Genomic DNA, 114109 nt, shown 5'->3' with positions numbered 1-114109 from the left:
TGCCGAGCTCAGCCAGCAGTTCGGCATGGCGCGCGGTGCCATCCATGAGGTAGATGGTGAGCTTGCCCTTCCTCGGATAGAAGCCGATCGTGTGACCGTCTCCCTCGCGTCCGGTGTCATATCGGTAGTGGTACGTGCCGAACCCGATGGTGCCGACATTCCACAACGTCGGCGGGTGCCCGCTGATCCGCTGCATCATCTCGATCAGCGTCTCGCTGTCGCGGGCGGTCTGCTCGTCGAGCGAAGCAAGGTAGCGGTCGACCGTGCGGTCGTCGTCGTCGCTCATTCGGCCTCGGATCGTCGCCGTCCCGCGAGGGAGTGGATCCATGGACGCTACTCCATCGCGGGCGGGGCCGCAGGTCGGGTAGATTGCCGCCACTGCCTCCCACTCGCTCGGAAGGGTCGTCGATGACGGACACCACCTGCCACATGTCGATCTCACTCGACGGCTTCGTCGCCGGTCCCGACCAGAGCCGCGACAACCCGCTCGGCAGGCGTGGGATCGAGCTGCACGGCTGGCACATCGGCGACCCCCGCGCGAACGAGGCCGACGAGATCGCGGCGGGCTGGCTCATGCGTTCACGCGGTGCGTACGTGATGGGCCGCAACATGTTCGGGCCGATCCGCGGCGAGTGGGACGAGGAGGACTGGCGTGGATGGTGGGGTGCCGAGCCGCCGTACCACGCACCGGTGTTCGTGCTCACCCACCACGCGCACGAGCCGATCGAGATGGAGGGCGGAACGACCTTCCACTTCGTCACCGACGGCTTCGACGCCGCATACGCACGCGCCCTCGAGGCGGCCGGCGACGGCGGCGTCGACATCGCGGGGGGCGCATCCACGGTTCGGCAGGCGCTCGTGGCCGGGGTCGTCGACGAGCTCACCCTCGACATCGCCCCGGTGCTGCTCGGCTCGGGCGAGCGGATCTTCGACGGCGTCGACTCGTTCGGGTTCGAGCCCGTCGAGGTGCTGCAGTCGCCGCTGGCCACGCACATCCGGTATCGCCGCGCGAGCTGACCCGCGCGGCACTGCGGGCCAGGGCGTGTCGGCGGTCGGCGATAACGTCGGCCGCATGCAGCACGGCTTCATCTACACCGGGTCCGATCCGGCGTTCGCCGTCGAGCTCGCGGCGCTCGCCGAGGAGTCCGGGTGGGATGCGTTCTTCGTCTGGGAGGGCATCTGGGCCACCGATCCGTGGTCGACGCTCGCGGCGGCCGCCATGGTCACCGAGCGCATCCGGCTCGGTACGATGCTCACCCCGGTGCCGAGGCGCCGGCCGTGGGAGCTCGCGGGGCAGACCATGACCGTCGACCGCCTCTCGAACGGTCGGGTGATCCTCTCAGCCGGCCTCGGCGTCCCCGCCGACGTCGAGCAGCGGTTCTGGATCTTCGAGGACGATCCCGGCCGTCGCGTGCGCGCCGAACTGCTCGACGAGGGCCTCGAGCTCATGCAGCAGCTCTGGCAGGCGGAGCCGTTCGAGTACGAGGGCGAGCACTACCGAGCGACGCGCACCGACGCCATGCTGCCGCCGGCGATCGTGCAGGAGCCGCGCATTCCGACGTGGGTCGTCGGCGTGTGGCCCCGCACGAGGTCGATGCGTCGCGTCGCCCGCTACGACGGCTGGATCCCGAACTACGCGCCGCCCGGCGCCGACGGCATCGACCCGGTCGAGCAGCAGCGCACCTACACGCCCGAGATCGCCGCCGACGCGATCGCGTGGATCCGCGCCGAGCGTGACCGCCTCGGGCTCGGCGACCGGCCGTTCGACATCGTGCAGGAGGGCACCACCGGCGGCGTCGACCGGGTCGCGGATGCCGCGGTCGTGCGTCCGTGGGCCGACGCCGGCGTCACGTGGTGGCTCGAGGCCGACTGGCGGGTTCCCGCCGAGCGCGTCGCCCGGTACTCGCGCGAGCGGGTGATCGCCGGACCGCCGCGGCCGTAGGCTCCGCGGCATCCGTCACCGGCGCCGGCGGAGCGCCGACTCAGGAACGCTGCGGATACGGGTACTCCGGCGAGCGCCCCTGGAACTGGAGGATCGCCTCGTTGCGGACCCGGCCGTGCTCGATCTCGGTCGCACGCCTGATCGTGTCGGAGGCGGCCCACGCCTCCGGACCCTCCATGACGGTGCGGAGGAACGGCATGAGCGCCTCGCTGATCTCCCACGTGGCGGAGTTCCAGAGGTACGACGGACTGTGGTCGACCGCGTAGTAGTTCGTCGACTCGCCGACCGTGAACATCGGATCGGCGAACGAGGTGGGCCTGGCCCACTCGAACCCCATGCCCGCGTCGATCGACACGTCGACGATGAGGCTCCCGGGGCGGAAGGCGGCGAGGTCCTCCGTGCGGAGGTAGGTGAGCGGCGCGTTCGGATCCTGCAGGGTGCAGTTCACGACGATGTCGTGGGCGGCGAGGAACGGTGCCAGGTCGACCGGGCCGTCCTCCGTGTTGACCGTGCTCGCATACGGCGCGTCGGGGTCGTGCTCGAACTGGATGATGTCGATCGACGGGATCGGCGATCCGACGGCGGCGGTATCGCGGTTCGTCAGCACGCGCACGTCGTGGATGCCGTGCGCGTTCAGCGCCGTGACCGCGCCGCGAGCCGTCGCGCCGAAGCCGATCACCACCGCGTTCAGCCGACGACCGTAGTCGCCCGTCGAACCGCACAGCTGCAGCGCGTGCAGCACCGAGCAGTACCCGGCGAGCTCGTTGTTCTTGTGGAACACGTGGAGTCCGAACCCGCCGTCGGCCTTCCAGTGGTTCATGGCCTCCCACGCGATGAGGGTGAGGCGCTTGTCGATCGCGAACTGCGTCATCTCGCGGTCCTGCACGCAGTGCGGCCACCCCCAGAGCACCTGGCCGTCGCGGAAGTCGGCGAGGTCGGAGGCGAGCGGCTTCGGCAGGGTGATGACGTCGGCCTCGGCGAGGATCGCCTCGCGCGAGGCGATGGCGCCGACGAACGGGGCGAGCTGCGCATCGGAGATGCCGAAGCGGTCGCCGTACCCGGTCTCGAGCATGAGGTTCGCGCGGAGGTCGTCGTCGATCCGCTCGAAGTGCGAGGGATGGATCGGCAGGCGCTGCTCGTCGACCTTGCGAGAGGTGGCCATCACCCCGAGCCGGAGCAGTGCGGGGGCGTTCATGATCATGATGACCTCCTGCCCTGAGGGTACGTCACCTGGATGGCACCGATTCGCCCCGAAGTGGTCATGACACACGACGACGTCCCGTGCCACGATGGGCCCTGGGGGAAGGGGTGTCCATGGGGGAGTACCCGAACATCGCGGACCACGGGCTCATCGGCGACCTGCAGACCGCCGCGCTCGTGTCGACCGACGGCACGATCGACTGGTTCTGCAGTCCGAGGTTCGACTCGCCGAGCATCTTCGGGTCCCTGCTCGACGCCGAGCAGGGCGGGTTCTGCCGGGTCCGGCCGATCGCCGACGACTACGTGACCCGGCAGCTCTACCTGCCCAACACCGCGATCCTGATCACGCGGTTCATGACGGAGGCGGGCGTCGGCGAGGTGGTGGACTTCATGCCGATCGCCGGCCACGAGGCGACCGATCGGCACCGGATCGTGCGCCTGCTCCGGGTGGTGCGCGGCACCATGACGTTCGAGGGCGTCGTCGAGCCGCGCTTCGACTACGGGCGTGCCGAGCACACGATCGAGCCCGTCGAGGGCCACGGCGTGCGGTTCACCGCCGGCGACCAGTCGCTGACGGTGCACCGCGTCGGCGGGATGATCGTGCATGGCACGGAGCGCGCCGGTCACGTCGAACTCGTCGACGGCGGCATCCGCATCACCGGCACGCTGAACGCCGGGGAGATCACCGGCGTCGTCATGGAGACCGGCGGTGCCGACCCGGCCCAGGTCTCGGAGGACGAGTTGCGCGCGCTGTTCGCCGAGACACGCGCCTTCTGGCGCGAGTGGAACAACCGGTCGACGTACCGGGGCCGGTGGCGCGAGATGGTCGCCCGGTCGGCGATGACCCTGAAGCTCATGACCTACGCGCCCACGGGCGCACTCGTCGCCGCACCCACGGCGGGCCTGCCCGAGCAGGTCGGCGGCGAACGCAACTGGGACTACCGCTACACGTGGATCCGGGACGCGTCGTTCTCGGTCTACGCACTGCTCGGACTCGGCTACACCGAGGAGGCCGAGGCGTTCGTGGCCTGGCTCATGGACCGGGTGAAGGAGAGCGTCGGCACCGGCTCGGGGCCGCTGAAGATCATGTATCGCGTCGACGGGTCATCCGACCTCGTCGAGGAGTCGCTCGAGCACCTCGCCGGATACCGCGGCTCGCTCCCCGTGCGCATCGGCAACGGCGCGGCCGACCAGATGCAGCTCGACATCTACGGCGAGGCGATGGACTCCATCCACCTCGCCGACACCCACGGACTCCAGCTGCCGCACGTCGGGTGGACGCAGATCAGCAGCATGCTGGACTGGGTCTGCGACAACTGGGACCAGCCCGAGGAGGGCGTCTGGGAGACGCGCGGCGGCCAGCAGAAGTTCACGTTCGGCCGCTTCATGTGCTGGATCGCGCTCGACCGCGGCATCCGGCTCGCGCAGGAGCACGGCCGGCCCGCCCCCATCATCCGCTGGCGCGAGCAGCGCGACGCGATCTACGAGCAGGTGATGACGACGGGGTGGCACGAGGAGCGCCAGGCCTTCGTGCAGCACCAGGACACCGACGTGCTCGATGCGTCGCTCCTGGTCATGCCGCTCATGGGCTTCATCGCGCCGCGCGACCCGATGTGGCTGTCGACGCTCGCGGCCATGGACACCGAGCTCGTCTCGGACAGCCTCGTCTACCGCTACAACCCGAGCGCCTCGCCCGACGGCCTGCGCGGCTCGGAGGGCACCTTCACGCTGTGCTCGTTCTGGTACGTCGACGCGCTCGCCCGGTCGGGATTCCTCGACGAGGCGCAGCTCACCTTCGAGAAGATGCTCACCTACGCCAACCACCTCGGGCTCTACGCCGAGGAGATCGGGCTCACGGGGGAGCAGCTCGGCAACTTCCCGCAGGCGTTCAGCCACCTGTCGCTCATCAACGCGGCGGTCAACCTCGACTACCAACTCGACCACGGGTCGGGCTTCGTCGACCCGGTGCTGAGCTCCGGACGCCGGACCCGCTAGGAGACGACCATGGCGACCACCGGATCCGCAGCGACCGAGCCCGAGGGCGACGTGCTCGTCATCTTCGGCATCACCGGCGACCTGGCGCGGGTGATGACGTTCCACTCCCTCTACCGGCTCGAGCAGCGGGGGCTGCTGGCATGCCCGATCGTCGGCGTCGCGTTCGAGGACTGGACGCTCGACCAGCTCGTCGAGCGTGCCCGCACCTCGATCGTCGCCACCGGCGAGACCCTCGACGAGGCGGTGTTCCAGCGGTTCGCCGCGCGTCTCGGCTATGTGCACGGCGACTTCGCGGATGCCGCGACCTACGCCCGCGTGGCGGACGCCGTCGGCGACGCGACCACTCCGGTCTCCTACCTCGAGGTGCCGCCGAACCTCTTCGCCACCGTCGTGAAGGGCCTCGCCGGAGCGGGCCTCACCGAGCACGGCCGCGTCGTCGTCGAGAAGCCCTTCGGGCACGACCTGGCATCCGCACGCGCGCTCGCCGACGAGCTGCACCGGTACGTCGACGAGTCGCGGCTGTTCCGCATCGATCACTACCTCGGGAAGATGGGTCTCGAGGAGATCCTCTACCTGCGGTTCGGGAACACGATGCTCGAGCCCGTGTGGAACCGCAACTACGTCGACAGCGTGCACATCATGATGGCCGAGGACTTCGGCGTCGCCGATCGAGGCCATTTCTACGACCCGGTCGGCGCGCTCCGCGACGTCGTGGTGAACCACCTCCTGCAGGTCGTCGCCGCCGTCGCGATGGAGGCGCCCGCCCGCGGCGACACCGAGACCATCAAGGACATGCAGACATCGCTGTTCAAGTCGGTGTCGAGCGCCGACCCCGGCCGGGCGGTGCGCGGCCAGTTCGACGGCTACCTGGACATCCCGGGTGTCTCGGCGGGCTCGACGACCGAGACCTTCATCGCCCTCGAGCTCGGCATCGAGAACTGGCGGTGGGCGGGTGTGCCGTTCTTCATCCGCACGGGCAAGCTGCTCCCGGTGACCGCCACCGAGGTGCGGCTCGTGTTCAAGCCGTCGCCCAACCTCGGGTTCGGGCTGCGCGACGGCGCAAGCACCACCGACCAGCTCGTGATGCGGCTCGATCCGTCGACCGGGCTGCGGCTCGTGCTCAACGCGCAGCGGGCGGATGCCCCGAAGCCGAGCTCGATCCACCTCGACATGGAGTTCGCGACCGAGGGCGGCGAGGGGCCGACGCCCTACGAAGTGCTGCTGCTCGCCGCCATCCGGGGCGTGCGCCCGCGGTTCAACCGCCAGGACACCGTCGAGGAGGCGTGGCGCATCATGCAGCCGCTGCTCGACGCGCCGTCGCCGGTGCATCCGTACGCGCCCGGATCGTGGGGGCCGGCGGAGGCCGACGCGCTCGTCGCCGACCACGGCGGCTGGCGCGACCCCTGGGTCTGAGTGGGAGGCGGCGACCATGCGAGTCAAGTCCGAGACGGTCAAGGGCGTGCAGGTGTTCGCCGTGGCGGGCACGAACACGGTCTCCTTCGGCATCCGCGCCACCGCCACCGCCCGGAAGGGGCTCCTCGGATTCGCGATCGAACGCGTCGACCGGGCGACCGGCACCCGGCACTGGGTCGACGGCTACAAGGTGTTCCGCTCGGTCGTCCCGGATCCGACGCCCGCAACGAAGGTGTCGACGTACGACCATCCGATCCAGAGCCTCGTCTGGGACGACTTCGTCGCCGAGCCAGGCCACGCGTACGACTACGTCTTCCACCCGCTGAAGGGCACGCCGTCGGCGCTCGACCGCAGCGCGCCGCCGGTGACGGTCTCGGTCGACACCGAGCCGCTCGGCGCCGGCGACCATGACATCGTCTTCAATCGCGGGGTCACCTCGAGCCAGTTCTATGCCAACCGGTTCGGCAACCTGCCGCCCGACCGGCAGCCGACGCCCGAGAAGCGCGCCGAGGCGCTCGCCTGGCTGAGCCGCGACCTCGATGAGGCGATCATCGGCTTCATCGCGTCGGCGGAGGCGGGCGATGCGATCCGCGGATGCTTCTACGAGTTCCGCTTCCCGTCGGTGCTGGGCGCGCTGAAGGACGCGATCGACCGCGGCGTCGACGTGCGGGTGATCGTCGACCTCAAGGTCAACGAGCGCACGATCCAGCCCACCCCGATGAACGGGCTGAAGAAGCCGAAGTTCGAGCCGAGCAACCCGCGCGTCGAGAACCTGAAGGCGATCGAGGCCGCCGGCCTGCCCGACGAGGCGATCGTCCCTCGGGTGGCGCGGCGCGACGACATCCAGCACAACAAGTTCATGGTGCTGCTGCGCGGCGCCGCGCGGACGCCCGTCGCCGTGTGGACCGGCTCCACGAACCTGACCGACGGCGGGATCTACGGGCAGGCGAACGTCGGGCACCACGTGCGCGACGCGACGGTGGCCGCACAGTTCCTGGCGTACTGGTCGATCCTCGCGCAGGACCCGGGCGCCGCGACCGATGCCAGGACGGACCCGATCAACGTCGCATTCCTGCAGGAGGTCGGCGGCCTGACCCCGACGCCGACCTCGATCGCCGCCATTCCGCGGGGGACGACACCGCTCTTCAGCCCGCGGGGCGACACGGCTCCCCTCGACCTCTACATCCGGCTCCTCACGAAGGCGAGGCGGCTGTCGTGCGGCACGTTCGCGTTCGGCATCCCGCAGGACTTCCGACGGGCGATCAGCGCCAACGGCGCCGATGGCCCGCTGTGCTTCCTCCTCCTCGAGGAGAAGGACGACCCGCGGCCGACGAAGGCGAACCCCGGACCCGTGGTGCGGCTCAACTCGCGGAACAACACCTACAAGGCGCAGGGCTCGGAGCTGCACACGACGCTCGGACGCTGGGTTGCCGAGACGAACAACTCGGCGATCAAGCTCAACCTGCACGTCACCTACATCCACCTGAAGTTCATCCTCCACGACCCGCTCGGCCCCGACCCCATCGTCGTGACGGGGTCGGCGAACTTCAGCTCCGCGTCGACGATCGAGAACGACGAGAACATGCTGCTCATCCGTGGCGACCGGCGGGTGGCCGACATCTACTTCACCGAGTTCAACCGGCTCTGGGGGCATTACCAGTACCGTTCCGTCGTCGAGGCGACCTCGCACCGGAAGCCGAAGCCCGGGCAACCGGCGCCCCACGACTACCAGGACCTGTGGGAGAACACCGACTGGCAGCAGGACTACCAGCCCGGCGACCTCCGGTCGAAGCGCGTCGACCAGTACGTGCGGATGGCGATCTGACGGCGTCGGGCTGACGGCGCCGCTCAGTAGAGTTGGCGCATGTCGGGTCGTGCCGCCGACGGCCGCTCGGTCGCCGAGAAGCTCTTCGCCATCGGCGACGCGTTCCAGGGCCGGGAGGACCTCTCGCTGAGCGAGATCGCGGGCCGTGCGAACCTTCCGCTCTCGACCGCGCATCGCCTGGTGGGCGAGTGGGTGGCGTGGGGGGGCCTCGTGCGCGGCGACGACGGGCGCTACCGGGTGGGCATGCGGGTCTGGCGGCTCGGCGTGCGCCAGCCGACGGCCATGCGGTTGCGGCGCATCGCGATGCCCTACCTCGAGGACCTGCTCGAGGCGACGACCGAGCACGTGCACCTGGCCGTGCGCGACGGGCTCGGCGCGATCTACCTCGAGCGCCTGTCGGGCCCGGGCGCGGTCTCGGCGATCTCGGATGTCGGCTCGCGACTCCCGTTGCACGCGACGGGCGTGGGCCTCGTGCTGCTGGCCCACGCGCCCACTGAGGTCTTCGACGAGCTGCTCGCGTCGGATCGGCGCAAGTTCATGCCGAACACCCTCACCGAGGAGCGGGAGCTGCGACGGCGCATGGCGGAGATCCGGTCGTTCGGTCTCTCGACGTCGATCGAGGAGCTCACCGAGGGCGCGTTCTCGGTGGCGGCGCCCGTGCGGGATGCGACCGGCGAGGTCGTCGCGGCGGTGTCGATCATCGCGCATGTCGAGCGACTCCGGGAGCCGCAGTTCGCGCTCGGCGTGCGCATGGCGGCGCGCGGCATCTCGTCGGCGCTCGGCTACCGGCCGCAGGGCGAGTGAGCGACTTCTTCCACTGAGTGGAAGTCGGGCTGCGGATGCCTCGGGCGCGATCCATGCTCGTCATGTTCTTCCCGACGACGTGAGAGGCATCCAGTGCGAACGTCCACCTCCGTGGCCATCATCGGCGCGGGCCCGGCCGGCCTGCTGCTGGGCCATCTCCTCGCGCAGGCCGACGTGCCGTTCGTCATCCTCGAGGCCCAGACCCGCGAGCACGTGCTCGGCCGCATCCGCGCCGGCGTGCTCGAGCAGGGGTCGGTCGACCTCCTCGCCGAGCACGGCCTCGACGCCGACCTCCGTGAGCGCGGCCTCACGCACCACGGCATCTACCTGCAGTTCGAGGGGCAGCGGCACCACGTCGACTTCGTCGACCTCGTCGGGCGCACCGTCACGGTGTACGGCCAGCAGGCGCTGGTGAAGCACCTCCTCGCCGAGCACGACCGGCTCGGTTCGAACGTCGTCTTCGAGGCATCCGATGTCGAACCCGTGGGCGTGACCGGAGCGCGGCCCACCGTCATCTACACGAAGGACGGCGTGACCGAGGAGCTCGAGTGCGACTACGTCGTCGGTGCCGACGGCTACCACGGCGTCTGCCGCCGGAGCATCCCCGGCGGCGGACTCGAGGTCTTCGAGCGCTCGTACCCGTTCGGCTGGCTCGGCATCCTCGCCGACGTGCCGCCGTCGACCGACGACCTCATCTACGCGCTCCACCGCGACGGCTTCGGCATGCACTCGATGCGCTCGCTCGAGGTCTCGCGCCTCTACCTGCAGGTGGCGCCCGACGAGTCGATCGACGACTGGAGCGACGCCCGCATCTGGGACGCCCTGCAGCAACGCCTCGGCGTCGACGGCTGGCAGCTGCAGGAAGGGCCGATCACCGAGAAGTCGATCACCCCGATGCGGAGCTTCGTCGTGTCGACCATGCAGCACGGCCGCATGTTCCTCGCGGGCGACGCGGGCCACATCGTGCCGCCGACCGGCGCGAAGGGCCTCAACTCGGCGATCGCCGACGTGGCCCTGCTCGCCCGCGCCATCCTCGACCAGCGCGCCGGCGACGACACGGGGCTCGCCCGCTACAGCGACCGCGCCCTCGCGCGCCAGTGGAAGGTGCAGCACTTCTCGCAGTGGATGACCGAGATGCTGCACGTGCACCATGAGGTTCCGGATGCCTCGGCGCGCGCCTTCCGGTACCGCAGCCAGGTCGGCCAGCTCGAGTACGTCACCGGCTCCCGCGCCGCCTCCCAGAGCCTCGCCGAGCAGTACGCCGGCCTTCCCTTCACCACGGAGTGAGCATGCACCGACCCGTTCCCCAGCCCGAGCTGACCCAGCAGGCCATCGGCGACGAGATCGCCGAGCGCCACCGCCGCGAGCGCGACGCCGCGGCATCCGCCGGCACGCCGCTCGCCGCGCACCCGCGCCGCGACTTCGCGCCGTACCGGTCGACGACGCTGCGACATCCGACGCACGAGCTCGTGCGCGCCGACCCCGAGGAGATCGAGCTCGTGTCGCCCGCGTTCGGCCACACCGACGTGTCGGCCGAGGAGGGCGACCTCACGATCCAGCACCGCGGCGAGCCGCTCGGCGAGCGGATCATCGTGACCGGGCGAGTGCTCGACGGCGACGGCCGTCCGGTGCGGAACCAGCTCATCGAGATCTGGCAGGCGAACGCCTCGGGCCGCTACGTGCACAAGCGCGACCAGCATCCGGCCCCGCTCGACCCGAACTTCACTGGCGTCGGCCGGGTGATCACGGGCGACGACGGCTCCTACCGTCTCACGACGATCAAGCCGGGTGCGTACCCGTGGAAGAACCACCGCAACGCCTGGCGGCCGGCGCACATCCACTTCTCGTTCTTCGGCACCGCGTTCACGCAGCGGCTCATCACCCAGATGTACTTCCCGGGCGACCCGCTGTTCGCGCTCGACCCGATCTACCAGTCGATCGTCGACCCCGCGGCACGGGAACAGCTCGTCGCCCGCTACGACCACGACGTGACCGAGCCCGAGTGGGCGCTCGGCTACCGCTGGGACGTCGTGCTCACCGGCCCGAAGTCGACCTGGATGGAGCCGGAGGACGCCGACCATGCCTGACCGCACCTCGCCCGAGGCGTTCGACGCGACCGACCTGCCGGGCGCCGAGCAGCACCCCGACGCCCACCGTGGATCGCTCGCCCAGACGCCGTCGCAGACCGTCGGCCCATTCTTCGGCTACGCGCTCCCGTATGACGGCGGCTCCGACGTGCGGGCGGCGTGGCAGCCCGACGCGATCCGCCTGCACGGCAGGGTGTTCGACGGCGCCGGCGACCCGGTGCCCGATGCCGTCATCGAGATCTGGGGCGCGGATGCCTCGGGCCGGCCGTCGACCGAACGCGGCGCGTTCGACCGCGACCAGCACGGCTTCGCCGGCTTCGGCCGGGCCGCGGTCGACCGCGACGGGCGTTATTCGTTCACGACGAGCAAGCCCGGGGCGACGCGCGACGGCTCGGCGCCCTACCTGCTCGTGGCGGTGTTCGCCCGCGGCGTGCTGCACCACCTCTTCACCCGCGCCTACTTCGGTGACGAGGTCGCCGCGAACGCCGCGGATCCGCTACTCACCCGCGTCGACGCGAGCCGCCGCGACACGCTCATCGCCGCGGTAGATGAGCCGGGCTCCTACCGGTTCGACGTGCGCCTGCAGGGCGACGGCGAGACCGTGTTCCTCGACTACGGCACCGAGGTCTGACGAGGATGGTGGCATGACCGACTGGGGACTCATCGATCCGGGCGCCGCCGACGCGACGGGCACCGACGACGACGCGGTGCTCGCCGCGATGGTCGACGTCGAGCGCGCGCTGCTGCGCGCGTGGGGGAGCGTGCTCGACGAGTTCCTGGATCCGCAGGCCGACCGGCTCGACGCGGCCGCGCTCGATCGTGCGGCCCTCCGCGACGGCGTGGCGCGCGACGCGGTGCCCGTGGTCGCCCTCGTTCCCGCGCTCCGGGCGCAGCTCGAGGACGCGGGGCTCACCGCCGACCGCCTGCACCTCGGGGCGACCAGCCAGGACATCGTCGACACCGCCCTCATGCTCGTCTCGCGTGATGCGCTCGCCGCCGCACGCGGTTCGCTCGTCGAGTCCGGCCGCACGCTCGCCGTGCTCGCCGACGCCGAGCGGCAGAGCCCCCGCATCGCTCGCTCGCTCGCGCGCCACGCCGAGGCGAGCACGCTGGGGGCGCTCGCTGCGGGCTGGCTCGACGGCGTCAGCTCGGCGATCGCCGCGATCGACGGCGCGGGCTTCCCAGTCCAGTTCGGGGGTGCGGTGGGCACCGGCACCGCAGCGGATGCCGCGGCCGGGCGCGCGGGGGCCGCCGACGAGGTGCGCGGCGAACTCGCCGTCAGGCTGGGCCTCACCGATCCCGGTCGTGCCTGGCACACCGAGCGGACGCCCGTGCTCGGGGTCGCCGCGGCGGCCGCCACGGTCGTCGCCGCGCTCGGCCGCGTCGCCGGCGACGTGACGCTGCTCTCCCGCGAGGAGCTCGGCGAGGTGCGGCTCTCAGGCGGCGGCGGCTCGTCGGCCATGCCGCACAAGCGCAACCCGGTCGACGCGGTCGCGATCACGGCGGCGGCCGTCGAGGCGCCCGCCCTGCTCCAGGTCGTCGCGAGCGCGGCGATCGCCGGCGACGAGCGATCCGCCGGGCGTTGGCATGCCGAGTGGACGTCGGTCCGCCGGCTCGCGCGGCTCGCCCGTTCGGCCTCGCGATCGGCATCCCGCCTCGTCGCCGGGCTCGAGTTCGATCGCGACCGCGCGGCGGCCATCGTCGGCGACGCGGGCGCGGCGGGTGAGCCACCCGACCGCGACGTGCTCGCCGCGGCATCCGACCGCATCGTCGACCACGCCGTGGCACGCTTCACCGCACTCGCCGAAGGGGGCACCCGCCCATGACCGTTCCCCGCCTGCTGGGGTCCTTCGCTCCCGGCGCCGCTCCGGCGACCACGAATCCGCTGCTCGTGCTGCTGCCCTCCCTCGGCACGACGACCGCGCTGTGGGACGGCGTCGTCGCCGCACTCCGCGCCGACCCGCGCACCGCGGGCCTCCGCATCCTGCGCATCGACCTGCCCGGCCACGGCGCGAGCCCGGCCGCGGCCGAGCCCTTCACGATCGCCGAGCTCGCGGAGGGGGTGCTCGCCGTCGTCGACGAGGCGGGCGGCGGGGCGTTCCACGTCGCAGGCGTCTCGCTCGGCGGCGCCACGGCCCTCGAACTCGCCGTCGCCCATCCCGACCGGGTCCTGAGCCTCGTGCTCAGCTGCAGCGGCGCGCGCATCGGCACGCCCGACGGCTGGGCCGAGCGTGCGGCATCCGTGCGCGCGAGCGGCACCGCGTCGCTCGTCACGGGCAGCGCTGCACGGTGGTTCGCCCCCGGCTTCCTCGAGCGCGACGCCGGGGGCTCGGGCGCTCGCACGCTCGGCGCGCTCGTCGACATCGACGACGAGTCGTACGCGTGCTGCACCGACGCGCTCGCCGGCTTCGACCGCACCGGCGACCTCGGGGCGCTCGCGGCGCCCACCCTCGCGATCAGCGGCGAGCACGACACCGTGACGACCCCGGCCTCGATGCAGGACCTCGCCGACGACATCCCCGGCGCGCGGCATGTCGCCCTCGACGGCGCGTCGCACCTCGCCGTGCTCGAGGAGCCCGCGAGCGCCGCCGAGCTCATCGCCGAGCATCTCGACGCCGTCGAGCGGGTGGACGCGGCATCCGTCGCCCGTGAACGCGGCATGCGCGTGCGTCGTGGGGTGCTCGGCGACGCGCACGTCGACCGCGCCATCGCGGGCACCACCCCCGAGACGGCGGCGTTCCAGGACTTCGCCACCCGCACCGCCTGGGGCGACATCTGGGCGCGGCCCGGGCTCTCGCGGCGGGAGCGGTCGATCGCCACGTTGGCCAGCCTCACGACCGGCGGACACGCCACCGAGATCGCGATGCACGTGCGAGCCGCGCTGCGCAACGGCCTCACGCGCGACGAGATCGCGGAGGTGCTGCTGCACACCGCGCTCTACGCCGGGCTGCCCGCGTCGAACGAGGCGCTCGCGATCATGCGCGACGTGTTCGCCGAGCAGGACGCCACGACCACCCCCGAGACGAACGACTGAGCCCGGAGCATCCATGGACAAGACCTTCGCGACCGCCGACGAGGCCGTCGCCGACATCCCCTCGGGCGCATCGCTCGCCGTCGGCGGCTTCGGCCTGTCGGGCGTGCCGATCACGATCATCCGCGCGCTGCTCGCCCGCGGCGTGGGCGACCTCGAGGTCGTCTCGAACAACTGCGGCGTCGACGGGTGGGGGCTCGGCGAGCTGCTCGCCGCCGGACGAATCCGCAAGGTCATCGCGAGCTACATCGGCGAGAACAAGGAGTTCGCCCGGCAGTACCTCTCGGGCGAGGTCGAGGTCGAGCTGACCCCGCAGGGCACGCTGGCCGAGCGCCTGCGCGCGGGCGGGGTCGGCATCCCGGCGTTCTACACGGCGACGGGCGCGGGGACGGCCGTCTCCGAGGGCGGGATGCCGCTGCGCTACGCCCCCGACGGCAGCGTCGCGCTCACCAGCGCGCCGAAGGAGCTGCGCCCGTTCGACACGTTCGGCGCCCCTCGCGAGTACGTGCTCGAGCAGGCCATCCGCGCCGACTACGGGCTCGTGCGCGCCGCCGTCGGGGATCGGCACGGCAATCTGCGGTTCGAGAAGTCGACCCGCAACTTCAACCCGCTCGCCGGCATGGCGGGCCGCATCACGATCGCGGAGGTAGACGAGCTCGTCGAGCCGGGCGTGCTCGGTCCCGACGACATCCACCTGCCCGGCATCTACGTCGACCGGGTGATCGTGCTCTCGGCCGAGGAGTCGGCCGACCTGCCCATCGAGAAGGTCACCGTGCGGCCCCGGCCCGCGGCATCCGGAACCACCGCCGGCCAGGCCGCCGACCGCGTCCCCATCGACCCGACCGCCACCGACCGCACCACCACCGACCAGGCCGAGGAGGCCCGCTGATGCCGCTCACCCGCGACGAGATGGCCGCCCGCGCCGCCCGCGAGCTCGAGGACGGCACCTACGTGAACCTCGGCATCGGCCTGCCCACGCTCATCCCGAACCACCTGCCCGAGGGCGTCGAGGTGGTGCTGCACTCCGAGAACGGCATCCTCGGCGTCGGCCCCTACCCGTGGGAGGGGGAGGAGGATCCGAAGCTCATCAACGCCGGCAAGGAGACCGTGACGGTACTGCCCGGCGCGGCGTACTTCGACTCGGCGGCGAGCTTCGGCATGATCCGCGGCGGACGCATCACGACGGCAGTGCTCGGGGCCATGCAGGTCTCGATGCACGGCGACATCGCCAACTGGGCGGTGCCCGGCAAGATGGTGAAGGGCATGGGCGGCGCGATGGACCTCGTGAACGGGGCCGAGCACGTCATCGTCGTCATGGAGCACGTCGCGAAGGACGGCTCGGCGAAGATCGTCGAGCAGTGCACGTTGCCGCTCACCGGCAAGGCCTGCGTCGACCGCATCATCACCGACCTCGCCGTGCTCGACGTGACGGCCGACGGGCTCGTGCTCGTCGAGCTGGCCCCCGGCGTGACGATCGATCAGGTGACGGATGCCACGGGCGCGCCGTTCATTGTGTCGCCGACGCTCGGCGCGGCCGCCTGATGGCCGAGCTGCGCGAGGCCGTCGTGTGCGCGCCGCTGCGCACCCCCGTCGGCCGGATGGGCGGCGCCCTCGCGACCGTGCCGGCACTCGAGCTCGCGACGACGGTGCTCACGGCACTGCTCGAGCGGACCGGCCTCGATCCGGCGGCGATCGATGGCGTGATTGCCGCACAGGGCTACCCGACCATGGAGGCCCCGGCGATCGGCCGGGTCGCCGCACTCGACGCCGGCTTCCCCGTCGAGACGACCGGATACCAGCTCGACCGTCGCTGCGGCTCGGGCCTGCAGGCCGTGCTCAACGCCGCGATGGAGGTGCAGACCGGCATCAGCGAGGCCGTCGTCGCGCTCGGGGTCGAGTCGATGTCGAACGCGCCGCTGTACACCGTCGAGGGCCGCCGCGGCGTGACGGGCGCCGGGCTCTTGCTGCACGACGCCCTCGCGCGCGGACGCGAGACGGTGGGCGGACGGCGGTTCCCGACGCCCGACGGCAACGTCGGCTCGGCCGAGCTGCTGCGCGCCGACTACGGCATCTCCCGCGAGGCGCAGGACGCGTTCGCGCTGCGCTCGCACCAGCGGGCCGTCGCCGCCCAGGAGTCGGGGGCGTTCGACGCCGAGCTCGTGCCCGTCGAGGTCGTCGGACGCCGCGGGAGCGTCGTGGTCGACCGTGACGAGCATCCGCGCGCCGACACGACCCTCGAGGCGCTGGCAGGGCTGAGGCCGATCCTCGGACGCACCGATCCCGACGCGACGGTCACGGCCGGCAACTCGAGCGGCCAGAACGACGCGGCGGCCGCGTGCATCGTGACCACGCCGCAGCGGGCCGCCGAGCTCGGGCTGACGCCGATGCTCCGGCTCGTGTCGTGGGCGGTGGCCGGCAACGACCCGCTGCGCTTCGGCGTGGCGCCCGTGCCCGCGGCGAACCTCGCGCTCCAGCGCGCCGGCATCCGCTTCGCCGATCTCGACCTCATCGAACTCAACGAGGCGTTCGCCGTGCAGGTGCTCGCCTGCCTCGCGGACTGGGGTCTCGACGCCGAGGACCCGCGGCTGAACCCGCGGGGGAGCGGCATCTCGATCGGCCATCCGATCGGCGCCACCGGCATCCGCATGCTCGCGACGCTCGCCCACGAGCTGACCGCCCTCGACGGCGACCTCGCCCTCGAGACCATGTGCATCGGCGGCGGCCAGGCGCTCGCGGCGGTCTTCGCCCGGGCCTGACGCATCGCAGCTCTCCGCCGGGCGACGCCCGCCGTCCGTCCTCGCCGCCCGCACCCTCGAGGTGACGCGAATCGACCTTCGCGGGCCGCGGAAGGTCGATTCGCGTCACCTCGCGGTCAGTGCTCGGCGGCGCGCGGCAGACGCGTGACGAGGGGCCGGGGCGGACGGGCACTCACCCCGTCCGCCCCGGCCCCTCGGCCGGCGTCTCAGCCCTGGCCGTGCTTGGCGTACGGGTTGAGCAGCGCCTCCTCGGTGCCCGGCACGATGCCCTCCTCGGTGGCGGTCGGCCGGCCCTCGTCGGGCGGGAACGACTCGGTCATCGACATGGGCATCGCGCTGTTGCGGTAGAGGTTGTTCGAGCCGGTCGACGGCTTCCAGGTGTTCGCGTTCCAGTCGGGCACGTAGTTGCGGTAGCCGCCCGTGTTGACCTCGATGCGCAGGCCGCTCGGGTCGCGGAAGTAGAGGAACGACTGCTCGCCGATGCCGTGGATCGACGGCCCGTACTCGATGTGGGTGCCGTTCTCCATGAGCACGTCGGCGGCGATGAGGAGCTCCTCGCGGGTGTCGACCCAGAACGCGTAGTGGTTGATGCGGCCGGGCCGCGAGGAGCTGTCGAGCACGACGCCGAGGTCGTGCGACTTCTCGTTCGTCGTGATGACGGCGAACACCGTGATGGGCGCCTCGTCGAGCTCGGTGTACGCCATGATGCGGAAGCCGAGCACCTCGTGGTGCCACTTCGCGAAGGCCTTCACGTCGGATGCCGCGATCGTGACGTGGTCGAGGAACCGGGGTGCGCCGGCGACGCTCGAGCGGCGCTCGGGGCGGTCGGGGTAGATCGACGCGTGCTCGTCGTCGGCCTCGTACTGCTCGATGTCCCAGGCGAGGCGGATGGTGTGGCCCCACGGGCCGGTGAACACGTACGAGCGGCCGCGGCCCGGGCCGGAGTCCGACCACTCGCCGGTCACTCCCGCGTCCTCGACGCGTCGCGCCGCCTCCTCGAGCGCCTCGGCGCTGGTGGTGCGCCAGCCGATCTCCACGAGCGCCGGCTCGGGGCCTTCGGAGATGACGACGCTGTGGTGCGTGTAGTCGCCCCAGGAGCGGAGGTAGGCCTTGCCGCCGTCGCGGCCGACCTGGCGGAGGCCGAGGCGCTCCTCGTAGAAGGCCACCGACGCCTCGACGTCGGGCGCCGCGATCTCGACATGCGAGAGATGGGACAGGAGGGTGATCATCGTCGATCCTTCGTGTTCGGGGTGCGGCGCATCGGCCGAGGGTTGGTGCGTGCCGCGTTCGGCACTGCATCCACTCTCGGCGAGCGCGCTTCATCAGGGAAGCTGAATCTGTCGATGCCGCACATCGACACCGTCGATGGTCAGTCGGAGATCAGCGTTCCGCCGTCGATCACGATGTTCTGGCCGGTGACGAAGGCCCCGGCCGGCGACGCCAGCCACACGACGGCTCCCGCGACCTCCTCGACGCGACCGAACCTCCGCAACGGCGTGCGGTCGCGTCGTGTGGCCGCGACGGCGGGATCGGCGGTGATGGGCCGGGCGAACTCGGTGTCGATGACGCCCGGGGAGATCGCGTTCGCCCGCACGCCGGCCTGGCCCCACTGCACCGCGATGTTCCGGGCGATCTGGGCGTTCGCCGCCTTGGTCACGCCGTAGCCCGACAGGATGCGATTGCCGCGCAGGCCCGCGATGCTCGAGATGACGAGGAAGGCGCCGCCGCCGGTGCGCGCCATCACCGGCAGAGCGGCCTCCGCGAGTCGCAGGACGGACCGCACGTGGAGGTCGTGCATGCGGTCGAACGCGTCGATCGACCCCGGGTCCTCAGGGTCGTCGAGCGCGGCACCCGCCACGCACACCACCGTGTCCACGCGCTCCCACCGTTCGAGGGCCGCGTCGACGAGCTGCCGCGGCGCATCGGTGCTCGTGACGTCGCAGGCCATGCCGATGACGTCCAGGCCCTTGCCACGGAGCGACCCCGCGACGGCCTGAGGATCGCCGTCGGCGAGGCCCGCGATGAGCACCCGAGCCCCGGCCGCCGCGAGCGCCTCGGCCGACGCCCGGCCGATCCCGGACGTCGCGCCGGTCACGACGGCGACCTGATCCCGGCACGAGAAGAGCTCGGCGGGGCGGAGCGCGGAGGGCGGCCCGGCGGCGGTGCTCATGGCCCGAGCGTACGGCGCGAACCGACGGTCGGCGATCGTGGATGGTGATGCGGCGCATCATCCTTCCCGCTGGCGCAGCGTGGCATCCGGCCGCCGACGGCGATTGACTTGGTCCGTGCCGGCACCGCTGCCGGTACGGGCACGGAGGGATCGACATGCACGGGATCGACGGACGGACGATCGTGGTCACCGGGGCGGCATCCGGCATCGGCGCCGCGACCGTGACCGCGCTCGCCGGGGCGGGTGCGCGCGTGATCGCCGCCGACGTGGAGTGGCCGACCGAGCCGCCCGACGTGGGCGAGGTGGAGGCCGTGACGCTCGACGTGCGCCGCGAAGCGGACTGGGCGGCGCTGGCGCAGCGGCTCGCGAGCGCCGACGGCCGGATCGACGGTCTGGTCAACGCCGCCGGCATCACGCGCCGTGCGCGACTCGACGACGTCACCGCCGAGGACTTCGAGGCGGCCTTCGCCGTCAACGCCACGGGGCCCGCCCTCGGCATCCGCTTCCTCGCGCCGCTCATGGGGGACGGCGGCGCCATCGTCAACCTCGGCTCGGCCGCCGGCGCCATGGCGCACTATGGCATCGCCTACGGCGCCAGCAAGTGGGCGCTGCGGGGCATCACGAAGACGGCAGCGATGGAGCTCGGGCCGCGCGGCATCCGAGTCAACCTCGTGAGCCCGGGCTTCATCGAGACGCCGATGACCGCGAGCGCACCCGACGCCTTCCGCGCGGTGAACCTCGAGGCAACCCCGCTCGGCCGCACCGGGGGGCCCGAGGAGGTCGCGGCCGTCATCGTGCAACTCCTGTCGCCGGCCGCGTCGTTCGTGACCGGCGCGGAGATCGCCGTCGACGGTGGCCTCACCGGCCACGGCGGCGGCCTGCCGATCGCTCGTGCGATGGGCTCGACGCATCCACAGGACTGATGCACTCCATCATCGATCGAGCCTTCACTGATATCGCGGCACGCGCTTGACTGAGGGAGCGCACCCAACGACGCGCGCCCGAATGGAGAACCACCCGTGACATCGTCGTCCGACGGCCTGGCCGCACCCTTCGCCCTCGTCCGCTACCGCGCGGCCGGAGCCGAGCCCGCGCTCGGACTCGTCGCGGGGGAGCGAGTGCGGCCGATCGGCCCCGACGAGCTGGGCGCGCCCGACCTCAACGCGTTCCTCGCCGAGGCGCCTGCCGCGTGGGATCGCCTCGCCGCGGTCGCCGGGCGCGACGACGACGCCTGGCTCCCGCTCGCCGACGTGACGCTCACCGCGCCCGTCACGCCGCGCCAGGTGCTGCAGACCGGCGCGAACTACCGCACCCACGTGATCGACCTCGTCGCCGCGGGCCGGGCGAAGAACGACCCGCGCCCCATCGAGGAGCTGCGCGCCTGGGCCGCCGACATGATGGACCGCCGGGCCCGTGAGGGCACGCCCTACTTCTTCATCGGCCTGCCCGCGGCGGTCGTGGGCGACGACGTGCCGCTGAGCCTGCCGGGCTACAGCGACCAGCACGACTGGGAGCTCGAACTCGCCGTCGTGATCGGCAGGGAGGCCTTCCGCGTCGACCGCGAGCACGCCATGGAGCACGTCGCCGGCTACACGATCGTGAACGACGTCACCACCCGTGACCTCGTCTTCCGCGAGGACATGAAGGAGATCGGCACCGACTGGTATCGCGGCAAGAACGCCCCGGGCTTCCTGCCGACGGGACCGTTCCTCGTGCCCGCACCGTTCGTCGCCGACGCCGGCAACCTGCACCTCGAGCTCACCCTCAACGGCGACACGATGCAGGATGCCACCACCTCCGACCTGCTCTTCGACCTCCCCGCGCTCATCGCCGGCGCCTCGCAGAACATGCCGCTCCTGCCGGGCGACCTGCTGCTCACGGGCAGTCCTGCGGGCAACGGCATCGTGCACGGCCGGATGCTCCGCGACGGCGACGTGATGGTCGGGGCCATCGAGGGGCTCGGCCGCCAGACCGTGCGGGCGATCGCCGAGGAGGCGACGCGATGAGCACCACGCCGGCCGCGGCATCCGGAACCCGTCGCACGCCGACCGAGCGCCCCGACGAGCTCGACCGCACGGACCCCGCCCGGCACGTCGCCGAGGCCGCCGAGGCGTTCCGCAACTGGGGGCGCTGGGGCGACGACGACCGCCTCGGCACCCTGAACTTCATCGGCGACGGCGAGCGTGCCCGCGCGGCGACCCTCGTGCGCCGCGGCGCGAGCTTCTCGCTGTCGCAGCCGTTCGACATGAACGGCCCGCAGCAGGGCTGGCGCCGCCGCACGAACCCGGTGCACACCATGCTCGACACGGGCACGGATGCCGCGGCCGGCACCCAGGGCTTCCCGCACGGCATCGGGGGCGCCGACGACGTCGTCGCGATGCCGCTGCAGTGCTCGACCCAGTGGGACGGCTTGGGCCACATCTTCGACCGCGGCCTGGCCTGGAACGGCCGCCCGGCCGGATCCGTGGTCACGAGCGACGGCGACCTCGTCACGGGCATCGAGCACGCGGCATCCGCCATCGTGGGCCGCGGCGTGCTGCTCGACCTGGGCCGCTTCCTGCGGGCAGAGCCCGCCGACGACGACGCCGACGACGGGGCTGTCGGCGAGCTGCCCGACGGCTACGCCATCACGACCGCCGAGCTCGAGGCATGCATCGAGGCGCAGGGCGCGACGAGCGCGGTCGGCCGCGGCGACCTCGTGCTCGTGCGCACCGGCCGCTACGCCCGGGCGCTCCGCGAGGGCTGGAACGGCTACGCGGGCGGGCCGAGCGCGGGCCTGTCGTTCACGACCGCCGGCTGGCTGCACCGCACCGAGATCGCCGCGATCGCGACTGACACGTGGGGCTTCGAGGTGCGTCCGAACGAGTTCGACGACGCGTTCCAGCCGCTGCACCAGGTCGTCATCCCGAACCTGGGCCTGACCATCGGCGAGATGTGGGACCTCGAGGCGCTCGCCGCCGACTGCGCCGCCGACGGATGCTACGAGTTCCTGCTCGTCGCGCCGCCGCTGCCGATCACGGGTGCGGTGGGTTCGCCGGTGAACCCCATCGCCCTGAAGTAGACCCGAACGACGTAGACCAGAACCCCAACGAAGGGACCCCCCGATGTCCGCAGTCTCCCGTGTCGCCATCGTCGGCTCCGGCGTGGCCGGAGCCACCGCCGCCATCCTGCTCGCCGAGGGAGGCGTCGACGTCGACGTCTTCGAGCGGAAGCCCGACCTCTCCGCGCTCGGCTCGGGCATCACCCTCCAGGGCAACGCCCTGCGCGTGTTCGACCGGCTCGGGGTGTGGGACCAGGTGCGGGAGGCCGGCTACTCCTTCGACCAGACCGGCCTGCGCGCCCCCGGCCCCGACGCGCCCGTCATCGCGCAGATCCCCGACGCGCGGACCGGCGGCCCCGAGTACCCGGCGGTCGCGGGCATGTATCGCCCCGACCTCGCGCGGATCCTCGCCGACCGGGCCACCGAGCTCGGCGCCCGCATCCACTACGGCACCACGGTGGCGGCCTTCACGCAGGACGCCGACGGCGTCGACGTGACCCTCAGCGATGGGTCGACCGGTCGCTACGACCTGCTCATCGGCGCCGACGGCCTGCACTCCGACATCCGGAAGCAGCTCGGCGTCGAGGTCGAGCCCGAGCGCACCGGCATGGGCATCTGGCGCGCGTTCGTGCCACGCCCGAAGGACGTCACGCAGACCGACCTCTACTACGGCGGCCCGGTCTACATCGCGGGGTACTGCCCGACGAGCGAGGAGATGATGTACGCCTACCTCGTCGAGCCGGCCCAGGATCGGCACCTGCTCTCGCCCGAAGAGGGCGTGGACGTGATGAAGGAGCTGTCGCTGGCCTACGGCGGCCCGTGGAACGAGATCCGCGAGTCGCTCGACGACGCGTCCCGGGTGAACTACACATGGTTCACGAAGCACGTCGTGCCCGACGCGTGGAACCGCGGCCGCGTCGTGCTCATCGGCGAAGCGGCGCACAGCTGCCCGCCCACCATCGCGCAGGGTGCGGCCCAGGCGGCCGAGGACGCGCTCGTGCTCTCCGAGCTGCTGCTGGCCCGCGACGCGGTCGACCAGTCGCTCTGGGATGCCTTCCACGCGCGGCGCCTGCCGCGCGCGACCGAGGTCGTCGAGGCATCCGTGCAGCTCGGCCAGTGGCAGATCGACCATGTGCAGGACGCCGACGTGCCCGGCCTGATGCGCCGCATCGCGATGCTCGTGAGCGAGCCGGCATGAACGCCGCAGACCGCGTCGAGCCGATGCGCGCCGAGCCGATCGTCGACGTGCACGCCCACCTGCTGCTGCCCGCGCTGCAGCAGGCCGTCGCCGCGCGCGACGCCGAGGGCTTCGCCGCGGCGCAGGCCCTCGAGGCCCGCCGCAACGGACCCGAGAGCCTCGCCGCCTCCGGTCGCATGATCGGCGAGCGGATGCCGCTGCTGACGTCGCTCGACGCGCGTCTCGCCGAGATGGACCGGCAGGGCGTCGACGTGCAGGTCGTCTCTCCGTCGCCGTCGCACTACTATCCGTGGGCCGGCGAGGAGCTCGCGGTCTGGGCCGCCGCCGAGGCGAACCGCGCGATCGCCGAGCACGTGGCGGGCGCGCCCGACCGGCTGCTCGGGCTCGGACTCGTGCCGCTGCAGCATCCGCTGCGCATCGTCGACGCGCTCGACGACGCCGTGGTCGAGCGCGGGCTCGCGGGCGTCGAGCTCTCGTCGTTCGCGGGCGACGTGGAACTCTCGGACGAGCGGCTCGAGCCGCTCTGGGCCCGGGCCGAGGAGCTCGACGCGATCGTGTTCCTGCACCCGTTCGGCTGCAGCCTCGACGAGCGCCTCGACCGCTACTACCTCTCGAACACGGTCGGCCAGCCTGTCGAGAACGCGGTCGCGCTGTCGCACCTCATCTTCTCGGGCGTGCTCGACCGGCATCCGAACCTGCGACTCGTCGCGGCGCACGGCGGCGGCTACCTGCCGACGTTCCTCGGTCGCTCCGACCACGCGTGGTCGGTACGTCCAGAGGCGCACGGATGCCGCGACCTGCCGTCGTCGTACCTTCGTCGCCTGCGCTTCGACTCGCTCGTGCACACGCCGGGCGCCCTCCGCGCGCTGGTGGACGCCGCGGGTGCCGACCGGGTGCTGCTCGGCACGGACTACCCGTTCGATATGGGCGTCGACGACCCCATCGAGCGCGTCCGCGAGGCCCAGCTGCCCGAGGCCGACGAGCGCGCCATCCTGTCGGGCAACGCCGCCGAGCTGTTCGCCGCGGCGCTTCGCGGGCGGGCGATCGCGTGAGGATCGCACGCTGGCGCCACGACGGCGCCCTCGGTGAGGGATTCGTGCTCGGCGACGGCGTCGTGCCGTTCCCAGGCGGACTGACCGTGGCCGAGGTGCTCGCCGCCGGGCTCGCGGAGCTGCCCGCGCTGGCCGCGGAGGTCGACGCGGCGGCATCCGTGCCGCTCGCCGAGGTGGAGTTGCTCGCACCGCTCGTGCCCTCGAGCGTGCGCGACTTCGTGGCGTTCGAGGAGCACGTCGAGGGGGTGACCGCGTCGATCGACGGCGCGAGCCACGTGGTCGACGAGTGGTACGAGTTCCCGACGTTCTACTTCACGAACCCCCATTCGATCGTCGCGACCGGCGCCGAGGTGCGACCGCCGAGGACCGAGCGGCTCGACTTCGAGCTCGAGGTGGGCGCGGTGATCGGCGGCGTCGCGGGCTCCGACGGGCGCGACCTCTCACCGACCGACGCCGCCGGCCACATCTTCGGGTACACGATCTTCAACGACTGGTCGGCCCGCGACGTCCAGGCCCGCGAGATGAAGGTGCGCCTCGGGCCGGCGAAGGGCAAGGACTTCGCGACGACGCTCGGGCCCTGGATCGTCACCGCCGACGAGTTCGACGGACGCCTCGACGACGAGGGGTTCCTGCCGATCGGCATGGAGGTGCTCGTCAACGGCGAGCGGGTCGGCGTCGACCTGCTCTCGAACATGGGCTGGCCCTTCGGCGACCTGGTCGCCTACGCGTCGCGCGACTCGCGGGTCGTGCCCGGCGACGTGCTCGGCTCGGGCACCGCGGGCAACGGCGGATGCCTCGCCGAGCTCTGGGGCCGGGCGGGCGAGCTCACCCCGCCGCCGCTCGCCACGGGCGACGAGGTCGTCATGCGCGTGGAGGGCATCGGCGAGATCCGCAACACCATCGGAGCAGCCGTTCCGGTCCCCGACGTCCCTCCGGCTCGCCGGAGGCCACGGACGCGTCCCTGACGGACGCGTCACCCCCACCCCCACCCCAAGGAGATTCAATGACGAACTCATCGGTCCAGGCGCCCCGCGCCGCAGCAGCCCGGAAGGCGGGCATCTGGCAGGCGATCCTGCTGCTCGCCGGCAGTTGCCTGCCCGTGCTCGGCGCGGTGCTGATCACGCCGATCCTGCCGCAGCTCTCGGCGGTCTTCGGCGACCAGCCCGGCGCGGAGGTGCTCGTGCCGATGATCGTCGCGATCCCGGCGCTCATGATCGCGATCTTCGCGCCGTTCGCCGGGCAGATCGTCGACCGCCTGGGCCGCAAGCGCCTGCTCATCATCGCGATGGTGGCGTACGCGTTCGTCGGCACGGCGCCCGCGTACCTCGAGTCGCTGCAGCTCATCCTGCTCACCAGGGTCGGCGTCGGCATCACCGAGGCGGCGATCATGACCGTGTGCACCACGCTCATCGTCGACTACTTCCACGAGGAGCGGCAGCGCAACAGGTACCTCGGCCTGCAGACCGTGGCGACGACCCTGGCCGCGACCGTCTTCATCGTGCTCGGCGGCGCGCTCGGCGTCGGCGGCTGGCACACGCCGTTCTGGGTGTACGCGATCAGCCTCGTCATCGCCGTGCCGATGATCTTCCTGCTCTGGGAGCCGAGCCGGGCCGACACGACCGACGCGCACGTCGCCGCGGCGGGTCGCGTGCCGGTGCCGTGGCGCCACCTGCGCCTCCCGCTCGTCGTCGCGCTGTTCGGCGGGTTCACCTTCTACGTCATGCTCATCGAGACGAGCTACCTCCTCGTCGAGAACGGCGTGGACGCCGCCGACACCGCGACGATCGGCGCGGTCGCCGCGGGCGCGTCCCTCGTCACGGCGGCGGGCGCGTTCAGCTTCCCGCGCCTCGTGCGGCGCGGGCACCGGTTCGTGCTGCCCCTCGCCTTCGGCCTGCAGGCCCTCGGCATGCTCGTGATCTGGGCGGTCGGCGGTGTCGCCGGTGTGGTGATCGGTGCGATCATCGCGGGCTTCGGATCGGGCGTGCTGCTGCCCTCGATGCTCACGTGGGCGCTCGCCGGCGTGCGCTTCGAAGAACGGGGCCGCTCCACCGGCTGGTGGAACGCCGCGTTCTTCTTCGGGCAGTTCCTCACGCCGATCCTGGTCGGCGCGATCGTGGCGGCGCTCGGCGGCCTTCCCGTCGCCCTCGGCGTCGTCGGCGTCGCCTGCGCGCTCGTCGCGATCGCGCTCGGGTTCCGGCTGCGCCGGACGGCGCCGGTGGCCGCCCGGGCCGAGGAGTCCGTCGCCGCGTCCTGAGCACACGTGCGGTGCGGCATCCGGAACACGATCGTCCCGGATGCCGCCCGCTCACGCGGCTTCGATGCTCAGCTCGCTCGCGGCCTCGGCGGCGAGTGAGCGCAACCACTCGTGCTCGGGGTCGCGACGGTGCACCGGATGCCACCACATCGCGTTGTGGATGGGCGTCGCGTCGAACGGCGGGGCGTAGACCCGCACGCCCCCGACGTTGCGCGCGTAGTCGGCGAGGGCCGCCTGCACGAGCGCGAGCCGATCGGTGCCGGCGATGAACATCGGCAGGGCGAGGAAGCTCTCGACCACGGCCTCGACCCGCGGCTCGATGCCGAGCTGCTGGATCTGCCGGGTGGCCGAGGTGAACGCCGACCGCGACTGGTACGTGAAGACCCAGGGCTGCCTGGCGATGTCGTCGAGGGTGACGGCATCGCCGAGCGTCGGATGGTCGTCGGCCGCGATGATGACCCACGAATCGGTGAAGAGGTCGGTGTAGGGCAGGTCGGTGAGGAAGCCGTGCGGCATGAGGAGCCCGTCGGCGCCGCGCAGGCGGTTCACCGCGTCCTCGACGATCTGCTGGTTGTGCACCATGAACCGGAAGCGCACGCCGGGGGCCCGTGCCGCGGCGAGTGACGCGAGGCGTCGGCCGGTGGTGGCGAGGCTGTAGTCCGAGCCGTAGATCGCGAACTCGCGCGTCGACTGGCTCGGATCCCACTCCGCCTGGCTCTCGAAGACGCGTCGCGCGGCATCCAGCGCGGCAGCCGTGTGCTCGGACAGACGCGACGCGAGCGGGGTGAGCTCGTAGGAATTGCCGGTCCTCGCGAGGATGGGGTCGTTGAAGTGCGTGCGCAGCCGCGCGAGCGAGGCGCTCAGCGCCGGCTGGCTGAGGTGCAGCCGCTCGGCGGCGCGGGTGACGCTGCGTTCGGTGAGCAGGGCGTCGAGCGACACGAGGAGGTTGAGGTCGAGTCGGGAGAGTGGGGGGAGGTCGGACACGTCGTTGTGTTCCTTCGCTGGGGTCGGGGCCTCATTCTATCAGCGCGATCGATCCAGCTCCTAGGGCTATTGCGTGGATTGATGTGCTGGCGGCGCCCCCGTCGTCGCGTCGTCACGAGCGCCGGCTCCCGCGGCCAGTGCCGATCGCGCGAGCGCGAGGTGCCGCCGGGTCATGTCCGCGGGGTCGTCGAAGAGCCACTCGTGCCCGCCCCACTCGCTGCAGAGCGTGCCCGCGAAGTCGGAGCCGGCCAGCAGGGCCCCGAGGTCGCGGATCGGTGCGGACACCCGGAGGTCGGCGTCATCGAGGTCCCAGAACTTGAGGTGGAAGGCGCCCACGAGGGGCAGGATGCCGCGGAGGTCGGCCGCGCGCGACCGCCCGAAGCGCACGAGCAGGTTCATGTAGAGCGTGTGGATCGCCGGGGGGACCCCGCCAGACCGGAGCAGCCCGACGACCGCCCCGGTCGTCGCGGGGTCGCGCCACTCGTCGACGAGGCGTGCGAGCAGCTCCGGCGGAAGGCCCGCACGCGCGAGCTCGTCCAGGTACGTGGTCGGCAGGGCGGGCATCAGCATGCTGAGGTCCACGAGCAGCCGCAGGCCGGGGTCGTCGATGCCGGCGATGACGTCGATCGCCGCCGCGGTGGGTGCCGAGTCCGGTGCCTGCTGCCCCTGGATCTCCTCGTACAGCACGAGATCGAGCGCGTGCAGGGTGGGCAGGAGCCGCCGCAGGAGTGCCTCGCCAGCCTGCCCGATCGGCAGGCGCACGCCGGTGGCACCCACCCGATGGGCGGCGCGGAGCTGGGGGAGCAGGAACGCGAGTCGCTCCTCCTCCGAGCGCCGCTGGCGGGCGCCGGTCCAGTCGTCGAGGCTCGCCCCGACGATGCTGACGTTGCCGCCGGCCCCGTCGAGCACTCGGCGCAGCGCGTCCACCTCGGCGTCGGCGGAGACGGGGAACGACCGCCACAACTGGCCGGGCTCGAGTTCGATCGTGGTAGCGATGCCTCCGGTGACGATCCCCGCGGCGATGTCGGGTGCCGTGCGTTCGGCGCGGATCACCTCGGGCGTCCAGTTGAAGGCGCTCGCGGCCAAGGTCCAGGTGGGCGGAAGCGCGCCCGCGACGTCGACGTCGCTCGGTTCAGGCGACATCGCGGGACACCGACGGCGCGGAGGCGGGAGCGTCGAGTTCGAGTGCGCGCGCGACGTGGAAGGGCAGGGTGAGCGGGCCGTCCGGCGCGGTCTGGAGGTAGGGGATCACGAGGCGGAACGAGACGACGACGTCGTGGGTGCCGGGCCGCAGCATCCGCCAGCCGCGGAGCAGGAGGCGGTCCTGCAGGAACCACCATCCCCGTTCGCGCCCGAGTGCCGAAGGATCCAGCAGCCGTCCGTCGAGCGCCACGAGCACGGGGTCGACCCGCTCGCCGTCGATCGAGAGCTCGAGGCCGTCGACGCTGGCGACGGGAAGCGACCTGATCCAGGGGAGGCCGAGGCGCAGCGCGAACCCGTCGTCGGTGGAGGCGAGCGCGTCATCGCGCAGGGCGGCGAGGGTCATGGGCGCGCTCCTTCATGTCTCACTTGAGACAGAAAACTACACGCTTATGTCAGAAAACGAAAGAAGCGATCACGAGGCGACCATGACCTCGGTGATCGTCGGGCGTCCGTCGGCGAACCAACGGGGGAACGTGGCCTCGAAGAGCTGTTCGCGCACCATCTCCGCGCCACCGCGAAGCGGTTCCTTCTCGTCGCCGAGCGAGCGGACGATGCTGAGGTCGCGAGTCGCGAGGGGGAGTGAGAGCTCGTAGACCCGCTGTCGCACCTCCGCGAGGAAGACCTCGCCGGCCGACGAGACGGCGCCGCCCACGACGATCACGGCCGGATTGAACATGTTGACCAGTGCGGCGATGGACTCGCCGACGAGCCGTGCCGAACGCTGGATGAGCGAGATGGCGAGCGCGTCGCCGTCCATCGCGGTGACGGCGATCGCCTCGGGCGTGATGTCCGCGCCGCCCTCGACGTGACGGGCCAGGGCGCCCCCACTGCCCTCGCCGACGGCGAGCTCGGCGTCGCGAACGAGCGCCCAGCCGCCGGCCTCGGCCTCGAGGCATCCGACCTTGCCGCATCGGCACAGGGAGTCGGAGTCGCGCACCCGCACGTGCCCGATGTCTCCGGCCGCGCCGTTCGCGCCCCGGTGGATGCGCCCGCGGGAGAGCAGCCCGGCGCCGATGCCCGAGCCGACCTTGCAGAAGATGAGGTCGAGCGCCTCGTCGTCGCGGCGTGCGCGCTCGCTGAAGGCGAGCAGGTTCACGTCGTTGTCGACCCAGGTGGGCGCGTCGAAGCGCTGTTCGAACCGGCGGCGCACGTCGAAGCCGTTCCAGCCGGGCATGATCGGCGGAGCGACCGGGCGCCCGCTGTCGAAGTCCACCGGGCCCGGGATGCCGACCGCGACACCCCACACCGGGACGTCGGGGTGCTGCGCCAGGATCTCGTCGAGCATCTCGAGCGCCTTCTCGATGGTCTCGGCGGGGCCACGCGCGATGTCCCATTTCGTGTGGGCGTGGTCGACGATGTCGCCGTCGAGCGACGCGATGCCCACGCGGATGTGCAGGGCCCCGAGGGCGCAGACGACGATGCGCCCCTGCTCCGAGCGGAAGCGCAGCGTGCGGGGGGCGCGACCGCCCGACGACGGGCCGAACTCGCCGTCGGCGAGGAAGCCCATCTCGATGGCCTGGTCGACCCGCTGGGTGACGACGCCGCGGCCGAGCCCGGTCACCCGTCCGATCTCGGGACGCGTGGCCGCCTCTCCGGTGCGCACCAGGTTGACGATTCGAAGGAGGCTCGTGACCTCATCGGTCTGGGCGCCGAAGCGCAGGGTCGACTCGCGTGTCATGCACAGATTCTGACACAACACGGGCCGTGCAGCGGTGATTTCGGCACGACTATGGACAAAAGTGACACCCGCTTTTGTATAGTTATGACACAAGTTCGCTGAGCAGGGCGGGAGGACGGCGTATGCCGTGGGGCGTCGGCGTGATCGGGGCGGGTCCGGGGGTGGCGGCGTTGCACCTCCCGACACTGCAGCGGTTGAACGACCGGTTCACCGTCGTGCACCTCGCCGACCATGGCAGCGGCCGCGCCGCGGAACTCGCACATCGCGTAGGTGCGGCGTCGTCCACGGGGACCGAGGAGCTGCTCGCGGATGCCGCGGTCGAGGTGCTCGCGATCTGCAGCCCGCCGAGCGAGCACGCCGTGCAGATCCTCGAGGGAGTCGACGCCGGCATCCGGGCGATCCTCTGCGAGAAGCCGCTCGCGACCACGAAGGCGGAGGCGCGTGCCGTCGTCGACGCCTGCCGCGAGGCCGGGGTGAAGCTGCTCGTCGCGACGAACCACTTCCACGACGAGGCCTGGGATCGGGCGAAGCACCACCTCGTGGCGCTCGAGTCGGACGTGCGCACGATCTCGGCGACCGTCGCGCTTCCGCCCAACGGCCGGTTCCACGCCGCGGTCACCGAACCGGGTCCCGCCGGGCCTCCCGCCCGCGGCGGGCCCGACCTCGACGACCCGGCCGTCGCTGCCGACGTGGTGCGTCAGCTCGTGCTCGGGCTCGCCGTGCACGACCTCCCCGCGATCCGCGACCTCGCGCCCGACTTCGAGGCCGTCGACTTCGCGGCGGCCGTACCGCCGATCGGCTACACCGTGGCCTTCCGCGCCAGTGGCGTGCGGGTCCTGCTGACGGCGGTCATGCTGCCGGACGGACCCGACCCGATCTGGCGCCTCACGATCGGCACCGAGACCGACCGCGTCGACGTCGAGTTCCCGCCGTCATTCGTGCATGCGGGCAGCGCGACGGTGCGGGTCCGCGTCGGCGACCTCCGCACGACGACGTACCGGCGGGAGGACGAGGACGGCTACGTGCGCGAATGGCGGGCGCTCGCCGCGCTGCTCGACGGGAGCGCCACCATGGAGTACCACGAGGTGCTCGACGATGCGCTGTTCGCGATCGACCTCGCCGACGCTGCCGCGGCGGCGATCCGCGCGGGAGGCTCGTCGTGAGCGAGCGCGTCGGGATCCTCGCCGACCTGCCCGAGTACGTCGTGGCGGTCGCCGGCCTCCCGCGCAGCGCGGAGCGCGTCGGTCGCTCGGCCGGCGCGATCGTCGTCGTCGATGGCTCGGCCGAGTGGTGGGATGCCGCCGCGGGGGCCGTGGAGGCGGGGGCTGCGGCGGTGCTCGTGGCAGAACCTCGCGCGGTGCCGCTCGAGGAGGTCGGCGCCCTGGCCGACCGCGCCGCGGACCGGGGCGTGCCGATCGTCGTGCACCGGTCCTCCCTGCGGGCGGACCTGGTGGTCTTGGCCCTCGCGCAGCGGAGCGGTGTCGCGCCTCGCGTCACGGTCGCGGAGTGCCGTGCCACGGCCGACGCCCTTCCCGCGATGGTTCGGGACGCCGTCGGCTGGACGCGCTCGCTCGCGGGTGCCCCGCTCGTGGTGGGCGCCGCCGACAGTGGACGCGACGCCGGGACGGCGCTGCTGCGGGCCGACGACGACGGACGCGTCCTCGGCTCGGTGCTCGTCGGGGTGACGAGCCCGGAGGGAGCCGTGCTCCGCGTGCAGGCGCTCGGCGAGGCGACCACCGAGGTCGAGATCGATGCGCCGCTCGGGCACGTCGAGCTGGCCACGAGCACCGCCGCAGGGCGCCTGGTCGCGCCCGCGAGGCTCGAGTCCGGCGAACGCGCGTCGGTGCGTCGGGCCGTCGACATGGTGGCACGAGGCACGCGATGCCTGGAGCTCGACGAGTTGCTGGCGGACGCGCAAGCGGCGGAGGCCATCCTCGTTCCGTCGCGGCATCCGACCCGGCTTTAGTTGTTTTGCGACGAAAGATCGTCTAGAATCGACATGACGTCGGGATCCCCTCGGATCCGATCCTCACCGTGACGCTGCGGCGAGGGCACACAGGGTCGCGTCGACAGTCCGATCGTTCGGGCCATCCACGAATGTCGCTCTCACCGCTCCGGTTCCGGCTCCTCATCGCCTCCCTCCTGACCGTCTCGATCCTCGGCGCCCTCGATCACACGATCGTGGCCACGTCGCTCGCCACCATCGCCGGCGAGCTCGGCGCACTCGGCCAGATGGGCTGGGTCGTCGTCGGCTACACGCTCGCGAGCACCGTGCTCCTGCCCGTGCTGGGCAAGGTGGGCGACCTCGTCGGTCCGCGCCTCGTCTTCCTCGTCTCGCTCGTCGTGTTCCTCGTGGCGTCGCTCGCCTGCGGCTTCGCGCAGGACATGACGCAGCTCATCGTCGCCCGGGTCGCGCAGGGCATGAGCTCGGCCGGACTGCAGCTCATGTCGCAGACGATCGTCGCCCACGTGACGACGCCGCGCGAACGCCCGAAGATCCTCAGCATCATCGGCGCGGCCTTCCCGGTCGCGATCCTCGTCGGCCCGGTGCTCGGCGGGGCGATCACCGACTACTGGGGCTGGTCGTGGGTGTTCTGGATCAACATCCCGTTCGGCGTCGCGGCGTTCGCCCTCGCGGTCTTCGCGATCCCGCACATCGACCCCGGTCCTCGGCGGCGCTTCGACTTCGCCGGCGCGACCGGCTTCACCGTCGCCTTCGTCGCGCTCGTGCTCGCCGTCAGCTGGATCGGCGACCCTGCCGCGGCATCCGCTGCGCTGGTGGCCTTCGTCGTCGCGGCGATCGGCTTCGCCGCCTTCTTCGTGATCGAGCTGCGCGTGCCCGAGCCGATCGTGCCCCTGCGGTTCTTCGCCGATCGCACGATCGCGGCGGGCGTCGCACTCTCGGCCATCATCGGCGTCGGGCTGTTCTCCGTCACCGCGTACCTGCCGACGTACTTCCAGATGGCGTATCGCACCACCGCCACGGTGTCGGGGCTCGTGCCCATCGCCACGGTGTTCGGGATGCTCGTCTCCAACCTGGCGACCGGATGGCTCGTGAGCCGCACCGGCCATTACCGCGTCTACCCGATCGTCGGCACCGCCCTCGGCGCCGCAGGGCTGCTGACGATGGCGCTGCTGCCCGCCGGTGCCCCGCTCTGGGTGCCGATGGTCGTCATGGGCGTCGTCGGCATCGGCACCGGCTCCTTCATGAGCCTCGTCATCGCGGTCGTGCAGGGCGCCGTGCCGCGGAACGAGACGGGCACCATCACCGCGACCGTCAACCTCGTGCGCCAGATGGGATCGACCGTGGCGACGGCCGTCATCGGCGGGGTGATCGGCGTCGGCGTGGCCGCCGGGCTCCCGTCGATCCTCGACGCGTCGACGCTGACCCCGCAGGCCGTGCGGGCATCGTCGCCCGCCGTGCAGGAGCAGGTCGCGCACCTGTACGGCGACGTGCTCTCGCCCGTCTTCGCCGCCCTCGCGGTCGTCTACGCGCTCGGCATCGTCGCGGCGGTGCTCCTTCCGAAGGGGCAGCTGTCCGACGAGATCGAGCCCGCACCCGAAGCCGCATCCGAACCCCTCACCGCGTGAACCCCGAAGAGGAGCACCTCATGTCGCACCACCCCACCATCGCCGTCGTCGGCAGCGGGCCCATCGGCTCCGCCTACGCCCGCACGCTGCTCGAGGGCGTTCCGGATGCCAGGGTCGTCATGTTCGAGGCGGGCCCGCAGTTGACCGAGCGTCCCGGCGAGAGCGTGCGCAACATCGCGGACCCGACCGAGAAGGCCCGCGCGCGGGAGCGGTCGCAGGGTCCGCAGGCGGGGGAGTTCCGCGAGGCACTCGGCATCCCGGCCGGCACGGTCGTCGAGGGCATGTTCACCGCCCGGCAGGGCACCCACCTGCTCGACTTCGGCGGCGAGGGCTCGGCGCACGCGCCGACGTTCCCGGCGGCGGCCGGGGCCACGAACGTCGGCGGCCAGGGTGCGCACTGGACGTGCGCGATCCCGCGACCGGGGTTCAGCGAGAAGGTCCCGTTCATCGCCGACGACGAGTGGGAGGACCTCATCGCCACGGCCGAGGGCCTGCTGCACGCGCAGAGCTCGGCGTTCGCCGACTCGGCGGTCGGCGGCGGCATCCGCTCGCTGCTGGAGGAGGAGTTCGCCGGTGAGCTGCCCGACGGCTACGGCCCGGGCACGCTGCCCGTCGCGGGCGACCCGCAGCCCGACGGCACCATGCGCTGGGCGGGCGCCGACGTGGTGCTCGGCCCGCTCATCGAGCCGGGGCATCCGCTCGCCGAACGCTTCGAGCTGCGCGACCTCACGCTCGTGCGGCGGATCGAGCACGACGGCGACCTCGTCACCGGCGTCACCGTCGAGGACCTGCGCACCCACGAGACGTCCTTCGTGCCCGCCGACCTCGTGGTCGTGGCCGCCGACGCATTCCGCTCGCCCCAGCTGCTGTGGGCCTCGGGCATCCGCCCTCGGGCGCTCGGGCACTACCTCACGGAGCATCCGGTGGTCATCTCCACCGTCGCGCTCGATGCCGACCGGATCGGCCGGTTCGCGACCGAGGCGCAGCTCGACGAGGAGCTCGCCCGCCGCGCGGAGCACGCCGCCGACCCCGTCGCGGCCGTGAACCGCATCCCGTTCTCGGAGCCCGACCACCCGTTCTCGCTCCAGGTGATGTACTCCGAGACCACGCCGTTCCCGATGGCGCCGGATGCCCCGCACGCGCAGAACCGGTGGGGCTACGTGAACATGGGCTACGGCATGCGCAAACACCCCCGCTTCGAGGACGCGGTGACCTTCGACGACGGCGAGCTCGACTACCGCGGCTTCCCGAACATGACCATCACGTACGAGCTCACCCCGATGGAGCTCGCCGAGATCGACGCCGCCACCGAGCGGCTCCGACGCGCGGGGAACGCCCTCGGCACGTTCGTCGCCGAACCGCGCCTCATGCCGAACGGCTCGAGCCTGCACTACCAGGGCACCCTCCGCATGGGCGACGCCGACGACGGCACGTCGGTCGCCGACCCGTGGTCGCGCGTGTGGGGGTACGAGCACCTCGTCGTCGGCGGCAACGCCCTCATCCCCACCGCCACCGCGATGAACCCGACGCTCATGAGCGTCGCGATCGCCGTGCGTGGCGCGCGCAAGGCCGCCGAGCAGCTGCGCGCCGCGACGACCGCCGCGGCATCCGTCGCCCGCTGACCGCCGGGACAGCTCCCACGCCCGCCCAGCCACACCAGAGCAGAGAGGAAGCACCGATGCTTCTCGAGAGAGACCTGATCCAGTCCGTCGGATTCCGCAACGTCCACGAGGGCGGCCGCGTGACCGGGTTCCAGTTCCGGGTGCGCATGCCGTCGTACCGCGGGATGGCGGCGTCGCTCATCGACGGCATCGCGGTGCGCGTCGACGACCTCGTCGACGTGGGCCCCGACGTGCCGCGCTGGACGTTCGCCGGTCGCACCTACAGCCTGGCCGAGCTCTGGGACGTCGACGGCGTGCGCTGGCCGCTCGAGGAGGCGGCGATCGTCACGGTGCCCTTCGACGGCGGCCTCCCCGAGGGCGTGCACGAGGTGTCGATCGAGCTCCGGCTGCGCATGTCGTACATCCCCGAGGAGCACCAGCCGAGCACCTACCGCGAGACGCGCCACATCACGCTGTCGCCCGAGGCGGTCGGCGGTCCGTTCAAGTACGGCGTCTCGCTCTACAGCTTCATGACCGACTACGGCACCGTGCTCGACCTCGAGACCGCGCTCGGCGCCGTCGCCGACGTGGGCGCCACCGGGGTCGAGATCCTCGGCGAGGGCCACATCGCCGGCTATCCCGAGCCCACGACCGAGTGGATCGACCGGTGGTTCGCCCTGCTCGAGCAGTACTCGCTCGAGCCGACCAACTACGGCTCCTGGATCGACACCCGGCTGCACTCCAGTGGCCCGAACGCCCGCGCGCTCTCGGCCACCGAGGGCGCAGGGATGCTGCAGCGCGACCTGCGGCTCGCGAAGCGGCTCGGGTTCCGATTCGTGCGCCCGAAGATCGGCGTCGTCTCGGGCGACCTGGTGCCCGACCCGATCTGGACGGAGTCGGTCGAGCGATCGCTCGACCTCGCCCAGGAGCTCGACATCGTGATCTGCCCCGAGATCCACTCGCCGACGCCGATCAGGCACCCGGTGGTCGACGACTACATCGACCTCATCGAGCGCACCGGCACGAAGCACTTCGGGCTCCTGCTCGACACCGGGATCTTCCAGGACCGGCCCATTCCGCTGCGCCCGGGCGAGCTGCCCGGCCAGCGACCGGCGTTCCTCGACGGCATCGGCGTCGATCCGGCCGACATCGCCGACATCGCGAAGTACGTCGTGTTCATCCAGGCGAAGTTCCACGACATCGACGAGCGGCTCGAGGACCAGCAGATCCCCTGGGAGCCGGTGCTCCAGGCGCTGAAGGACGCGGGCTACACCGGCTACCTCTCGAGCGAGTACGAGGGGGAGCGGAGCCCCTGGCGCTCGATCGAGCAGGTGCGACGCCAGCACTCCCTCATCCGGCGCATCGCCGACGGGCTCGACTGAGCCGCGGCATCCGACGCACACCCACTCGCAGGAATCACAGACAGGACGAACCATGCCGAACGGACTCATCGACGACTCCAGCCTGCGCGCCCACCCCGATGGACTCGCGCTCGCACTGACCCTGCCTTGGTACCGCAGCCTCTGGCTGTCGTCCGTGAGCACGCTGCGGCTCACGATCGACCGCCAGCCCGTGGACGCCGAGGACCTCGCGTTCGAGCTCGACGGCGTGCGTTACGGGCTGGACGAGCTGCCTGAACAGCACGACGTGCTCTGGTACCTGCAGGCGCACCCGCTGCTCATCGTCTCCCGGCCGCAGCGCGTGACCCTCGGCGAGACCCACGCGGTCGAGGTGTTCGGCGAGCTGCGACTGCCGTACATGCAGATCGCGCCGGGCGTCGATGGCGGGCCGGGCATGTACGTGCCCAACATCGTGAAGCAGGCCATGACCCTGACGGTCACCGATGCGGATGCCGCGCCGCCGGCGCTCGTGGGAGACGTGCCGCCGGCGCCCGCGGCCACCGAGGAGGACCCGTTCAAGCTCGGGCTCACGCTCTACTCGGCGAGCGCCGAGTTCCGCGCCGGCTGGTTCGACTTCTCGGGGCTGCTCGATCGGGTGGCCGAGCTCGGCATCGGCCCTGGCATCGAGATCGTCGCCTCGCAGGTGCTGCCGACCTACCCGGTCGTGTCCGACGAGTTCGTGCGCACGTGGCGGGAGGCGTTCGACCGGCACGGGTTCGACGCGAGCTCGTTCGGCGCGAACCTCGACATGGGTCGCCGCCGCGACCGCGACATGACTCCCGACGAGGAGTTCGAGTTCAGCGAGACGCTGTTCCGGGGCGCGGCGAAGCTCGGCTTCCCGCTCGTGCGCATCCAGAGCGCGAAGCCCGAGCTGCTGCGCCGGCTCCTGCCGGTCGCGGAGGAGCTCGAGCTGAAGCTCGCCTACGAGATCCACGCGCCGATGGGGCCGAACGCGCCCGAGATCATGAAGGTGCGCGACGTCTACGCCGAGCTCGACTCCCCCTTGCTCGGGTTCGTCGCCGACTTCTCGGCCACGATGCACTCGATGTCGCCGACCCTGCTCCGCGCGGTCCGCCGAGCCGGCCTCGACGACGCCGCCGTGCAGACCATGCAGGACATCTGGGCGACGGATGCGCCGATGCGCCAGCGCCAGGAGGAGTTCATCGCCTACCTCCGCGGCCGCGACTTCGACCCCGGCCGGCTCGGCTCGTTCGCCCACCTCGCGTTCAACATGCACGGCCACGTCGACCCGCGCGAGTGGGCGGACATCATGCCGCAGATCCTGCACGTGCACGCGAAGTTCTACGACATCGACGAGCAGGGCCAGGAGCCGGCGATCGACTACCCCGAGCTCGTGCGCGTGTTCGTCGAGGGCGGCTACCGCGGCTACTGGTCGAGCGAATGGGAGGGCCACGCGTTCGCCGAGCTCGGCGAGGTGGACCCGCTCCTGCTCGTGCGCAGGCAGCACGACCTGATCCGTCGCAGCATGCGGGCGATGCGGCAGCCGGCATGAGCGAGACCGTGACCTCTGTCGAGGAGCTGCGCGCCGCGAATCGTGCCGTGGTCGAGGCGTTCTTCGCGTCGAACCTCGACCACCCCGACGAGCGGCTGGCCCTGTGGCATCCGGATGGCGTGAAGGAACTGCCGTTCGCTCCCGCGGGCCTGCCCAAGACCAGGTGGGAGGGCCGCGACGAGATCGTTGCGAACACCCGCAACAATTCGGGCATGTTCGCCGACTGCGTGCACCGCGACGTCGAAATCGTTGCGGCCGAGGACCCCGAGCTGTTCTTCGTGACGAGCCGGATGGTGCCCGAGGCGACGTTCCTCGGCGAGCCGTATCCGCAGTCGTTCATCCACGTCATCCGGGTGCGCGACGGCCGGGTCATCCTGCAGCAGGAGTACTTCAACAGCGAGATCCTCGCCGAGGCCGAGCGCGCCGCACGCGCCAAGGGCAGAAGCCCGCTGCAGTAGGCGGCGAGCACCGAAGGAGTTCCGATGGACGAGACCCTGGCCTCCGAGGCGAGCGCCGATACCGCGGACGACTTCGACTTCCGTCGCATGACCGTCCCCGACGCCATCCGCTGGCTCACCGAGCACGGCGAACCCGCGGACCGGCGAACCGACGTCGACACCGCGTCCCTCGTGCGGCGGTTCCCGCACCTCGCCGACGTCGAGACCGAGGACCGCCGTGTGGACGGGCCGCACGGCCCGGTGCCGATCCGCACCTTCCGCGACGCGACCGCCACGCCGAGCGGCCGCGCGTTCGTCTGGGTGCACGGCGGGGGGTTCATCGGCGGGCACCTCGACATGCCGGAGTCGAACTGGGTCGCGCGTGAGCTCGCGGCCCGCGGCATCCCGGTCGTCTCGGTCGACTACGCGAAGTGCCTCGGCGACGTGCACTTCCCGGTCCCGTCGGATGACGTGCTCGCCGCGTGGCGGTTCATCGCGGATGCCGCGACCGACCTCACCGGCGCGACGTCCGAGTCGCTCGTGCTCGGCGGCGCCAGCGCGGGCGGGGCGCTCGCGGCGGGCGCCGTGACGCGGCTGCGCGACGCGGGGGAGCCGCTGCCCGCCGGGGTCGTGCTCGTCTACCCGGTCCTGCACCCGAACTGGACCGAGGGCTCGGAGTCCATCGACCTCGCGTCACCGACCGGCCAGCTCACGTTGAACTACGCAGGGAACGAGGCGGCGCTCGCCGATCCGCACGCGTTCGCCGGCCTCGGCGACGGCCGCGGCTTCCCACCGACGTTGATCGTGGTGTGCGAGCTCGACGAGCTGCGGCCGTCGGGTGAGCGCTTCGCCGGGACCCTGACGACGGCAGGCGTCGACGTCGAGCTCCACGTCGAAGCGGGCGCCGAGCACGGCCACATCGACCACCCCGGCGATGCCGGCGCCCTGCACACCCTGAAGACGATCGAAGACTGGATCCTCGAGCGATGACCGACCACGACGGGGCGATGACCTTCACGAACCCGGTGCTCGCCGGCGACCGCCCCGACCCGGCCGTCATCCGCGTGGGCGACGAGTACTGGATGACGTACTCGTCGTTCCAGGCCGCGCCTGGACTGCCGCTGTACCGCTCGACCGACCTCGTGAACTGGACGTACGAGGGCTCGGCCCTGCCGCTGCCGCTCGGCAACACGTTCGCGGTCGACATCGCCGAGCACGACGGGCGCTTCTTCATCTACATCCCGTTCATCCCGACGCCCTGGTCCGAGCTGACGGAGCCGTCGATCTTCGTGATCCACGCGCCGTCGATGCGCGGTCCGTGGTCGGAGCCGATCGACCTCGGCATCCGCGGCGCGATCGATCCCGGCCACGTCGTCGGCGAGGACGGGAGGCGATACCTGTTCGTCAGCGGCATCCGACGTATCGGGCTGGCCGACGACGGACTCTCGACCGTCGGCGAGCTCGAGCCGGTGTACGACGGATGGCGGTACCCCGACGAGTGGGTCACCGAGGCGTACGCCCTCGAGGGGCCGAAGCTGTTCCGGCGCGGGGAGTGGTGCTACCTGGTCAGCGCGGTGGGCGGCACCGCCGGTCCGCCGACCGGGCACATGGTCATCGTCGCCCGCTCCCGCTCGGTGCACGGCCCGTGGGAGAACCATCCCGGCAACCCGATCGCCCGCACCACGGGCGCCGCGGAGCGCTGGTGGTCGCGCGGGCACGCCACGATCCTGCGGGGGCCGGCGGATGCCTGGTGGATGCTCTCGCACGGGTACGAGCACGGCTTCCGCACCCTCGGTCGCCAGGTGCTGCTCGAGCCGATCGACTGGACTGACGACGGATGGCCCGTGGCGGTCACCGACGACCTCGGTGCGACCCAGGCAGCGCCGGCGGATGCCGCGCCGCAGGGCGTGGCGGCGAGCTTCGAGGAGCATGCCGGCGCGTTCCGGCTCGGTGAGCGGTGGACCTTCCATGCGCCGTCCCCCGGCGAGGCCGAGCGGCTGCGGGTCGACCACGGGCTCGTGCTCCGCGCGCGGGGTGACGGACCCGCGGGCACGTCGCCGCTCTGCCTCGTGACCGGCGACCACTCGTACGAGATCGAGGTCGACGTCGAGCTCCTCGGCCAGCGCGCCGAGGCCGGGCTGCTGCTCTTCTTCAACCATCGGCTGTTCTGCGGCATGGGCATCGACGGCGACCGCATGGTGAGCTACTCCGGCGGGCTCCGCACGCACTGGCGCGAGCCGGCCCCGGCGGCCCGCCGGATGGCGCTGCGCATCCGCAACGACGAGCACATCGTCACGTCCTGGTACCGGTTGCCAGGCGAGGAGTGGGTGCGGCACGCCATCCGTTACGAGACCTCTGGGTACCACGCCAACACGGTGGGCGACCTGCAGAGCCTCCGGCCCGCGATCTACGCGAGCGGCGACGGAGACGTGCGCTTCCGCGACCTGCGCTACCGCCCCCTCGCCTGAGGTCGGTCAGGGCGCGCGCTGCAGCAGCCGGATCCGCGCAGCCCCGACCGCGTGGGTCGGCAGGATGCTCAGCCGCTCGTCGCCGTTGATGAACCGGCCCGGGGTGACGGCGCCTCCCTCCAGCAGGAGTTCCTGCACCGAGTCGATCTCGACGACCGCGCCCTCGATGGCGAAGTCCATCGTGACGCCCTGCCCGACGACGATGAACGAGTCGGGAGCCGCTGCGATCAGCAGCCCGAAGGGTCGGTGGTCGGCAGGGGCCGGCACCGGAGCCGTCGGCAACGTCTCGTCGGGTAGGGACAGCTCCGGTGCGGGGGCCTGCACTCCCGCGTCGAGCAGCATTCGCTGGAGCAAAGCCAGCGTGCCGCGCGCCGTGACCTCGAGGGGGCCCCGGGTGCCGACGGGAGCGGACTCCTGGCCGGGTTCGAGGATGACGGCCGCGAGGGCGCCCCGGCCGCCCGCCGCGGTGATCTCGGACTCGAGTGCGGTCAGGTACGCGAGCGCCGCGGCGACCTGCCCGTCGGGATTGGCCCGGTCGATGCCGAAGGCCGACCATCCGATCGCGCCGTAGGCGCCGATGGCCCGTACCAGCTCGCCGGCTCGCGGCCGGCTCTCGGGGATGAACAGCGGCTGATCCGCCGACGCGTACGTCCGCATCGCGCTGTCCGCGTCGTCGACGTACAGGTCGGGACCCACGAGCTCGAGCGAGGGCGCCCCCGAACGCCAGACCTCGATGACCGGCGCGGCCGGCCCGCCGCTCGGGTACTGCCCGGGATGATCCTGGCCGGGCTGTGGGCCGAGCCACGCATTGGCGTACATCGGCACCCGCTTGACCGCTCGGCCTCGCCGGGCGAGGTGCTCCACGTAGCTGGAGAACGCCCAGGCCATGAACACCTCGTCGGCGCGCGCGTCGTCGCCGAACACCTCCGGCCACGAACCCGCGCGAATCTGGCCGCGCTCACGCCAGAGGTCGTGTACGGCCGAGGAACCGCCCGAGCCGAGACGGTCGAGCAGCTCTGCGGGCACGGCGGCGTTCCAGACCCGCTCGGCGAGCGGACCGCGGTCGCGGCTGTCGGAGAGCAGGCCGGACTCGTTCTCGACCTGGACCATCGCCACGGTGTCCTCGGCGTCCGCGACCGCCAGATGCCGCATGAGGGTCTCGAACGCGGCGGCGTCGGCATCGCGGAGCCCAGTGCTGAAGACCGAGAGCACCGGCTTCGCCGTCGCGCCCGGATACGTGAACGCCGTCCGTCGGCGCGCGTCGACCACCGCACGCGGGAACCGCCCCGCGTCGGCGCGAACCCACGTCGGGGCGTAGGTCGACGCGGCGTTCTTGAACGCGCCGAACCAGAGCAGGACGAGCCTGAGCCCGTTCGCGCGCGCCGCTTCGAGCATCGCGTCGACGAGCGTGAGGTCGAAGGTCCCCTCCTCGGGCTCCAGGAGTGCCCAGCTCACCGGCGCCAGCACGGTGTTGCCGTTCATCCGGCGAACGTGCGCGAACGACTCGGCGATCGACCGCCGCGAGGACGAGGACGAGTTGTGCACCTGTCCACCGAGCAGCAGCGCGGGCCGTCCATCGTGGAGCAGCCGGAACCCGCGGTCCCGCTCGATCGACCAGCGGCTCGGCGCCGTCGCCGTCGTCGTGTCTGTCATCGTGGGTCTCCTTCGCGGCCGGTGTTCATGGTGGGTGGATCGCTGACGCGGAACTCGAACGACTGCGTGCGCTCCAGGGTGGAGCCGACGTGGAGACGGAAGACCCCCGGTTCGACGATAAAGCGGGCGGCCGCGGCATCCGTCGACCAGAAGCCCAGCTCGCGCGCGCCGAGCTCGAACGAGACCGTGACCGTGCCGCCGGCCTCGATGGTGCGTCGCTCGAACCCGACCAGCCGGCGCACCGGAGGGGCGACGCTCGCCACCACGTCCTCCAGGTAGGCCTGGACCACCTCGTCACCGGATCGGTCGGATGTGTTCGTCACGTCCAGGGCGACGCTGAGCACCTCGCCCCGTTCGAGTGCGTCGAGGGGAAGCTCAACACGCGAGAGACGCGGTGCCGAGTGCGAGAAGGTGGCGTACCCCGACCCGTGCCCGAACGCGAACTGCGGCCCGAGCTCGAGGTCGAGGTACTTCGAGGTGTACTTCTCGTGCACGTTGTCGGGGCCGTGCAGCCCGATGTCGACGGATGCCTCGGTCAGCGAGCCGCCGACCGTCGCCGGCCGGCCGGTACGTTCGTGGGCGTAGTGGATCGGGACCTGCCCGACCGATCGCGGGAACGACATCGGCAGCCGGCCTGCGGGCTCGGCGTCGCCGAGCAGCACGTCGACGATCGCGGCGGCTGCCTCCGTGCCGCCGTGCCACGCCTCGAGCACGGTGGGCGCCACGTCGATCCAGTCGGCCACGACGAGCGGGCGGCCGTTCGCCAGCACCACGACGAACGGCGTGCCCGACGCGGCGACCTGCCGGATGAGCTCCTCCTGGCGCCCGGGCAGTCGCAGGTCGCTGCGCGACGCCGCCTCGCCCGAGAGCGAGCTCGGCTCGCCCACGCACACCAGCACGAGGTCGCTCTCGCGGGCGGCCGCGACGACGGCGGGAAGCTGCGAGACGTCGTCGTCGAGGAAGCCGACGCCGGGCAGGACCCGGAGCTCGGCTCGCGGCATCCGCTCGCGCAGGGCATCGGCGATGCGGCCCGCGGGCGCGGCGAACGACTGCGTCCACGCCCCGAGGTGATCGGTCGACTCCGCGTACGGGCCCGTCACCAGCACGCGCCGTGAATCGCGGAGCGGCAGCGTGCCGTCGTTCTTCAGGAGCACCATCGAGCGGGCAGCGGCGGCGCGCACCAGTTGCCGGCTCTCGACCGTGGGCTCGATCCGCTCGTCGGCCTCGGTCACGTAGGGCTCGTCGAAGAGCCCGAGCGACTCCTTCAGGGCGAGCACCCGGGCCACGGCATCGTCGACACGTTCGGGATCGAGCAGGCCGGGGGCCAGCTCCTCCTGCGCCAGATCGGACGGCGCGCCGCCCATCTCGACGTCGAGGCCGGCGCTCCAGGCGATCCGCACGGCGTCCGCGAGGTCGGCGGCGACGCCGTGGGGGATGAGGTTCCGCACGCCCTCGGCATCGCCGACGACGATCCCCTCGAACCCCCACTCCGCCTTCAGCACGTCGGTCAGCAGGCGCCGGTTGGCGTGCATCGGTCGGCCGGCGACCGTGTTGAACGAGGCCATGACGGATGCCGCGCCCTCGGCCACCGCGGCGCGGAACGGCTCGAGATGCACGTTCCGCAGGCGGTGCTCCGAGACATCCACGGTGTCGTAGTCCCGGCCGCCCTCGGGTTGCCCGTAGGCGACGAAGTGCTTGGCGGTCGCGGCGATGGCATCGGATGCCGCGAGCGACGCGCCCTGGTAGCCGCGCACCATCGCGCGGCCGAGCTCGGCGGTGAGGTGCACGTCCTCGCCGAAGCCCTCGACCACGCGGCCCCACCTCGGATCGCGGGACACGTCGACCATCGGCGAGAACGTCCACGTCACCCCGGCGGAGCGCGCCTCGGCGGCCGCGAGGCGGGCGAGATCCTCCACCAGCCGTGGATCGAAGCTCGCCGCCTGCGCGAGGGGCACCGGCGCGATCGTGCGGTGCCCGTGGATGACGTCGAGCCCGACCAGCACGGGGATGCCGAGCCGGGTCTCCTCGACCGCGATACGCTGCAGGGCATTCGTCGCGGCCGCCGTGCGCGGCCAGAACACCGAGCCGATGCCGTCGCGCACGAGCTGCGCCGCTGCGGCCTGCTGCGGTCGGAACACGATCTGCAGCTGGCCGAGCTTCTCGGCCCAGGTGAGCTCATCGAGGAGCATCCGGATGCGGCGGGTCGGCGTCATGTGGCGGTGGTCCTTCGTGGTCGGGGCGGGAATGCGGCTGCCGCCCGGGGCGCGAAGCTCCGGACGGCAGCCGATCGAGGAACGGGTCCTACTGGTCCCAGGCGGCGTCCATGTCCTCGAGGACCGCCTCGACCGTCTTCTGGCCGGTGAGGAGGCCCTGCACGCCGACGCCGAGGGCGTCGTAGGTCGCCGGGTTGGGCCACGTCGCGTTCGGGAGGCCGGTGTAGGCACCCGACTCGAGCAGGTCGGCGACCGGCTGGTAGACCGGGAGCAGCGTGTCCGCGCTGACACCCGTGATCGGCACCGCACCCGAGAGCTCGGCGTACTGCTGCGCCTGCTCGGGCTCGGCGACCCAGTCGAGGAAGTCCTGCGCGGACTTCTTGGCGCCGTCGTCGGCCTTGGCGTTGATGGCCCACGCGTAGTTGGCGGAGGCCAGCATGAAGTCGCCCTGGTCGTCGGCCGGCGGGAACGCCTGGACGTCGGTCTCGAGGCCCGCGCCGGCGTTGATCGAGGTCGCAGCCGAGCCGGGAACGGCGGCGCTCAGCGACGTGCCACCGCCGATGCCGTTGGTGATCGAGTCGAACGTGCCGCCCGCCGCGCCGTCCTGGAAGCACCCGCCGTCGTTCATGGCGACGATGTCGTCGAGCGTCTGCTTCCAGCCGTCGCTGTCGGCGAAGGTCACGTCGCCGGCCGCGCGCTGCTCGTTCCAGTCGGGGGTCTCCTCGTAGACGCGGGTCGCCGAGACGAGCTGGGCGAGCAGGCCGGTGTTGAACGACACGGAGCCGGCGAGCACGGTGAAGCTCTTCCCCGCGTCGCGCGCCGTCGTGCAGGCCTTCAGCATGTCGTCGAAGGTGGCCGGGAACTCGTCGATGCCCGCTTCCTCGGCGGCCGCGGGGTTCCAGATCAGGCCGACGGGGGAGAGCGCGGTCGGCTGGCCGTAGATCTTGCCGTCCACTTCGTAGAGCGACTCGGTGCCCTCGGGGATGATGCCGGCCGACGTGTCGTCGAGGGGCTCGAGGAACCCGGCGTCGGCGAGGGTGATCACCGAGATCGGCTGGCCGGTTCCCGGGGAGAGGATGGCGACATCCGCCGCGTTGCCCGCCTGGAACTGGGTGGTGACCTGGGTGTTGTACGCCTCGGAGGGGTACGGGATGACCTCGATCTCGGTGCCGGTCTCCTCCGTGTACGCCTTCGCCATCTGCGCGTAGAAGTCGTCGGCGTCGTTGGCCTGGGCGACCATCATGGAGAAGCCGGTGCCCGATGCGTCGTCGGTGCTGCCGGTGTCGCCGCCGCCGGAACAACCGGCGAGGACCATCACTCCGGCGACGGGTGCCGCGAGGAGCGACCACCGAAGCGGCTTGGATGCGGGGTGCTGTGACATTTCGGACCTTTCGTGACGTCGTTGTCGCCAGCCTCGGGCCGGCTCGGCCGCTGGCCGCACCTCCAGCGTGGCACACATTGGCATGATTCCGACATTAGTCTTGGTGATGTGTGGCAATAGTGCCGCTGATCCTGCCCCCGTGCACCCGTCAGGCGGGGGACTCGACGAGGAGCACGACCGGGCCGGCGAGCCCCGCCGGGAGCGGCTCGGCCGTCGGCTCGAACACCCGGGTCATGGGCTCGAAGACGTCTCCGGTCGGCGCCGCTGCCTCGGCGATCAGCCGGTTTCGCCACGGCGTGGTGACCTCGATGCGCATGAGGTTCACCCCTGCCCGGAGCGCCGCGGTCACCTCGACCTGGAACGGCGCCGTCCAGGCCACCCCGCAGTCGACGTCGTTGACGGTCACCCGGGCGATGTCGCGCACGACACCGAGGTCGACGAGATGGCGGTCGCCCTCGACCGGTTCATCGGCCAGCTCGAACCCGACCGAGTAGGCGCCTGTCCCTGAGAAGCGGCGGGCTTCGTCGTCGAGGGTCGTCCACAGTGCGGGGCCCGAGGGCATCGCAGTCGAGGCACGGCCGGGCAGGTGCAGCTCCCATGGCCCGCGGAGCTGCGTGGACCGGACCGCCGGCGTGGGCGGCTCCGCGTCGGCGCCGAGCACGAACGTGGAGCCGAAGCTCGGCAGCGAGAGCCGGTACGCGCTGCGGCCGTCGCCCGACGGCGTCCCGTCGTGCGGGAGCCCCTGCACCTGCAGCGCCACCGGATCCCACGTCACGAGATGCGGCGCAGGGTCGGACACCAGGAGCCGCGCCTCGGCCGGCTCGGCGGACGGGTTCGCGAGGAACGTCACGCGTCGACCGTCGATGACGCGTGAGATCTGCCGAAGCGGCGGGCCGACGACCTCGAGCGCGGGCTTCAGGCCGAGCTCATCGAGCGCCTCGCGAAGGTCGGAGGTGTCGAGCACGCGTCCTCGTGCGCGCGGCGCGGTCCAGATGCGGTCGCAGCTGCGGTCGAACGAGTCGGGATCGTCGCCGAGCGATGGCGACGCGCCCGGCCGTCCGCCCACGATGGTGGCGCCGTGGTCGAGGAGCCGCTCCACCGCCAGGAGCGTCGGGAGCGTCATCCGGTCGCTCGAACCGCCCAGGTACAGCAGGCGATAGGAGGCGCCGTCGGCGACGACCGCACCGTCCTCGACGCGGAGCACGGTCGTGAGGGCGTCGACCCCGACGTAGTCGAAGTCGAACCCGGGCGGCACGACGGTGTCGAAGTCGTGCCCGAAGAGGCCGGTGACCGGCGCCTCCTCCCCGATGAAGACCGCGACGTCGACCGCCGGCACGCCCATGCTGAGCAGGGCCGAGCACCGCGCGAGGTAGTCGATCCACGGGCGGGCGACGCCCGACCACGTCTCGTTGATCGTGAACGCCTGCCCGAGGAACGGGGCGAGGGCGATCCCCGGCGGCGGAGCGGCGATCGGCTGGTGCGGCGAGGTGTGGATGCAGAACCGGGTCACGCCGAGCGAGAGTTGCAGGTCGGCGACGTGCTTGAGCGTGTGCGGAGTCCACGACCACGGCCGGTCGAACGACGTGAACGCCTCGGCGCCGACCCACTGCCGGCCGTGCACGTGGGCGACCGAGGACGCGCCCTTCAGGTCGGCCACGTACGTCGGAAGCGGACCCCGCTCCGCGTCGAACGTCCACATCGCCCCCATCGGAACGTCGGCATGCGAACGCATCGCGAGGTCGTCGCCGAGCTGTGGCCGACCGTCCTCGAGCGCCTCGGCGTAGGAGCTCATGCCGCGCTGACGCGCCTCGGCGGCGAGCGTGCCGTAATACTGGTCGGCGAGGAGCTCGGCGATCGTGCGGCGGTAGTCGTAGAGGAACCGGTCGGATGCCTCGGGGTCGCCCACCAGGCAGCCGGCGAGCGCGGGCAGCCAGGGCGTCGGGTCGTAGCCCCGACGGCGTCCGAACTGCTCGAGGATCGCCTCAGTCCAGTTCTGAGGGCCGGCCTCGATGCTGTCACTGAGGAGCGCGCCGAAGCGCGGCGTCGACGCCGCTCCGGGCGCGTCTCCGATGCCGAAGCGATGCAGGTGCGTTCGCAGGTACGCGCGCACCCGGTCGCCGTCGAGCTTGTCGACCTCGAGCCCGGTGGCGTCGGCCGGTGCCGGCCCGTTCGTCTGCCCGGTGAGCGACGCGCCGAGACGAAGGATGGTCCATTCGCCCGGCGGCGCGTGCCAGCGGAGCACGCCGTCGTGCACGTGCTCGCTGACGTCGATGACGGTCTCTGGATGCAGCGCGCCGGCGCCGGCCCGAGGGTCGGTGGGCACGGCGAAGTAGTCGGCGACGACGCCGAACCCGGCCTTCGCCTCGGCGCGGTGGACGCGCCCGCCCGAGCGGAGCACGAACTCGGAGACCTCGAAGCGGTCGGTGGTGCGGAGCACCGGTGGGCGTCGCACGCCGTGGGCGATCGGCGGGAGCGCCTCGGCGGCGCTCGACCCCGAGAGCACGAGCCGGAACCACCGTGCGGTGACGGCGGGGAACGACGCGGTGCGAGCCGGAACGCCGTCGGCCGGCAGTTCGACGACGTCTCGATACGTCTCGCCGTCGTCGCTCGCCTGCAGCACCGCGGTCGCGGGTGGCGCCGCGCCGAACCCGCGCGGGCCGGGCAGGCCGACGACGACCGATCGAACGGTGATCGGCGTGACGAACTCCTGCTCGATCCACGCGGTCGACCACCCGTCGGGGTCGCGCGGCAGCGCGAGCGATCGGCCGAACGATCCGTCGGTGAGGCACGTCCAGTCGTGCACCGGCGTGGAAGCGCGGAAGCGGGCCGGTGCCTGCACCTGGTGCAGTGGATCGGCGGGGAACGCGAGCACGCGCCAGTCCGTGGCCCAGGCTTGGCCCTCCGGCTCGGCGCCCCAGCGTGGCGAGTCCTGGTACAGGCCCGCCACCGAGGGCACGGGCGGAAGCGGCACCTCGACGGGTCGGCCGCCGGCCAACGCGAGCTCCGACCAGACCACCTTCTTCATGGCATCGGCTGGTTCCACCCATGGGCCGCCGGCCGCACTCCACCCCGACGAGGTCGCGACGGCCAGTTCGATGCCGAGGTCCGACGCGGTGCGCTTCGCGGCGAGCACGGCCTCGTCCCATACCGTGGAGCCGGGCCGCACAGGCGCGGGAACGACGAGGGGACCGCCCATCCCGCCGTCGAACACCTGCGCCCCGCGCACCCCGACGGCGTGGAGCCACCGCAGGTCGCGCTCGATGCCCTCGGGATCGATGTTGCCGTCCATCCAGTGCCACCAGGCCCGTGGGCGCGCCTCGTCGGGTGGGTCGACGAAGGCATCCCAGAGGCGGTCGGACGCCTCGGTGGAACCGGATGACGCGTGCTCCATCACAGGGGGAATCCTTCCAGCCACCGCGTCGGACGGATCATGGCGCTACTTATATGCGATATCGAGACAACTAATGTGTCTTTCCGACGCAAGTGTGTCACAGTTGCCCTAGGGCGCCCGACCTGCAACCGGGGCGCGAGACGACGAGGTCAGAGAGCAGATGACAGTGACGATCGACGAGAGCAGCACTCGCACACTCACCGTGCCGCCCGAGGCGTGGAACACGCCGGCGCCGCGCAAGCGCGGCAAGAAGCCGCTGATCAGCTTCGGCCACTGGTGGTGGGCGATGCCCGCCGTGATCCTGGTCATCGCGGTGCACTACGTCGCGACGCTGACCGGCGGGTTCTTCGCGTTCACCGACTGGACGGGGCTCGGCGACTGGGCGTTCGTGGGCCTGGAGAACTTCCAGCGGATCTTCGAGGACCCTCTCATGGTCGGGGCCGTGGTGAACACCCTGTTCCTCGCGTTCGGGGCGGTCATCCTCACGAACGTCTTCGGCCTGCTGTTCGCCCTCGCCATCAACCGGATGCTGAAGTCCCGGTACATCCTGCGAACGCTCCTGTTCATGCCCGTCGTGCTGAGCCCGCTCGCGGTCGCCTACGTGTGGAAGTTCATCTTCCAGTTCGACGGACCGCTGAACGGCTTCCTCGGCCTGCTCGGTCTCGAGGAGTTCCAGAAGGTCTGGCTGGCCGACCCCACGTGGTCGATCTGGGCCATCCTGATCACCGTGGTCTGGCAGCAGACCGGGTTCACCATGGTGATCTACCTCGCCGGGCTGGCGAGCGTGCCGATCGAGGTCGAGGAGGCCGCCGCGCTCGACGGCGCCGGCATCTGGCAGCGGTTCCGGTACGTCATCGTCCCCGCCATTCGGCCGTCGATCGCGATCGCGACCACCCTCGGCATCATCCAGGGCCTGCGCATCTTCGACCAGATCCTCGCCCTCACGGGCGGTGGGCCGGCCGGCGCCACCGAGACGCTCGCCACCCAGGTGTACAAGCAGGCGTTCTCGCTCGGCCAGTTCGGTTTCGGCTCGGCGCTCGCGCTGGTGCTCACCGTGATCATCCTGGCGTTCGCCATCCTCCAGCAGTACGTCACCCGCGACCGCGAGACCGGAAGGGCCTGACCCATGTTCCGCTACACCAAGGCCACCGCCCTCCGCGAGGTCCTCGTCTGGGTCGTCACCCTGATCGGACTGCTGCCCTTCTACCTCCTCGTCGTGACCGCGCTGAAGCCCGACGAGGAGCTCCTCACGACGAGCGCCGTCGCACCGCCGTCGACGATCGACTTCGGGGCGTTCGTCGAGGTCCTCACGACCACCGGGCGCAACAGCATCCCGATGAGCATCCTCAACAGCGTCATCATCACCGCCGGCGCCATCCTCGGGCTCGTGCTGCTCGGCTCGGTCGCGGCATACGTGATCGCACGGCGCACCCGCGCCTGGACGAACCTCGCCTACTACCTCGTGCTCGTCGCGATCATCCTGCCCGCCCAGCTCGGCACCGTGCCGCTCTACATCGGCGCACGCAGCGTCGGCCTCACCGGCAACGCGCTCGGCATGATCCTCCTCTGGATCGCGATCCTGCTGCCGCTGTCCGTGTTCCTCTACGCGAGCTTCTTCCGAGGGCTGACCACCGAGTACGAGGAAGCGGCGGTCATCGACGGCGCCTCGCCCACCCAGGCGTTCTTCCGCGTCGTGCTGCCGCTCATGGCGCCCGCCACCGGGACGGTGGCGATCCTCGCCGGCCTGATCGTCTGGAACGACTTCTTCAACTCGCTCATCTTCCTCGGGGGGTCCGAGACCCAGACACTCCCCGTCGCGATGTACACGTACGTCGGCGGCCTGGTCTCGGCGTGGAACAAGATCTTCGCCGTCGTCATCATCTCGATGGTGCCGATCCTGCTCTTCTACATGTTCGCCCAGAAGCGCTTCATCCAGGGCTTCGCCGGCGGCCTCAAGGGCTGACCGGCAGATGAGCGCGGACAACCGGGCCGCCTTCGAGCGGTTCGTGGAGCTGTTCTACACGCAGAAGCGGGTCGCGGATGCCTTCGCCGACCACGTCGCGGACGACTACCGCCAGCACAACCCGACCATCGGAGACGGCCCGTGGGCGGCGATCGCGATGCTGACGCCGAAGTTCGACGGCTCGCCCGACGCACGGTTCGACGTGCAGCGCATCCTCGTCGACGGCGACCTCGCGATGGTGCACGTGAAAGCCTCCCGACCCGGCGCACCCGACGCCGCGGTCGCGGACATCTACCGATTCGAGGACGGCCGGATCGTCGAGCACTGGGACGTGCTTCAGCAGGTTCCCGTGCATGCCGCCCACGACCATCCGATGTTCTGACCACCGAAGGACGCCCCATGTACCAGCTCGCACCCAACATCGAACTCCTCTTCACCGAGGCCGGCGACTATCACGACCGCGTGCGCGCGGCTGCGGCATCCGGCTTCACCGCCGTCGAGATGTGGGGCCCGACCGGGGTCGACGCGCCCTCGACGCCCAAGGACCTTCCCGCCCTGAAAGCCGCCCTCGAGGAGACCGGCACGCAGCTGACCGCCCAGCTCGCCGAGCCGCGGACGCAGTTCATGATCCCGCCGTGGGATCACTCGGAGTTCTTCCGCAAGCTCGACGAGGGTGTGGAGATCGCGCACGAGCTGGGCACGCCCCGCATGGTCGTGGGCAGCGGCACCGGGTTCGGCGGCTGGAAGCGCCAGGTGCAGCTCGACAAGCTCATCGAGATCTACCAGAAGGCCACGGCGCAGATCGACGGCTCGGGCATCACCCTGGTGCTCGAACCGGTCAACGTGCGCGTCGACCACCCCGGGTCGCTGCTCGACCGCACGAGCGAGGCGGTCTACGTCGCGCGCGGCGTCGACTCGCCGTTCTTCGGAGTGCTGTACGACCTGTACCACTCCACGGTCGAGGGCGAGGATGTCGCGGCCGAACTCGCGAATGCGGGCGACCTGATCCGCTACGTGCAGGTCGCCGACGCGCCGGGTCGCGGCGAACCCGGCACGGGATCCATCGACTGGCCCGCGCGCCTCGGCGACCTCCGCGCCTCGGGCTACGACGGCCCGATCGGGCTCGAGTACTACCCGCAGACGGCGTCGGCCGACTCGGTGAAGCTCATCCAGCAGTTGGCGGCGGCGGCATGACCACGTCGCCCGTCTCACGGTATCCAGCCGAGGTCGACGTCGCCATCGTGGGCAGCGGTCCGACCGGCGCGGCCTATGCGCGCATCCTGAGTGAGGGGGCGCCCGGCCTCACCGTCGCCATGTTCGAGGCCGGGCCGACCGTGTCGGACCCGCCGGGAGCGCACGTGAAGAACATCGAGGATCCGAAGCGGCGGGCCGCGGCGCAGCGTGCCTCCGAGGGCCCGGGCGCGGGCGCCGACACGGTGAGTTCGCCCGGTGCCGTGAAGAGCGGCGAGCGGCGGGCCCGGCCCGGCACGTTCCTCCTCGACGACGGCTACGCCTTCCCCGGCGAGGACGGCATGCCGGTCGCGGCGATGTCGACCAACGTCGGCGGCATGTCCGCGCACTGGACGGCCGCATGCCCGCGTCCGGGCGGCAGTGAGCGCATCGCGTTCCTCCCCGACCTCGATGAGCTGCTCGACGAGGCCGACCGCCTGCTCGGCGTGACGACCGACGCCTTCGACGGCTCGCCGTTCGGTGCGGTCGTGCGCGAGCGCCTCGCCGCCGTCGTCGACGACGACCGTGAGCCTGCGGCGCGAGTGCAGCGGATGCCGCTGGCCGTCCACCGGCGTGCCGACGGCCGTCTGGTGTGGTCGGGCTCCGACGTCGTGCTCGGCGAGGCCACCCGGGCGAATCCGGACTTCGAACTCCACGACGAGTCCCTCGTCACCCGGGTGCTCGTCGACGACGCGGGACGCGCCGCCGGCGTGGCGGTGCGCGATCGCCGCTCCGGAGAGTCGCACACGGTGCGTTCAAGAGCCGTGGTGGTGGCCGGCGATGCGCTCCGCACGCCGCAGCTGCTGTGGGCGTCCGGCATCCGGCCGCACGCACTCGGCCGCTACCTGAACGACCAGGCCCAGGTGGTGTTCGCGTCCCGCATCCGCGACGCCGAACGGCTTGTGCCGGCCGGAGCCCGCGACGAGGTGGCCGCGGCCGGGGCGCTCAGCGAGCAGAGCGGGGTGAGCTGGGTCCCGTTCACCGACGACGTGCCGTTCCACGGCCAGATCATGCAGCTGGACGCCTCGCCGGTGCCGCTCGCGGACGACGATCCCGTCGTGCCGGGGTCGATCGTCGGCCTGGGCCTGTTCTGCGCGAAGGACCTGCAACCCGACGACCGGGTCGAGTTCGCCGACGACGTGACCGACGCCTACGGCATGCCCGCCATGCGCATCCACTACCGCCTCACCGATCGCGACCACGCGGTGATCGAGCGCGCACGCGAGGAGATCGTGCGCCTCGGTGCGGCGGTGGGGGAGCCCATCGATCCCCGGCCGTTCACGATGCCGCCCGGCGCATCCCTGCACTACCAGGGCACGACGCGCATGGGCGAGACCGACGACGGCGAGAGCGTCTGCACGCCCGACAGTGAGCTGTGGACCGCGCCGGGTGTCTACGTCGCCGGCAACGGCGTGATCCCCACCGCGACGGCCTGCAACCCGACGCTCACGAGCGTCGCGCTGGCGGTGCGCGGGGCCCGGCGGATCGCCAGGTCACTCGCCTCGGAATGAGCCGTCGTCTTGCTTATGTCTAAAACAGACAATAGAATGAGGAAATCATGACAAAGAAGTCCGGCGGCATCATTCCGCCCTTGACGAGGAGGTCCCGGTGATCCCCGATCGCATCATCGAGCCGAACACGCTCACCACCGACGGCCGCCGCGCCGAGGTCGAGGTCCGCATTCCGTGGTACCGCGCGCTTCCGGGCTCCTGCATCGCGGGCGCCGTCCTCAGCATCGACGGCGTGCCGGCGGTCGAGGAATCGCTGCGCTGGACGATGAACGGCCGCACCTTCACCTTCGACGAGCTCGTCGACGAGACCGGGGAGTGGTGGTTCCCGACCGACTCCGCCGTGCTCTCGGGCGAGGTACCCGTCGAGGCCGGCGGCGCCGAGCACCGGGTCGACGTCGACCTGAAGCTGTACATCCCCTACATCGTCATCGGCGAGAACGAGGTGCTCCACATCGAGGAGCACGACTCCAAGACCATGAAGGCGGTGGCAGCATGAGCGGCACGCTCGGAACGCCCATCCAGGGCGTCACCCTCTACAGCTTCACCCGCGCCTTCCACGGGCGCGAGTACGACCTCGAGGGCCTCATCCGAAAGGTCGCCGCCGAGGGCTACGGGCCCGGCCTCGAGGTCATCGGCTTCTCGAGCTTCCGCGGATTCCCAGAGATCGACGACCGCTTCGCCGGCTGGTTCCGCGACCTCGTCGACGAGGTCGGACTGGTCACCACGTCGCTCGCGGTGAATGCCGACATCGGCATCCACCGCGATCGCCTGCTCGACCAGGACGAGCTCATCGAGTACATGCGCCGACAGATCCAGGCCGCCGCGAAGCTCGGCTTCCCGATCGCCCGCGTGCAGATCTCGCTGACGCCCGACTCGATGGAGCAGCTCGCCCCGGTCGCCGAGGAGTACGGCGTCACCCTCGCGCTCGAGGTGCACGCCGACCAGTACGCCTCGCACCCGCGCATCCTGGCGCTGCGGGACCGCTACGAGCAGGTCGGCTCGCCGTTCCTCGGCTTCACCGCCGACTGGGGAGCGACCGTCACCGGGTTCGCGCCGTCGCTGCTCGAGGCGTACCGCCGGCGCGGGGCCTCCGACGAGCTGCTCGCCAAGGTCGTCGACTTGTGGAACACGTTCTACGAGCAGGGCCCGCCCGCCGACCAGGCCGAGCACGGCCAGCGGTTCGGCGCGTTCATCGGGCTCGCCGCCCAGAACGGGCGCCCCGACCTCGGCATCGACTTCGGAATCAACGGCACCGGCCTGTTCGGGCCGGCGCGCGTCGACGACTGGCTCGAGATCATGCCGTGGATCCGCCACGTGCACGGCAAGTTCTTCGGCATCGACGAGCACGGCGAGGAGCCGTCGGTGCCCGTGCGCGACCTCATCGCGCTCCTCGTCGAGCAGGGCTACTCGGGCGCGATCTCGAGCGAGTACGAGGGCTGGCACTGGAACCACTGGCAGAGCCCCTTCGAGATCATCGCCGGTGAGCAGGCCGTGCAGCGCTCTGCCGCCGAGGCGGCGGGATCGCGCATGATCACGAATGCCGCGGAAGCCCGCGCCCTCCTCCACTCCCACCTCGCGCAGCCCGTCCGCGGCTGACCCGACCCCTTCGACACGCCCAGGGATATCGAAATGACTGAAGACCACGGCATCGCCGGCACCGGGATCAAGCTCGGCATCACCCTCTACTCGCTCACCTCCGAGTTCGCCGCGGGGCTCTACACGCCCGAGACCCTCATCAAGGCCGCGGCGGATCACGGGCTCGGCCCCGGCATCGAGTTCAACATCGCCCAGATGCTCCGCACCTACCCCGACGTCGACGACGAGTTCGTCAGGATCTGGCGCGACAGCATGGATCGGTACGGACTCGAGCCCAGCGCGATCGGCACGAACCTCGACATGGGGCGCCGCAAGGACCGCGACATGACGCCAGACGAGGAGCACGAGTTCCTCGCTCGGCAGCTGAAGACCGCCAACACGCTCGGCTTCACGAAGATCGTCATCCGTTCCGCTGGGAAGGAACTCCTGCGCAGCCTCCTCCCGCTCGCGGAGAAGTACGACCAGAAGCTCGGCTACGAGATCCACGCCCCATCAGGTCCGAACAACCCGCAGGTGCTGCAGATTCGCGAGCTGTACGAGGAGCTCGACAGCGACCGCCTCGGGTTCACCGCGGACTTCAGCTCGACCATGCACTCGCTGTCGCCGACGCTGCTCCGAACGCTCAGCCAGATGGGCATGGACGAGAAGCACTTCCCCGTGATGGACGAGATCTGGCACGAGCCGACGCCGATGCACGTGCGCAACCAGAAGTTCGAGGACTACCTGTCGGGCGAGGGCGTGGACTTCCTGCGCTTCGGCCCGTTCACGCGGCTGGCCTTCAACATGCACGGCCTGGTGCCGCCGGAGGAATGGCTCGACATCATGCCCCAGATCTTCCACGTGCATGCGAAGTTCTACGACATCGACGAGAACGGCGACGAGCCCGCGATGGACATCCCGCGCATCGTCCGCCAGTTCGTCGAGGGCGGCTACCAGGGGTACCTCTCCAGCGAGTGGGAGGGTCACGCGTTCTCCGACCTCGGCGAGGCCGACCCCATCGAGCTGGTCAAGCAGCAGCACGCGCTCATGCGTCGTGCGATCGAGGAGACGGTGAAGGAGAAGGCCGTTGTCTGAGATCGCCGAACTCCGGGCCGAACTCGCCGCACTGCGCGACGAGGTCGCCTCCGCCCGGGCACTCGCGCAGCGCGCGGAGGATCGCGGAGCGGTCGAGAACCTCTTCAACCGCTACATGTACCTGCACAACGCGTTCCAGGACGAGCAGATCATCCCGCTCTGGGTCGCGGAGGGCACGCCCGGCATCCGGGCACGCTACACGAACGCCGGGCAGTACACCACGTGGGAGAGCGTGACGCGCTACCACCGTGACCGCCCGAGTCCCGAAGGCAAGCTCATCCTGCACGCCACGACCACCCCGGTCATCGAGGTCGCCGCCGATGGGCGGACGGCCAAGGGCGTCTGGCTCATGGCCGGCACCGAGTCGGGGCTGACCGACCCGAAGGTGGCCGAGGCGTTCCCCGACATGTACTCGCCTGATGAGGTGCTCGGCAAGAAGGTGTGGGCGCACTGGGTCTGGTGCAAGTACGCCATCGACTTCCTCAAGCAGGACGGCGAATGGAAGTTCTGGAAGTTCCGCTGCTACGAGCTCGCCCGCGCGCCGTTCGAGGAGAACTGGGTCGGCTTCGGGCTGAAGAACCAGGGCGCGTTCGATCTCGACCTCATGTACTTCGGCGACGACGGCACGCCGGTCTTCATGCCCCCTGCCGACGAGCCCGTGCCCACCACGAACCACCCGTACAGCCCCACGACGGTGCAGCAGCTCGAACCGGTGCCGCCGGTCGCGCACGACACCTTCGAAGACACCTTCAAGTAGGGACCGATCATGGCCACGCACAATTCACTCTTCTCCGAGAAGGACGTCCGTCGCACCGCCGACGGCATCGCCGTCGCGGTGCAGCTTCCCTGGTACCGCAGCCTCTGGCTCTCCGCGGTCGACGATGTCGCGGCATCCGTCAACGGCGTCGCGGTGCCGAAGGACGCGCTGCGGTTCGTGTTGAACGGGACGAGCTACCGCATCGAGGAGCTTCCCGAGCAGTGGGACACGCTCTGGTTCGTCGCGGACAAGCCCGAGGTCGTCATCCCGCTCGAGCACGCTCCGGCGGCGGGCGAGAAGGTCACCGTCGAGGTGGTCCTCACGATGCGCCTGCTCTACATGCAGATCATGCCGGGCGTCGACGGCGGCCCCGGCCGGTACGTCACCAATCGCGTCCCGGTCGAGCGCGAGGTCGTGCTGGCATGAGCGCGGCCACCGCTCGGCCGCTGCGCGTCGCGATGATCGGCCACGGATTCATGGGCGCCGCCCACTCGCAGGGCTGGCGCACCGCGCCGCACGTGTTCGACCTGCCGACGGCCGTCGAGATGTCGGTCATCGTCGGTCGCAACGCCGATTCGGTGGCGGATGCCGCGACGAAGTGGGGCTGGGCCGAGTCGGCCACCGACTGGCGCCAGGTCATCGCGCGCGACGACATCGACGTCGTGGACATCGTCACCCCCGGCGACTCCCACGCCGAGATCGCGATCGCCGCGCTCGAGGCCGGAAAGCACGTGCTTTGCGAGAAGCCGCTGGCCAACTCGGTCGCCGAGGCCGAGGCGATGGCGGATGCCGCGGCTCGGGCTGCGGCACGCGGCATCCGTGCGATGGTCGGCTTCACCTACCGGCGCGTGCCGGCCGTGACCTTCCTGCGCGACCTGATCGCCCAGGGCGCGGTCGGTCGCATCGCGCAGGTGCGTGCGAGCTACCGGCAGGACTGGCTCGTCGACCGCGAGATGCCGTTGGCCTGGCGGCTGCAGAAGGAGCACGCGGGCTCGGGAGCGCTCGGCGACATCGGCGCCCACGCCATCGACCTCGCGCAGTTCGTGACGGGCATGAAGCTCGAGCGGGTCTCGGGAGTCGTCGACACGATCGTGAAGCAGCGTCCGCTGCTCGGATCGGGGTCGGGCCTGTCGGGCACCGCGGCGGACGGGTACGGGGAGGTCACGGTCGATGACGTCGCGATCTTCACCGGCAGGTTCGAGGGCGGCGTGCTCGGCTCGTTCGAGGCGACGCGATTCGCCACCGGTCGCAAGAACGCGCTGTCGATCGAGGTCTCGGGTGACCGCGGATCCCTCGCCTTCGACCTGGAGGACCTCAACGCGCTCTGGTTCTACGACCGCACGGCGCCGCACACGACCCAGGGCTTCACGAAGATCCTCGTGACCGAGGCCGAGCATCCGTATGTCGCCGCCTGGTGGCCGGCCGGCCACCTGCTCGGCTACGAGCACGGCTTCAGCCATCAGGTGAAGGATCTCGTCGAGGCGATCCACGCCGGTGCCGACCCGCATCCCACGTTCGCGGAGGGACTCCAGGTGCAGCGGGTGCTCGCTGCCGTGGAGCAGAGCTCCGACCGGGACTCGAGTTGGGTCCGCGTGGGCGAGGACGCACTCGCGCGCACGGCGTAGGTCCGAGTTCGGGCGGTCGCACCACGAACGGCGCCCCGCCGAACCGATGAAATCGGCTCGACGGGACGCCGTCGCCTGTGCTCCCGGCGGAGCGCTAGTCGCGCAGGCTCGCGGGGATGCTCAGCATCACCGAGCTCGACGGCGCGCCGTCAGGCCCGCCCTCGCCGTACAGCATCAACTGGTGCTGGTTGTTGATGTCGAACCCGTACGTCGCCATGAACCACTCGCCGTCGGCGACGGGAACCATGCCCGACAGGTCCCAGAGCCGGCCCTGCGGATCCCACATCGCCGAGACGGGGTAGTAGGGCGCGAGTTCGACCGAACCGAGCACCCAGCCGTCGTCGTTCACCTTCTCCGCGGTCGCGTCGTACCCGTAGTCGGCCAGGCGGGCCATGCCGCCCGCCTCCGTCCACACGAACGCGTCGTCACCGCTCACCCCGACGACGGCGCCGTTCGCGTTGACGTCGAGTGCCACCGCTGAGGACTGGCCGGGAAGCGTGCCGAGGTCGCCGACGGCCCCGGTCGCGGCATCCCACTTCACGGCGCGGGGTGCGTACTCGTCGTCGAGCGATTGCCCGACCACCGTGCCCGCGCCGTTGATGGCCCGGGGCTGGGTGCCCGACGTGGAGGCCGACAGGTGGTCCAGCTCGTGGAAGATGCCGTCGGGCGTGCGTGCGAAGGCATCGCTGTACGCGTGCCAGACGCCGTCGGCATCCTGCTCGGTGAGTTCGGCGAACCCGGTGACGACGCCGCCGTCGTTCACGGCGGTCGCGTACCCGTTCGGGTAGTCGCGCCAGTCCGGCACGCCGATGACCGTGCGGGATCCGTCTGCAGCCCACATCGCCGGGTCGAAGTTGCCGTCGTCCTTGGTCACGATGCCCACGGCCGTGTGGTCCTCGTTGATCCCGAGGGCCGAACCCCACTGCTCGCCTTCGGTCGCGAGGTTCTCGAAGCCGCCGTCCGCGGTCCAGGTCGTCGGGGTCATCCGCGCCTCGAACTGCCGATCGCCCGCGACGACGCCGTCGTCGGTCATCTCGGCGCCGACGAACGGCGGCGCCCAGCTGACGACGTCGAGTTGGGGCACGTCCACCGTGGTGACGGAGACACTCGCCGCCCCGATGATCGTGCCGTACTCGTTGGCCACCCGCACCCGGCCGACCATCGGCTCACCCGTGAGCTGGCGGGCGGCGACGGTCAGGGCACCGTCGACCGGCATGGACTCGCCGGAGGACAGCCCGTACGTCGCGTCCGACTTCGGCGTGACGGTGCCCTGCCCCTTCGAGTACATCTCCTGGTGGTAGTCGAACGTGACGCCCTCGCCGGCGACCTCGACCCCGGCGACGACGATGTAGTACGTCCCGGGTCGCGGGTCGTCGATGACGATGCGTCCCGGCGTGTCCCCGTTCGCGGTGCTCTGGCCGACCGGCCCGCCGCCGAAGTAGACGAAGAAGTCCAGGACGGACGCGTCACGTGGGGTGAGTGCGACATCGAGCCGGGTCGTCTCGCGCGGGACGTACAGCTGGTTGGCGGTGACCTCGCCCTGCGCGACGGTCGCGAACAGGTTGACCACGGTGCCGACCTCACCGGTCGCCACGTGCGCCTCGACGGGAGCGAAGGTGTTCATGCCCGCGAGGCTGACGTCGGTGGGCTCGTTCATCGTCACCGAGTCGAGCGTGGTCGACCCGGGCTCGACGCTCATGCCCTGCAGCGAGACCGCCGCGGCATAGGTGTTGGCGTCGGTGCCCGACGTGCGGCGCGCCTCGATGACGAACTCCCAGATGCCCGGCTCGGGTCGATACACGGCCCGTGCTCCGGCGTCGCACCCCGCTGGGTCGGCGTAGGCGCTGTAGCAGTGGTTGCTGGCGTTCGAGTCTGCCGGCACGCCGTCGGGATCGATGGGCAGGATGCGGACCTGGCTGCCATCCGCGATGCCGTCGAGCGTCATCTGCAGCGCTTCCACCCCCTCGGGAACGGGGACGAGCAACGACGTGCTTCCGCCGCGCGGAAGCGTGCCGGAACCGGTCACCGAGAAGTCGGGTTGCGCCAGCGCCGTCGTCGAGAGCACGGCGACCGAGACGAACTGGTCGATGCCGGGCGTCGCCGGGTCGTCGATCGTCATGATCGCGCTGTGGAGCCCGGACGTGGCCGCGTTCGCGGTGACCGTGACCGCGGCGGGCTTGTCCTTCTTCAGGGGAAGGCTCGCGCGCGCACTGAACGTGCCGTCGTTGCCGATCCAGCCGATGCGGTGGACGACGTTGCCGGCGGTGCCGCTGGTGCGGGTGACCTCGACCTTGTAGGCCTGCTCCTCACCGGTCACCTGGCCGCCCTCGCCGGGGAGGCACCGGTTGTAGACGCCCGTGCCCGTGCCGGGCGTCTCGAGGAGGCTCGACAGGGAGCTGCACACGGGGGCGGACACCTCGAGGGCGTTGACCGACCCCTTCTTCGCGAGCTGCTTCCATGCCGCCACGGTGTCGATGATGCCGGCGCCCTGCGCCGTCGTGGAGACGCCGGGGATCACTCGTGCCGTCCCGGTGAGTGCGGTCTTCAGCGCGCCCGGCGAGACCTGCACCGAGCCGGCCTTCGCCGCGGAGAGCAGCAGTGCGGCCGAGCCGGCGACCTGCGGCGCCGCCATCGAGGTGCCGTTGAACATGCCGTACCCGGCGGGCAGCGCGTATCCCGTCTCGGGGACCGGCTCGCCGGCCAGCCACATCGGGATGGTCGATACCGCGGCGCCGGGGGCCGAGATCTGCGGCGCGAGTCCGCCGTTCTCGGCGGGACCGCGGGAGGAGAACCCGAAGATCCCCTGCTCGGCCGTCACCTCGGCGCCGTAGTCGGCCCACCAGGTGTCCGAGCTGACGGATGCCGCGACCGAGATGGCCTCCCCGGCCACCGAGGGCGAGCTGACGGTGTTCGTGCCGAGGCCGTCGTTGCCGGCGGCGACGATGATCTGCACGCCGTAGGCGTCGATGAGCTGGTCGTAGAGGTCGGCGATCACGTCGGATCCGTCGTTCAGGGGCGGAAGCCCGCCGATCGACAGGTTCACGACGTCGACGCCGCGGTTGAGCACCAGGTCGATCATGCCCTCCGTGAGCGCGGCCTGCGTGCAACCGCCCTGGAAGGTGCAGGCGCGTGAGGAGACGATCTGCGCTCCGGGCGCGGCGCCGTGCATCTCGCCGCCGAACATCGACGTGGCGGCGACGATGCCCGCCACGTGCGTGCCGTGGGCGGCGGCCGGGAGGCCGATGTTCACGAAGGTGCCGGTCTGCCCGTCGCGTCCGTCGTCGAGCGGCGTGAGGTCGACGTCGTCGCGGTACTCGACCACGAACGGGATCTCCTCGTCCTCGGCGGTTGCGGGGTCATCCACGCCGAAGTGGTCCGCCTGGCGGTCGACGGCGTACGGCGCCATGGCGGGCGCGTCGGTGAAGTCCTTGTCGTTGTCGGCATCGACCCAGATCATGTGGGTCGACGGCTCGTAGAGCACCCCGAAGGCGTCCCAGATGTCGCCGTTGCGGTTGAGGTCACCCCCGAAGTCGCTACCCGACGTCGAGTACTCGTAGAAGTAGCCGAAGCGGAAGTCACCCGCGGGTGCGGTCCATTCCTCGCCACCGGAGCGGAACGACGGTCCGCTCTTCACGGTCGTCATCTCGACCCACGTGCCGTCGTTGTCCTGGATCGGGTCGGTCGCGGTGACCCAGTCGATGATCTTGGGCTTGCCGTCGCTCGTCGTCTGCAGCGCCGGATGCCCGACGTCGACGCCGGTGTCCAGCACGCCGACGACGGTGCCGCGCCCGTCCCACGCGGGGTGCGCGTCGACGAATGCCGTGGCGCCGGTCTCGGCGATGGGCAGGTAGGGGTTGGCGGCGGGGGTGCTCGCGTCAGGGGCGCCGGGTCCGGCGTCGAGCAGGCTCGACGCGGGAGCGACGCCTCCTCCCAGGCCCGGCGTCGGCACCTGATACGTGCGGTTCAGGTCGATCGCCTTCACGTCGGGCCGCCCGGCCAGGTCGGAGACGCGGTCGGTCGGCACGGTGGCCCGCACGTAGCCCAGCTTCTCGGTCACCGATCCGACGGTGCCGCCCGCCTTGCGCACGGCCGCGACGACGTCGTCGGCCGCCCCCTTGCGCGCGAGGATCATGACGGTGACGGTGTCCGTCTTCTCGACCTGGGCCTCCTGCAGCAGCCGGGTGTCGGCCTGGCCGAGCTTGTCGGCGGCATCGTCGGAGGACCCGGTGGAGTCGAGCGGGTGGAAGCCGGGATCCGCCGCGGGCTCGTAGCGCTCGGGATCGCCGGCCGCGAGGGAAGCGATCCCGGCGGATCCGTCGCGGGGGCCTGCGACACCCGGACGACCCTCCGAGAACGGTCCGTTCGGGTCGGGGGTCGCCGAGGAGCCCGGATCGGGTGGCGCGGTCGGCGACGCGGCGGCCGTTCCGATCGGCGCCATCATCATGGCGGCGGAGATCAGCGCCGCTGATGCGGCCCCGACCAGCTTCCTGCGTGTGCTCATCGTGCTCCTCGACACTGGGAGAGCACCGGCGCTCATGCCGAGCACCGGTGTGAGCGCGGAGTGGTGGCTGCAGGCCCCGAGGCTCCTCGAACTCGGGTCGAATCTCCCAGTGCCCTCGTTCTGGGGTCAATCGACCGCCGTGGCGAATGGGCGTCATGGCGTGAATCCGCCCGCCGCCGCCGCTCACCCGAGTCGATCAGAAGTCGTGCAGGTTCCCCTGGATGCCGCCGCTCCCGTACTCCCGGCGCAGCACGCCGCGCCGGCGCAGGATCGGCACGAGCTCGTCGAGGTACCGGTGCACCGTGACCGGGTGCAGGTCGCCCGAGAAGATGAAGCCGTCGTTGTCGGCCTCCTCGCCGAACTCCTCGATGAAGTCGGCGACCTGTTCGGCCGTGCCCACGAAGCCGGCGTGGTCGGCGATGCGTCCCTTGCGTGCCTTCGCGACGAGCAGCTCGCGCAGCGTGGCATCCGCGAAGGTCGGTGCGGTCTTGCCGAGCAGGCCCTTGATCGTGCCCTGCGAGACGTGGTCGCCGAAGATCGACGGGTCGAGCGGCCGGTCGAGCGGCAGCCCGGTGAGGTCGGTCTCGAGGTCGCTCGACTGGCCCTCGAGGATCGCGGCGAGCGTCTCGTCCGACGGCTCCAGTGACGCGCGCACCACGCGGTCGACCTCCTCCTCGCTCGACACGATCTCGGGCTTGAACACGAACAGGGTCTTCACGGCGTTCGCCGCGCGCCCGTGCGCGACGGCCGCGTCGATGATCTTCTGCCGGTACGCGCGCACGACGTCGAGGTCGAGCGGCGCGTACGCGAGCTGCACGTCCGAGTGGGTGCCGGCGAACGCGAGTCCCTTGGGCGACCCGCCGGGGGAGACGATCGCCGGGTCGCCCTCGGTGAACGGGATCGCGTTGAGCGGTCCGGTCACGTCGAAGTACTCGCCCTCGAAGCGGGTCTCGCGGATCTTCGAGCCGTCGGCGAAGCGGCCGGTCGCGGCATCCGCCACGAGGGCGCCGTCATCCCAGCTGTGCCAGAGGCCGCGCACCGCGGCGAGCCACTCGCTCGCGCGGTCGTACGCCTGGTCGTGCGTCACGGGCGGCGTGCCCGTGTGGCGCGTGCTCGAGACATCCGTCACCACGTTGATGCCCACGCGGTGCCCGCTCAGGTGGTGCAGCGAGGCGAACTGCCGGGCGGCGAGGTACGGCGGCCAGATGCCGGCGTTCACCGTGGGGGCGATGCCGAGGTGCTCGGTCGCCGCGAGCAGGTAGGGCGTCAGTGCGACCGGGTCGTGCTTCGGCCCGCCGTACGCCTTGCGGACGCGCAACTCGACGGTGTCGGGCGTGCCGATCGAGGGGCCGTCCTCGATGATCAGGAGGTCGAGGCCCGCCTGCTCGAGTTCGCGCACCGACTGCTGGTAGAGCTTCGGCTCGGTCCAGCGGTAGTCCCAGTCCCAGTGCGGGTGCCCCCAGCCCTGCGGCCCGAAGCCCCGTGAGAAGAACCATCCGAAGTGCTGCGGCCGGGTCATCGTGCGCTCCCTTCGAGCACGGCGCGGGATGCGGCATCCGTCGCGAGGTCGGAGACCGACGATGCACGGACGGGCGATGCGGTGACGGATGCCGCGACCGCGCGCAGCGCCGCGAACCCGCGTTCGAGGTCCCGCACGAGGTCCTCCGGCTCCTCGAGCCCGATCGACAGCCGCAGCAGGCCCGACGAGATGCGCCCCTTGGCCCGCGTGCCGGCGTCCAGGTGCGCGTGGGTCGTCGTCGCGGGGTGGAGGATGAGCGACCGCGTGTCGCCGATGTGGCTCATGCGGCTGAACAGCTCGACGGCGTCGTAGAAGGGCGCGACCGATGCCTCGCCGCCGGCCAGCACGAACGACAGCACCGCGCCCTGCCCGCGCGGCAGGTAGCGCTGCGCGAGCTCGTACGACGGGCTGGAGCGGAGGCCGGGGTAGTTGACGCCCAGCACCTCGGGCTGCTCCTCCAGCCAGGCGGCGATCGCGGCGGCCGTGGATGACTGGCGCTGCACGCGCAGCGAGAGCGTCTCGACGCCCTGCTGGATGAGGAACGCGTTGAACGGCGAGAGCACCGGCCCGAACAGCGCGGCCGTGACGCCGCGGAGGTAGGCGGTGTAGGCGCCGTCGGCGTGGACGGCGAGGTAGCTGCGACCCTGCAGCCCGGTGTCGGGCAGGTGCAGGTGCGGGAAGGCATCGGGACGCGCCGACCAGTCGAACGTGCCTGCGTCGACGATCACGCCGCCCAGCGCCGCACCGTGGCCCGAGAGGAACTTGCTCGCCGAGTGCACCACGAGGTCGGCGCCGTGCTCGATGGGCCGCACGAGGTAGGGCGTCGCGAGCGTGTTGTCGACGAGGAACGGCACGCCGGCCGCCTGGGCCACCCCCGCGACGCCCCGCAGGTCGATGACCTCGCCGGTGGGGTTCGCGATCGACTCGGCGTAGATCGCCCGCGTGTTCGGGCGGATGCGGCGGCGCCACTCGTCGAGGTCGGCCGGGTCGTCGACGAACTCGACCTCGATGCCGAAGCGCCCGAAGCCCTGGGTGAAGAGGCTCCGCGTGCCCGAGTAGACGGTCTGCGCCGACAGCACGTGGTCGCCGGCCTGGGCGATGCCGAGCACGGCCACGGTCAGCGCCGCCTGCCCGCTCGCGAGCACGACCGCGTCGCGCCCGCCCTCGATCGCGGCGAGCCGGCGCTCGAGCGCGGCGTTCGACGGGTTGCCCGCCCGCGTGTAGACGTAGCCGTCGTCGTCGCCGGCGAAGCGCTCGCGGGCGTGCGCGAAGTCGTCGAAGCGGAATCCGGCGCTCAGGTAGATCGGCATGATGCGCGCGCCGAAGGTCGCGTCGGCGTGCTCGCCGGCGTGCACCTGCTGGGTGGCGAAGCCCTCGTGGGCGAGCGCCGCGTCGGCGAAGGGGTCGTGCGCATCGGGCTCAGACATGCGGCCCATCCTGAGCGCGTCGCGGCATCCGGGCAATCGCGGCTCGACGCGTGGGGTCACCCGCGGTCACATCGTGACGCCGCATGTCCGCGTGTTGCGGCATCCGTCGCCGCCGGATCGGCGCCCGCCTATCGTGGCGACCCATTCGCGGCGTGCGCGGGCGCCGGCCGAGGCCGCACCGCGACGACCGCCACACGACCCTCGATCGGAGGCATCATGACCGACCTGTTGCACTGGTACGCCCGCATCCACGGCCCCCGGGCGCTCCGCATCGTCGAGGCGGCGCGCGCCGGTGCGCTCGACGGCGAGCGAGCGGATGCCGCGTCCGCGGGGCCCGAACGTGACACGGTGTTGCGATCGGTGGCGAATGGTGACGAGACCGCTGGCGAAGTGCTCGCGGGAGCGTGACAGTGGCGACATGACGATCACCGATGCAGCCGCCACCACCACCGACGCCACCGCCACCGACACCGCCACCCTCGACCGCGCCGCGTTCGCCCGCGAGTGGGAGGAATGGCACCGCGACCACGAGGCGCGCCGCGCCGACCCGCACGGCTTCCTGGCCGTGACCGCGATCCACTGGCTCGACGAGACGCCGCAGCACTTCGATGACGTGCCGGGCACCTGGTCCACGGATGCCACGGCGGGGCCGGTCGTCGACCTCGCCCCGGGGGAGTCGCTCGAGGCGGCCGACGGCACCCGCCTCGAGGGTCGCCACGCCTTCGGCCCCATCGCCGAGCGCGGCGGCGTCGTGGTGCGCGCGGGCGAGCTCGCGATCGAGGTCGCCCGCCGCGGCGGCCGGGACATCGTGCGTCCCCGCGACCCGGGGCACCCCTACCTCGCCCGCTTCACGGGCACGCCCACCTACCTGCCCAACCCGCGTTGGATCGCGCGCGGCCGGCTCATTCCCGCAGCGACGCCCCGCGAGGTCACCGTCGGTTCGGCCGCCGAGGGCCTGCAGCACGTCTACGAGGTGCCAGGCGAGGTCGAGTTCGAGCTGCGCGGCGAGACCTTCCGCCTCACCGCGTTCAACGGCCATGCGCCCGGCACGCTGCAGGTGCTCTTCACGGATGCCACGAGCGGACTGACCACGTATGCCGCGAATCGCTCGCTCGAGATCGAGGCTCCCGACGCCGACGGCTCGGTCGTGCTCGACTTCAACCGCGCGGTCAACCTGCCCTGCGCGTACACCGACCACGCCACCTGCCCGCTGCCGCCCGCCGGGAACCGGCTGCCGGTCGGCATCGAGGCGGGGGAGAAGACGCCCGTCGAGCGCAACGTCGCCTGACCGGCGCCGCCCTGCCCCGCAGCATCCGACCGCCATCGACGCGCCAGAACCGGAGAACCCATGCGCTTCCAGATCCTCGACATCGTCCCCTACGTGCAGAACCCGGTCACCGGGCGGCTCGTGAGCCCGGCCGAGCGGCTCGACCAGACCGTGGAGTTCGCCCGCCGGGCCGAGCGGCTCGGCTTCGACGCCTTCGCGGTGGGCGAGCGGCACGCGGGGCATTTCCTCTCGTCGTCGCCGACCGTGCTGCTCGGCGCCATCGCCGCGGTCACCTCGACGATCCGCCTGCAGACGGGGGTGACCGTGCTTTCGGTCCTCGACCCGGTGCGCGTGGCCGAGGACTATGCCACCATCGACCAGCTCTCGCGCGGCCGGCTCGAGCTCACGATCGGCAAGGGCAACGAGGCGGCGCAGTTCCCCCTGTTCGGGCTGGAGATCGACGACCAGTGGGAGCTGCTCGCCGACCGCTACGCACTGCTCCGCAGGCTCTGGCGGGAGACCGACGTCGACTGGGAGGCGACGCCGTACACGCGCGCACAGCGGGGCACCACGACGCTGCCGCGCCCGTACGCCGGGGCGCCGCGGGTGTGGCACGGATCGGCGACCACGCTCGCCTCGGCGGCGCTCGCGGCACGCTGGGGCGACCCGCTGTTCAGCGCGAACGCGATCCAGCCGCTCCGCAACTACGCAGTGCTCGTGCAGCACTACCGCGACGAACGCGCACGCCACGGGCACGACCCGCGGTTCGCCTACGTGGGGGCCGGAGCCGGGGCGCTCTTCATCGCCGACACCACGCAGCAGGCCCGGGAGCTCTACGGGCCGGTCTACGAGGCGCTCGTCGCCGCGACGAATGTGCCGGGCAACAACTCCCCGTTCCGCGACATCGACCACGCCATCGCCGAGGGTCCAGCGCTCGTCGGCAGCCCGCAGCAGGTCATCGACAAGATCGGCCGCTTCCACGAGGCGCTCGGGCACGACCTGCAGTCGATCAGCCTGCCCACGACCCTGCCGGTCGAGCAGCAGGTCGAGCTCGTCGAGCGCTTCGCCGCCGAGGTCGCCCCGGTCGCGCGCCGGGAGCTCCCGAGCACGCTCTGGGGACCGGGCGATCCCTATGCGCTGCGTCCTGCGGTGAGCGGCGGGGTCGAGGCGGATGCCGCGGGGGCCGTGGAGTCGGCGACCGCGCCGGCCGGCCGCCTGGCCACGGTGTCCGAGGCGACCCGGTGACCGGTCCGTCAGGCGTCGCCCGTAGGATCGTGGATCGATGAGCGAGAGCCAGCAGCCGCGCGGTGCGGCATCCGACCCGACTGACGGGCTCGTCGTGCGCCTCGTGCGGCCCGACGAGTACGACGAGGTCGCCGCCCTGTCACTGCGAGCGTACGAGTTCGAGTACGACATCTCGGCCGAGTACCGCGCCTCCATCCTCGCCGTCGCCGAGCGCGCCGCCGAGCACGAGGTGTGGGTCGCCGCGGATGCCGCGTCGGGCGCGCTGCTCGGCGCGGTGGCCACGCCCCGGCCCGGCCGCACGATCTCGCCGCTCGCGCGACCGGGCGAGCTCGACTTCCGGCTCCTCGCCGTCGACCCGTCAGCGCGCGGACGGGGCGTGGGGGCGCGGCTCACCCGGCACGTGATCGAGTTGGCCAGGCAGCGCCGACTCGACCGCGTGGTCATGAACAGCGGCCCGCAGATGGTCGGCGCGCACGCACTCTACGCGAAGCTCGGCTTCACCCGGCTGCACGACCGCGAGCGCGAGATCGTCGACGGCGGCCGCCGGTTCCGGCTGCTCGCGTTCACGATCGACGTGGATGCCGCGGCCGACGCCCCGAGTCACGACGACGAGCTCGGCATCGCCTCGTGACCGCACTCGACACCGACGTCGTCGTCATCGGCGGGGGAGCGATGGGCTCGTCGGCGGCGTGGAACCTCGCGCGCCGCGGCCGGCAGGTCACCCTGCTCGAGCGCTTCGCCCCCGGCCACCGGCACGGGGCGTCGCACGGCGCCTCGCGCAACTTCAACCTCGCCTACGCCGAGCCCACCCACGTCGGCATGCTCCTCGAGTCGCAGCTGGCGTGGCGCGAGCTCGAGGCCGAGACGGGCACGCCGGTCCTCGATCAGGTCGGCCTCGTCGACCATGGCCACAACCCCGGCCACGACGAGGTGCGCGCTGCGCTCACTGCGGTCGGCATCCCCAACGAACTCCTCCCGCCCGATGAGGCGCAGCGCCGCTGGGGCGGCATCCGCTTCACGACGACGGCGCTGCACCTGCCGACGGCGGGGCGCCTCGACGCGGATGTCGCGGTACGGGCGTTGCAGGCGGCTGCGGCCTCGCGCGGCGCCGACGTGCGCCACGAGACGCCCGCCCGCGGCATCCGGGTGCTCGACGACGACCGGGTGCAGGTCGAGACCGATCGCGGAACGATCACGGCCCGCCGCGCAGTGGTGGCCGTCGGCGGCTGGACCTCGAAGCTGCTCAGCGGCCGGGTCGACCTGCCGCGTCTCGTCGTCACCCAGGAGCAGCCGGCGCACTTCGCCGTGCGCGACGACACGATCACGTGGCCCGGGTTCAACCACCACCCCGGCCCGGGCGACGACTGGTGGTACTCGGGCACCTACGGCATGCTCACGCCCGGCGAGGGCGTGAAGGCGGGGTGGCACGGCGTCGGTCCCATCGTCGACCCCGACCTGCGCGACTACGAGGCGGAGCCCGTGCAGCTGGCTACCCTTCGCCGCTACGCCGGTGAGTGGCTGCCCGGCGTCGACGCCGCGGCCGCGACGCCGATCAGCTGCACGTACACGACGACGCCCGACTCGACCTTCGTGCTCGACGCGTCGGGTCCGATCAGCGTCGGCGCGGGCTTCTCGGGGCACGGGTTCAAGTTCACGCCCGCGGTCGGCCGCATCCTCGCCGACCTCGCCGACGGGCGCCCGGCGCCCGGCGTCTTCCGCCTCGGCCGCTTCGCCACCACCTGACCTGGAGCACGCATGACCGACCGCCGTCCCCTCGCTGCTTCCCGCATCGATGCCGTCGAGCTCGAGCGCGTCGACTGGCACGATCCGCGGGCCGTCGCCCTTCGTGCCGCCATGGACGACGAGATCGGCCCGCGCTACGCCGGGGATGTCGCCGAATTCGATCCCGACGCGCTCGCCGCCATCTCGAGCGCGCTGGCCATCGATCCCGACGACATCGTCGCCACGCTCATCGCGACGGTCGACGGTGTGCCGGCGGGGCACGCGGCGCTCCGGCGACTGGGCGACGAGTGGGAGCTGAAGCGCGTGGTGACCCTGCCCGAGTTCCGCGGGCGGGGCGTCTCGCGAGCGCTGATCACCGAGATCGAGCGCCTCGTCGTCGAGCAGGGCGGCACCCGGCTCATCCTGCAGACTGGCCACCGCCAACCGGAGGCCGTGCGCCTCTACGAGTGGCTCGGCTACCGCCCCATCCCGGTCTACCCGCCCTACGACGCGATCAGCTTCTCGCACTGCTACGCCCGCGACCTCGTCTGAGTCGTCGCGGCCGACGTCGACGCGACGTCGAGCCGTCGCGCGTAGGAGTTCGACACATGCCGCCGACGGAATTCGTCATGTTGCGGCCGCCGAAGCCCGGAATCGCGGCGATCTCGACCTGGTGATGACGCGGGGTGACGCTTTCGGTCGCCCTGTGAAACACCGCGTTGCCCGGGTCTGCGGCGCTCCCTAGCTTCGAGATACCGGCCCCGTCACGGCGGCCGGATCGAACCGAAGAGGACGGAGCGAGCGATGACCACCCAGTTGAGCGTGCGGTACGTGAGCGCGGACGACGCGTTGGCGAAGCCCCTGCTCGCCGACCTCGAGCGGGAGTACGACGGCCGCTACGGCGAGTTCTTCGGCGAGCGTGCCAGCGCCGAGCTGAACCGCTACCCGGCGTCGGACTTCGCGCCGCCGTACGGCGCATTCCTCGTCATCCTCGAGGATGGCGAGCCCGTCGCAGGCGGCGCGTTCAGGCGCTACGACGACCGGACCGCCGAGCTCAAGCGGGTCTGGACGCACCCCGACCACCGCGGCCGCGGCCTCGGCCGGCGGGTCGTCGCCGAGCTCGAGGCCGCCGCGAGGCACCGCGGATATACCGCCGTGACCCTCACGACCGGTCCCCGGCAGCCCGAGGCGGTGGCGCTCTACCTGGCGAGCGGCTACACGCCCAGGTTCGACCCGGCCCTGCCCGCCGAGCAGATCGGCATCCACGCGTTCGACAAGTCGCTCGTCACCGAAGGAGCCCGCGCATGAGTCGCATCCTCGCCCGCCGCTCCGAGACCACGGGTCCGGATGCCGCAGCCGCCACGGATGCCGCGCCGGCGCCGTCATCCGGCACGGCCGGGCCTGCTCCGGTCGCCGCCGCAGCGGACGCGCCGGCGGCAGGCGCCGCCGTCGCCACGCCCGTCGACACGTCGGGCGGTCGCATTGTCGCGGGCCTCCGCGTCGTGCCCGTGAAACACTGGGGACGCTGGGCGCTCTCGGCCGTCGTCGCGTTCGTCATCCTCCAGTTCCTGTGGTCGCTCGCCTCCAACCCGCAGTGGCAGTGGGACGTGTTCGCCGAGTACTTCTTCGCCCCTTCGGTGATCAACGGCCTCTGGCTGACCCTCGCCCTCACCGCGGTGTCGGGCGTCATCGGCTTCGTGCTCGGCGCGGTGCTCGCCGTGTTCCGCCTGTCGAAGTCGCCGCTGCTCAACGGCGCGGCCTGGTGGTACATCTGGTTCTTCCGGTCGGTGCCGCTCGTCGTGCAGATCCTCGTCTGGTACAACCTCGGCTACCTCTATCCGACGCTCGGGCTCGGCACCCCGTTCACGACCGACTTCTGGCTCGTCGAGTTCCCCACGACCACGCTGATCAGCGCGTTCGCCGCCGCGACGATCGGCCTCTCGCTGCACCAGGCGGCGTACTCGGCCGAGATCATCCGGGCGGGCATCCTCTCGGTCGACCAGGGGCAGCTCGAGGCGGCCGGCGCGCTCGGCCTGCCCCGCCGCATCCGGTTCTTCCGCATCACGCTGCCGCAGGCCGCGCGCGCCATCGTCCCGAACGCGTTCAACGAGATCATCGGGCTCGTGAAGGGCACGTCGGTCGTCTTCATCGTGGCGCTGCCCGAGCTGTTCTACACGGTGCAGGTCATCTACAACCGCAACCAGCGGGTCATCCCGCTGCTGCTCGTCGCGGTGGTCTGGTACGCGCTCATCACCACCATCCTGTCCATCGCGCAGTACTACGTGGAGCGGCGGTTCGCCCGCGGCGCCGTGCGCGAGCTGCCGCCGACGCCCGTGCAACGTGCGAAGGCCTGGACGCGCACGCAGTGGCAGCGGCTCGGCGACGCCCCGACGGCGGGAACCCCGCCGGCACCCGCCGACGCCGACCCTGCGGCATCCGCCGACCCTGCGGCATCCGCCGACCCCGCCCTCGCCACGACCCGCACCGGAGGTGCCGCATGACCAGTACGACCACGACGACGGCCGCCGCCACGACCCTCACGCCGTCGTTCGACGAGCACTTCGTGCCGACTCGCAAGGCCGCCACGGTCGGGCGGGTGGAGATCGCCGACGTGTCGAAGTCGTACGGCACCAACCTCGTGCTGCGCGACGTCTCGCTCACGATCGAACCCGGACAGGTCGTCGCCCTCATCGGGCCGTCGGGATCGGGCAAGTCGACCCTGCTGCGCACGATCAACCACCTGGAGACGGTCGACCGCGGCTCCATCACGGTCGACGGGCAGTACATCGGATACGAGCGCAAGGGCGACACCCTGCACGAGCTGCGCGAGGCAGAGATCCTCCGCCGGCGCACGCAGGTCGGGCTCGTCTTCCAGAACTTCAACCTGTTCCCGCACCTCACGGCGATCGAGAACATCGTCGAGGCGCCGCTCGCCCACAAGCGGCTCTCGAAGGCCGACGCGCGGGCGCTCGCCGAGGCGCTCCTCGCCAGGGTGGGTCTCGCCGACAAGGCCGACCACTACCCGCGGCAGCTCTCGGGCGGCCAGCAGCAGCGCGTGGCCATCGCCCGGGCGCTCGCGCTCTCGCCGAAGGTGCTGCTCTTCGACGAGCCGACCTCGGCCCTCGACCCCGAGCTCGTCGGCGAGGTGCTCGACGTCATCCGGGGACTCGCCCGCGACGGCACCACGCTCGTGATCGTCACGCACGAGATCGGCTTCGCGCGCGAGGTGGCCGACCGCATCGTCTTCCTCGACCACGGCGAGATCGTCGAACAGGGAACCCCGGGGCAGGTGCTGCGCAACCCGCGGCAGCGCCGCACCCGCGACTTCCTCGCGAAGGTGCTCTGACCGGAGCCCCGCGAGAAGAACCCGGTGCGGCATTGCACTGCCGCACCGGGCGAATCCGAGACACCGACCCGGCTATCGGACGGAACAACACTAGGAGAGTCCACTCATGGCAATCAACAAGAAGCAGGTGGGAGTGATCGTCGCGGGTGTCGCGGTCGTCGCGCTCATCGGCGGCGGCATCGTCTGGGCGGTCAGCGCCGGCAACTCCGCCGCGGCCGAGACCGCGGCATCCGGCAGCACCGAGGAGCAGGTGCAGGAGGCGGCGCAGTTCGACCTCACGTCGCAGAACGCCGAAGACCGCCCGACCATCGAGCCGGTGCAGGCCGCCGTCGACGCCCTCGAGGCGAGCGGGTTCACGCCGATCGAGGCCGGCAAGCTCACCGTGGCGGTCTCGCCGTTCGCGGCGCCGCTTGGCGTGCTCGCGTCCGACGACGACGCCACCGTCATCGGCACCGAGGCGGACTTCGGCTCGCTGATCGCCGACGGCCTCGGCCTCGAGTACAACCCGGTGGCCGTGAACTGGGCCGACTGGCCGCTCGGCATCCAGTCGGGCAAGTACGACCTCATCGCCTCGAACGTGACGGTGACCGAGGAGCGCAAGGAGCTCTACGACTTCGCGAGCTACCGCCAGGACCTGCTGGGCTTCTACGTGCAGGCCGACAGCGACATCGACTCGATCGCGAGCGCCGAGGACATCTCGGGCCTGAAGATCGTCGTCGGCTCGGGCACGAACCAGGAGAAGATCCTGCTCGCGTGGAACGAGGAGCTCGAGGGTGAAGGGGAGCAGCCCGCCGAGCTCGTGTACTACGACGACCAGGCGGCATCCGACCTCGCGCTCTCGTCGGGCCGCGTCGACGCCACCTTCGGCCCGAACGCGACCGCCGCCTACCGCGCCGCGACCACCGGTGAGACGAAGCTCGTCGGCACGCTGAACGGCGGCTGGCCCGAGACGGCGCCGATCGCCGCGGGCACGGCGAAGGGCAATGGCCTCATCGAGCCGGTGCAGCTCGTGCTGCAGTCGATCATCGACGACGGCACCTACCAGGAGGTGCTCGACCGGTGGGCGCTCACGAGCGAGGCGGTCGACGAGTCCGAGATCAACCCGCCCGGCCTGCCGAAGTCCGAGTAGGCGCCGACGGGGCGATTCATCGACGGATGCCGCGTGGCCGGGTGCTGCGCGGCATCCGTCGTGTCCGGGCGCGGTGCCCGGCGGCCGCGTCCATCCACCGCCGGGGGCGCCCGTCAAGGGGCTTGTCGGTCACCGCGGCCGCGCGGAGAGTCATCGCGTGACCGAAGAAGGTACGGTCGTCGCGGCATCCGGTCGCCCGGATCGCATCGACGACGTCTGGGGTTCGAGAACGCCCTTCGAGCGCGGAGCGCGGTGGCCCGAACGCGTCGACCAGGTGCTCGCCGAGGGCGTCGCCGAGGGTGACATCGACCGTTGGGTGCACTCGGCCTGCGTGCTCTGCAGCAACGGCTGCGGCTGCGACATCGCGGTGAAGGACGGCCGCATGGTCGGCATCCGGGGGCGGGCCGACGACCACGTCAACCACGGCCGGCTCGGCCCGAAGGGCCTCTACGCCAGCTGGCAGGGGCTGGAGGCGCGGGACCGGCTCACCACACCCTTGGTGCGCCGCGACGGCGAGCTCGTGCCGGCGAGCTGGGACGAGGCGATGAGCCTCGTCGTGGAGCGCAGCCGCGCCCTCCTCGATGAGGTCGGCCCGCTGAGCCACGGCTTCTACACGAGCGGGCAGCTCTTCCTCGAGGAGTACTACGCACTGGGCATCATCGGCAAGGCCGGCATCGGCACACCGCACATGGACGGCAACACGAGGCTGTGCACGGCGACCGCCGCGTCATCGCTGAAGGAGTCGTTCGGCGCCGACGGCCAGCCGGGATGCTACGAGGACATCGACGAGTGCGACGCGCTGTTCCTCTACGGACACAACATGGCGGCAACGCAGACGGTGCTGTGGTCGCGGGTGCTCGACCGCCTCGACGGCCCCGAGCCGCCGAAGCTCGTGGTGGTCGACCCCCGTGAGACGCCGGTCGCCACGCGCGCGACGGTGCACCTCGCCGTGAACCCCGGCACGAACCTCGCCCTGATGCACGCGCTCGTGCGCGAGATCCTCGTCAACGGGTGGACCGACGACGACTACGTCGCCGAGCACACGGTGGGGTTCAGCGACCTGGCGAAGCACGTCAGGGAGTGGACGCCCGAGCGCGCCGCCGAAACGTGCGGCGTCGGGGCATCCGACATCCGCGCGGCCGCGCGCATCTTCGGCACGTCCGAGCGCGTGCTCTCCACGGTGCTGCAGGGCTTCTACCAGTCGGCCCAGGCGACCGCGTCGTCGTGCCAGGTGAACAACCTGCACCTGCTGCGCGGCATGCTCGGCCGGCCGGGCGCCGGGGTGCTGCAGATGAACGGGCAGCCGACCGCGCAGAACAACCGCGAGTGCGGCGCCGACGGCGACCTGCCGGGCTTCCGCAACTGGCACAATCCCGACCACGTCGCGCAGCTGGCGAAGCTCTGGGGCGTCGATCCGCGCGTCATCCCGCACTGGGCGCCGCCGACGCACGCCATGCAGCTGTTCCGCTACGTCGAGCAGGGCTCGATCCGGTTCCTCTGGATCTCGGCGACGAACCCGGCGGTGTCGCTGCCGCAGCTCGCGCGCATCCGCGAGATCCTCACGAAGCCGGAGACCTTCGTCGTCGTGCAGGACCTCTACCTCACCGAGACCGCCGCGCTCGCCGACGTCGTGCTGCCCGCGGCCGGGTGGGGCGAGAAGACGGGCACCTTCACGAACGCGGAGCGCACCGTGCACCTCTCGGAGCAGGCCGTCGACCCACCGGGGGAGGCGCGCTCCGACCTCGACATCTTCCTCGACTACTCGCGCCGCATGGACTTCCGGCGCAACGACGGGCAGCCGTTGCTCGACTGGTCCGCGCCCGAGGAGGCGTACCGCGCCTGGCAGGAGTGCTCGCGCGGGCGGCCCTGCGACTACACGGGTATCTCGTACGACGACCTGCGCCGCGAGAGCGGCATCCGCTGGCCGCGCGCCGAGGGGCAGGCGACGAGCACCGATCGGCTCTACGCCGATGCCGAGTTCCCGACGCATCCCGAGTACTGCGAGAACTACGGGCACGACCTGGCCACGGGCGCGGAGGTCGACCCGCAGGCGTACTCGGCCATGCGACCCGACGGCCGCGCGTTCCTGAAGTCGGCGGCCTACACGGGACCCCATGAGCCGCCCGACGGCGAGTACCCGTTCCGATTCACGACCGGCCGCTCGGTCTACCACTTCCACACCCGCACGAAGACGGGCCGCACGCCCGAGCTCCAGGCGGCCGCACCCGACGTCTGGGTCGAGATGGCCGCTCCGGATGCCGCGGAGCACGGGTTCGCCGACGGCGATGTCGTCGAGGTGCGCTCGCGTCGGGGTCGCATCGTGGCACCGCTCCGGGTGACCGGCATCCGGCCCGGCACGGTGTTCGCGCCGTTCCACTACGGCTACTGGGACGCGCCAGAGGGCGCCGAGGAGCGGCATCCGACCGCCGCCAACGAGCTCACGATCACCGAGTGGGACCCCGTGTCGAAGCAGCCGGTGTTCAAGACCGCCGCCGTGCGGGTGACGCGAGCGAAGGGCGTGCGATGAAGCTTCCCGTGTACCTGTCGCTGCTCACGGAATCGGAGCGCACCCTGGCCCAGTCGTTCCGGCAGGTCGCCGAGGGGCACGGGGACGAACCCGACGTGCACGTCCTGTGCCTCGCCCTCGCCGAGCAGTGCGACGGGCACCGGGAGCAGCTCGCGCCGATCGTCGAGCGGTATGGCGAGGTGCCGAGCGACGACGAGCCCGAACGGCTGCACGCCGACGGCCTCCCGACGACGCGCACCGGACCGCTCGGCCTGCTGCGCGACCTGCAGGACCTCTACCTGCTCGCGAGTCTCGCCGAGGTCACCTGGATGATGGTGAAGCAGGCCGCGGAGGCCCTGCGCGACGAACAGCTGCTCGGGGTCGTGAACACCTGCCGGCAGGAGGTGGACGTGCAGCTCCACTGGCTGCAGACGCGCATGAAGCAGGCCGCGCCGCAGGCGCTCATCGCCGCGAGCTGACGGATGCCGCGAGGCGTCCCGTCGAGCGCCGGAGTCGGTAGGGTCTGGCCATGGACTCCCCGTTGACGGTGCGTGCGGCCCGCGTCGACGACGCCGCCGGGATGGCGCGCGTGCTCGTTCAGTCGTGGCAGGAGACGTATCGCGGGCTCATGCGCGACGAGGTGCTCGACGACCCCGGTCTGATCGCGTTCCGGGAGCGGTTCTGGATCGCCGCGCTGACCGATGAGCGCTACCGCGCGAGTCGCGCCGCCGTGGCCGAACGCGACGGCGAGCTGATCGGGGTCGCGCTCGCCGGCCCGCCGGATCCGCCCGAGGCGGGCTGGACCATGCATCTGTACGTGCTCTACGTCATCGCAGCAGAGCACGGATCGGGCGCCGGCTCGGGCCTGCTCGACGCGGTGATCGACCCGCGCGAGTCCGCCGCGCTCTGGGTCGCCGACCCGAACCCGCGGGCGCAGGCGTTCTACCGGAAGCACGGGTTCGTCCCCGACGGCGTGGCGCAGGTCGACGACGGCGTCCGCGAGATCCGCATGGTGCGTCGCGCCCGCGGCGGACCCGGTGAGTCGGCGCGGCCGAGTCAGTCGAAGTAGCCCTCGACGTCGAGCACGCCGCCCTGCGCCGCGAAGTCGGCGTGCACGGCGGCCAGCAGCCCGTCGTCGACGAGGACGTCGGCAAGCGTTGTCGCGAGGCCGTACGCGGCATCCGTCACCGCCGTGATCGCCTCTGGCGCGCCCGCGTACGCGGCGAACTCCCGCGTATGCAGGCTGACGTCGGGCGGTGCGACCCGGATCACGGGGTGGATGCCGGGCACCCGGACGCTGACGTTGCCGAAGTCGGTCGACGCCGACTGGTGGGAGGGTGCGTCGGCCGCTCGCCGCACGATGCGCCCTCGTTCGGCCTGCGCCAGCGCCCAGCGGTCGCCCAGCGGGGCGTTGTGCCGGATCGGCAGGCTGAACGGCTGCGGATCCCAGGTCACCTCGACGCCCGTGCCCGTGGCCAGGGCGATGCCGTGCGCGACGTCGTCCACCCGAGCCGACAGCTCGCGGAGCGTGTCCGCGGCGTGCGATCGCACGTAGTACTCGAGCTCCGCGCGCTCGGGCACGACGTTGGGGCGCTCGCCGCCGTCGACGAACACGCCGTGGATGCGATCGCCCGGTGCGAGGTGTTGCCGCAGGAACCCGATCGCCTGGTAGTGCAGCGCGGCCGCGTCGAGCGCGTTCCGGCCCTGCCAGGGCGCGGCCGACGCGTGCGCGGCGACCCCGTGGTAGACGATCCGCACGATGCGGCGGCCGATGAACGGCGGATCGGCGACGTCGGCGCCGAACGGATGCGCCATCACGGCCGCGTCGACGCCGTCGAACGCGCCGGCCCTGGCGAGCAGCTCCTTGCCGTTGCCGCCCTCCTCGGCGGGCGTGCCCATGAGCAGGATCCTCCCGGGCAGCGTGCCGGGCGGCAGCGCGCGTCGGGCCTCCGCGAGGGCGAGGAACGCGCCGACGGATGCCGCGGCGATGAGGTGGTGGCCGCAGGCGTGCCCGAGGCCCGGGAGCGCGTCGTACTCGGCCAGGAGCGCGACGGTGGGACCGTCGCTCGCGCCCGGGACCTCGGCGAGGAACGCCGTGGGCAGGCCGTGCACGCCGACCTCGGCGTCGAGACCCTCGCGCGCCAGCAGGTCCCGGATCGCCGCCACGCTGGCCGTCTCGGCGAACCCGGGCTCGGCGAGCTCGAAGATGCGCGCGGCGAGGTCGCCGAGCGCGGGCGCCGATCGGTCGACCGCCGCGCCGATCGCCGCTCGCACGTGCTCGGGGGCTCCCGCATGCGGGGACGTGATCGGTGGGGCGGCGGCCGCACGCCGCTCCGCCTCGGCCGCCGCGGCGTCGAGGAACAGCGAGCTCGGCCGGGTGGGCGCCGCGCCCACGCGGATGCCGTGCGCGGCGGCGCCCCCCGTCATGCGCTCGCGAGGATCGAGTCGGCGTCCGTGTCGGCGTCGGTGTGGGCGATGCCGGCGTCCGCGTCCGTATCCGCGTCGGGTTCGCCCGCTCCACCGCCGGCGCCACCGGCATCCGCCCGCGACCACGCCTCGGCCAGTAGCCGGTACGACGCGACGCGGGCCTCGTGGTCGTGGGTGATGGTCGTGACGAGCAGCTCGTCGGCGCCCGTGACGCGCTGCAGCGTCTCGAGCAGGCCGACGACGGTCTCTGGGGAGCCGACGAAGCGGGTGTCGAGCCGGTCCTGCACGGCGGCGAGCTCGATGGCTCCGAGCTCGGCGTCGGGCAGGGCGTGGTCGGGGCTCGGGTACGGCACGGCGCCCTGCCCCTCGCGGATGGAGAGCACCCACTCGGCGTAGCCGGCGGCCAAGCGCCGTGCCGCGGCATCCGTCTCAGCGACGACCACGTCGACCGACACGATCGTGTGCGGCCGCTCGAGCTCGGCGGACGGCTGGAAGTGCGCGCGGTACTCGGCGAGCGACTCGATGACGCCGCTCGGGGCGACGTGGTAGTTGGCGCCGTACGGCAGGCCCAGGCGACCGGCGATGCGGGCGCTCTCGCCCGCCGTCGAGCCGTGGATCCACACCTGCACGCCACTGCCCTCGGCGGGCTGCACGGTCACGGGGATGCCGTCGCCCACGTAGCCGCCGCCGAAGAACGCGAGCAGGTCGTCGACGGTGTCGGCGAAACGGGCGGCGTCGCCGGGCTCGCGACCGAGCAGGCGGCCCTGCAGCGCGAAGCGCGCCCGATCGAAGGCGAAGGGGCGCGCCGGCGGCACGACGAGGCCGTCGACGACCCGGTTCTCCACGGTGTCGGATGCCACAGGGGCCGCCTTCTCGGCTTCGGGTGCGGCGCCGGCAGCCGCCGGCGGCGGGAACCCCGACCGCCCGAGCCCGAGGTCCACCCGGTCCGGCCAGATCGCAGCGACCGTGCCGAGCGCCTCGGCCACCTGCAGCGGCTCGTAGTTGCCGAGGATCGTCGCGGCGGTGCCGACCCGGATGCGCTCGGTGGCTCCAGCGAGGATGCCGAGCAGCGTGTGCGGGGCCGATCCGGCCACGCCGGGGTTCAGATGGTGCTCGGCGAGCCAGTACCGCGCATAGCCGAACGCCTCCGTGCGCCGGGCGAGGTCGATCGAGTTGCGCAGCGCCTCGCCGGCGGTCGAGCCCTCGGCGATGGGCACGAGGTCGAGCACCGCGAGCGGCACGCGCCTCGCGAGCGACTCTCGGCCCGCGGCATCCGTCGTCTCAGCCGACACGACGCACCTCCTCGGCGAGCTCGGTCGGCTCCGTGAGTCCGAGCGTGCGGCGGAGGGTGGCACCCTCCTCGTATTCGGTGCGGTACACGCCGCGGTCCTGCAGCTCGGGGATGACCCGCTCGACGAACTCGTCGAGGCCGTGCGGCGACGTGGTTCCGACGATGACGAACCCGTCGGTGGCCCGCTCCTGCACGTAGCGGTCGAGCTCTGCGGCGACGGTGGCGGGCGTGCCGACGAACGACTGGCGCCCGGCGACCGCGATGACGAGCTCGCGGATGCTGAGCTCCTCCGCCTCCGAGCGCGCCCGCCAGCCCTGCGCGATCTGCACGGCGTTGGGGTAGCGCGGCGCCCAGCCCTTGGTGATCGAGGCCTCTGGATCGGGGTCGAACTCGGGCAGCGGGCCGTCGGGGTCGCGATCCGAGAGGTCGACGCCCCAGACCTGCTCGAGCACGGTGATGGCGGTCTTCGGGCCGACCTGCGCGAGGGCGTCCTCGCGGGCGCGCTCGGCCGCCTCGGCCTCGGTGTCGCCGAGCGCGAAGGTGACGGCCGGTAGGATCTTCAGCGAGTCCTCGGTGCGGCCGCGGCCGGCGAGCCGGCCCTTCACGTCGCGGTAGAACTGCTGCGCCTCCTCGAACACGCTGTGCCGCGAGAAGATGACCTCGGCATGCTCGGCGGCGAAGTCGCGGCCGTCGGCCGAGTCGCCCGCCTGCACGATCACCGGATAGCCCTGCGGGCTGCGCGGCACGTTGAACCGGCCGGCCACGTCGAACTGCGGACCGCGGTGCGCGAACGGCTCGATCCCGTCGTCGGCGAGGAACCGTCCGCTCGCCCGGTCGGCCACGATCGCGCCCGGCGACCAGCTGTCCCACAGCTCCTTCGCGAGGCCGACGAACTCGGATGCCCGGGTGTAGCGGTCGGCGTGGTCGAGGAAGCCGCCGCGGCGGAAGTTCGCGCCGTGGAACGCGTCCGAGCTCGTCACGACGTTCCAGCCGGCGCGTCCGTTCGACAGGTGGTCGAGCGTCGCGAGCTGGCGTGCGAGCTCGTAGGGCTCGTTGAACGTCGCGCTCAGCGTGCCCACGAGCCCGATGTTCCGCGTGACGGCGGCGAGCGCCGTGAGCACCGCGAGGGTGTTCGGCCGTCCGACGACATCCAGGTCGTGGATGAGCCCCTTGTGCTCGCGCAGCCGCAGCCCCTCGGCGAGGAAGAGGTAGTCGAACCGGCCGCGCTCGGCGGTGCGGGCGAAGTGCTCGAAGGCGCTGAAGTCGATCTGGCTGCGCTGCAGCGGGTCGCTCCACACGGTGGTGTTGTTGACGCCGGGGAAATGGGCGGCCAGGTGCACCTGGCGGGGTGTCGTGCTCATGCTGCGGTCTCCTCCACGGCGTAGCGGTTGGCGGGGCGCTCGAAGCCGAGGCGCTCGCGCAGGGTCGTGCCGGCGGCATCCGCTCGGTCGAAGGCGGGGAGCACCCACTCGGCGAGCTGGTCGAGGTCGCGGGTGAGGCGGGCGGGGCGCACGCGCACGCCGTCGTAGCCGAGCGCGGTCCACGCGTCGATCTGCTCGACCAGCGCTACGGGCGTGCCCGCGAAGATGAGGGCATCGGATGTCGCGGGCGCGCCGTGCCAGGCGTCGAGCCGTTCGAGTGCGGCGGCGGCACCCGCGGGGGTCGCCTCGAGGAGCACGACGGCGTCGGCGAGCACCGAGAGCGGTCGGCCCTCGCGGCCGACGCGGGACTCGGCGTCGCGCACCTCGGCGAGGATCGAGGCCGCCTGCACGTCGTCGTGCGGCGTGACGAAGACGACGTCGGCGCTCGTCGCGGCGAGCTCGTAGGGGATCGTCTGGTGCGCGAGCGCGGTGACGAGGGGCTGGCCCTGCGGGGAGCGCGGGGTGATCGAGGGGCCTTTCACCGAGAAGCGCTCGCCCTGGAAGTCGGCGTAGTGCAGCTTGTCGCGGTCGACGAAGCGCGCCGTGGCGGCATCCCGGATGATCGCGTCGTCCTCCCAGCTGTCCCAGAGCCGGCGCACCACCTCGACGACGTCGCGGGCCTCGTCGAAGAGGTCGCGCACGACCTCGGAGTCGCCACGGCGCACGGCGTCGTAGTCGAGCGGGGCGATCTCGCGCCGGCCGAAGTGGCGGGCCTCGTGCGCCGCGCCCGACACCTGCACGCGCCAGCCGGCCCGGCCGCGGCTCGCGAAGTCGAGCGTCTGCAGGCCGGTCGCGACGTGGAACGGCTCGGTATGGGTCGTGGTCACCGTCGGCACGAGACCGATCCGGCTCGTGGACGGGGCGATGAGGGAGGCGATGAGCAGGGCATCGAGCCGGCCGCGCACCTGGTCGACACGGTCGTCGACGCCCCAGAACGACGAGGACTGCACGCCGAGGGCGTCCTCGATGGTGAGGAAGTCGACGCCGGCGCGTTCGGCCGTGCGTGCGAGCTCGATCCAGTAGCCGGGGCTGAACAGCTCGGCCGGCCGGGCCGAGGGGTCGCGCCACGCGGCCGGGTGCCAGCCGGCGCCGTCGAGGGCGAGGGCGATGGTGGTTCGTCGTGTCATAGCGGCCACTCTCGGCTGGGCCGGGCGGCCGTGCAACAGCCTTCGTCACAGGACGCCGCCGATCGCAACATCCCTTCATCCGGCGCCTTCCGGCGACCGATTCGGCGCGTCATCCGCCGTCGCAATCGCCACATCGCTTCACGCTGCGTCACGCGGCGTGACGACGTTTGCGGCACGCTCCGAGCCGGCGAAACAGTGGTCCCGACCGCACCGAACCACCACGTGAAGAGGGAGAACCCCGTGACGTCGACCACCGAGATCACCGAACCCGCACCCGAGCTCGAACGGGCGACGGCGGCGTCGCGGGCGCAGACGGCGACGGGCGTGCACGACGGGGGACCTCGACGATGGTGAGGTATCTCGGCATCCGGCTCCTGCAGGCGGTGGGGGTGCTCTGGGCCGCGTACACCGTGGCGTTCCTCGTGCTCTACGCCCTGCCCGGCGACCCGGTGTCGTTGCTGGCCGGAGCCGACGCGAACGACATCAGTCCCGAGCAGCTCGACGCGCTGCGCGCGCAGTACGGCCTCGACCGGCCCCTCCTGGTGCAGTACCTCGACCAGCTCGCCGCCGCGCTGCACGGCGACCTCGGACGCTCGCTCGTGAGCGGCCGGCCCGTCACCGAGGTCATCGGCGAGGCCATCCCGCCCACGGCGGCGATCGCGTCGGCGGCGCTCGTGCTCGCTGTCGTGTTCGGGGCCGGCCTCGCGATCCTCGCGAACTACACCCGCCGCGGGTGGCTCGCGAACGTGCTGCTCGGACTGCCCCCGCTCGGCGTCGCGATCCCGGCGTTCTGGTTCGGGCTGATGCTCATCCAATGGTTCTCGTTCAGCCTGCCGGTCTTCCCGGCCGTCGGCGATCGGGGACCGGCGTCGATCGTGCTCCCGGCGATCGCGCTCGCGCTGCCGACCGGGGCGATGATCGCCCAGCTGCTGTCGAAGAGCCTCGCGACGACGCTGTCCGAGCCGTACGTCGACACCGCGTGGGCGAAGGGGGCGGACCGTGCCCGCGTGCACCTCGGGCATGCGCTGAAGAACGCCGCGCTGCCCGCCCTCACGATCACCGGGCTGATCGTCGGCCAGCTGCTGTCGGGAACGGTGGTCACCGAGACGGTCTTCTCCCGGCCGGGACTCGGCCGGGTCACCTCGGGCGCCGTGCAGCAGCAGGACGTGCCCGTCGTGCAGGGCATCGTGCTGTTCGCCGCGGCGGCGTTCGTCATCGCCAACCTGCTGGTCGACCTCGTGTACCCGCTCCTCGACCCCCGCATCCTCGGGGCCGGCGGCCGTTCCCGGTCGCGCACGCCGCGACCCGCGTTCACGCCCGCCGCCATGGAGGAGACGTCATGACCGAGACGGTCACGCTCACGTCGGGGGAGCGCCAGCAGTCCGACGACCTCTTCGCGGCCACCGCGTCGGCGAGGTTCGGCGACGCGGTGCGTTCGCGGTCGACGGATGCCGCGTCCCGCACGATCGGGGTCGCCGGACGGCTCGTCGCGCGGCCGACCCTCCTGGTCGCCGTTGTCTGGCTCGCGCTCGTCGTGCTCGCAGCGGTGGCCCCGCAGGTGCTCGCCCCGGGCGATCCGCTCGCGGGCGTGCCCGCCGATCGGCTGCAGCCGCCGTCGGCCGCGCACTGGTTCGGCACCGACCAGCTCGGCCGCGACCTGTTCACCCGCGTCGTGCACGGCACCGCCCTATCGCTCCAGGCCGCGGGCATCGCCGTCACGGTCGGGCTCGTCCTCGGCACGCTGCTCGGCCTGCTCGCCGGGTTCGTCGGCCGCTGGGTCGACGCGGGCGTCATGCGGTTCGCCGACGTGCTGCTCGCGATCCCCTCGCTGCTGCTGTCGCTCGCGATCATCACCGCGCTGGGCTTCGGCACGGTGAACGTGGCGATCGCGGTCGGCATCGCGAGCGTGGCATCCGTCTCCCGGATCATGCGATCCGAGGTGCTGCGGGTGCGCACCTCGGTGTACGTCGACGCCGCGCACGCGTCGGGCGACCGGTGGAGCCGGGTGCTGTTCCGGCACGTGCTGCCCAACTCGGCCGGGCCGGTGCTGGTGCTCGCGACGCTCGAGTTCGCGACGGCGATCCTCGCCGTGTCCGCGCTCAGCTTCCTCGGCTACGGCGCCCAGCCGCCCACGCCCGAGTGGGGATCGCTCGTCGCCGGAGGCCGCGACTTCCTCCGCAACGCGTGGTGGCTGACCACCATGCCGGGCCTCGTCATCGCCGCCACGGTGCTGGCCGCGAACCGGCTGTCCCACGCCCTCGACCTCGAACGGAGACGAGCACGATGAGCCTCGCAACCGATGTGCCGCCCACCGCCCGCACCGACATCGCGGCCGACGCGCCGCGGCCGGCCGACCCGGCCGACCTCCTCGTCGTCGACCGCCTCGCCGTGACCTACCGGGTGAACGGCGCGGTCATCGACGGCGTGCGTGAGGCGTCCCTCACGATCGGGCAGGGGGAGACGGTCGCGATCGTGGGGGCGTCCGGATCGGGCAAGTCCACCACCGCGCACGCGATCCTGCGTCTCCTGCCGCCGTCGGCGGCCATCGCGGGCGGCTCCGTGCGGTTCCGAGGCCGCGACCTCGCACAAGCGGGGGAGGCGGAGCTCCGTGGCATCCGGGGCCGGGCGATCGGATTCGTCCCGCAGGACCCGACGGTCAGCCTCAACCCGGTGCAGCGCATCGGCGACCAGGTCGGCGAGGTGCTGCGCATCCACGGGCTCGCCGACCGGCGCACCGCCCGGAGCCGGGCGGTCGAGGCGCTCGCGGAGGCGGGCCTGCCCGACCCCGAGGTGCACGCCGAGCAGTACCCGCACGAACTCTCTGGCGGCATGCGCCAGCGGGTGCTCATCGCGATCGCGATCATCGCCAGGCCCGCGCTGATCATCGCCGACGAGCCCACGAGCGCGCTCGACGTCACCGTGCAGCGCCAGATCCTCGACCGCATCGACGTGCTCAAGCGCGAGCTCGGCACGAGCGTGCTGCTCATCACGCACGACCTCGGGGTGGCCGCCGACCGAGCCGACCGCATCGTCGTGATGTCGCAGGGCGAGGTGGTCGAGACCGGCACCCCCGCCCAGGTGCTCGGCGCCCCGCGGCATGCGTACACGAAGCAGCTCATCGCGGCGGCGCCGAGTCTCGACGATCCGCGCTCCGTGTCGAGGGCGACGGCACCGGATGCCGCGACGGCGCCCGAGCCGCAGGTGCTCCTCGCGGCGATCGACCTGGTGAAGGAGTTCCCCGTCCCGCGCGCGGCCGGCGGCGGTACCCACCGGGCGGTCGACGGGGTGAGCTTCGCGATCCCGCGCGGTCGCACCCTGGCCGTCGTCGGCGAATCGGGGTCGGGCAAGTCGACGACCGCACGGCTCGTGCTGCGACTGGCCGACCCGACCTCGGGACGCATCGAGTTCGCGGGCGACGACCTCACGCGGCTGGCGGGCCGGGCGCTGCGGCAGTTCCGCCGGCGCGCGCAGCTCGTGCACCAGAATCCGTACGCCTCGCTGAACCCCAGGCTGACGATCGGCGCGATCGTCGCCGATCCGCTCGAGGCGTTCGGGCTCGGCAGCCGCGCGTCGCGGGCGCGCCGGGTGGCCGAGCTCATCGATGTCGTCGCCCTGCCGAGCAGCGTGCTGCGGCGCAAGCCGGCCGAGCTGTCGGGCGGGCAGCGGCAGCGCGTCGCCATCGCCCGCGCCCTCGCGATCTCGCCCGAACTCCTCGTGCTCGACGAGCCCGTCTCGGCGCTCGACGTCTCGATCCAGGACCAGATCCTCACGCTGCTCGTCGACATCCAACGCGAACTGGGGTTGAGCTACCTGTTCATCTCGCACGACCTCGCCGTGGTGCGCCGCATCGCGCACGAGGTCGTGGTCATGCGCGAGGGCCGGGTCGTCGAGAGCGGCGGCATCGACGCGGTGTTCCGCGCCCCTCGCGACCCGTACACCCGCGCGCTGCTCGACGCCATCCCGGGCTCCGATGCGGCGCGCACGCGGCACCCGGCCCACTGATCCACCCGACTCCATCCCGTCCACGCATTCCGAACCGACCGAACACCAGGAGCAGCACATGTCCATCCATCGCCGAACCGCCCTCGCCGCCGCCGTCGCGGCCACGACCCTCGCCCTCACGGGCTGCGCCGCCGCCGCGAGCACCTCCGACGCGGCATCCGACGGCGCCGTCACCGAGGGCGGCGACCTCGTCTTCGCCATCGGCAACGACCCGATCTCGCTGAACCCCTCTGGCACCGGCTCGGGCAACGACACCCTCTACGTCACGCGCCAGCTCGTCGACTCACTGCTCTACCAGGACCCGGAGACCGGGGCGCTCGAGCCCTGGCTGGCCACCGAGTGGTCGAGCAACGACGACGCGACGGTGTTCACGTTCGAGCTGCGCGACGACGTGTCGTTCTCCGACGGTTCGCCGCTCACGGCCGCCGACGTCAAGGGCACGTTCGACGATATCGTCGCCGCCGGCGCCGAGAGCCAGGCGATCAGCTCGTTCATCGGCTACGCCGAGACCGTGGCCGTCGACGACGACACCGTCGAGGTGCACTTCGCCGCGCCGAACGCCGCGTTCCCGAGCTCGGCCGCATCCGTCGCGCTGGGCATCGTGGCGGAGTCCACCCGCGCGACCCCGTTCGCCGAGCGCGCCGACGGCTCGGCCGTGGTGGGCAGCGGACCCTTCACGCTCGACGAGTACACGAAGGACGTGCAGACGGTGCTCGAGCGGCGCGACGACTACGCCTGGGGGCCGGCGCCCCTCGGCAACGACGGTGCGGCGCACCTCGACACCGTGACCTTCCAGGTCGTTCCCGAGGCGGGCGTGCGCACGGGCAGCCTGGCTTCCGCGCAGGTGGACGTCATCGGCGGCGTGCAGCCCATCGACGTGCAGACCCTCGAGGACGGCGGGTTCCCGCTCGTGCATCGCGGCAACCCCGGCGCCACGTTCGGTGTCTACTTCAACGAGGCGCGTCCCATCGTCGCCGACCGCACCGTGCGCGAGGCCATCGCGAACGCGATCGACGCCGAGGAGGTGCGCGACACCGCGCTCAACGACCTGTTCGCGGTGGCCACGAGCTCGCTCGCCGCGACGACGCCGGGCTTCGCCGACCAGTCGGGCAGCTTCGCCTTCGATCCCGACCACGCCGAGGAGCTGCTCGATGAGGCCGGCTGGGCGCCCGGATCCGACGGGATCCGCGAGCGCGACGGCGAGCGACTCTCGCTCGACCTCGCGTGGATCACGAACTTCGGCCCGAACCAGACGTCGCTCGAGCTCATCCAGCAGCAGCTGAAGGCGGTCGGCGTCGAGGTGAACCTCGTGGGCGGCACGGTGCCCGAGTTCCTGAAGCTGCAGGAGTCGGGGGACTTCGACCTGTCCTGGCAGAACCTGTCGCGCGCCGACGGCGACGTGCTGCGCACCACCTACTCGACGGCCGCCACGAACCGGCTCCACCTCGACGACCCCGAGCTCGAGTCGCTGCTGCAGGAGCAGGCGGCGGTGGCGGATGCCACGGCTCGCGGCGCCGTGCTCGCCGACGCGCAGGAGCGCATCGCGACGGAGTTCCACCAGGTCCCGGTGCACGAGCTGACGTCGATCCTCGGCACCCAGCCGACGGTGCACGGCGTGACGCTGGGCGCGGATTCGCGCCTCGACTCGCTCGTCGCGGCGTGGAAGTCCGCGGAGTAGGGGAACACTGAACGACATGGCTTCGAACGACGTTCCCCCGGCCGGCTCGCTGCTCGAGGAGGAGGCGCTGCGGTTCATCCGCGACCTCATCCGCATCGAGAGCGTGAACACCGGCGACCCCGACACGGTCGGCGACGGCGAGACCCGGGCCGCGCGCTACGTGCAGGCGGCCCTCGAGGAGGCCGGCTACGCGACGACGTTCCTCGAGTCGCGGCCCGGCCGGGGGAGCGTCGTCGCGCGCCTCGCGGGACGCGACCCGTCCCGCGGGGCGCTCGTCGTGCACGCGCACCTCGACGTGGTCCCCGTGGACGGGCAGGACTGGACGCGTCCGCCGTTCGGCGCCGAGATCGACGACGGCGTGCTGTACGGGCGCGGCGCCGTCGACATGAAGAACTTCGCCGGGGTCATCCTCGCGGTCGCGCGGGCCTTCGCGCGCGACGGCGAGGTGCCCGAGCGCGACCTGGTCTTCGCGTTCTTCGCCGACGAGGAGGCCGGTGGCGTCTGGGGTGCCCGCTGGCTCGTCGAGCACCATCCCGAGCTGTTCGCCGGCGCCACCGAGGCGCTCAGCGAGGTCGGCGGATTCTCCGTGCCGCTCGCGCCCGGTCGTCGCGCCTACCTCGTTGCGACCGCCGAGAAGGGCGTCGCGTGGGCGCAGCTGAAGGCCCGCGGACGCCCCGGGCACGGCTCCCGCCCCACCGCCGACAACGCCGTGGTGCGACTCGCGCGGGCGGTCGCCGCGGTCGGCGAGCACCGGTTCCCGGTCACCCGCACGCCGGCGCTCGACGCGTTCCTCACGAGCTTCGGCGCCGCCCGCGGCGTCGAGTTCACGGATGCCGCGCTCGAGGCGCAGCTCGACGACCTCGGGTTCGTCGGCGGCATCGTCGGCGCGACCCTGCGCGACACGGCGTCGCCCACGGTGCTCTCGGCCGGATCCAAGACGAATGTCATCCCCGCCACGGCGACCGCGGCCCTCGACCTCCGGATCCTGCCCGGCCACGAGGACACGTTCCGCGACGACCTGCAGCGCGTCGTCGGCGACGACGTGGAGCTCGAGGTCGCCCGGTGGATCCCGCCGATCGCATCGCCGCTCGACTCGCCGCTCCTCGAGGTCGCCCAGCGTGCGATCACGGCCGAGGACGACGGCGGTGTGGTCGTGCCCTACCTGCTCCCCGCGAGCACCGACAACAAGCACCTCGCCCGGCTCGGCATCGCCGGCTACGGCTTCGTGCCGCTGCGCGTGCCCGACGACTTCGACGTGTTCGGGCAGTTCCACACGGCCGACGAGCACATCCCGGTCGACGCCCTGTACTTCTCGGCGCGCGTCACGCACCGGCTCCTCCGCGACGCATGACGACGCGTCCGAGCGGTCACGCGGCGACATCTGCGAGCCGCGGATGCCGCGTGCGCGGCGCCTTCCGTGACGCCGGGATACCTCGTGTGAAGGCCTGTGTCGTCGCCTTACCCCGGGTGTCCAGGGCGATTCCGGTGTCGCCCGTGGCGGGTTAGCGTCCAACCATGCCGAACATCTCCATCGTCGCCGTCTCCGGAAGCCTGCACTCGCCGTCGAAGACCACCGTGCTCGTGCACGAGATCCTCGAGGGCTTCGCCACCGCCCTGCGCTCGGGATCGGGCAACGACCTCGAGGTCGAGACGCACCTCATCGAGCTCTCCGACATCGGGCGCGAGTTCTCGGGTGCGCTGAGCCGCGACGACCTCAGCCCCATCGCCGAGGACGCGCTGCGCCGCATCGAGTCGGCCACCCTGCTCATCGTCGCGAGCCCCGTCTACCGGGCGTCGTTCACGGGCCTGTTCAAGCACGTGTTCGACTTCGTCGGGCAGTACGCGCTCATCGACAAGCCCGTGCTGCTCGCGGCGACCGGCGGCAGCGACCGGCACGCGCTGATCATCGAGCACCAGTTCCGCCCGCTGTTCTCGTTCTTCCAGGCGATCACGCTGCCGATCGGCGTGTACGCGAGCGACACCGACTTCGTCGACTACCGCATCGACTCGCAGGGCCTGCGCGACCGCATCGACCAGGCGATCGCCCGCGGCCTCCCCGTCGTGCGCTCCACGGTGCTGCCCGTGTCGGAGTACGTCGCCACCTGGTGACCGCGGCCGGGCCGACGGGTGACCCGACTGGTCGGCGGCGGGCGCTACGTCGCCGTGATCACGATGCCGTGCAGGTCGGCGATCTCCGCTCGCAGCGTGTCGATGATCGCGAGCAGCGCCGCGTCGTCCTGGTCGGCGATCGGGTCGCTCAACGAGCCGATGGTCGCTTCGAGGCCGGCGAGTCCCGACGTGTAGGCCGGTTCGACGCTCGAGGGAACGGCGAGCGCCTCGAGCTGGCCGAGGTTGAAGGTCAGCTCGAGGGCGTTGGCGAGGAGACGCAGGAAGCCGTCCTCGCCGACCGTCGCGACCATGTCGTCCAGGTCGTCGGACATGTCGTCGAGGTGCCCGTTCGCCTGGCCCATGAACGTTCCGGCATCCGCGACCGCGGGCGGTGTCGGGGCCGGCGTCGGCGAGGGAACCGGCGACGTGGTCGAGGTCGGGGCGCGGAAGAACTGTCGCCGGACGCGGCGGGGTCGGCTCCCCGGCCGACGACCACCGCGGCGCGGATGCTGCCCACGACGATGAGCACGACGACGACCGCGGCGCGGATGCTGCCCACGACGATGAGCACGACGACGACCGCGGCGACGATGAGCCACACCCGCGTCGACGTGGTCATGCCTGGCCAGCCAGTCGGCGCGGATGCGACCGCACCGCCCGCGTCGGCGGATTCGGCCGAACCCTGGCCCGGCGGCGGGGTGGGGTCCGCTGAGCTCATGGTCCTCCTTCGGACTCGGCGTCAGCGTACGCCGCCCCGGGCGTGCCGCGCCCCCAGAACGGGTCCGCGCTCGATGCCCAGAGCCGCGAGCTCAGTGCCCGTCCCAGCTCAGCTCAGCTCAGTGCGGAACGACCTCCTCCGCCCATGACGAGTGCGCGAAACGTGCTTGATAGTTCGTGAAAAGTGATTGATAGTGATTGAAAGTGGGTACTTGTTGACATCTTTCGTCAAAGGCGGCTAGCCTCCGAGGCATCGGGCACGACCTGACCCGCTGAAGCTGAAGGAGGACATCGATGTCCACACGGACACGCCGAGCCCAGACGATCGCCGCGGTGGCGGCCGTGGGAGCGATCGCACTGATCGTCGCACCGGTCCCAGCGAACGCAGCCGACGTCACTGAGACGACGGGTGGGGGCGCGCAGATCGCCGTCATCCCCGCCCCGGCACGCCTGGAGGCCCCGGAAGCGGCTCCGGTCGTGCTCGGGTCGGGCACCGTCATCAGGACCCATCCACGAGACGACGGCGCCGCCGAGGTCGGGGAGAGTCTGGCCGCACTACTCCGGGATGCCACGGGCTACGAGATTCCGGTCGGGCAACGCGCGGCCGGGGCATCCCAGGGCGCGACGATCGAGCTGTCGACGCGAGGCGACAACGCCCTGGGCGATGAGGGCTACACGCTCGAGGCGACGGGTACGCGTGTATCGGTCGAGGCGCACAGTGCCGAGGGCCTCTTCCGCGGCGTGACCACGCTTCGGCAGTTGCTGCCCGCAGCGATCGAGTCATCCGACGCCTCGGACGGCCCGTGGGTCGTGCCCGCGGTCGAGATCGCCGACGCGCCGCGCTACGAGTACCGCGGTGCGATGCTCGACGTCGGCCGCCGGTTCTTCCCCGTCGACGACGTCAAGCGCTTCATCGACCAGATGGCGCTGTACAAGTTCAACGCGCTGCACCTGCACCTCACCGACGACCAGGGCTGGCGGCTCACGGTCGACGCTCGCCCCGAGCTCACCGGGATCGGCGGCTCCACTCAGAGCGGCTGGGCCCCGGGCACGGGCGGTCCGTGGTTCTACACGAAGGCCGACTACCGCGAGATCGTCGAGTACGCGGCGGAGCGGTTCATCGAGGTCGTGCCCGAGGTCGACGGCCCGGGCCATTCGACCTCGGCGAAGGCGGCGATCCCGGGTATCAACTGCTCGGGCGTCGCACCGGCGCCGTACACCGGCTTCGACGTCGGGCTCCCACCCGTGTGCCTCACCCCAGAGAAGCGCGCCGATGTGCAGACATACCTTGTCGACGTCCTCGGCGAGGCCGCCGTGCAGAGCTCGTCCGACATCGTGCACATCGGCGGCGACGAGGTGCCATCGATCACGGACGAGCAGATGGACTGGTACGTGCAGACCGCCGGGGACATCGTGACCGACCAGGGCAAGCGGATTATGGGCTGGCACCAGATCGGCTCGTCGCCGCTGCCGCCTGGATCGCTCATCCAGTGGTGGGCCGACGCGGGCGACCAGGCCTCCATCGGCACGCCGAACGAGCGGGTCGACGTTCGCGACCTCCGGTCGGCCCTCGAGCAGGGTGCCCAGGTCGTTGCGTCGCCGGCAGACCGCGCGTATCTCGACATGAAGTACGACTCGACCGTGCCCTATGGACTCAGTTGGGCCGGCCTCGTTGACCTGCAGCGCGCGTACGAGTGGGACCCGATCACGGTGACGTCGAGCCCCGACGGCAGTGTGTCGCTCGCGACCGAGGAGCAGATCGCCGGAGTCGAGGCGGCCCTCTGGACCGATCGCGCCTACCGCGGGTCGACGAAGCTGCCGACCTCGCTCGACCAGTTCATCCCGATCCCTGAGTACGCCGACTTCATGAGCTTCCCCCGCATGCCGGCGATCGCCGAGATCGGCTGGTCGAACTCCGAGGTGCGCTCGTTCGATGACTTTCAGAACCGGATCGTCGCGCATGCCGACCGCTGGGACCAGCTTGGAATCGGGTACTACCACGCGCCGGATGTGCCCTGGCAGGAGTAGGGTACGCGGGTCGTTCACGACGACCCAATGCCAAGGCCCGACTCTCCCGAGACTTCGGGGGCGTCGGGCCCGTTGAGCCAGTGCGGAAGGAGGGACTTGAACCCTCACGCCCGAAGGCACAGGAACCTAAATCCTGCGTGTCTGCCGATTTCACCACTCCCGCGAGTGCCCGATCAGTCTAGGCGCTGGCCCAGCGGCGGCCCGGCTCACGAAGGCGACGACGGGCGCGCCGTCCCTTGGGGAACGGCGCGCCCGCGGCATCCGTGAGCCGAGCGGATGCCGCGCTCAGCCCTTGCGCTTCGCGTCGGCGCCGAACAGCATGCGCGCGAGCGTGATGAGCATCACGACGAAGCCGGCGATGAGCGCGACGGGTGCCCACAGCCACCCGACGGTGAAGCCGAGCACGATCGCGACGACGAACGCGACGGTCCAGATGGCGGCGGTGTAGATGCCGAAGCGGGCGGCCGACGCCGGGTCCTCGTCGAAGCGGTTGCCGATGTTGGCCGTGCGCTGCTGCTCGAGCACCCACGGCTTGTGCCGGTTGGTCTGCGTCGCCCCGAGGTAGCTCAGCACGCCGATCGCGGCGACCACGAGCAGGGCGCCGAGGATGATCCAGGCGAGGTCGAGCCGCACGATCACCACGGCGGTGAACGCGAGGCCGGCGAGCAGCGCGCCGGTCGAGGCGCCGAACCACACGGCGCGGCCGGTGGGCAGCGGATGGCTCGCGCTCGTCTCCTGGCGCAGGGCGTCGCCCGTGACGAACCCGAGTGCGACGCCGAACACCGCGCTGAGCGTGACGAGCACCGCGGTGCTCGTCGACAGCACGTCGAACAGGCCGAGCACGAGCAGCGCGAGCGCTGCGGCGGCGACGATCGAGAGCACCACGGTGCGCACCACGAAGCCGGGCCTCGGCCGCACGCGATTGCGCAGCGCAGCGGATGCCGCGGACTCGGTGCGCGTGGCCGCGGCCGTCTCGGCGGGGGAGTCGCCGTCGACGAGGGCGCGGAGGTCGCCGAGCTCGGCGATCGCCCGGCGCGCGGCATCCGACGGCTCGATGCCCGATGCCTCGAGCTCCGCGACGCGGAAGAGGAGGTTGTCGCGGATCTCCTCCTTCAGGTCCTGCGTCTCGGGGGTGACCTCGACGCCGGCGAACGCCTCGTCGAGGAGGCGGTGGATGTCGGTGCTACGGCGGATGGGGTCGGTCGCGTTCATGCGCGGGAGCCTTTCAGTGCAGTGGGCGCGGTGCCCAGGAGGTCGTCGATGATGCCGCGCGTGGCGACCCAGTTGGCCACGTTCGAGCGGAAGGCGGCGCGGCCCGCATCGGTGATGCGGTAGTACTTGCGGCGGCCGCCCTGCGACTCGTCGCCCCAGTAGGCCTCGGCCAGCCCGTCGCGCACGAGGCGGCGGTAGCTCGCATAGAGCGTCGCCTCCTTGATCTCGTAGGCGCCGCCGGTGGCCTCGCGGATGGACTTGTAGATCTCGAAGCCGTAGCTGTCGTGTCGTCGCAGCACGCCGAGCACGATCGTGTCGGTGTGACCGCGGAGCAGGTCGGCGGTGAACGCCTCGCTGTCGGCAATGTCTTGCATCATGTCGAGTACTGTATCAGATCAACTACATCATGTGAAGCAGTAACCGACGTGAGCGAAACGCTGTGGCGCATTGGGGGTGCCCGCGCCGACCTGGCGCGAGTAGCGTGTGCCCAGCGAGAAATCCTCACTTCTGGGCACGCGAGACAGGAAACCCGACATGAACCGCTCAACGCTCATCGGAGGGGTCGCCGCCGGCCTCCTGCTGACGACGACGCTCGCATCACCCGCGTATGCCGGTCCGGTGGAGGTCATTCCCTGGGAGGACTCCTACGAGACCGTCCACTTGGTCGGTGAAGAGGAGTGGTGCGATCCCGACGTCGTCGACTTCGAGGTCGCCGAGAGCTGGGAAGGGAGTGGCATCGACCGCGTCACCACGGAGGAGGACGGCATCCTGCGCTTCGCAAGCGTGTACAAGTCGGTCGCGACGTACACGGCGAATGGGAAGACCTTCGTGGTCGAAGCACAGGGGAACGGCCGCGATCACAGGATCGTCGACAATGGCGATGGAACGCTCACCATCTGGGTCAAGGAGTCGTTCAAGTCGACGGCCTGGCTCGATGGGGAGTTCCTGTTCCACGACTCGGGGATCAACTCGGGCGCGATCCTCGTCGATTACAACGGCACATTGTCCAATCCTGATGACGACGTGTTCCTCGGAGTCGCCGAGGATTTCGTGGCGCACGGTCGTATCGACACCCTCGATCGCGATTTCTGCGAGGACATCGCCCTCTTCCTGGGCGACTGAGTCTGCGACGGCGAACCGAACGGACCTCGCCGCGCATGCCATCCCGTGACGTGCGTGCGCCATCCGTAAGGCGTCGCGCGCTGTGGATAAGTTCGGGGCGCGTCATCCGCCGCCCCGCATCATGGACGCATGACCGACCCCGTGCGCACCATCGCCGACCGCGTGCGCACCAGGGTCCTCCGCGAGGGCGTCGACCTCGCCACCGACGGCAGCGTCGCGGCGCGCTACGCGAACGAGGAGGTGCGCCGCTACAGCGAGCGGGCGCTGGCGGGCGCGCACGCGCAGCTCGGCGACGAGGCCGGCACGGCCCGCGACGTCGTCGCCTCGATCACGGGCTACGGGCCGCTGCAGCCGTTCTTCGACGACCCCACGGTCGAGGAGATCTGGATCAATGCGCCCACCCGCGTGTTCGTCGCACGCGACGGAGTCGCCGAGCTGACGACGGTGGTGCTCTCCGACCGCGAGGTGCGCGAGCTCGTCGAGCGGATGCTGCAGCACTCGGGCCGGCGCGTCGACCTGTCGTCGCCCTTCGTCGACGCGTCGCTGCCCGACGGCTCTCGCCTGCACGTGGCGATCCCCGATGTCGCACGCGCTCACTGGGCGGTGAACATCCGCAAGTTCCGGCGCAGCATCCGCTCGCTGGCGCAGCTCGTCGAACTCGGCTCGCTGCCGCTGCAGGCCGCGGAGTTCCTGCGCATGAACGTGCTCGCCGGCGCGAACATCCTCGTGTCCGGGGCGACGCACACCGGCAAGACGACGCTGCTCAACGCACTCATGTCGGCGGCGCGGGTCGGCGACCGGGTCGTCACCGTCGAGGAGACGTTCGAGCTCGACCTCGACGTGCGTGACCTCGTGTCGATGCAGTGCCGCCAGCCCAACCTCGAGGGCACGGGCGAGATCACGCTCCGGCGCCTCATCAAGGAGGCCCTGCGCATGCGACCCGACCGGATCGTGGTCGGCGAGGTGCGCGAGGCCGAGAGCCTCGACCTGCTCATCGCGCTCAACTCGGGGCTGCCCGGCATGTGCACGATCCACGCCAACTCCGCCCGCGACGCCCTCGTGAAGCTGTGCACGCTACCGCTGCTCGCGGGGCGCAACATCGACTCGTCGTTCGTGGTCCCCACCGTCGCGAGCTGCATCGACCTCGTCGTGCATCTCGGCATCGACCGCGACGGCGTGCGGCGCGTGCTCGAGATCGCCGCCCCCACCGGCGCGACGACGGATGCCGCGGTCGACATGGACCCCATCTTCCTCCGCAGCGGCGGTACCCTCGTGCCGACCGGCGCCCGGCCCGCGCGCCTCGAGAAGTTCGTCGCAGCCGGGCTCAATCCCGCGCTGGTGCTCGGCGGAGCGACAGGATGAGCCTCATCCTCGGCGGACTCCTCGGGCTGGGCGTGCTGCTGGCGGTGTCGCCGCTGCTGTGGCCCGCGCGCCGGGGCACCGATGACGCACCGTCACCGGCGTTCCGCGGCATCCACGACGACCTCGCCCTCGCCGGGCTCGGCGGGGTGCCCCTGGCGGCGGTCGTCGCCGTGTGCGCCATCCTCGCGATCATCCTCGGCGCGATCGCGCAGGCGGTGTTCCAGATCCCTGTGCTCACGGCCGTCGCCGCGGTGCTCGGCGCCGCGCTCGTCCCGCTCGCCGTGCGCGGGCGCGCCTCCCGGCGACGTGCGGCGAACCGGGCGGTGTGGCCCGACGTGGTCGATCACCTGGTGGCGTCAGTTCGCGCGGGCATGTCGCTTCCCGAGAGCGTCGCCGCGCTCGCAGAACTCGGCCCGGCGCCCACCCGGCGCGCGTTCGGCGAGTTCGCCGCGCACTACGAGCGCACCGGCAACTTCGTGCTCTCCGTCGACCAGCTCAAGGCGACGCTGGCCGATCCCGTCGCCGACCGGCTGCTCGAGACCCTCCGCATGGCGCGGGAGGTGGGCGGCAGCGACGTCACCGCCGTGCTGCGCGGGCTCTCGGGTTACCTCCGGGAAGACGCGGCACTCCGCGCCGAGGTCATCGCCCGGCAGTCGTGGATCCGCAACGCCGCGCGCCTCGGCGTGGCCGCACCCTGGCTGCTCCTCGTCGTGCTGGCGTCTCGCCATGAGACCCTCGTCGCGTACGACTCGGCGGCCGGGTCGACCCTGATCATCGTCGGCGTCGTCGTGACGATCGTGGCATATCGGTTGATGGTCGCACTCGGTCGCCTGCCCGAGGAGCGCCGATGGCTTCGCTGAATGCGATCTCGCCGACGGGGCTCGTCCTCGGCGCGATCCTCGGGCTCGGGCTGTGGCTGATCGTCTCGACGGTTCCGAGGCTCGGGCGGCCGCGTCTCGTGGAACGCGTCGCCCCGTACGTGGCCGACCTGTCCGCCGAGGCGCGAGCGATGCTGGCGCAGCGTCCGGCGGGGCCGGCACCCGTGCTGGGCGTCGTCGTCGCGCCGCTCGCGCACCGAGCCAGGGCCATCGCCACGGAATGGCTCGGCGGCAACGAGGTGATCGCGAAGCGGCTGCGCCAGTCGGGCTCCAGCGTGTCCGTCGAGCGGTTCCGGGGCGAGCAGCTCGCCTGGGCGGCCGGCGCGTTCGTCGCGGGCGCCGCGCTCGCGATCGCCGTTCCCACGTTCACCGCCCTGCCCGCGATCGTGCGCGTCGCCATGCCGGTGATCGGCGCGGCACTCGGTGCCGCGCTGCGCGACTGGATGCTGCAGCGTCGCGCTCGCCGTCGGCTCGCGCGGGTCTCGGCCGAGCTGCCCACCGTGCTCGAGTTCCTGACGCTCAGCCTCACGGCGGGCGAAGGCATGCTCGACGCGATCCGGCGGATCGCCGCCGCCGGCCACGGCGAACTGCCGAGCGAGTTCGCGCGCGTCGTGTCCGCGGTCGGCACCGGCGTCCCGCTCAGCCTCGCGCTCGCGGAACTCCGCGACGGCCTCGACCACCCGGCGCTCTCGCGAGCCCTCGATCAGATCCTCGGCGCTCTCGAGCGCGGCGCGCCCCTCGCCGCCGTCCTGCGGTCGCAGGCGGGCGACGCCCGCGAGGAGGCGAAGCGCACGATCATCGAGGTGGCGGGCCGCAAGGAGATCGCGATGCTCGTTCCGCTGATCTTCCTGATCCTGCCCGTCACGGTGGCCTTCGCCCTGTTCCCCGGCTACCTCGTGCTGCAGACCGGGTTCTGATGCGACACACCACCACACCATGCGCGCGCCACCGCGACCGCGCCCACGAAAGGAACGACCATGCGAGAACGGCTGCTCGAACGACTGCGCGACGAGCGGGGCGATGTACCAGGCTGGGTGTTGATCACGCTCATGACGGCCGGGCTGGTGATCGTGATCTGGGGCCTGGCCGGTCCAGCCCTCAGCGGGGTCTTCGACCAGGCGATCGGTCGCGTGACCGGGTTCTAGGAGCGCCCCATCGGCGACAGCGGTCCGGCATGTCCGGCGTGCTCCGCCGCGGCCGCGGGCTCGCGCACGGGCTCGCGGACGAGCGCGGCTCAGCCGTCGCCGAGTTCACGCTCGTCGGCGTCCTGCTCACGGTGCTCGCGCTCGCGGTGGTCCAGCTCGCCCTGGCGCTGCACGTGCGCAACACGGTGCTCGACGCGGCGGCCGAGGGAGCCCGATACGCGGCACTGGCCGGGTCGTCGCCGAGCGACGGGATCGCGCGCACCCGAGACCTCATCGCCTCCGCGATCTCGGCCGACTACGGGCAGGACGTGACGGCGGGTACGACCTCGATCGCGGGCGTGCCGGCGATCGAGGTCACCGTGCGCACCACCCTGCCCGTCATCGGGCTCCTGGGCGTCCAGCAGGGGTTGGAGGTATCAGGCCATGCGGCTGTCGAGACCCTGGATTGACCGACTCCGTCGGGACGAGGGCACGGCATCGCTCGAATTCCTCACCGTCGGGATGCTGCTGCTGGTGCCGTTGGTCTACTTGGTCCTCGCCGTCGCGACCATCCAGGCCGGGGCGCTCGGCGTCGAGGGGGCAGCGCGTCAGGCGGCGCGGGTCGCGGTGCTCGGCGGTGACAACGGCGCATCGGATGCCGCGGTGGAGCGCGCGGTGCGCGTGACGCTCGACGACTACGGCATCGACGCCGACGCCGCGTCTGTATCCGTGACCTGCGACCGCGCGGACTGCACCGACGCGGGCGCCCACGTGAGCGTCGCCGTTCGCGCTCGCGTGGACCTGCCGCTCGTGCCCGACGTCCTGACCCTCAGCGCGATCGGCAGTGTGCCGATCGAAGCGAGTGCCACGCAGACGGTGTCGCGCTTCGCGGGACGGCCGCAATGACAGCGAGTCCTCGACTCCGGCTCGGCGACCGAATCGCCCGCGAGCGAGTGGTCGGCGAGCGACGGAGCGACGAGCAGGGCTCGACCCTCCTGCTCACCATCTTCTACTGCTTCCTCGGACTCACCATCGTCATGGTCGTGGCCTCCGCGACGACCCTCTACCTCGAACGCAAGCGACTCTTCACGGTGGCCGATGGGGCCGCCCTCGCGGGCGCCGAAGCGTGGCCGCTCGAATCGGTTCGCATCGACGGCGATCGCCTGGAGTTCGACCTGCGAGATGCCGACGTGCACCGAGCAGCGGCCGAATACCTCGGTGCGGCCGCGACCGACCTCGACGACGTCGAGCTGGTGCGTGCGGCCTCCGACGACGGCAGAACCGCGACGGTCACGCTCCGCTCCGTCTGGCACGCGCCGCTCTCCACCGAGCTCGTGCCCCTCACCGTGCCGATCGAGGTGACGGTGACGGCGCGTTCCGTCTTCCACTGAGCCGAAGCGGACGAGACACGAACGACGGCCCGGGCGACATTCTCCGATCGCCCGGGCCGTCGTGGTGCGTGGGCCGCGCTCGTCCCCGGCGCGGCCCAYGCCGTCGGTCAGCCGATCACGGCCGACCGCCCGGGCCGCCGTGGCCGCCGCCCTTGGCGGGGGCGGCCTCGAAGGCGCGCTCGATCTCCTGGCTGAACGTGTTGCCCGCGGCATCCTTCGCCGTCACCCGCAGGTCGACCCAGCCGCCCGCATCGGGCACGGCCACGCTCGCCTCGTACGAGGCGACGTAGGCGCGGCCTCTCGGGAACAGGCTCGTGATCGGGTCGCCGGGGCCGTCGTCGACGGCCGAGACCAGCTTCGTGGAGACCAACTTCCAGTCGCCGCCGGGCAGACGCACCTCGAGCGTGGCATCCGTCACCATGCCGCTGTGATCGGCACCCGACACGTGCCCGAGTGCGAACCCGAGCGGCACCTTCGTGCCCTTCTTGCGGTCGTCGCCGACGGTGCCGGCCTCGCTGACCTCGAGGTCGTACGTCGCCTGGATCATCGGCAGCAGTCGGGCCGCGTAGTCGTCGGCCGCGCCGGTCGACGTGACCGTCCACTCCGTCGTCGTCGAGGTCGACGAGTCGAGCCACGTGCCGTCGTGCTCGGCGACGTTCACGATGCGCAACTCGCTGTCGCCGTCGGGCAGCCCGAAGTAGTTCAGGCCCTGGTACTCCGAGGTCTTCACCAGTTCGCCGTCCAGGTAGAGCTCCGAGTGCTGCACGAGCCCCGGAATCTCGGCCCACGTGTCGAACGAGCCGGTGTGCTCGGGCTGGCCGCCGTCGGCCCAGGAGGGAATGTTGACTTGCACGAAGTCGCCCTGGCGGTTCGGGGCCCAGAAGCCCTGGCCGACGTACGGGCGCACGATGGGTCCGAAGTAGCTGGTCTCGTTCACCGAGCCGGCCTTGAACGATCGCCGCACGTCACGGATACCCCACGTCCCGTCGACCAGGAACACGCCCTGGTTCCAGCTCACGTCGGTGGTGCTCACCCATTCGGTGCGCGTCACCCCACGGGCCGCGCGCAGCGGGTAGCCGACGCCCGAGAGCTGGTCGGGGGTGAAGTCGTACCGGTACTCGCCCACGAGGTCGCCCTCGCGGCCGTGGTACGTGGTGTCGATACGTGCGAGGTCGGTCGGGCGGTAGTCCAGGTCGGCTGGCACCTCATCCCGGCTGTAGCGCAGGATGTCCCAGATCTCCTCGGAGTTCGCGTTGCCCGTCGCCGTCAGCGAGACCTTCTTCGAAGCGAGCGCGTCGAGGAGCGGGCGACCCTGCAGGCCGCTCACGGTGGCGACGGCGACCGGTGCGGCCGTGCCGTCATCGGCGCCGACCCACTCGTTGAACTCGGCGTCGCCGTCGTTCACGACCACCAGCAGTGCAGCACCCGCCGCGGCCGCGTTCGCCGCGCGCTCGGGAGGCGTGACCGCGTCGGAGCGGACCGCCACGGCGACCTTGCCGCGCGCGTCGACCGCCGCGAATTCCTCGGCCGAGCCGGTGCCGACGGCCACGGCGCTGCCCTTGACCTCACGGTCGAGCATCGTCGCACCCGGCGCGGTCGTCGTGTCGAGCACCTGCTTGCCCCACTTCAGCACCAGGTTGGGGTGCTGCAGGCGCCAGCGGTTCGTGAAGCTGAACGAGTCGGCATCCGAGGCATCCTGCGGCTGCGCGTACAGCTGGTCGACCCACACCGGGGCGACCAGGCCGCCACCGAAGCCGTCGACGAGGTAGTCCATGCGCATCACCATGGTCTCGAGACCGCGCTCGCCGACGTCGACGCTCACCGGCTTCGCGGTTCGGGCGTCGAATGCGACACTCGTGCCCGCGTCGTCGAGCGTGAAGTGGGGGTCGCCGACGAGCGCGACCCCCTGCGTGTCGGCGGTCGGCGCGACGTCCATGTACGACATCAGCGAGTAGTCGCCGGCTGGAAGCCGCAGCGTCGTGCTGCCGTCGACCTGCACGTAGTCGTACCACTCGGTTGCCGCGTTCCAGATCCAGCCGGCCGCCTGCGTCGGCTCGCCGTCGAGTCCGGTGGCCGTGACCTCGAGGTCGTAGCGCTCCGACTCGGCGATGATGCCGAGGGCGGTGCGCGTGACGGGCTCGCCGTCGACCGAGGCCACGAGCATGCCCGACAGCTGCACGCCGGCCGGCACCGCGGCAGGGTCGGCGGTGAGCGTCACGGCTCGGGTCTCGCCCGCGGGAATCGTGAGCGAGTCGACATCCATGCTGAGCACCTCGGATGCCTCGCGCACCGACAACGGGCCGGGTCCTTCTTCACCACCGCCGCCGCCGGGGGTCGTGTCGACGAGGGACCCCTCGAGCGAGACCGTCAGCTCGGCGTCGCCGCGATTCGTGTACTCGATGGTGCGGACGACCAGCTCGGGCTCCTCGCCCCACGTGAGCATGCCGAAGTCACCCGAGCCCGAGGCCACGAGGTCGGACTCGACGGCGGCGGCCACGTTCACCACTCCCGACCCGCCCTGGTAGGGCGTCATGCCGGTGTCGGTGGCCGTGCTCGTGAGCGCGGCGCGCAGCTGTGCCGCGGTGTAGTCGGGATGCTGCTGCTTGAGGATCGCGGCGGCGCCGGCGACGTGCGGCGTGGCCATGGAGGTGCCGCTCATGCTGAGGTAGGCGCCCTCGCCGTCGCTGTCCGCCGAGCGGGCGGCGGTGATGTCGTTGCCGGGACCCGAGAGGTCGGGCTTCAGCGCGCCCGAACGGGTGAGCGGGCCCTGGCTCGAGAAGTACGAGAGTGCGCCGCTGGGGTCGTCGACGGAGCCGACGGTGAGCGCGCTCGCCGCCGAGCCGGGCGTGCCGATGGTCTCGGGGGCACCCGCGTTGCCGGCGGCGACCACGAAGAGGGCGCCCGTCTGCTCGGAGATGCCGTTCAGCGCCTCGGCCATGAGGTCCTCGCCGTCGGACGCCTGGGACGAACCGAGGCTCATCGACACGATGGGGGCGTGCGCCGCTGCCCATTCCATCCCCGAGATGACCCAGGAGTCCTGTCCGTAGCCGTCGGCGCTGAGCACCTTGCCGACGAGCAGGTTGGCACCGTCGGCGACGCCGCGGTTCGCGCCGCCGCTCGCCGCACCGGTGCCGGCGATCGTCGAGGCTACGTGCGTGCCGTGCCCGTGCGTGTCGGTCAGGACGTCCTCACCGGGGACGAAGCTCGACGAGTCGGGCAGGATGCGCCCGGCAAGGTCGGGGTGGGTGTCGTCGATGCCCGAGTCGAGCACGGCCACGGTGACGCCGGCGCCGGTGTACCCGGCCTCCCACGCCTCGGGGGCGCCGATCCACGGCACGGAGCTGTCGAGGGTCGCCTGCACCTTGCCGTCGAGGTGGATCGCCTCGATGCCCCCGCCGAAGGTCTTCGCGCCGGGCTCGGCCGAGAACAGGCCGGGGGCGGCCGGGGCATCCGTCAGCGCAGCCCACGTCGAGGCGGCAGCAGCGTGGTCGGCCACCGCGGCGGCCGCGTCGATGCTCGGCAGTGCCGTGCCGACCTCGACGCCGGGCAGCGGCTCGGCGCTCATGGCGACAGGCCCGTCGGCGAGTTCGAGGATCACGGGGGTGGCCGCGACGGAGGCGTCGTCATACCCGAACTCGATGAGCTTCGACACGTTGAGGAGGTCGCGGTCGAGCGCACCCGAGGCGAGGTAGGGCATCGCCTGCTGGGGGAGCACGATGAGATCGTCGCCGACCTGCACCGTCTGGACGCCGCCACCCTCGACCGCAGGGTCGATCTCCACCGTCTGCCGGCCGTCGGCGAGCTCGGTGACGGTGACGCGATCGCCGGTGATCAGCGTCACGCGGTGCTCGCCGGTCGGGGCGGCGGGGGCCGCGGTCGCCCCGGCACCGCCGGAACCCCCGTTCCCGTCGCTCGGGCCGGCGACCGCGGGAATCGCGGTGCCGATGCCCGCGGCCCCGATCGCGAAGCCGCTGAGGGCTGCGGCGACGGCGATGCCGCGGCGACGTCGGACGGCGGATGATTGGCTGCGTGGTGGCATGGATGAACCTCTCGTGCACGTTCGTGGCTTGACACGACGCTGTCACGAGGTGGCGCGCAGGTGGTGGCGGAGACATGCCATGACCACGATCCGCCGCGCCACACGGCACGGAAGCGAGTCAGCGAACGAGGGTGGTCACTTCACGTGCACGACGTCGCACCCGAAGAATGCCGTCGAACCGGTCGGCCCGTCGAAGCGCCCGAACACGCACCCCTCGGTGTCGCTCGGGGTGAGCACCCCGGTGCGCGGCCCGAAGTGCAGCACGAGGTCGAGGTCGGCATCGCGCGTGCGCTCATCGAGTTCGAGCGATCGCTCCGGATGCCCCTTGCGATGGCTTTCCGTGCCGCCACCGCCGCCGAGCAGCACGGCCTCCGACCCGAACTTCACGCTGAGCGGGTCGATCGTGGTCGCATCGAACGCCACCGGGTTGCCGTACTCGCCGGCGCTCGTCGTGAGCACGGCCAGCGGCAGCACGCCCGAGTTGAGCTTCACCGGGTTCGTGGTGCTGCCGGGCTGGATGTTGATCGTGACGGGCACCGCGCAGTCGACCTCGAACGCCTCGGTCAGCGAGTCGTTCGTGGGGTTCGCATCGACGACCGAGGCGAGCTTCGGCTCGATCGTCGTGGTGAACGACACCGAGTGCACGCCCGGCGCGGTGCACGTGACCGCGTAGGTCTTCTCGAGCGACTGCGGGCTGCCGACGGCCAGCGCGGGCACGTCGACCGTCTCCGCGGCCGACGGCACGACGGTCAGGCCGGGGTCGGCGACGACCGAGCGCGTGACCTCCGCGTCGACCGGTCCGTCGGGGCCGGCGTTGCTCACCACGCTCGCCACGGGGAGGTCGACCGCGTCGCCCATGACGGCGAACAGCGGTCCCGTCGGCGACACCGAGTCGACGCCGAGATCGGCTTCGAGGCAGTCGGGGTCGGCGGGGTTCGCGGCGCAGAAGTCCTGGATCGGCCCCTCGAGGTCGACGTCGGCCACCGTCTGGCCGAGCTCGATGTCTTCGACGGTGAGGCTCGCGAGGTTCGCCGCGAACGGCACGACGAAGCTGCCCGAGCCGCTGTCCTGGATCTCGAGGCGCTCCTGGCCGTCGTTCGTGAACACCCAGAGCGGGCTCCACGCGTTCATGACCTCGATGGGCACGCCGTCGGCGTCCGCCGTCGTCAGGCGCAGCAGCGGCGGGTCGCCGATGTGCGAGTGCGCCCGCTGGATCGACACGGCCACGCTCGCGACGCTCGTCTCGGTGCGGGAGGCGAAGTCGAGCCGCACGACCACGGCCTTCGCGGGGTCGGCTGCGGCATCCACGATCACCGGCAGGGCGGCCGTGCCGGGGTCCTCGGTGGTGTCGGCCTGCACCGTCGTCAACGGCAGGGCCACGATGGCGAGCGTCGCCGCGGCGACCCCCAGCCCCCAGTACGTCATGTGCTTCCGTTGCATGTCGCGCCTCAGCATCCCGCAGCCTGGCAGTGCCCGAAGATGAAGTCCATCCGCCTGATGTCCGACGGCTGGGCCAGTCCGTTGTCGACCATCAGGTCGTTCGACACCGGGTCGGACACCGTGTAGTCGGTGTCGAAGAACCAGAAGTTGTCCTCCGTGAACTCCTGGCATGCCGACTCGGGTCGACCCGGGAACGCCCCGAGGTCGTCGACGCAGTCCTCGGGTTCCTCGTAGATGTTCGGTGCGTCGTCCTGCTCGAAGTAGCCGCCGTCGCACGTCGTGCTCGCCGAGCCCGGACGCTGGTCGCAGTACTCGTCGGCGAGGCCGAACGGCTGGTGCCCCGTCTCGTGGGTCACCACCTGGAACGCGTCGCTGCGGTAGGTCGTGTCGAGCGTGCCCGAGAAGATGCGGTCCCCGCGCAGCGCGCAGTCGCGTTGCGACTTGCGGTGCAGGATGGCCCCGGCATCCGCGAAGGCGAAGTCCTCGTCCCACCCTGGTGGCAGGTCGTGATCGCAGCTGCCGTCGTTCGCGTCATCCGCCCTGCCCTGGTTCAGCACCACCCAGAAGTTGAACTTGTCCTGGTTCGTGAGGAACGGATCGAAGCCGTAGTACGAGGTGTTCACCACCTGGGCGATGTCCTGGACGAACATGGCGTTGAACGGGGCATCCGGCCCGAAGGGGTAGGTGTCGACGTCGGCGATGAACACGATGTCGAGTCGGCTCGCACTCGGACCCGTGTACACGATCGGGAAGCTGGACGTGCCGGGATCGCCCTCGGTCGCCCGTCGCCAGCCGCTGAAGATCGGCGTGCCGCCCTTCGCCATGCGGCATCCGTAGGCGAAGTCGAAGTCGTCGGCGCCCGGATCGGGGGAGGCGGTGAAGGTGAACGTCGCGGATGCCACGCCCGAGGTGTCGACCGCTTTCGTGCGCGTCGTGACGTCGGCGGTGTCGGGCTGGAACCAGATCTCGAGGTCGTCGGCGATGAGCGGCTGGAGCGCGCCGTCGAGCGAGGTCGCGGTGATCGTCACGGTCTCGCCGGCCTGCGGCCACGCGGGCGTGTGCATGCAGCGGATGCGCTGGCCCGGCGCGCTCGCGGGCTCGTCGACCTCCACTCGCATGGTGACCTCGACCCGGTCGCCGCCGGTACCGGCGAAGATGCCGCTCGCGCCGCAGAGCAGGGTCTGCCCGTCGAGGCCGACGCTGCAGGGCGCCACAGTGGCGGAGCCGGCGATGGCCGAACCGGCCGACTGCGACGCGTCGAAGAGGTCGTCGCCGAAGCAGAACCCGCCGTCCTCCTCCCAGATCTCGATCGAGAGGGGCACCTGCCCGGGCGTCGCGAGCGCGGCCGTGTCGACCGTGCGCGAGAACTCCCAGTTCGGCGTGATGTCGGGATCGCCCTCCTCGGCGTCCTGCGAGGGCGTGTCCTCGTTGTTGAACGTCTGGCCGTCGATGGTGACCTTGGCGTACCAGTCGGGGTCGCCGCATCCGTCGTCGCCGCCCGTCAGCCGGATCCGCTCGAGCGTGACCCGTACCTCCACGTCGGGCGCGGCCGCCGCCGGTGACGCGACCACCAGTGGCAGGGCCAGCAGCGGTGCCATCAGCAGCACGCCGAGTAGTCGCGATCGTCGCATGGTGCCCCCCGCACTCGCGGGCCCCCCGGCCCGCTCGCCATCAACACGACAGGATTACCACAGGCCCTCGGATGCCGCGCCCCCAGCCCGGGGGACAGGTGGGTCGTCCCCGGCGTGTCGCCGCGTGCGGCGCTTCGCGGTCGTCGACGGATGCCGCGGTGCGCCCCTGTGCGGTTGACTGGAGGAATGACCGCCGAGCTCTCCGATCACTTCGTCCGCATCCTCACCGCACCCGTCTTCGGCCACCTCGCCACCGTGCGTCGTCACGGAGGGATCCAGGTGAACCCGATGTGGTTCGAGCTCGACGCCGACGCCGGCGTCATCCGCTTCACGCACACCACCACGCGGGCGAAGTACCGCAATCTGCAGCATGACCCGCACATGACGCTCGAGGCGCTCGACCCCGAGAACCCGCTGAAGTACGTGGAGGTGCGCGGCCGGCTCGCCGAGACCGTGCCCGACCCCGAGGGTGCCTTCTACGTGCACCTCGCGAAGCGGTACGGCGAGACCGACCCCGAGCCGCCGGCCGACAAGGCCGACCGGATCGTGCTCGTGATGCGGATCGAGAAGGTGAACGGCCGATGAGCTCAGGAGCCCCCGGTACGGGTGGCAGTGGCCTCGCCCGGCGGCGCACCTCGCTGTACGCGATCATCGGCGTCGTGCTCTCGGCGGGGTCGTTCCTGCTGCCGGCCGTGCCGGCGCTCGTCGCCGCGGCCGGGGGCATCGTCCTCGGCGTGATCGGCCGCCGCCAGTTCAAGCGCGATCCCGCCACCGGCCCGTCGTGGGTGTCGCTCGCGGCGATCGTCATCGGCGCGTTCGTGTTCCTCAGCCAGGCCGTGCTGCTCGTGAGCTTCACGATGCGCGGGTGACGCCCATGCCGACCGACGCGCTCACCACCGAGGCCGACGAGCTGTACGGGCTCGTGCCCGAGGAGTTCACGTCGGCGCGCAACGCCCGTGCGAAGGCGGTCAAGGCCGACGATCGCGAGCTCGCGCAACGCATCGGCGAGCTGCGCAAGCCATCGCCGGCGGCGTGGATCGTCAACCGGCTGGTGCGCGAGCAGCCCGACGGCCTCGACGAGCTGCTCGACCTCGGCCAGGACCTGCGCGAGGCGCAGTCGGCGGGTGACGGCCGGGCGCTCACCGGCATCGGCTCGGAGCGCCGCAAGCTCGTGTCGGGCCTGCTGCACGAGGCGACGAGGATCGCGGAGGACGCCGGCCGCCCGCCCTCGCGGGCCGTGCTCGACGAGGTGGAGCAGTCGCTCATCGCGGCCACCGTCGACGAGCGCGCGGGGGAGGCGCTCGCGACGGGCCGGCTGGTGCGCGGCATCCAGGCGGTGGGCTTCGAGGACGTCGACCTCGACGGGGCCGTCGCCGGCGAGCCATCCGCCCGTCGTCCGGCGAAGCGCCGCACGACGCGCTCGGGCGGCGAGGTCACGGCCGAGCGCGCGGGCGCGACCGGCTCGAAGCGCGCATCGAAGCAGGGCGCCGGCGACTCGGATGCCGAGGCCGAGGCGGAACGGCGACGCGCCGACGCCGCGCGTGCCGCCGAGCGCGAGCGCGCCGAGGCCGACGTGCAGGAGGCGCGCGACCGGGCGGAGCAGGCGCAACGCGACCTCGACGAGGCGCAGGACCTGCTGCACGCCGCCGAGTGGCACGCCGACGAGCTGCGCGACGAGCGCCACGACCTCGAGACGCGGCTGAAGGAGCTCCGCAGCGAGATCGCCGACGCCGAGCGCGGCGAACGCGAGGCCGAGCGGGCACGGGCCAAGGCGGCCACCGCCGCCGACCGCGCCCGCGACGACGTCGAGGCCGCCGAGACCGCACTCGACGCGCTCGACTGACCGGCGCACGGGCCGCCCGCGAGTACCTGCGGCGACACCCAACCGACGGCATCGAGTGGTCGCAAACAGACCTTCCAGAACGGTGTGAAGCGCCATTCGTGGTCACTCGGCGATACGGCCACCGCGTGTCGTGACGCTGACCTCGCGGTGGGAACGGGAAGAAGCGATCCGCGCGTCGCTCAGTCGCGCCGCGGCCGGGGGCGTCGCGGCACGTAGCGCGGCACGTACCGCCACAGCACGGCCGCGCCCACGAGGCCGAGCACGCCCATGGTCGCGCTCGCCGCCATGATGGACGCCGCCGAGGTGACGGCCGCGAGCACGAGCGGCGCCGCGGCCTGGCCCGCGTCGGCGATCGTGCGGAACGCCCCGAGGAACGGCGCCGGGTTGGCCTTGGGCGCGAGGTCGGCACCGAGCGTGAGGATCACGCCGCTCGACAGCCCGTTCGCCACGCCGAGCAGCACCGCGACGCCGGTGAACCACGCGACGGCGTTCGGCAGGTCGTGGGTGAACGCGAGCACCAGCTGCCCCACGCCCAGGCCGACGAGGCCGGGGATGGCGCTCCAGAGGCGCCCGAATCGGTCCATCACCTGGCCGCTCACGTAGAACAGGGCGAAGTCGATGGTCGCCGAGACGCCGATCACGATCGCGGCGTCCTCGGGCGGCATGCCGATCGACACGGCCCACAGCGGCACGATGACGGTGCGGCTGGCACGCACGGCCGCGAGCAGGCCCACGCCGCTGCCGATCCGCAGCAGCACCGCGCGGTGCGTCACGATCGCGCGGAACACGCCATGCGACGCGGCATCCGCTTCGGCCTCGCCGATCGTGCGCATGCCGCCCGTGATCGCGCCCGATGCGGCGACGGATGCCTCGCGCACGAGCTGCGCGGCGCCGAACACCCGCTCGGGGTCTGGCAGCACGAGCAGCACGACGACGACCGCGAAGCAGGCCGCGACGAGCACCCAGAACACCACCTCCGACGAGCCCGTCCACGCGATGAGCGCGGCGGCCACGAACGGGCCGAGGGCCCACCCGCCGCGGAAGACGCCGGCCAGGGTCGACAGGGCCCGCGCACGCGTCGCCTCGGGCACGTAGCTCGTGAGGAAGGCGTGCCGCGCCAGTCCGAAGACCGCGGTCGCGAGCCCCAGCAGGAACATGCCGATGCCCAGGGCGAGCACGGTGGGGGAGACCAGGGCGACGAGCACGCCGATGACCGCCAGCATCGCGGCGCCGATCATCGCGTTGCGCTCGCCGATGCGGGCGACGAGCCAGCCCGACGGCAGGTCGCCGACGAGCTCGCCGACCATGACCATGGCCGCGACCAGGCCGGCCAGGGCGAGCGACGCGCCGCGTTCGGTCGCGACCACGGGGATCACCGGGATGATCGCGCCCTCGCCGATGGAGAAGAGCAGCGTCGGCAGGTACGCCGGCAGGATGATCGAGCGCCACGAGAACTGGGGCGTCGAGACGGTCATCGCCTCGACGCTACACCCGCCCGCGGCGCCGCTCGCAGCGGCCACTCGGTGCCGGCGTTCGGCGACCGGGTCGGCCGGCCTCCGCTAGGGCGTGGTCGAGACGGTGCCGCGCCGGATGTCCCAGTCGACCGTCGCCGGCGAGCCCATCGAGCCGTCGGGCTGCTGCCTGCGGTACTCGAACCGCACCGAGCCGAACTCCATGCCGACGGTCTGCTCGACATCGCCCTCCGACGAGCCGGCGGTGACGACCGAGGTGATCACGAGGTCCTGCATCTTCACGATGAGCCACGCGTCACGACCGCCACGGGTCACGTGCAACTCGGCCTTGGGAACGTGCCGGCCGGATGCCACGAACCCGAGCAGCCTCGTGGATGCCGCGTCGAACGCGTGCTCCCAGGTGAGCGCCGTGGGCGAAGGGCGTCCCGCGCCGCCGCCTCCGCCGTGGCCGCCGCCCTGGCCCCACGCGCCGAGGTCGGAGGTCACGCCCCACGTCCACGACAGCAGCTCGATCCAGTCCTCGTGGCCGACCGCCGGCGACTCGCCCGGGGCATCCGCGAAGAACGAGAGATACGCGTGACCCGACATGGACGCCCCCTTCGCCGACGGCTCCGCGAGCCACCGCAGGCCGCCGCTGCACCGCAGTGTACGCCCGCGCGACTAGGCTGGGGAGGCCATGTTGGATCTAGACCTCACGCAGGAGATCGCCGCGCTGCGCTCCACCTTCCGCGACATCCGCGCCGTCGTCGACGTCGACGCCCTCGAGGCCGAGATCGCCCGGCTCTCCGAGCAGGCCGGCGCCCCCGACCTCTGGGACGACACCGAGAAGGCCCAGAAGGTGACGAGCGCACTGAGCCACCGGCAGTCCGAGCTGGCCAGGGTGAAGAGCATCGACTCCCGCCTCGACGACCTCGAGGTGCTCGTCGAGATGGCCCAAGAGGCCGGCGACGAGGAGACCGCGACCGAGGCGCGCACCGAGCTCGCGTCGCTGCAGAAGACGATCGGCGACCTCGAGGTGCAGATCCTCCTCGACGGCGAGTGGGACGACCGCCCGGCCGTCGTCACGATCCGCGCGGGCGCCGGCGGCGTCGACGCGG

99 protein-coding genes, 1 tRNA gene and 1 pseudogene (2 of these 101 running past the window's edge) are annotated in these 114109 nt (G+C 71.7%); 73 read left to right on the top strand and 28 right to left on the bottom strand.

Annotation, left to right across the window (positions count from 1 at the left end; translation table 11 throughout):
* Positions 1 to 286 carry the 5' portion of a DUF1801 domain-containing protein gene (locus tag AC1DZA_RS07725; RefSeq protein WP_476772297.1) on the bottom strand. Its footprint begins 155 nt before the window's first position, so 286 of the gene's 441 nt are visible here — the first part of the coding sequence; it begins with the start codon at positions 284 to 286; its stop codon lies off the left edge, out of view.
* Between the two features lie 122 nt (positions 287 to 408).
* Between AC1DZA_RS07725 and AC1DZA_RS07720 the strand changes: the two genes are divergently transcribed.
* Positions 409 to 1017, top strand: a complete 609-nt coding sequence (locus AC1DZA_RS07720; protein WP_476772296.1) for a dihydrofolate reductase family protein — start codon at positions 409 to 411, stop codon at positions 1015 to 1017.
* 55 nt (positions 1018 to 1072) lie between these two features.
* Positions 1073 to 1942, top strand: coding sequence for an LLM class flavin-dependent oxidoreductase (locus AC1DZA_RS07715; protein WP_476772295.1), 870 nt, complete (start codon positions 1073 to 1075; stop codon positions 1940 to 1942).
* A 40-nt stretch (positions 1943 to 1982) separates the two neighbouring features.
* Here AC1DZA_RS07715 and AC1DZA_RS07710 read toward each other — a convergent pair whose 3' ends face one another.
* Complete coding sequence (locus tag AC1DZA_RS07710) at positions 1983 to 3137, bottom strand: N(5)-(carboxyethyl)ornithine synthase (protein WP_476772356.1); 1155 nt, start codon at positions 3135 to 3137, stop codon at positions 1983 to 1985.
* A 119-nt stretch (positions 3138 to 3256) separates the two neighbouring features.
* Here AC1DZA_RS07710 and AC1DZA_RS07705 point away from each other — a divergent pair, with 119 nt between their 5' ends.
* From AC1DZA_RS07705 to AC1DZA_RS07650, 12 genes are all read left to right on the top strand, one after another.
* A complete protein-coding gene (locus tag AC1DZA_RS07705; RefSeq protein ID WP_476772294.1) occupies positions 3257 to 5137 on the top strand; it encodes a glycoside hydrolase family 15 protein in 1881 nt (626 codons plus the stop codon).
* Between the two features lie 9 nt (positions 5138 to 5146).
* Positions 5147 to 6550, top strand: coding sequence for a glucose-6-phosphate dehydrogenase (gene zwf, locus AC1DZA_RS07700; RefSeq protein ID WP_476772293.1), 1404 nt, complete (start codon positions 5147 to 5149; stop codon positions 6548 to 6550).
* 16 nt (positions 6551 to 6566) lie between these two features.
* On the top strand, positions 6567 to 8375 hold the full coding sequence (locus tag AC1DZA_RS07695) for a phospholipase D-like domain-containing protein (RefSeq protein ID WP_476772292.1): 1809 nt from the start codon (positions 6567 to 6569) through the stop codon (positions 8373 to 8375).
* Positions 8376 to 8414: 39 nt separating this feature from the next.
* A complete protein-coding gene (locus AC1DZA_RS07690; RefSeq protein WP_476761892.1) occupies positions 8415 to 9179 on the top strand; it encodes an IclR family transcriptional regulator in 765 nt (254 codons plus the stop codon).
* A gap of 93 nt (positions 9180 to 9272) precedes the next feature.
* Entirely contained in the window at positions 9273 to 10466 is a 1194-nt protein-coding gene (locus tag AC1DZA_RS07685) for a 4-hydroxybenzoate 3-monooxygenase (RefSeq protein ID WP_476772291.1), read from the top strand.
* Positions 10467 to 10468: 2 nt separating this feature from the next.
* A complete protein-coding gene (gene pcaH, locus AC1DZA_RS07680; RefSeq protein ID WP_476772290.1) occupies positions 10469 to 11266 on the top strand; it encodes a protocatechuate 3,4-dioxygenase subunit beta in 798 nt (265 codons plus the stop codon).
* Positions 11259 to 11897: a protocatechuate 3,4-dioxygenase subunit alpha gene (gene pcaG / locus AC1DZA_RS07675; RefSeq protein WP_476772289.1), complete on the top strand. Its 639-nt coding sequence runs from the start codon at positions 11259 to 11261 to the stop codon at positions 11895 to 11897. Before pcaH ends, pcaG begins: the two co-directional genes overlap by 8 nt.
* 13 nt (positions 11898 to 11910) lie before the next feature.
* Positions 11911 to 13092 carry a lyase family protein gene (locus AC1DZA_RS07670; protein ID WP_476772288.1) on the top strand — a complete coding sequence of 394 codons (1182 nt, stop codon included), beginning with the start codon at positions 11911 to 11913 and terminating at the stop codon, positions 13090 to 13092.
* On the top strand, positions 13089 to 14300 hold the full coding sequence (gene pcaDC, locus AC1DZA_RS07665) for a bifunctional 3-oxoadipate enol-lactonase/4-carboxymuconolactone decarboxylase PcaDC (protein ID WP_476772287.1): 1212 nt from the start codon (positions 13089 to 13091) through the stop codon (positions 14298 to 14300). Before AC1DZA_RS07670 ends, pcaDC begins: the two co-directional genes overlap by 4 nt.
* A gap of 13 nt (positions 14301 to 14313) precedes the next feature.
* Positions 14314 to 15186 carry a CoA transferase subunit A gene (locus AC1DZA_RS07660; protein WP_476772286.1) on the top strand — a complete coding sequence of 291 codons (873 nt, stop codon included), beginning with the start codon at positions 14314 to 14316 and terminating at the stop codon, positions 15184 to 15186.
* Positions 15186 to 15839: a CoA transferase subunit B gene (locus AC1DZA_RS07655; protein ID WP_476761885.1), complete on the top strand. Its 654-nt coding sequence runs from the start codon at positions 15186 to 15188 to the stop codon at positions 15837 to 15839. The genes AC1DZA_RS07660 and AC1DZA_RS07655 overlap by 1 nt, the downstream gene beginning before the upstream one ends.
* Positions 15839 to 17053 (top strand): acetyl-CoA C-acetyltransferase, encoded by a 1215-nt coding sequence (locus AC1DZA_RS07650; RefSeq protein ID WP_476772285.1) that lies wholly within the window; start codon positions 15839 to 15841, stop codon positions 17051 to 17053. Before AC1DZA_RS07655 ends, AC1DZA_RS07650 begins: the two co-directional genes overlap by 1 nt.
* A 206-nt stretch (positions 17054 to 17259) precedes the next feature.
* On the opposite strand, the gene AC1DZA_RS07645 is transcribed toward AC1DZA_RS07650, so the two are convergent.
* Both AC1DZA_RS07645 and AC1DZA_RS07640 read right to left on the bottom strand, forming a co-directional pair.
* Positions 17260 to 18282 (bottom strand): VOC family protein, encoded by a 1023-nt coding sequence (locus AC1DZA_RS07645; RefSeq protein WP_476772284.1) that lies wholly within the window; start codon positions 18280 to 18282, stop codon positions 17260 to 17262.
* Between the two features lie 140 nt (positions 18283 to 18422).
* Positions 18423 to 19223 carry an SDR family NAD(P)-dependent oxidoreductase gene (locus AC1DZA_RS07640; RefSeq protein ID WP_476772283.1) on the bottom strand — a complete coding sequence of 267 codons (801 nt, stop codon included), beginning with the start codon at positions 19221 to 19223 and terminating at the stop codon, positions 18423 to 18425.
* 155 nt (positions 19224 to 19378) lie between these two features.
* On the opposite strand from AC1DZA_RS07640, the gene AC1DZA_RS07635 reads away from it, so the two are divergent.
* From AC1DZA_RS07635 to AC1DZA_RS07605, 7 genes are all read left to right on the top strand, one after another.
* Positions 19379 to 20146, top strand: a complete 768-nt coding sequence (locus tag AC1DZA_RS07635; RefSeq protein WP_476772282.1) for an SDR family NAD(P)-dependent oxidoreductase — start codon at positions 19379 to 19381, stop codon at positions 20144 to 20146.
* 96 nt (positions 20147 to 20242) lie between these two features.
* Positions 20243 to 21229, top strand: coding sequence for a fumarylacetoacetate hydrolase family protein (locus tag AC1DZA_RS07630; protein WP_476772281.1), 987 nt, complete (start codon positions 20243 to 20245; stop codon positions 21227 to 21229).
* The gene (locus tag AC1DZA_RS07625; protein ID WP_476772280.1) at positions 21226 to 22284 is read left to right on the top strand and encodes a cyclase family protein; all 1059 of its coding nucleotides are present in this window, start codon (positions 21226 to 21228) and stop codon (positions 22282 to 22284) included. Before AC1DZA_RS07630 ends, AC1DZA_RS07625 begins: the two co-directional genes overlap by 4 nt.
* 43 nt (positions 22285 to 22327) lie before the next feature.
* Positions 22328 to 23461, top strand: coding sequence for an FAD-dependent oxidoreductase (locus tag AC1DZA_RS07620; protein ID WP_476772279.1), 1134 nt, complete (start codon positions 22328 to 22330; stop codon positions 23459 to 23461).
* Complete coding sequence (locus tag AC1DZA_RS07615) at positions 23458 to 24513, top strand: amidohydrolase family protein (RefSeq protein WP_476772278.1); 1056 nt, start codon at positions 23458 to 23460, stop codon at positions 24511 to 24513. The genes AC1DZA_RS07620 and AC1DZA_RS07615 overlap by 4 nt, the downstream gene beginning before the upstream one ends.
* Positions 24510 to 25478 (top strand): fumarylacetoacetate hydrolase family protein, encoded by a 969-nt coding sequence (locus AC1DZA_RS07610; RefSeq protein WP_476772277.1) that lies wholly within the window; start codon positions 24510 to 24512, stop codon positions 25476 to 25478. Before AC1DZA_RS07615 ends, AC1DZA_RS07610 begins: the two co-directional genes overlap by 4 nt.
* A 38-nt stretch (positions 25479 to 25516) precedes the next feature.
* Positions 25517 to 26767, top strand: coding sequence for an MFS transporter (locus AC1DZA_RS07605; protein ID WP_476772276.1), 1251 nt, complete (start codon positions 25517 to 25519; stop codon positions 26765 to 26767).
* Positions 26768 to 26818: 51 nt separating this feature from the next.
* Here AC1DZA_RS07605 and AC1DZA_RS07600 read toward each other — a convergent pair whose 3' ends face one another.
* The 4 genes from AC1DZA_RS07600 to AC1DZA_RS07585 form a co-directional block, all read right to left on the bottom strand.
* Positions 26819 to 27751, bottom strand: coding sequence for a LysR family transcriptional regulator (locus AC1DZA_RS07600; protein WP_476772275.1), 933 nt, complete (start codon positions 27749 to 27751; stop codon positions 26819 to 26821).
* 66 nt (positions 27752 to 27817) lie between these two features.
* Positions 27818 to 28894, bottom strand: a complete 1077-nt coding sequence (locus AC1DZA_RS07595; RefSeq protein WP_476772274.1) for an apurinic/apyrimidinic endonuclease family protein — start codon at positions 28892 to 28894, stop codon at positions 27818 to 27820.
* Entirely contained in the window at positions 28884 to 29297 is a 414-nt protein-coding gene (locus AC1DZA_RS07590; protein WP_476772273.1) for a hypothetical protein, read from the bottom strand. Before AC1DZA_RS07590 ends, AC1DZA_RS07595 begins: the two co-directional genes overlap by 11 nt.
* 69 nt (positions 29298 to 29366) lie before the next feature.
* Positions 29367 to 30632, bottom strand: a complete 1266-nt coding sequence (locus AC1DZA_RS07585) for an ROK family protein (protein WP_476762519.1) — start codon at positions 30630 to 30632, stop codon at positions 29367 to 29369.
* A 122-nt stretch (positions 30633 to 30754) separates the two neighbouring features.
* Here AC1DZA_RS07585 and AC1DZA_RS07580 point away from each other — a divergent pair, with 122 nt between their 5' ends.
* From AC1DZA_RS07580 to AC1DZA_RS07540, 9 genes are all read left to right on the top strand, one after another.
* Entirely contained in the window at positions 30755 to 31795 is a 1041-nt protein-coding gene (locus AC1DZA_RS07580) for a Gfo/Idh/MocA family protein (protein WP_476772272.1), read from the top strand.
* A complete protein-coding gene (locus AC1DZA_RS07575) occupies positions 31792 to 32598 on the top strand; it encodes a hypothetical protein (RefSeq protein ID WP_476772271.1) in 807 nt (268 codons plus the stop codon). Before AC1DZA_RS07580 ends, AC1DZA_RS07575 begins: the two co-directional genes overlap by 4 nt.
* A gap of 131 nt (positions 32599 to 32729) precedes the next feature.
* Positions 32730 to 34223 (top strand): MFS transporter, encoded by a 1494-nt coding sequence (locus AC1DZA_RS07570; RefSeq protein ID WP_476772270.1) that lies wholly within the window; start codon positions 32730 to 32732, stop codon positions 34221 to 34223.
* Between the two features lie 20 nt (positions 34224 to 34243).
* Positions 34244 to 35845, top strand: a complete 1602-nt coding sequence (locus AC1DZA_RS07565) for a GMC oxidoreductase (RefSeq protein ID WP_476772269.1) — start codon at positions 34244 to 34246, stop codon at positions 35843 to 35845.
* Between the two features lie 56 nt (positions 35846 to 35901).
* Positions 35902 to 37206, top strand: coding sequence for a C-glycoside deglycosidase beta subunit domain-containing protein (locus AC1DZA_RS07560; RefSeq protein WP_476772268.1), 1305 nt, complete (start codon positions 35902 to 35904; stop codon positions 37204 to 37206).
* Positions 37207 to 37258: 52 nt separating this feature from the next.
* Entirely contained in the window at positions 37259 to 38737 is a 1479-nt protein-coding gene (locus AC1DZA_RS07555; protein ID WP_476772267.1) for a C-glycoside deglycosidase beta subunit domain-containing protein, read from the top strand.
* Positions 38734 to 39195, top strand: coding sequence for a nuclear transport factor 2 family protein (locus AC1DZA_RS07550; protein WP_476772266.1), 462 nt, complete (start codon positions 38734 to 38736; stop codon positions 39193 to 39195). Before AC1DZA_RS07555 ends, AC1DZA_RS07550 begins: the two co-directional genes overlap by 4 nt.
* Positions 39196 to 39219: 24 nt before the next feature.
* The gene (locus tag AC1DZA_RS07545; RefSeq protein ID WP_476772265.1) at positions 39220 to 40164 is read left to right on the top strand and encodes an alpha/beta hydrolase; all 945 of its coding nucleotides are present in this window, start codon (positions 39220 to 39222) and stop codon (positions 40162 to 40164) included.
* Positions 40161 to 41642, top strand: a complete 1482-nt coding sequence (locus AC1DZA_RS07540) for a family 43 glycosylhydrolase (RefSeq protein WP_476772264.1) — start codon at positions 40161 to 40163, stop codon at positions 41640 to 41642. Before AC1DZA_RS07545 ends, AC1DZA_RS07540 begins: the two co-directional genes overlap by 4 nt.
* Positions 41643 to 41648: 6 nt before the next feature.
* On the opposite strand, the gene AC1DZA_RS07535 is transcribed toward AC1DZA_RS07540, so the two are convergent.
* From AC1DZA_RS07535 to AC1DZA_RS07520, 4 genes are all read right to left on the bottom strand, one after another.
* Positions 41649 to 43295: a DUF5597 domain-containing protein gene (locus AC1DZA_RS07535; RefSeq protein ID WP_476772263.1), complete on the bottom strand. Its 1647-nt coding sequence runs from the start codon at positions 43293 to 43295 to the stop codon at positions 41649 to 41651.
* Positions 43292 to 45508 (bottom strand): glycoside hydrolase family 3 N-terminal domain-containing protein, encoded by a 2217-nt coding sequence (locus AC1DZA_RS07530; protein ID WP_476772262.1) that lies wholly within the window; start codon positions 45506 to 45508, stop codon positions 43292 to 43294. Before AC1DZA_RS07530 ends, AC1DZA_RS07535 begins: the two co-directional genes overlap by 4 nt.
* Positions 45509 to 45596: 88 nt before the next feature.
* The gene (locus tag AC1DZA_RS07525) at positions 45597 to 46889 is read right to left on the bottom strand and encodes an ABC transporter substrate-binding protein (RefSeq protein ID WP_476761444.1); all 1293 of its coding nucleotides are present in this window, start codon (positions 46887 to 46889) and stop codon (positions 45597 to 45599) included.
* A 148-nt stretch (positions 46890 to 47037) separates the two neighbouring features.
* A complete protein-coding gene (locus tag AC1DZA_RS07520; protein ID WP_476772355.1) occupies positions 47038 to 50280 on the bottom strand; it encodes a glycosyl hydrolase in 3243 nt (1080 codons plus the stop codon).
* Between the two features lie 160 nt (positions 50281 to 50440).
* Between AC1DZA_RS07520 and AC1DZA_RS07515 the strand changes: the two genes are divergently transcribed.
* The 11 genes from AC1DZA_RS07515 (at position 50441) to AC1DZA_RS07465 (ending at position 60036) form a co-directional block, all read left to right on the top strand.
* A complete protein-coding gene (locus tag AC1DZA_RS07515) occupies positions 50441 to 51403 on the top strand; it encodes a carbohydrate ABC transporter permease (RefSeq protein WP_476772261.1) in 963 nt (320 codons plus the stop codon).
* 3 nt (positions 51404 to 51406) lie between these two features.
* The gene (locus tag AC1DZA_RS07510; protein WP_476772260.1) at positions 51407 to 52243 is read left to right on the top strand and encodes a carbohydrate ABC transporter permease; all 837 of its coding nucleotides are present in this window, start codon (positions 51407 to 51409) and stop codon (positions 52241 to 52243) included.
* A 7-nt stretch (positions 52244 to 52250) separates the two neighbouring features.
* Positions 52251 to 52625 (top strand): nuclear transport factor 2 family protein, encoded by a 375-nt coding sequence (locus tag AC1DZA_RS07505; RefSeq protein WP_476772259.1) that lies wholly within the window; start codon positions 52251 to 52253, stop codon positions 52623 to 52625.
* Between the two features lie 17 nt (positions 52626 to 52642).
* Positions 52643 to 53437, top strand: coding sequence for a TIM barrel protein (locus AC1DZA_RS07500; protein WP_476761448.1), 795 nt, complete (start codon positions 52643 to 52645; stop codon positions 53435 to 53437).
* On the top strand, positions 53434 to 54984 hold the full coding sequence (locus AC1DZA_RS07495; protein ID WP_476772258.1) for a GMC oxidoreductase: 1551 nt from the start codon (positions 53434 to 53436) through the stop codon (positions 54982 to 54984). The genes AC1DZA_RS07500 and AC1DZA_RS07495 overlap by 4 nt, the downstream gene beginning before the upstream one ends.
* A gap of 97 nt (positions 54985 to 55081) precedes the next feature.
* The gene (locus tag AC1DZA_RS07490; protein WP_476772257.1) at positions 55082 to 55480 is read left to right on the top strand and encodes a C-glycoside deglycosidase beta subunit domain-containing protein; all 399 of its coding nucleotides are present in this window, start codon (positions 55082 to 55084) and stop codon (positions 55478 to 55480) included.
* Positions 55477 to 56580: a sugar phosphate isomerase/epimerase family protein gene (locus AC1DZA_RS07485; RefSeq protein ID WP_476772256.1), complete on the top strand. Its 1104-nt coding sequence runs from the start codon at positions 55477 to 55479 to the stop codon at positions 56578 to 56580. Before AC1DZA_RS07490 ends, AC1DZA_RS07485 begins: the two co-directional genes overlap by 4 nt.
* A 33-nt stretch (positions 56581 to 56613) precedes the next feature.
* On the top strand, positions 56614 to 57654 hold the full coding sequence (locus AC1DZA_RS07480) for a sugar phosphate isomerase/epimerase family protein (RefSeq protein WP_476772255.1): 1041 nt from the start codon (positions 56614 to 56616) through the stop codon (positions 57652 to 57654).
* Positions 57647 to 58411: a nuclear transport factor 2 family protein gene (locus AC1DZA_RS07475; protein WP_476772254.1), complete on the top strand. Its 765-nt coding sequence runs from the start codon at positions 57647 to 57649 to the stop codon at positions 58409 to 58411. The genes AC1DZA_RS07480 and AC1DZA_RS07475 overlap by 8 nt, the downstream gene beginning before the upstream one ends.
* Before the next feature lie 9 nt (positions 58412 to 58420).
* Positions 58421 to 58837, top strand: a complete 417-nt coding sequence (locus AC1DZA_RS07470; RefSeq protein ID WP_476761454.1) for a C-glycoside deglycosidase beta subunit domain-containing protein — start codon at positions 58421 to 58423, stop codon at positions 58835 to 58837.
* Positions 58834 to 60036, top strand: coding sequence for a Gfo/Idh/MocA family protein (locus AC1DZA_RS07465; protein ID WP_476772253.1), 1203 nt, complete (start codon positions 58834 to 58836; stop codon positions 60034 to 60036). The genes AC1DZA_RS07470 and AC1DZA_RS07465 overlap by 4 nt, the downstream gene beginning before the upstream one ends.
* Positions 60037 to 60130: 94 nt before the next feature.
* On the opposite strand, the gene AC1DZA_RS07460 is transcribed toward AC1DZA_RS07465, so the two are convergent.
* The 3 genes from AC1DZA_RS07460 to AC1DZA_RS07450 all read right to left on the bottom strand — a co-directional run bounded on the left by AC1DZA_RS07460 (position 60131) and on the right by AC1DZA_RS07450 (position 67483).
* Positions 60131 to 64537 (bottom strand): S8 family serine peptidase, encoded by a 4407-nt coding sequence (locus AC1DZA_RS07460; protein WP_476772252.1) that lies wholly within the window; start codon positions 64535 to 64537, stop codon positions 60131 to 60133.
* A gap of 196 nt (positions 64538 to 64733) precedes the next feature.
* Entirely contained in the window at positions 64734 to 66056 is a 1323-nt protein-coding gene (locus tag AC1DZA_RS07455) for an LLM class flavin-dependent oxidoreductase (protein ID WP_476772251.1), read from the bottom strand.
* On the bottom strand, positions 66053 to 67483 hold the full coding sequence (locus AC1DZA_RS07450) for an O-acetylhomoserine aminocarboxypropyltransferase/cysteine synthase family protein (protein WP_476772250.1): 1431 nt from the start codon (positions 67481 to 67483) through the stop codon (positions 66053 to 66055). The genes AC1DZA_RS07455 and AC1DZA_RS07450 overlap by 4 nt, the downstream gene beginning before the upstream one ends.
* A 216-nt stretch (positions 67484 to 67699) precedes the next feature.
* Between AC1DZA_RS07450 and AC1DZA_RS07445 the strand changes: the two genes are divergently transcribed.
* The 13 genes from AC1DZA_RS07445 (at position 67700) to AC1DZA_RS07385 (ending at position 79767) form a co-directional block, all read left to right on the top strand.
* Positions 67700 to 67891: a hypothetical protein gene (locus tag AC1DZA_RS07445; RefSeq protein ID WP_476772249.1), complete on the top strand. Its 192-nt coding sequence runs from the start codon at positions 67700 to 67702 to the stop codon at positions 67889 to 67891.
* A 10-nt stretch (positions 67892 to 67901) separates the two neighbouring features.
* Positions 67902 to 68771 (top strand): DUF1684 domain-containing protein, encoded by an 870-nt coding sequence (locus AC1DZA_RS07440; RefSeq protein WP_476772248.1) that lies wholly within the window; start codon positions 67902 to 67904, stop codon positions 68769 to 68771.
* Between the two features lie 60 nt (positions 68772 to 68831).
* Positions 68832 to 69995 (top strand): LLM class flavin-dependent oxidoreductase, encoded by a 1164-nt coding sequence (locus tag AC1DZA_RS07435; protein ID WP_476772247.1) that lies wholly within the window; start codon positions 68832 to 68834, stop codon positions 69993 to 69995.
* Between the two features lie 37 nt (positions 69996 to 70032).
* Complete coding sequence (locus AC1DZA_RS07430; RefSeq protein WP_476772246.1) at positions 70033 to 70626, top strand: GNAT family N-acetyltransferase; 594 nt, start codon at positions 70033 to 70035, stop codon at positions 70624 to 70626.
* Positions 70623 to 71738, top strand: coding sequence for an FAD-dependent oxidoreductase (locus AC1DZA_RS07425; protein ID WP_476772245.1), 1116 nt, complete (start codon positions 70623 to 70625; stop codon positions 71736 to 71738). Before AC1DZA_RS07430 ends, AC1DZA_RS07425 begins: the two co-directional genes overlap by 4 nt.
* Before the next feature lie 12 nt (positions 71739 to 71750).
* A complete protein-coding gene (locus AC1DZA_RS07420; RefSeq protein WP_476772244.1) occupies positions 71751 to 72269 on the top strand; it encodes a GNAT family N-acetyltransferase in 519 nt (172 codons plus the stop codon).
* A 177-nt stretch (positions 72270 to 72446) separates the two neighbouring features.
* Complete coding sequence (locus AC1DZA_RS07415; RefSeq protein WP_476772354.1) at positions 72447 to 73025, top strand: GNAT family N-acetyltransferase; 579 nt, start codon at positions 72447 to 72449, stop codon at positions 73023 to 73025.
* Positions 73022 to 74218, top strand: a complete 1197-nt coding sequence (locus tag AC1DZA_RS07410; protein ID WP_476772243.1) for an amino acid ABC transporter permease — start codon at positions 73022 to 73024, stop codon at positions 74216 to 74218. Before AC1DZA_RS07415 ends, AC1DZA_RS07410 begins: the two co-directional genes overlap by 4 nt.
* Positions 74215 to 75063, top strand: coding sequence for an amino acid ABC transporter ATP-binding protein (locus AC1DZA_RS07405; protein ID WP_476772242.1), 849 nt, complete (start codon positions 74215 to 74217; stop codon positions 75061 to 75063). Before AC1DZA_RS07410 ends, AC1DZA_RS07405 begins: the two co-directional genes overlap by 4 nt.
* 106 nt (positions 75064 to 75169) lie before the next feature.
* Positions 75170 to 76192, top strand: a complete 1023-nt coding sequence (locus AC1DZA_RS07400; RefSeq protein ID WP_476772241.1) for an ABC transporter substrate-binding protein — start codon at positions 75170 to 75172, stop codon at positions 76190 to 76192.
* Positions 76193 to 76349: 157 nt separating this feature from the next.
* Complete coding sequence (locus tag AC1DZA_RS07395; protein ID WP_476772240.1) at positions 76350 to 78719, top strand: molybdopterin oxidoreductase family protein; 2370 nt, start codon at positions 76350 to 76352, stop codon at positions 78717 to 78719.
* On the top strand, positions 78716 to 79177 hold the full coding sequence (locus AC1DZA_RS07390) for a hypothetical protein (RefSeq protein ID WP_476772239.1): 462 nt from the start codon (positions 78716 to 78718) through the stop codon (positions 79175 to 79177). Before AC1DZA_RS07395 ends, AC1DZA_RS07390 begins: the two co-directional genes overlap by 4 nt.
* A 50-nt stretch (positions 79178 to 79227) precedes the next feature.
* Positions 79228 to 79767 (top strand): N-acetyltransferase family protein, encoded by a 540-nt coding sequence (locus tag AC1DZA_RS07385; protein ID WP_476772238.1) that lies wholly within the window; start codon positions 79228 to 79230, stop codon positions 79765 to 79767.
* Here AC1DZA_RS07385 and AC1DZA_RS07380 read toward each other — a convergent pair.
* The 4 genes and pseudogenes from AC1DZA_RS07380 to AC1DZA_RS07365 form a co-directional block, all read right to left on the bottom strand.
* Positions 79755 to 81125 carry a M20 family metallopeptidase gene (locus AC1DZA_RS07380; protein ID WP_476772237.1) on the bottom strand — a complete coding sequence of 457 codons (1371 nt, stop codon included), beginning with the start codon at positions 81123 to 81125 and terminating at the stop codon, positions 79755 to 79757. The genes AC1DZA_RS07385 and AC1DZA_RS07380 overlap by 13 nt on opposite strands.
* Positions 81122 to 82417 carry an LLM class flavin-dependent oxidoreductase gene (locus tag AC1DZA_RS07375; RefSeq protein WP_476772236.1) on the bottom strand — a complete coding sequence of 432 codons (1296 nt, stop codon included), beginning with the start codon at positions 82415 to 82417 and terminating at the stop codon, positions 81122 to 81124. Before AC1DZA_RS07375 ends, AC1DZA_RS07380 begins: the two co-directional genes overlap by 4 nt.
* A 106-nt stretch (positions 82418 to 82523) precedes the next feature.
* Positions 82524 to 83777: pseudogene (locus AC1DZA_RS07370) on the bottom strand (NtaA/DmoA family FMN-dependent monooxygenase); the annotation flags it as partial.
* The gene (locus AC1DZA_RS07365; protein WP_476772235.1) at positions 83774 to 84964 is read right to left on the bottom strand and encodes an LLM class flavin-dependent oxidoreductase; all 1191 of its coding nucleotides are present in this window, start codon (positions 84962 to 84964) and stop codon (positions 83774 to 83776) included. The pseudogene AC1DZA_RS07370 and the gene AC1DZA_RS07365, both read right to left, overlap by 4 nt.
* A gap of 347 nt (positions 84965 to 85311) precedes the next feature.
* Here AC1DZA_RS07365 and AC1DZA_RS07360 point away from each other — a divergent pair, with 347 nt between their 5' ends.
* The 6 genes from AC1DZA_RS07360 to msuE all read left to right on the top strand — a co-directional run bounded on the left by AC1DZA_RS07360 (position 85312) and on the right by msuE (position 92753).
* On the top strand, positions 85312 to 86307 hold the full coding sequence (locus AC1DZA_RS07360; RefSeq protein ID WP_476772234.1) for an ABC transporter permease: 996 nt from the start codon (positions 85312 to 85314) through the stop codon (positions 86305 to 86307).
* Positions 86304 to 87251 (top strand): ABC transporter permease, encoded by a 948-nt coding sequence (locus tag AC1DZA_RS07355; protein ID WP_476772233.1) that lies wholly within the window; start codon positions 86304 to 86306, stop codon positions 87249 to 87251. Before AC1DZA_RS07360 ends, AC1DZA_RS07355 begins: the two co-directional genes overlap by 4 nt.
* Complete coding sequence (locus AC1DZA_RS07350) at positions 87248 to 88966, top strand: dipeptide ABC transporter ATP-binding protein (protein WP_476772232.1); 1719 nt, start codon at positions 87248 to 87250, stop codon at positions 88964 to 88966. The genes AC1DZA_RS07355 and AC1DZA_RS07350 overlap by 4 nt, the downstream gene beginning before the upstream one ends.
* Before the next feature lie 58 nt (positions 88967 to 89024).
* The gene (locus tag AC1DZA_RS07345) at positions 89025 to 90644 is read left to right on the top strand and encodes an ABC transporter substrate-binding protein (RefSeq protein ID WP_476772231.1); all 1620 of its coding nucleotides are present in this window, start codon (positions 89025 to 89027) and stop codon (positions 90642 to 90644) included.
* A gap of 16 nt (positions 90645 to 90660) precedes the next feature.
* The gene (locus tag AC1DZA_RS07340) at positions 90661 to 91995 is read left to right on the top strand and encodes a M20/M25/M40 family metallo-hydrolase (RefSeq protein ID WP_476772230.1); all 1335 of its coding nucleotides are present in this window, start codon (positions 90661 to 90663) and stop codon (positions 91993 to 91995) included.
* Positions 91996 to 92159: 164 nt separating this feature from the next.
* Positions 92160 to 92753 carry an FMN reductase gene (gene msuE / locus AC1DZA_RS07335; RefSeq protein WP_476763790.1) on the top strand — a complete coding sequence of 198 codons (594 nt, stop codon included), beginning with the start codon at positions 92160 to 92162 and terminating at the stop codon, positions 92751 to 92753.
* A 44-nt stretch (positions 92754 to 92797) separates the two neighbouring features.
* Here msuE and AC1DZA_RS07330 read toward each other — a convergent pair whose 3' ends face one another.
* The gene (locus tag AC1DZA_RS07330) at positions 92798 to 93115 is read right to left on the bottom strand and encodes a hypothetical protein (RefSeq protein WP_476772229.1); all 318 of its coding nucleotides are present in this window, start codon (positions 93113 to 93115) and stop codon (positions 92798 to 92800) included.
* Positions 93116 to 93764: 649 nt separating this feature from the next.
* Between AC1DZA_RS07330 and AC1DZA_RS07325 the strand changes: the two genes are divergently transcribed.
* Complete coding sequence (locus AC1DZA_RS07325; RefSeq protein WP_476772228.1) at positions 93765 to 95498, top strand: beta-N-acetylhexosaminidase; 1734 nt, start codon at positions 93765 to 93767, stop codon at positions 95496 to 95498.
* An 81-nt stretch (positions 95499 to 95579) separates the two neighbouring features.
* On the opposite strand, the gene AC1DZA_RS07320 is transcribed toward AC1DZA_RS07325, so the two are convergent.
* From AC1DZA_RS07320 to AC1DZA_RS07310, 3 genes are all read right to left on the bottom strand, one after another.
* A tRNA-Leu gene (locus tag AC1DZA_RS07320) sits at positions 95580 to 95661 on the bottom strand.
* Positions 95662 to 95783: 122 nt separating this feature from the next.
* Positions 95784 to 96710 carry a permease prefix domain 1-containing protein gene (locus AC1DZA_RS07315; protein WP_476772227.1) on the bottom strand — a complete coding sequence of 309 codons (927 nt, stop codon included), beginning with the start codon at positions 96708 to 96710 and terminating at the stop codon, positions 95784 to 95786.
* A complete protein-coding gene (locus AC1DZA_RS07310) occupies positions 96707 to 97087 on the bottom strand; it encodes a PadR family transcriptional regulator (RefSeq protein WP_159600918.1) in 381 nt (126 codons plus the stop codon). Before AC1DZA_RS07310 ends, AC1DZA_RS07315 begins: the two co-directional genes overlap by 4 nt.
* A 106-nt stretch (positions 97088 to 97193) precedes the next feature.
* Between AC1DZA_RS07310 and AC1DZA_RS07305 the strand changes: the two genes are divergently transcribed.
* The 8 genes from AC1DZA_RS07305 (at position 97194) to AC1DZA_RS07270 (ending at position 102587) form a co-directional block, all read left to right on the top strand.
* Positions 97194 to 97832, top strand: a complete 639-nt coding sequence (locus AC1DZA_RS07305) for a hypothetical protein (protein WP_476772226.1) — start codon at positions 97194 to 97196, stop codon at positions 97830 to 97832.
* Between the two features lie 129 nt (positions 97833 to 97961).
* Positions 97962 to 99194: a CpaF family protein gene (locus AC1DZA_RS07300; protein ID WP_476772225.1), complete on the top strand. Its 1233-nt coding sequence runs from the start codon at positions 97962 to 97964 to the stop codon at positions 99192 to 99194.
* Positions 99191 to 100054: a type II secretion system F family protein gene (locus AC1DZA_RS07295; protein WP_476772224.1), complete on the top strand. Its 864-nt coding sequence runs from the start codon at positions 99191 to 99193 to the stop codon at positions 100052 to 100054. Before AC1DZA_RS07300 ends, AC1DZA_RS07295 begins: the two co-directional genes overlap by 4 nt.
* On the top strand, positions 100042 to 100989 hold the full coding sequence (locus tag AC1DZA_RS07290) for a type II secretion system F family protein (protein WP_476772223.1): 948 nt from the start codon (positions 100042 to 100044) through the stop codon (positions 100987 to 100989). Before AC1DZA_RS07295 ends, AC1DZA_RS07290 begins: the two co-directional genes overlap by 13 nt.
* A 60-nt stretch (positions 100990 to 101049) precedes the next feature.
* Positions 101050 to 101217, top strand: coding sequence for a hypothetical protein (locus AC1DZA_RS07285; protein WP_235933983.1), 168 nt, complete (start codon positions 101050 to 101052; stop codon positions 101215 to 101217).
* 29 nt (positions 101218 to 101246) lie between these two features.
* Positions 101247 to 101666 (top strand): TadE/TadG family type IV pilus assembly protein, encoded by a 420-nt coding sequence (locus AC1DZA_RS07280; RefSeq protein WP_476772222.1) that lies wholly within the window; start codon positions 101247 to 101249, stop codon positions 101664 to 101666.
* Positions 101641 to 102102: a hypothetical protein gene (locus tag AC1DZA_RS07275; RefSeq protein WP_476772221.1), complete on the top strand. Its 462-nt coding sequence runs from the start codon at positions 101641 to 101643 to the stop codon at positions 102100 to 102102. The genes AC1DZA_RS07280 and AC1DZA_RS07275 overlap by 26 nt, the downstream gene beginning before the upstream one ends.
* Positions 102099 to 102587: a Tad domain-containing protein gene (locus AC1DZA_RS07270; protein WP_476772220.1), complete on the top strand. Its 489-nt coding sequence runs from the start codon at positions 102099 to 102101 to the stop codon at positions 102585 to 102587. The genes AC1DZA_RS07275 and AC1DZA_RS07270 overlap by 4 nt, the downstream gene beginning before the upstream one ends.
* Positions 102588 to 102702: 115 nt before the next feature.
* Here AC1DZA_RS07270 and AC1DZA_RS07265 read toward each other — a convergent pair whose 3' ends face one another.
* The 3 genes from AC1DZA_RS07265 to AC1DZA_RS07255 form a co-directional block, all read right to left on the bottom strand.
* Positions 102703 to 106626 (bottom strand): S8 family serine peptidase, encoded by a 3924-nt coding sequence (locus AC1DZA_RS07265; RefSeq protein WP_476772219.1) that lies wholly within the window; start codon positions 106624 to 106626, stop codon positions 102703 to 102705.
* 135 nt (positions 106627 to 106761) lie between these two features.
* Positions 106762 to 108066 carry a hypothetical protein gene (locus AC1DZA_RS07260; protein WP_476772218.1) on the bottom strand — a complete coding sequence of 435 codons (1305 nt, stop codon included), beginning with the start codon at positions 108064 to 108066 and terminating at the stop codon, positions 106762 to 106764.
* Between the two features lie 8 nt (positions 108067 to 108074).
* Positions 108075 to 109697 (bottom strand): hypothetical protein, encoded by a 1623-nt coding sequence (locus tag AC1DZA_RS07255; protein ID WP_476761491.1) that lies wholly within the window; start codon positions 109695 to 109697, stop codon positions 108075 to 108077.
* A 186-nt stretch (positions 109698 to 109883) separates the two neighbouring features.
* Here AC1DZA_RS07255 and AC1DZA_RS07250 point away from each other — a divergent pair, with 186 nt between their 5' ends.
* From AC1DZA_RS07250 to AC1DZA_RS07240, 3 genes are read left to right on the top strand one after another with little or no spacing between them, the layout of a single operon-like run.
* Positions 109884 to 110282 (top strand): PPOX class F420-dependent oxidoreductase, encoded by a 399-nt coding sequence (locus tag AC1DZA_RS07250; protein WP_476772217.1) that lies wholly within the window; start codon positions 109884 to 109886, stop codon positions 110280 to 110282.
* The gene (locus tag AC1DZA_RS07245) at positions 110279 to 110566 is read left to right on the top strand and encodes a hypothetical protein (protein ID WP_476772216.1); all 288 of its coding nucleotides are present in this window, start codon (positions 110279 to 110281) and stop codon (positions 110564 to 110566) included. The genes AC1DZA_RS07250 and AC1DZA_RS07245 overlap by 4 nt, the downstream gene beginning before the upstream one ends.
* Positions 110563 to 111540, top strand: coding sequence for a hypothetical protein (locus AC1DZA_RS07240; RefSeq protein ID WP_476772215.1), 978 nt, complete (start codon positions 110563 to 110565; stop codon positions 111538 to 111540). Before AC1DZA_RS07245 ends, AC1DZA_RS07240 begins: the two co-directional genes overlap by 4 nt.
* 179 nt (positions 111541 to 111719) lie before the next feature.
* Here AC1DZA_RS07240 and AC1DZA_RS07235 read toward each other — a convergent pair whose 3' ends face one another.
* Positions 111720 to 113015 (bottom strand): MFS transporter, encoded by a 1296-nt coding sequence (locus tag AC1DZA_RS07235; protein WP_476772214.1) that lies wholly within the window; start codon positions 113013 to 113015, stop codon positions 111720 to 111722.
* Between the two features lie 84 nt (positions 113016 to 113099).
* Entirely contained in the window at positions 113100 to 113600 is a 501-nt protein-coding gene (locus tag AC1DZA_RS07230; RefSeq protein WP_476763420.1) for an Hcp family type VI secretion system effector, read from the bottom strand.
* An 88-nt stretch (positions 113601 to 113688) separates the two neighbouring features.
* Between AC1DZA_RS07230 and prfB the strand changes: the two genes are divergently transcribed.
* Positions 113689 to 114109, top strand: the 5' end (the start) of a protein-coding gene (prfB, locus tag AC1DZA_RS07225) for a peptide chain release factor 2 (protein WP_476763421.1). The gene runs 689 nt beyond the window's last position; 421 of the gene's 1110 nt are visible here — the first part of the coding sequence; it begins with the start codon at positions 113689 to 113691; its stop codon lies off the right edge, out of view.

The sequence above is a fragment of the Agromyces sp. P2_B3 genome (genome assembly GCF_056404815.1).
Note: the sequence above shows the minus strand (reverse complement) of the source record. Positions and strands in the feature narration are given on the sequence as shown.

Excerpts from the sequence above, each read along its gene's own strand:
- AC1DZA_RS07720 (WP_476772296.1), top strand. The coding sequence starts at position 409 with ATGACGGACACCACCTGCCACATGTCGATCTCACTCGACGGCTTCGTC.
- AC1DZA_RS07715 (WP_476772295.1), top strand. The coding sequence starts at position 1,073 with ATGCAGCACGGCTTCATCTACACCGGGTCCGATCCGGCGTTCGCCGTC.
- AC1DZA_RS07710 (WP_476772356.1), bottom strand. The coding sequence starts at position 3,137 with ATGAACGCCCCCGCACTGCTCCGGCTCGGGGTGATGGCCACCTCTCGC.
- AC1DZA_RS07705 (WP_476772294.1), top strand. The coding sequence starts at position 3,257 with ATGGGGGAGTACCCGAACATCGCGGACCACGGGCTCATCGGCGACCTG.
- zwf (WP_476772293.1), top strand. The coding sequence starts at position 5,147 with ATGGCGACCACCGGATCCGCAGCGACCGAGCCCGAGGGCGACGTGCTC.
- AC1DZA_RS07695 (WP_476772292.1), top strand. The coding sequence starts at position 6,567 with ATGCGAGTCAAGTCCGAGACGGTCAAGGGCGTGCAGGTGTTCGCCGTG.
- AC1DZA_RS07690 (WP_476761892.1), top strand. The coding sequence starts at position 8,415 with ATGTCGGGTCGTGCCGCCGACGGCCGCTCGGTCGCCGAGAAGCTCTTC.
- pcaH (WP_476772290.1), top strand. The coding sequence starts at position 10,469 with ATGCACCGACCCGTTCCCCAGCCCGAGCTGACCCAGCAGGCCATCGGC.
- pcaG (WP_476772289.1), top strand. The coding sequence starts at position 11,259 with ATGCCTGACCGCACCTCGCCCGAGGCGTTCGACGCGACCGACCTGCCG.
- AC1DZA_RS07670 (WP_476772288.1), top strand. The coding sequence starts at position 11,911 with ATGACCGACTGGGGACTCATCGATCCGGGCGCCGCCGACGCGACGGGC.
- pcaDC (WP_476772287.1), top strand. The coding sequence starts at position 13,089 with ATGACCGTTCCCCGCCTGCTGGGGTCCTTCGCTCCCGGCGCCGCTCCG.
- AC1DZA_RS07660 (WP_476772286.1), top strand. The coding sequence starts at position 14,314 with ATGGACAAGACCTTCGCGACCGCCGACGAGGCCGTCGCCGACATCCCC.
- AC1DZA_RS07655 (WP_476761885.1), top strand. The coding sequence starts at position 15,186 with ATGCCGCTCACCCGCGACGAGATGGCCGCCCGCGCCGCCCGCGAGCTC.
- AC1DZA_RS07650 (WP_476772285.1), top strand. The coding sequence starts at position 15,839 with ATGGCCGAGCTGCGCGAGGCCGTCGTGTGCGCGCCGCTGCGCACCCCC.
- AC1DZA_RS07645 (WP_476772284.1), bottom strand. The coding sequence starts at position 18,282 with ATGATCACCCTCCTGTCCCATCTCTCGCATGTCGAGATCGCGGCGCCC.
- AC1DZA_RS07640 (WP_476772283.1), bottom strand. The coding sequence starts at position 19,223 with ATGAGCACCGCCGCCGGGCCGCCCTCCGCGCTCCGCCCCGCCGAGCTC.
- AC1DZA_RS07635 (WP_476772282.1), top strand. The coding sequence starts at position 19,379 with ATGCACGGGATCGACGGACGGACGATCGTGGTCACCGGGGCGGCATCC.
- AC1DZA_RS07625 (WP_476772280.1), top strand. The coding sequence starts at position 21,226 with ATGAGCACCACGCCGGCCGCGGCATCCGGAACCCGTCGCACGCCGACC.
- AC1DZA_RS07620 (WP_476772279.1), top strand. The coding sequence starts at position 22,328 with ATGTCCGCAGTCTCCCGTGTCGCCATCGTCGGCTCCGGCGTGGCCGGA.
- AC1DZA_RS07615 (WP_476772278.1), top strand. The coding sequence starts at position 23,458 with ATGAACGCCGCAGACCGCGTCGAGCCGATGCGCGCCGAGCCGATCGTC.
- AC1DZA_RS07605 (WP_476772276.1), top strand. The coding sequence starts at position 25,517 with ATGACGAACTCATCGGTCCAGGCGCCCCGCGCCGCAGCAGCCCGGAAG.
- AC1DZA_RS07595 (WP_476772274.1), bottom strand. The coding sequence starts at position 28,894 with ATGTCGCCTGAACCGAGCGACGTCGACGTCGCGGGCGCGCTTCCGCCC.
- AC1DZA_RS07590 (WP_476772273.1), bottom strand. The coding sequence starts at position 29,297 with ATGACCCTCGCCGCCCTGCGCGATGACGCGCTCGCCTCCACCGACGAC.
- AC1DZA_RS07585 (WP_476762519.1), bottom strand. The coding sequence starts at position 30,632 with ATGACACGCGAGTCGACCCTGCGCTTCGGCGCCCAGACCGATGAGGTC.
- AC1DZA_RS07580 (WP_476772272.1), top strand. The coding sequence starts at position 30,755 with ATGCCGTGGGGCGTCGGCGTGATCGGGGCGGGTCCGGGGGTGGCGGCG.
- AC1DZA_RS07570 (WP_476772270.1), top strand. The coding sequence starts at position 32,730 with ATGTCGCTCTCACCGCTCCGGTTCCGGCTCCTCATCGCCTCCCTCCTG.
- AC1DZA_RS07565 (WP_476772269.1), top strand. The coding sequence starts at position 34,244 with ATGTCGCACCACCCCACCATCGCCGTCGTCGGCAGCGGGCCCATCGGC.
- AC1DZA_RS07560 (WP_476772268.1), top strand. The coding sequence starts at position 35,902 with ATGCTTCTCGAGAGAGACCTGATCCAGTCCGTCGGATTCCGCAACGTC.
- AC1DZA_RS07555 (WP_476772267.1), top strand. The coding sequence starts at position 37,259 with ATGCCGAACGGACTCATCGACGACTCCAGCCTGCGCGCCCACCCCGAT.
- AC1DZA_RS07550 (WP_476772266.1), top strand. The coding sequence starts at position 38,734 with ATGAGCGAGACCGTGACCTCTGTCGAGGAGCTGCGCGCCGCGAATCGT.
- AC1DZA_RS07545 (WP_476772265.1), top strand. The coding sequence starts at position 39,220 with ATGGACGAGACCCTGGCCTCCGAGGCGAGCGCCGATACCGCGGACGAC.
- AC1DZA_RS07540 (WP_476772264.1), top strand. The coding sequence starts at position 40,161 with ATGACCGACCACGACGGGGCGATGACCTTCACGAACCCGGTGCTCGCC.
- AC1DZA_RS07535 (WP_476772263.1), bottom strand. The coding sequence starts at position 43,295 with ATGACAGACACGACGACGGCGACGGCGCCGAGCCGCTGGTCGATCGAG.
- AC1DZA_RS07530 (WP_476772262.1), bottom strand. The coding sequence starts at position 45,508 with ATGACGCCGACCCGCCGCATCCGGATGCTCCTCGATGAGCTCACCTGG.
- AC1DZA_RS07525 (WP_476761444.1), bottom strand. The coding sequence starts at position 46,889 with ATGTCACAGCACCCCGCATCCAAGCCGCTTCGGTGGTCGCTCCTCGCG.
- AC1DZA_RS07520 (WP_476772355.1), bottom strand. The coding sequence starts at position 50,280 with ATGGAGCACGCGTCATCCGGTTCCACCGAGGCGTCCGACCGCCTCTGG.
- AC1DZA_RS07515 (WP_476772261.1), top strand. The coding sequence starts at position 50,441 with ATGACAGTGACGATCGACGAGAGCAGCACTCGCACACTCACCGTGCCG.
- AC1DZA_RS07510 (WP_476772260.1), top strand. The coding sequence starts at position 51,407 with ATGTTCCGCTACACCAAGGCCACCGCCCTCCGCGAGGTCCTCGTCTGG.
- AC1DZA_RS07505 (WP_476772259.1), top strand. The coding sequence starts at position 52,251 with ATGAGCGCGGACAACCGGGCCGCCTTCGAGCGGTTCGTGGAGCTGTTC.
- AC1DZA_RS07500 (WP_476761448.1), top strand. The coding sequence starts at position 52,643 with ATGTACCAGCTCGCACCCAACATCGAACTCCTCTTCACCGAGGCCGGC.
- AC1DZA_RS07495 (WP_476772258.1), top strand. The coding sequence starts at position 53,434 with ATGACCACGTCGCCCGTCTCACGGTATCCAGCCGAGGTCGACGTCGCC.
- AC1DZA_RS07485 (WP_476772256.1), top strand. The coding sequence starts at position 55,477 with ATGAGCGGCACGCTCGGAACGCCCATCCAGGGCGTCACCCTCTACAGC.
- AC1DZA_RS07480 (WP_476772255.1), top strand. The coding sequence starts at position 56,614 with ATGACTGAAGACCACGGCATCGCCGGCACCGGGATCAAGCTCGGCATC.
- AC1DZA_RS07470 (WP_476761454.1), top strand. The coding sequence starts at position 58,421 with ATGGCCACGCACAATTCACTCTTCTCCGAGAAGGACGTCCGTCGCACC.
- AC1DZA_RS07465 (WP_476772253.1), top strand. The coding sequence starts at position 58,834 with ATGAGCGCGGCCACCGCTCGGCCGCTGCGCGTCGCGATGATCGGCCAC.
- AC1DZA_RS07460 (WP_476772252.1), bottom strand. The coding sequence starts at position 64,537 with ATGAGCACACGCAGGAAGCTGGTCGGGGCCGCATCAGCGGCGCTGATC.
- AC1DZA_RS07455 (WP_476772251.1), bottom strand. The coding sequence starts at position 66,056 with ATGACCCGGCCGCAGCACTTCGGATGGTTCTTCTCACGGGGCTTCGGG.
- AC1DZA_RS07450 (WP_476772250.1), bottom strand. The coding sequence starts at position 67,483 with ATGTCTGAGCCCGATGCGCACGACCCCTTCGCCGACGCGGCGCTCGCC.
- AC1DZA_RS07445 (WP_476772249.1), top strand. The coding sequence starts at position 67,700 with ATGACCGACCTGTTGCACTGGTACGCCCGCATCCACGGCCCCCGGGCG.
- AC1DZA_RS07440 (WP_476772248.1), top strand. The coding sequence starts at position 67,902 with ATGACGATCACCGATGCAGCCGCCACCACCACCGACGCCACCGCCACC.
- AC1DZA_RS07435 (WP_476772247.1), top strand. The coding sequence starts at position 68,832 with ATGCGCTTCCAGATCCTCGACATCGTCCCCTACGTGCAGAACCCGGTC.
- AC1DZA_RS07430 (WP_476772246.1), top strand. The coding sequence starts at position 70,033 with ATGAGCGAGAGCCAGCAGCCGCGCGGTGCGGCATCCGACCCGACTGAC.
- AC1DZA_RS07420 (WP_476772244.1), top strand. The coding sequence starts at position 71,751 with ATGACCGACCGCCGTCCCCTCGCTGCTTCCCGCATCGATGCCGTCGAG.
- AC1DZA_RS07410 (WP_476772243.1), top strand. The coding sequence starts at position 73,022 with ATGAGTCGCATCCTCGCCCGCCGCTCCGAGACCACGGGTCCGGATGCC.
- AC1DZA_RS07405 (WP_476772242.1), top strand. The coding sequence starts at position 74,215 with ATGACCAGTACGACCACGACGACGGCCGCCGCCACGACCCTCACGCCG.
- AC1DZA_RS07400 (WP_476772241.1), top strand. The coding sequence starts at position 75,170 with ATGGCAATCAACAAGAAGCAGGTGGGAGTGATCGTCGCGGGTGTCGCG.
- AC1DZA_RS07390 (WP_476772239.1), top strand. The coding sequence starts at position 78,716 with ATGAAGCTTCCCGTGTACCTGTCGCTGCTCACGGAATCGGAGCGCACC.
- AC1DZA_RS07385 (WP_476772238.1), top strand. The coding sequence starts at position 79,228 with ATGGACTCCCCGTTGACGGTGCGTGCGGCCCGCGTCGACGACGCCGCC.
- AC1DZA_RS07380 (WP_476772237.1), bottom strand. The coding sequence starts at position 81,125 with ATGACGGGGGGCGCCGCCGCGCACGGCATCCGCGTGGGCGCGGCGCCC.
- AC1DZA_RS07365 (WP_476772235.1), bottom strand. The coding sequence starts at position 84,964 with ATGACACGACGAACCACCATCGCCCTCGCCCTCGACGGCGCCGGCTGG.
- AC1DZA_RS07360 (WP_476772234.1), top strand. The coding sequence starts at position 85,312 with ATGGTGAGGTATCTCGGCATCCGGCTCCTGCAGGCGGTGGGGGTGCTC.
- AC1DZA_RS07355 (WP_476772233.1), top strand. The coding sequence starts at position 86,304 with ATGACCGAGACGGTCACGCTCACGTCGGGGGAGCGCCAGCAGTCCGAC.
- AC1DZA_RS07350 (WP_476772232.1), top strand. The coding sequence starts at position 87,248 with ATGAGCCTCGCAACCGATGTGCCGCCCACCGCCCGCACCGACATCGCG.
- AC1DZA_RS07345 (WP_476772231.1), top strand. The coding sequence starts at position 89,025 with ATGTCCATCCATCGCCGAACCGCCCTCGCCGCCGCCGTCGCGGCCACG.
- AC1DZA_RS07340 (WP_476772230.1), top strand. The coding sequence starts at position 90,661 with ATGGCTTCGAACGACGTTCCCCCGGCCGGCTCGCTGCTCGAGGAGGAG.
- msuE (WP_476763790.1), top strand. The coding sequence starts at position 92,160 with ATGCCGAACATCTCCATCGTCGCCGTCTCCGGAAGCCTGCACTCGCCG.
- AC1DZA_RS07330 (WP_476772229.1), bottom strand. The coding sequence starts at position 93,115 with ATGGGCCAGGCGAACGGGCACCTCGACGACATGTCCGACGACCTGGAC.
- AC1DZA_RS07325 (WP_476772228.1), top strand. The coding sequence starts at position 93,765 with ATGTCCACACGGACACGCCGAGCCCAGACGATCGCCGCGGTGGCGGCC.
- AC1DZA_RS07315 (WP_476772227.1), bottom strand. The coding sequence starts at position 96,710 with ATGAACGCGACCGACCCCATCCGCCGTAGCACCGACATCCACCGCCTC.
- AC1DZA_RS07310 (WP_159600918.1), bottom strand. The coding sequence starts at position 97,087 with ATGATGCAAGACATTGCCGACAGCGAGGCGTTCACCGCCGACCTGCTC.
- AC1DZA_RS07300 (WP_476772225.1), top strand. The coding sequence starts at position 97,962 with ATGACCGACCCCGTGCGCACCATCGCCGACCGCGTGCGCACCAGGGTC.
- AC1DZA_RS07295 (WP_476772224.1), top strand. The coding sequence starts at position 99,191 with ATGAGCCTCATCCTCGGCGGACTCCTCGGGCTGGGCGTGCTGCTGGCG.
- AC1DZA_RS07290 (WP_476772223.1), top strand. The coding sequence starts at position 100,042 with ATGGCTTCGCTGAATGCGATCTCGCCGACGGGGCTCGTCCTCGGCGCG.
- AC1DZA_RS07285 (WP_235933983.1), top strand. The coding sequence starts at position 101,050 with ATGCGAGAACGGCTGCTCGAACGACTGCGCGACGAGCGGGGCGATGTA.
- AC1DZA_RS07280 (WP_476772222.1), top strand. The coding sequence starts at position 101,247 with ATGTCCGGCGTGCTCCGCCGCGGCCGCGGGCTCGCGCACGGGCTCGCG.
- AC1DZA_RS07275 (WP_476772221.1), top strand. The coding sequence starts at position 101,641 with ATGCGGCTGTCGAGACCCTGGATTGACCGACTCCGTCGGGACGAGGGC.
- AC1DZA_RS07270 (WP_476772220.1), top strand. The coding sequence starts at position 102,099 with ATGACAGCGAGTCCTCGACTCCGGCTCGGCGACCGAATCGCCCGCGAG.
- AC1DZA_RS07265 (WP_476772219.1), bottom strand. The coding sequence starts at position 106,626 with ATGCCACCACGCAGCCAATCATCCGCCGTCCGACGTCGCCGCGGCATC.
- AC1DZA_RS07260 (WP_476772218.1), bottom strand. The coding sequence starts at position 108,066 with ATGCAACGGAAGCACATGACGTACTGGGGGCTGGGGGTCGCCGCGGCG.
- AC1DZA_RS07255 (WP_476761491.1), bottom strand. The coding sequence starts at position 109,697 with ATGCGACGATCGCGACTACTCGGCGTGCTGCTGATGGCACCGCTGCTG.
- AC1DZA_RS07250 (WP_476772217.1), top strand. The coding sequence starts at position 109,884 with ATGACCGCCGAGCTCTCCGATCACTTCGTCCGCATCCTCACCGCACCC.
- AC1DZA_RS07245 (WP_476772216.1), top strand. The coding sequence starts at position 110,279 with ATGAGCTCAGGAGCCCCCGGTACGGGTGGCAGTGGCCTCGCCCGGCGG.
- AC1DZA_RS07235 (WP_476772214.1), bottom strand. The coding sequence starts at position 113,015 with ATGACCGTCTCGACGCCCCAGTTCTCGTGGCGCTCGATCATCCTGCCG.
- AC1DZA_RS07230 (WP_476763420.1), bottom strand. The coding sequence starts at position 113,600 with ATGTCGGGTCACGCGTATCTCTCGTTCTTCGCGGATGCCCCGGGCGAG.